Annotated in this window: 97 protein-coding genes and 5 pseudogenes (2 of these 102 cut by a window edge); 62 read left to right on the forward strand and 40 right to left on the reverse strand. The window is 61.4% G+C overall.

All coding sequences use genetic code 11. The features are described from left to right. The 3 genes in view from F6X40_RS03800 to F6X40_RS03810 are tightly spaced (at most 38 nt apart) and all read left to right on the forward strand, a layout consistent with a single transcriptional unit that may run on beyond the window. Window positions 1-1,332, forward strand: the 3' portion of a protein-coding gene (locus F6X40_RS03800) for an MFS transporter (protein ID WP_187626882.1). The gene continues 96 nt to the left of window position 1, outside the view; 1,332 of the gene's 1,428 nt are visible here — the last part of the coding sequence; the start codon falls outside the window, past its left edge; its stop codon occupies window positions 1,330-1,332. 38 nt (window positions 1,333-1,370) lie between these two features. Then, window positions 1,371-1,934, forward strand: coding sequence for a GAF domain-containing protein (locus F6X40_RS03805; RefSeq protein WP_187626883.1), 564 nt, complete (start codon window positions 1,371-1,373; stop codon window positions 1,932-1,934). Beyond that, window positions 1,931-3,187 carry an MFS transporter gene (locus tag F6X40_RS03810; RefSeq protein WP_184068231.1) on the forward strand — a complete coding sequence of 419 codons (1,257 nt, stop codon included), beginning with the start codon at window positions 1,931-1,933 and terminating at the stop codon, window positions 3,185-3,187. Before F6X40_RS03805 ends, F6X40_RS03810 begins: the two co-directional genes overlap by 4 nt. A 98-nt stretch (window positions 3,188-3,285) precedes the next feature. On the opposite strand, the gene F6X40_RS03815 is transcribed toward F6X40_RS03810, so the two are convergent. The 7 genes from F6X40_RS03815 to F6X40_RS03840 all read right to left on the reverse strand — a co-directional run bounded on the left by F6X40_RS03815 (window position 3,286) and on the right by F6X40_RS03840 (window position 9,873). Next, window positions 3,286-3,621, reverse strand: coding sequence for an RcnB family protein (locus F6X40_RS03815; protein WP_184023606.1), 336 nt, complete (start codon window positions 3,619-3,621; stop codon window positions 3,286-3,288). A 408-nt stretch (window positions 3,622-4,029) separates the two neighbouring features. Continuing rightward, a complete protein-coding gene (gene arcA, locus F6X40_RS03820; protein WP_187626884.1) occupies window positions 4,030-5,289 on the reverse strand; it encodes an arginine deiminase in 1,260 nt (419 codons plus the stop codon). 56 nt (window positions 5,290-5,345) lie between these two features. Then, window positions 5,346-6,767 (reverse strand): basic amino acid/polyamine antiporter, encoded by a 1,422-nt coding sequence (locus tag F6X40_RS03825; RefSeq protein WP_184023610.1) that lies wholly within the window; start codon window positions 6,765-6,767, stop codon window positions 5,346-5,348. Between the two features lie 527 nt (window positions 6,768-7,294). Beyond that, window positions 7,295-8,638 carry an ATP-binding protein gene (locus F6X40_RS03830; RefSeq protein WP_187626885.1) on the reverse strand — a complete coding sequence of 448 codons (1,344 nt, stop codon included), beginning with the start codon at window positions 8,636-8,638 and terminating at the stop codon, window positions 7,295-7,297. Then, window positions 8,635-9,375, reverse strand: a complete 741-nt coding sequence (locus F6X40_RS03835) for a response regulator (RefSeq protein ID WP_184005401.1) — start codon at window positions 9,373-9,375, stop codon at window positions 8,635-8,637. Before F6X40_RS03835 ends, F6X40_RS03830 begins: the two co-directional genes overlap by 4 nt. A 7-nt stretch (window positions 9,376-9,382) precedes the next feature. Then, window positions 9,383-9,505, reverse strand: coding sequence for a hypothetical protein (locus F6X40_RS42105; RefSeq protein ID WP_260336473.1), 123 nt, complete (start codon window positions 9,503-9,505; stop codon window positions 9,383-9,385). Next, window positions 9,502-9,873: a GFA family protein gene (locus F6X40_RS03840; protein WP_090810665.1), complete on the reverse strand. Its 372-nt coding sequence runs from the start codon at window positions 9,871-9,873 to the stop codon at window positions 9,502-9,504. Before F6X40_RS03840 ends, F6X40_RS42105 begins: the two co-directional genes overlap by 4 nt. Before the next feature lie 568 nt (window positions 9,874-10,441). Between F6X40_RS03840 and F6X40_RS03845 the strand changes: the two genes are divergently transcribed. Then, window positions 10,442-11,485, forward strand: coding sequence for a patatin-like phospholipase family protein (locus F6X40_RS03845; protein WP_184045135.1), 1,044 nt, complete (start codon window positions 10,442-10,444; stop codon window positions 11,483-11,485). A gap of 2 nt (window positions 11,486-11,487) precedes the next feature. Next, a complete protein-coding gene (locus tag F6X40_RS03850; RefSeq protein WP_187626886.1) occupies window positions 11,488-12,984 on the forward strand; it encodes a GntP family permease in 1,497 nt (498 codons plus the stop codon). A 123-nt stretch (window positions 12,985-13,107) separates the two neighbouring features. Here F6X40_RS03850 and F6X40_RS03855 read toward each other — a convergent pair whose 3' ends face one another. Beyond that, window positions 13,108-14,511, reverse strand: coding sequence for a replication initiation protein (locus F6X40_RS03855; protein ID WP_167368809.1), 1,404 nt, complete (start codon window positions 14,509-14,511; stop codon window positions 13,108-13,110). A 1,046-nt stretch (window positions 14,512-15,557) separates the two neighbouring features. Here F6X40_RS03855 and F6X40_RS03860 point away from each other — a divergent pair. Both F6X40_RS03860 and F6X40_RS03865 read left to right on the forward strand, forming a co-directional pair. After that, the gene (locus tag F6X40_RS03860; protein WP_187626887.1) at window positions 15,558-16,769 is read left to right on the forward strand and encodes a ParA family protein; all 1,212 of its coding nucleotides are present in this window, start codon (window positions 15,558-15,560) and stop codon (window positions 16,767-16,769) included. Next, a complete protein-coding gene (locus F6X40_RS03865) occupies window positions 16,766-17,740 on the forward strand; it encodes a ParB/RepB/Spo0J family partition protein (RefSeq protein WP_184068209.1) in 975 nt (324 codons plus the stop codon). Before F6X40_RS03860 ends, F6X40_RS03865 begins: the two co-directional genes overlap by 4 nt. A gap of 2,086 nt (window positions 17,741-19,826) precedes the next feature. Here F6X40_RS03865 and F6X40_RS03870 read toward each other — a convergent pair. Then, complete coding sequence (locus tag F6X40_RS03870) at window positions 19,827-21,887, reverse strand: esterase/lipase family protein (protein WP_187626888.1); 2,061 nt, start codon at window positions 21,885-21,887, stop codon at window positions 19,827-19,829. A gap of 1,265 nt (window positions 21,888-23,152) precedes the next feature. Here F6X40_RS03870 and F6X40_RS03875 point away from each other — a divergent pair. The 24 genes from F6X40_RS03875 to F6X40_RS03990 all read left to right on the forward strand — a co-directional run bounded on the left by F6X40_RS03875 (window position 23,153) and on the right by F6X40_RS03990 (window position 58,180). Continuing rightward, a complete protein-coding gene (locus F6X40_RS03875; RefSeq protein ID WP_187626889.1) occupies window positions 23,153-24,127 on the forward strand; it encodes an efflux RND transporter periplasmic adaptor subunit in 975 nt (324 codons plus the stop codon). After that, complete coding sequence (locus F6X40_RS03880; protein ID WP_187626890.1) at window positions 24,124-27,183, forward strand: efflux RND transporter permease subunit; 3,060 nt, start codon at window positions 24,124-24,126, stop codon at window positions 27,181-27,183. Before F6X40_RS03875 ends, F6X40_RS03880 begins: the two co-directional genes overlap by 4 nt. Beyond that, window positions 27,180-28,676 (forward strand): efflux transporter outer membrane subunit, encoded by a 1,497-nt coding sequence (locus F6X40_RS03885; RefSeq protein WP_187626891.1) that lies wholly within the window; start codon window positions 27,180-27,182, stop codon window positions 28,674-28,676. Before F6X40_RS03880 ends, F6X40_RS03885 begins: the two co-directional genes overlap by 4 nt. 141 nt (window positions 28,677-28,817) lie before the next feature. Continuing rightward, complete coding sequence (locus F6X40_RS03890) at window positions 28,818-30,254, forward strand: basic amino acid/polyamine antiporter (protein WP_187626978.1); 1,437 nt, start codon at window positions 28,818-28,820, stop codon at window positions 30,252-30,254. 69 nt (window positions 30,255-30,323) lie between these two features. Beyond that, a complete protein-coding gene (locus F6X40_RS03895; RefSeq protein WP_187626892.1) occupies window positions 30,324-31,751 on the forward strand; it encodes a basic amino acid/polyamine antiporter in 1,428 nt (475 codons plus the stop codon). Between the two features lie 316 nt (window positions 31,752-32,067). After that, window positions 32,068-32,310, forward strand: coding sequence for a hypothetical protein (locus F6X40_RS03900; RefSeq protein ID WP_187626893.1), 243 nt, complete (start codon window positions 32,068-32,070; stop codon window positions 32,308-32,310). A gap of 51 nt (window positions 32,311-32,361) precedes the next feature. Then, window positions 32,362-32,619, forward strand: coding sequence for a hypothetical protein (locus tag F6X40_RS03905; protein ID WP_184068189.1), 258 nt, complete (start codon window positions 32,362-32,364; stop codon window positions 32,617-32,619). Window positions 32,620-33,345: 726 nt separating this feature from the next. Next, the gene (locus tag F6X40_RS03910; RefSeq protein ID WP_184023628.1) at window positions 33,346-33,996 is read left to right on the forward strand and encodes a response regulator transcription factor; all 651 of its coding nucleotides are present in this window, start codon (window positions 33,346-33,348) and stop codon (window positions 33,994-33,996) included. A 254-nt stretch (window positions 33,997-34,250) separates the two neighbouring features. Then, window positions 34,251-34,799, forward strand: a complete 549-nt coding sequence (locus F6X40_RS03915; protein WP_184068186.1) for a fimbrial protein — start codon at window positions 34,251-34,253, stop codon at window positions 34,797-34,799. Between the two features lie 99 nt (window positions 34,800-34,898). Next, window positions 34,899-35,663: a fimbria/pilus periplasmic chaperone gene (locus tag F6X40_RS03920; RefSeq protein ID WP_260330353.1), complete on the forward strand. Its 765-nt coding sequence runs from the start codon at window positions 34,899-34,901 to the stop codon at window positions 35,661-35,663. A 12-nt stretch (window positions 35,664-35,675) separates the two neighbouring features. Next, window positions 35,676-38,513 carry a fimbria/pilus outer membrane usher protein gene (locus tag F6X40_RS03925; protein ID WP_187626979.1) on the forward strand — a complete coding sequence of 946 codons (2,838 nt, stop codon included), beginning with the start codon at window positions 35,676-35,678 and terminating at the stop codon, window positions 38,511-38,513. 73 nt (window positions 38,514-38,586) lie between these two features. Next, window positions 38,587-39,147: a fimbrial protein gene (locus tag F6X40_RS03930; RefSeq protein ID WP_262421357.1), complete on the forward strand. Its 561-nt coding sequence runs from the start codon at window positions 38,587-38,589 to the stop codon at window positions 39,145-39,147. Window positions 39,148-39,199: 52 nt separating this feature from the next. Next, complete coding sequence (locus tag F6X40_RS03935; RefSeq protein WP_262421358.1) at window positions 39,200-39,883, forward strand: DotU family type IV/VI secretion system protein; 684 nt, start codon at window positions 39,200-39,202, stop codon at window positions 39,881-39,883. Further along, window positions 39,880-41,559, forward strand: coding sequence for an OmpA family protein (locus F6X40_RS03940; protein WP_187626894.1), 1,680 nt, complete (start codon window positions 39,880-39,882; stop codon window positions 41,557-41,559). The genes F6X40_RS03935 and F6X40_RS03940 overlap by 4 nt, the downstream gene beginning before the upstream one ends. Window positions 41,560-41,764: 205 nt before the next feature. Continuing rightward, window positions 41,765-42,298, forward strand: coding sequence for a type VI secretion system contractile sheath small subunit (tssB, locus tag F6X40_RS03945; RefSeq protein WP_184045111.1), 534 nt, complete (start codon window positions 41,765-41,767; stop codon window positions 42,296-42,298). Window positions 42,299-42,344: 46 nt separating this feature from the next. Then, complete coding sequence (gene tssC / locus F6X40_RS03950) at window positions 42,345-43,847, forward strand: type VI secretion system contractile sheath large subunit (RefSeq protein WP_184068177.1); 1,503 nt, start codon at window positions 42,345-42,347, stop codon at window positions 43,845-43,847. A gap of 109 nt (window positions 43,848-43,956) precedes the next feature. Then, window positions 43,957-44,439, forward strand: a complete 483-nt coding sequence (locus F6X40_RS03955; RefSeq protein ID WP_184023663.1) for an Hcp family type VI secretion system effector — start codon at window positions 43,957-43,959, stop codon at window positions 44,437-44,439. Window positions 44,440-44,579: 140 nt separating this feature from the next. After that, window positions 44,580-45,125 (forward strand): type VI secretion system lipoprotein TssJ, encoded by a 546-nt coding sequence (gene tssJ, locus F6X40_RS03960; RefSeq protein WP_187626895.1) that lies wholly within the window; start codon window positions 44,580-44,582, stop codon window positions 45,123-45,125. 5 nt (window positions 45,126-45,130) lie between these two features. Continuing rightward, a complete protein-coding gene (gene tssK, locus F6X40_RS03965; RefSeq protein WP_187626896.1) occupies window positions 45,131-46,480 on the forward strand; it encodes a type VI secretion system baseplate subunit TssK in 1,350 nt (449 codons plus the stop codon). Beyond that, the gene (gene tssL, locus F6X40_RS03970) at window positions 46,477-47,811 is read left to right on the forward strand and encodes a type VI secretion system protein TssL, long form (protein ID WP_187626897.1); all 1,335 of its coding nucleotides are present in this window, start codon (window positions 46,477-46,479) and stop codon (window positions 47,809-47,811) included. Before tssK ends, tssL begins: the two co-directional genes overlap by 4 nt. A gap of 13 nt (window positions 47,812-47,824) precedes the next feature. After that, a complete protein-coding gene (gene tssM, locus F6X40_RS03975; protein WP_187626898.1) occupies window positions 47,825-51,790 on the forward strand; it encodes a type VI secretion system membrane subunit TssM in 3,966 nt (1,321 codons plus the stop codon). 33 nt (window positions 51,791-51,823) lie between these two features. After that, window positions 51,824-54,373: a type VI secretion system Vgr family protein gene (locus tag F6X40_RS03980; RefSeq protein WP_187626899.1), complete on the forward strand. Its 2,550-nt coding sequence runs from the start codon at window positions 51,824-51,826 to the stop codon at window positions 54,371-54,373. An 89-nt stretch (window positions 54,374-54,462) separates the two neighbouring features. Continuing rightward, window positions 54,463-54,729, forward strand: a complete 267-nt coding sequence (locus F6X40_RS03985; protein WP_090810707.1) for a PAAR domain-containing protein — start codon at window positions 54,463-54,465, stop codon at window positions 54,727-54,729. 16 nt (window positions 54,730-54,745) lie between these two features. Further along, on the forward strand, window positions 54,746-58,180 hold the full coding sequence (locus F6X40_RS03990; RefSeq protein ID WP_187626900.1) for an RHS repeat-associated core domain-containing protein: 3,435 nt from the start codon (window positions 54,746-54,748) through the stop codon (window positions 58,178-58,180). Here F6X40_RS03990 and F6X40_RS03995 read toward each other — a convergent pair. From F6X40_RS03995 to F6X40_RS04030, 8 genes are all read right to left on the reverse strand, one after another. Then, window positions 58,085-59,488 (reverse strand): GlcNAc-transferase family protein, encoded by a 1,404-nt coding sequence (locus tag F6X40_RS03995; protein ID WP_187626901.1) that lies wholly within the window; start codon window positions 59,486-59,488, stop codon window positions 58,085-58,087. The genes F6X40_RS03990 and F6X40_RS03995 overlap by 96 nt on opposite strands. Window positions 59,489-59,529: 41 nt before the next feature. Then, a complete protein-coding gene (locus tag F6X40_RS04000; protein WP_187626902.1) occupies window positions 59,530-60,546 on the reverse strand; it encodes a fimbrial protein in 1,017 nt (338 codons plus the stop codon). 72 nt (window positions 60,547-60,618) lie between these two features. Then, on the reverse strand, window positions 60,619-61,692 hold the full coding sequence (locus F6X40_RS04005; protein WP_187626903.1) for an ImpA family type VI secretion system protein: 1,074 nt from the start codon (window positions 61,690-61,692) through the stop codon (window positions 60,619-60,621). Further along, window positions 61,689-62,756 carry a type VI secretion system baseplate subunit TssG gene (gene tssG, locus F6X40_RS04010; protein WP_187626980.1) on the reverse strand — a complete coding sequence of 356 codons (1,068 nt, stop codon included), beginning with the start codon at window positions 62,754-62,756 and terminating at the stop codon, window positions 61,689-61,691. Before tssG ends, F6X40_RS04005 begins: the two co-directional genes overlap by 4 nt. Window positions 62,757-62,758: 2 nt before the next feature. Then, on the reverse strand, window positions 62,759-64,639 hold the full coding sequence (tssF, locus tag F6X40_RS04015; protein WP_187626904.1) for a type VI secretion system baseplate subunit TssF: 1,881 nt from the start codon (window positions 64,637-64,639) through the stop codon (window positions 62,759-62,761). A gap of 1 nt (window position 64,640) precedes the next feature. Further along, complete coding sequence (gene tssE / locus F6X40_RS04020) at window positions 64,641-65,159, reverse strand: type VI secretion system baseplate subunit TssE (protein WP_187626905.1); 519 nt, start codon at window positions 65,157-65,159, stop codon at window positions 64,641-64,643. After that, window positions 65,156-65,992 carry a type VI secretion system accessory protein TagJ gene (locus tag F6X40_RS04025; RefSeq protein WP_187616466.1) on the reverse strand — a complete coding sequence of 279 codons (837 nt, stop codon included), beginning with the start codon at window positions 65,990-65,992 and terminating at the stop codon, window positions 65,156-65,158. Before F6X40_RS04025 ends, tssE begins: the two co-directional genes overlap by 4 nt. After that, a complete protein-coding gene (locus F6X40_RS04030; protein ID WP_262421359.1) occupies window positions 65,976-66,557 on the reverse strand; it encodes a TagK domain-containing protein in 582 nt (193 codons plus the stop codon). The genes F6X40_RS04025 and F6X40_RS04030 overlap by 17 nt, the downstream gene beginning before the upstream one ends. 650 nt (window positions 66,558-67,207) lie before the next feature. Here F6X40_RS04030 and tssH point away from each other — a divergent pair. The 3 genes from tssH to F6X40_RS04045 all read left to right on the forward strand — a co-directional run bounded on the left by tssH (window position 67,208) and on the right by F6X40_RS04045 (window position 71,491). Beyond that, a complete protein-coding gene (gene tssH / locus F6X40_RS04035) occupies window positions 67,208-69,901 on the forward strand; it encodes a type VI secretion system ATPase TssH (protein ID WP_187626907.1) in 2,694 nt (897 codons plus the stop codon). Between the two features lie 545 nt (window positions 69,902-70,446). After that, window positions 70,447-70,830: an SHOCT domain-containing protein gene (locus F6X40_RS04040; RefSeq protein WP_018422661.1), complete on the forward strand. Its 384-nt coding sequence runs from the start codon at window positions 70,447-70,449 to the stop codon at window positions 70,828-70,830. 106 nt (window positions 70,831-70,936) lie between these two features. After that, window positions 70,937-71,491, forward strand: coding sequence for a hypothetical protein (locus F6X40_RS04045; RefSeq protein ID WP_409259948.1), 555 nt, complete (start codon window positions 70,937-70,939; stop codon window positions 71,489-71,491). An 8-nt stretch (window positions 71,492-71,499) separates the two neighbouring features. Here the strand turns inward: F6X40_RS04045 and F6X40_RS04050 are convergent, their stop codons facing one another. Further along, window positions 71,500-73,086: a phospholipase D family protein gene (locus F6X40_RS04050; protein WP_187626908.1), complete on the reverse strand. Its 1,587-nt coding sequence runs from the start codon at window positions 73,084-73,086 to the stop codon at window positions 71,500-71,502. A 296-nt stretch (window positions 73,087-73,382) separates the two neighbouring features. Between F6X40_RS04050 and F6X40_RS04055 the strand changes: the two genes are divergently transcribed. Beyond that, window positions 73,383-74,171, forward strand: a complete 789-nt coding sequence (locus tag F6X40_RS04055) for a hypothetical protein (protein ID WP_187626909.1) — start codon at window positions 73,383-73,385, stop codon at window positions 74,169-74,171. A gap of 39 nt (window positions 74,172-74,210) precedes the next feature. Here F6X40_RS04055 and F6X40_RS04060 read toward each other — a convergent pair whose 3' ends face one another. Further along, window positions 74,211-75,488 carry a hypothetical protein gene (locus tag F6X40_RS04060; RefSeq protein ID WP_187626910.1) on the reverse strand — a complete coding sequence of 426 codons (1,278 nt, stop codon included), beginning with the start codon at window positions 75,486-75,488 and terminating at the stop codon, window positions 74,211-74,213. Window positions 75,489-75,955: 467 nt separating this feature from the next. On the opposite strand from F6X40_RS04060, the gene F6X40_RS04065 reads away from it, so the two are divergent. Next, a complete protein-coding gene (locus F6X40_RS04065; RefSeq protein WP_184061789.1) occupies window positions 75,956-77,029 on the forward strand; it encodes an AI-2E family transporter in 1,074 nt (357 codons plus the stop codon). A gap of 145 nt (window positions 77,030-77,174) precedes the next feature. Here the strand turns inward: F6X40_RS04065 and F6X40_RS42110 are convergent, their stop codons facing one another. Then, window positions 77,175-77,306, reverse strand: coding sequence for a hypothetical protein (locus F6X40_RS42110; RefSeq protein WP_260336466.1), 132 nt, complete (start codon window positions 77,304-77,306; stop codon window positions 77,175-77,177). Between the two features lie 246 nt (window positions 77,307-77,552). Here F6X40_RS42110 and F6X40_RS04070 point away from each other — a divergent pair, with 246 nt between their 5' ends. The 4 genes and pseudogenes from F6X40_RS04070 to F6X40_RS04085 all read left to right on the forward strand — a co-directional run bounded on the left by F6X40_RS04070 (window position 77,553) and on the right by F6X40_RS04085 (window position 79,878). After that, entirely contained in the window at window positions 77,553-78,086 is a 534-nt protein-coding gene (locus F6X40_RS04070) for a helix-turn-helix transcriptional regulator (RefSeq protein WP_187626911.1), read from the forward strand. A gap of 290 nt (window positions 78,087-78,376) precedes the next feature. Next, a complete protein-coding gene (locus F6X40_RS04075; RefSeq protein WP_410452382.1) occupies window positions 78,377-79,084 on the forward strand; it encodes an MFS transporter in 708 nt (235 codons plus the stop codon). A gap of 2 nt (window positions 79,085-79,086) precedes the next feature. Beyond that, window positions 79,087-79,353: pseudogene (locus F6X40_RS04080) on the forward strand (amidohydrolase family protein); the annotation flags it as partial. Between the two features lie 111 nt (window positions 79,354-79,464). After that, window positions 79,465-79,878, forward strand: coding sequence for a VOC family protein (locus tag F6X40_RS04085; RefSeq protein WP_184005430.1), 414 nt, complete (start codon window positions 79,465-79,467; stop codon window positions 79,876-79,878). Window positions 79,879-79,989: 111 nt separating this feature from the next. Here the strand turns inward: F6X40_RS04085 and F6X40_RS04090 are convergent, their stop codons facing one another. After that, window positions 79,990-80,388: a 2-oxoglutarate dehydrogenase gene (locus tag F6X40_RS04090; protein WP_184068121.1), complete on the reverse strand. Its 399-nt coding sequence runs from the start codon at window positions 80,386-80,388 to the stop codon at window positions 79,990-79,992. 51 nt (window positions 80,389-80,439) lie between these two features. Then, window positions 80,440-82,275 carry a S10 family serine carboxypeptidase-like protein gene (locus F6X40_RS04095; protein ID WP_187626912.1) on the reverse strand — a complete coding sequence of 612 codons (1,836 nt, stop codon included), beginning with the start codon at window positions 82,273-82,275 and terminating at the stop codon, window positions 80,440-80,442. A gap of 684 nt (window positions 82,276-82,959) precedes the next feature. On the opposite strand from F6X40_RS04095, the gene F6X40_RS04100 reads away from it, so the two are divergent. Next, window positions 82,960-83,427, forward strand: a complete 468-nt coding sequence (locus F6X40_RS04100) for a lipocalin-like domain-containing protein (RefSeq protein WP_187626913.1) — start codon at window positions 82,960-82,962, stop codon at window positions 83,425-83,427. Window positions 83,428-83,587: 160 nt separating this feature from the next. Here the strand turns inward: F6X40_RS04100 and F6X40_RS04105 are convergent, their stop codons facing one another. The 5 genes from F6X40_RS04105 to F6X40_RS04125 form a co-directional block, all read right to left on the reverse strand. After that, window positions 83,588-83,956 carry a DUF2784 domain-containing protein gene (locus F6X40_RS04105; protein WP_184068112.1) on the reverse strand — a complete coding sequence of 123 codons (369 nt, stop codon included), beginning with the start codon at window positions 83,954-83,956 and terminating at the stop codon, window positions 83,588-83,590. A 206-nt stretch (window positions 83,957-84,162) separates the two neighbouring features. Next, window positions 84,163-85,836 carry an alpha,alpha-trehalase TreA gene (treA, locus tag F6X40_RS04110; protein WP_187626914.1) on the reverse strand — a complete coding sequence of 558 codons (1,674 nt, stop codon included), beginning with the start codon at window positions 85,834-85,836 and terminating at the stop codon, window positions 84,163-84,165. A gap of 318 nt (window positions 85,837-86,154) precedes the next feature. Then, window positions 86,155-86,955 carry a transporter substrate-binding domain-containing protein gene (locus tag F6X40_RS04115; RefSeq protein ID WP_184068106.1) on the reverse strand — a complete coding sequence of 267 codons (801 nt, stop codon included), beginning with the start codon at window positions 86,953-86,955 and terminating at the stop codon, window positions 86,155-86,157. A gap of 136 nt (window positions 86,956-87,091) precedes the next feature. Further along, window positions 87,092-87,319 (reverse strand): hypothetical protein, encoded by a 228-nt coding sequence (locus F6X40_RS04120; protein WP_187626915.1) that lies wholly within the window; start codon window positions 87,317-87,319, stop codon window positions 87,092-87,094. Window positions 87,320-87,368: 49 nt separating this feature from the next. After that, complete coding sequence (locus F6X40_RS04125; RefSeq protein ID WP_184045063.1) at window positions 87,369-88,124, reverse strand: DeoR/GlpR family DNA-binding transcription regulator; 756 nt, start codon at window positions 88,122-88,124, stop codon at window positions 87,369-87,371. A gap of 79 nt (window positions 88,125-88,203) precedes the next feature. On the opposite strand from F6X40_RS04125, the gene F6X40_RS04130 reads away from it, so the two are divergent. After that, the gene (locus F6X40_RS04130; protein ID WP_184023738.1) at window positions 88,204-88,803 is read left to right on the forward strand and encodes an NUDIX domain-containing protein; all 600 of its coding nucleotides are present in this window, start codon (window positions 88,204-88,206) and stop codon (window positions 88,801-88,803) included. Here the strand turns inward: F6X40_RS04130 and F6X40_RS04135 are convergent. After that, window positions 88,786-89,520 (reverse strand): haloacid dehalogenase type II, encoded by a 735-nt coding sequence (locus F6X40_RS04135; protein WP_187626916.1) that lies wholly within the window; start codon window positions 89,518-89,520, stop codon window positions 88,786-88,788. The two genes, F6X40_RS04130 and F6X40_RS04135, sit on opposite strands and share 18 nt — an antisense overlap. A gap of 83 nt (window positions 89,521-89,603) precedes the next feature. Between F6X40_RS04135 and F6X40_RS04140 the strand changes: the two are divergent. Then, window positions 89,604-89,723: pseudogene (locus F6X40_RS04140) on the forward strand (IS5/IS1182 family transposase); the annotation flags it as partial. Between the two features lie 36 nt (window positions 89,724-89,759). Here F6X40_RS04140 and F6X40_RS04145 read toward each other — a convergent pair. Together F6X40_RS04145 and F6X40_RS04150 are read right to left on the reverse strand one after the other, a co-directional pair. Further along, a complete protein-coding gene (locus F6X40_RS04145) occupies window positions 89,760-90,914 on the reverse strand; it encodes an acyltransferase family protein (protein WP_184074451.1) in 1,155 nt (384 codons plus the stop codon). Next, on the reverse strand, window positions 90,914-91,900 hold the full coding sequence (locus tag F6X40_RS04150; protein ID WP_262421361.1) for a sterol desaturase family protein: 987 nt from the start codon (window positions 91,898-91,900) through the stop codon (window positions 90,914-90,916). The genes F6X40_RS04145 and F6X40_RS04150 overlap by 1 nt, the downstream gene beginning before the upstream one ends. 162 nt (window positions 91,901-92,062) lie before the next feature. Here F6X40_RS04150 and F6X40_RS04155 point away from each other — a divergent pair. From F6X40_RS04155 to F6X40_RS04170, 4 genes and pseudogenes are all read left to right on the forward strand, one after another. Beyond that, window positions 92,063-92,428 (forward strand): annotated as a pseudogene (locus tag F6X40_RS04155) (transposase); the annotation flags it as partial. Window positions 92,429-92,776: 348 nt separating this feature from the next. Then, entirely contained in the window at window positions 92,777-93,223 is a 447-nt protein-coding gene (locus F6X40_RS04160; protein ID WP_187626917.1) for an SRPBCC family protein, read from the forward strand. 317 nt (window positions 93,224-93,540) lie between these two features. After that, complete coding sequence (locus tag F6X40_RS04165; RefSeq protein ID WP_184005448.1) at window positions 93,541-93,717, forward strand: hypothetical protein; 177 nt, start codon at window positions 93,541-93,543, stop codon at window positions 93,715-93,717. A 10-nt stretch (window positions 93,718-93,727) separates the two neighbouring features. Next, entirely contained in the window at window positions 93,728-93,907 is a 180-nt protein-coding gene (locus F6X40_RS04170) for a hypothetical protein (protein WP_187626918.1), read from the forward strand. A gap of 251 nt (window positions 93,908-94,158) precedes the next feature. Here F6X40_RS04170 and F6X40_RS04175 read toward each other — a convergent pair whose 3' ends face one another. Then, entirely contained in the window at window positions 94,159-95,793 is a 1,635-nt protein-coding gene (locus F6X40_RS04175; protein WP_316251786.1) for an NADP-dependent glyceraldehyde-3-phosphate dehydrogenase, read from the reverse strand. A gap of 1,016 nt (window positions 95,794-96,809) precedes the next feature. Here F6X40_RS04175 and F6X40_RS04180 point away from each other — a divergent pair. From F6X40_RS04180 to F6X40_RS04190, 3 genes are all read left to right on the forward strand, one after another. Further along, window positions 96,810-97,250, forward strand: a complete 441-nt coding sequence (locus F6X40_RS04180) for a hypothetical protein (protein WP_187626919.1) — start codon at window positions 96,810-96,812, stop codon at window positions 97,248-97,250. Window positions 97,251-97,272: 22 nt separating this feature from the next. Beyond that, window positions 97,273-98,361, forward strand: a complete 1,089-nt coding sequence (locus F6X40_RS04185; RefSeq protein ID WP_187626920.1) for a hypothetical protein — start codon at window positions 97,273-97,275, stop codon at window positions 98,359-98,361. Window positions 98,362-98,470: 109 nt separating this feature from the next. Beyond that, on the forward strand, window positions 98,471-98,776 hold the full coding sequence (locus tag F6X40_RS04190) for an acylphosphatase (protein WP_184074453.1): 306 nt from the start codon (window positions 98,471-98,473) through the stop codon (window positions 98,774-98,776). Window positions 98,777-98,800: 24 nt separating this feature from the next. Here the strand turns inward: F6X40_RS04190 and F6X40_RS04195 are convergent, their stop codons facing one another. Then, on the reverse strand, window positions 98,801-99,616 hold the full coding sequence (locus F6X40_RS04195) for a class I SAM-dependent methyltransferase (RefSeq protein ID WP_187626921.1): 816 nt from the start codon (window positions 99,614-99,616) through the stop codon (window positions 98,801-98,803). A gap of 301 nt (window positions 99,617-99,917) precedes the next feature. Between F6X40_RS04195 and F6X40_RS04200 the strand changes: the two genes are divergently transcribed. Continuing rightward, complete coding sequence (locus F6X40_RS04200) at window positions 99,918-100,190, forward strand: hypothetical protein (protein ID WP_184005456.1); 273 nt, start codon at window positions 99,918-99,920, stop codon at window positions 100,188-100,190. Window positions 100,191-100,307: 117 nt separating this feature from the next. Further along, entirely contained in the window at window positions 100,308-100,637 is a 330-nt protein-coding gene (locus tag F6X40_RS04205; protein WP_187626922.1) for an NIPSNAP family protein, read from the forward strand. A gap of 84 nt (window positions 100,638-100,721) precedes the next feature. On the opposite strand, the gene F6X40_RS04210 is transcribed toward F6X40_RS04205, so the two are convergent. Together F6X40_RS04210 and F6X40_RS04215 are read right to left on the reverse strand one after the other, a co-directional pair. Continuing rightward, on the reverse strand, window positions 100,722-101,168 hold the full coding sequence (locus F6X40_RS04210; protein WP_090810774.1) for a type II 3-dehydroquinate dehydratase: 447 nt from the start codon (window positions 101,166-101,168) through the stop codon (window positions 100,722-100,724). Window positions 101,169-101,172: 4 nt separating this feature from the next. Beyond that, the gene (locus tag F6X40_RS04215; RefSeq protein ID WP_410452383.1) at window positions 101,173-102,516 is read right to left on the reverse strand and encodes an MFS transporter; all 1,344 of its coding nucleotides are present in this window, start codon (window positions 102,514-102,516) and stop codon (window positions 101,173-101,175) included. Between the two features lie 127 nt (window positions 102,517-102,643). On the opposite strand from F6X40_RS04215, the gene F6X40_RS04220 reads away from it, so the two are divergent. Next, the gene (locus F6X40_RS04220; protein ID WP_187626923.1) at window positions 102,644-103,429 is read left to right on the forward strand and encodes an IclR family transcriptional regulator; all 786 of its coding nucleotides are present in this window, start codon (window positions 102,644-102,646) and stop codon (window positions 103,427-103,429) included. A 359-nt stretch (window positions 103,430-103,788) separates the two neighbouring features. Continuing rightward, window positions 103,789-104,322 (forward strand): annotated as a pseudogene (locus tag F6X40_RS04225) (dihydroxy-acid dehydratase); the annotation flags it as partial. A gap of 469 nt (window positions 104,323-104,791) precedes the next feature. On the opposite strand, the gene F6X40_RS04230 reads toward F6X40_RS04225, so the two are convergent. Next, entirely contained in the window at window positions 104,792-105,103 is a 312-nt protein-coding gene (locus tag F6X40_RS04230) for a high-potential iron-sulfur protein (protein ID WP_184069709.1), read from the reverse strand. Window positions 105,104-105,184: 81 nt separating this feature from the next. On the opposite strand from F6X40_RS04230, the gene F6X40_RS04235 reads away from it, so the two are divergent. From F6X40_RS04235 to F6X40_RS04250, 4 genes and pseudogenes are all read left to right on the forward strand, one after another. Beyond that, on the forward strand, window positions 105,185-105,592 hold the full coding sequence (locus F6X40_RS04235) for an iron-containing alcohol dehydrogenase (RefSeq protein ID WP_262421362.1): 408 nt from the start codon (window positions 105,185-105,187) through the stop codon (window positions 105,590-105,592). A gap of 45 nt (window positions 105,593-105,637) precedes the next feature. After that, window positions 105,638-106,510 (forward strand): intradiol ring-cleavage dioxygenase, encoded by an 873-nt coding sequence (locus F6X40_RS04240; protein WP_187626924.1) that lies wholly within the window; start codon window positions 105,638-105,640, stop codon window positions 106,508-106,510. A gap of 5 nt (window positions 106,511-106,515) precedes the next feature. Further along, a pseudogene (locus F6X40_RS04245) lies at window positions 106,516-106,836 on the forward strand (YciI family protein). A 195-nt stretch (window positions 106,837-107,031) separates the two neighbouring features. Further along, window positions 107,032-107,286, forward strand: coding sequence for a hypothetical protein (locus tag F6X40_RS04250; RefSeq protein ID WP_184069452.1), 255 nt, complete (start codon window positions 107,032-107,034; stop codon window positions 107,284-107,286). A 100-nt stretch (window positions 107,287-107,386) separates the two neighbouring features. Here F6X40_RS04250 and F6X40_RS04255 read toward each other — a convergent pair whose 3' ends face one another. From F6X40_RS04255 to F6X40_RS04275, 5 genes are all read right to left on the reverse strand, one after another. Next, window positions 107,387-108,154: an ABC transporter ATP-binding protein gene (locus F6X40_RS04255; RefSeq protein WP_184023798.1), complete on the reverse strand. Its 768-nt coding sequence runs from the start codon at window positions 108,152-108,154 to the stop codon at window positions 107,387-107,389. 37 nt (window positions 108,155-108,191) lie between these two features. Then, a complete protein-coding gene (locus F6X40_RS04260; RefSeq protein ID WP_090810803.1) occupies window positions 108,192-108,905 on the reverse strand; it encodes an ABC transporter permease in 714 nt (237 codons plus the stop codon). Continuing rightward, window positions 108,902-109,591, reverse strand: a complete 690-nt coding sequence (locus tag F6X40_RS04265; RefSeq protein WP_184069456.1) for an ABC transporter permease — start codon at window positions 109,589-109,591, stop codon at window positions 108,902-108,904. The genes F6X40_RS04260 and F6X40_RS04265 overlap by 4 nt, the downstream gene beginning before the upstream one ends. An 83-nt stretch (window positions 109,592-109,674) precedes the next feature. Next, window positions 109,675-110,448, reverse strand: a complete 774-nt coding sequence (locus tag F6X40_RS04270; protein ID WP_187626925.1) for an ABC transporter substrate-binding protein — start codon at window positions 110,446-110,448, stop codon at window positions 109,675-109,677. Between the two features lie 279 nt (window positions 110,449-110,727). Then, window positions 110,728-111,645 carry a LysR family transcriptional regulator gene (locus tag F6X40_RS04275; protein WP_187626926.1) on the reverse strand — a complete coding sequence of 306 codons (918 nt, stop codon included), beginning with the start codon at window positions 111,643-111,645 and terminating at the stop codon, window positions 110,728-110,730. 458 nt (window positions 111,646-112,103) lie between these two features. On the opposite strand from F6X40_RS04275, the gene benA reads away from it, so the two are divergent. The 4 genes in view from benA to F6X40_RS04295 are tightly spaced (at most 25 nt apart) and all read left to right on the forward strand, a layout consistent with a single transcriptional unit that may run on beyond the window. Continuing rightward, window positions 112,104-113,471, forward strand: coding sequence for a benzoate 1,2-dioxygenase large subunit (gene benA, locus F6X40_RS04280; RefSeq protein ID WP_187626927.1), 1,368 nt, complete (start codon window positions 112,104-112,106; stop codon window positions 113,469-113,471). Beyond that, the gene (gene benB / locus F6X40_RS04285; RefSeq protein WP_184023816.1) at window positions 113,468-113,959 is read left to right on the forward strand and encodes a benzoate 1,2-dioxygenase small subunit; all 492 of its coding nucleotides are present in this window, start codon (window positions 113,468-113,470) and stop codon (window positions 113,957-113,959) included. Before benA ends, benB begins: the two co-directional genes overlap by 4 nt. A 25-nt stretch (window positions 113,960-113,984) precedes the next feature. Beyond that, on the forward strand, window positions 113,985-115,007 hold the full coding sequence (gene benC / locus F6X40_RS04290; RefSeq protein WP_187626928.1) for a benzoate 1,2-dioxygenase electron transfer component BenC: 1,023 nt from the start codon (window positions 113,985-113,987) through the stop codon (window positions 115,005-115,007). Further along, window positions 115,004-115,343, forward strand: the 5' portion of a protein-coding gene (locus F6X40_RS04295; RefSeq protein ID WP_187626929.1) for a 1,6-dihydroxycyclohexa-2,4-diene-1-carboxylate dehydrogenase. It continues 452 nt past the right edge of the window; 340 of the gene's 792 nt are visible here — the first part of the coding sequence; the start codon lies at window positions 115,004-115,006; its stop codon lies off the right edge, out of view. The genes benC and F6X40_RS04295 overlap by 4 nt, the downstream gene beginning before the upstream one ends.

The following is a 115,343-nucleotide window of genomic DNA, read 5'->3' on the forward strand; positions in this document are numbered from 1 at the left end:
CTCGATTCGTCGTCGCTCGCGTTCCTGCTGCCGGTCGTCAGCAAGCTGTGGCAATTGACGAGCGCTGAGACCGGGCTCGTCGCGAGCAGCACCTATATCGGCTACTTTTTCGGCGCGTTCCTGTCGGGTGTGCTCGCCGACGTGATCGGCCGGCGCCGCATCATGATGAGCGCGCTCGCCATCTATTGCGTCGCGTCTCTCGCGAGCGCGACCGCGCACGACTGGCACACGTTCTTCGCGCTGCGCGTCGTCGCGGGCTTCGGTTCGGGCGCGGAGACGGTCGTGATCGCGCCGTTTCTCGCCGAGTTCGTGCCGCGCCGCTATCGCGGCATTTTCTGCGGCGCGCTGGTCGGCTTCATGTCGTTCGGCTATCTGACCTCGTCGATTCTCGGCTTCGCGGTGGTGCGCAACTTCGTCGACGGCTGGCGCTATCTGGCCGTGATCACGTCACTGCCCGTCGTGATGCTGCTGTGGTGGCGCCGGACGCTGCCGGAATCGCCGCGCTGGCTCGAAAGCCAGGGCCGCGCGGCCGAAGCGAACGGCATCGTCGGCCGCATCGAAGCGGCGTTCGTCGAGCGCGGCATTGCGCTTGCGCCCGTGACTGCGAACCACGCGCTTCACGCGGTGCCCACGCCGGCCTCGACGCCGGCGCGCGGCAACGCGTGGCGCAACGTGCTCACGCTGTGGTCGCCGCGACTCGCGCGCACGACCGCGGTCAGCTGGCTGATGTGGTTCTCGGTCGCGTTCGCGTACTACTCGTTCTTCGCGTGGATCCCGAGCCTGCTCGTCAAGGAAGGGCTGACGATGACGAAGAGCTTCGGCTATTCGATTGCAATCTATGGCGCGCAGATTCCCGGTTACTTTTCGGCGGCGTGGCTCAACGAAAAGATCGGCCGCAAGGCGGTGGTCGCTTCCTACATGCTGTTCGGCGGCATCGCCGCGATCACGCTCGCGTTTTCTCATACCGGCATACAGATCATGACCACGGGCATCGCGCTGTCGTTCTTCATGAACGGCGCATTCGCCGGCGTCTACGCTTACACGCCGGAAGTGTTTCCCACTGCGGTACGCACGACGGGCACGGGCTCGTCGTCATCGTTCGGCCGCATCGGCTCGGTCAGCGCGCCGATCCTCGTCGGCCTCGTTTATCCGCTGTCCGGTTTCCTCGGTGTATTCGCGATGACCACGACGGTGCTGGTGATCGGCGCATGCGTGGTGTTCTTCCTCGGCATCGAAACGCGCAACCGCTCGCTCGAAGATATCGAGGCGAGCGAACTCGAACCGGCTCGCGACGCGCGAGGCCAGCTGAACTCCACCCGCATGCACGGCTAAACGCACTGCGACTTTTCACACTTTCCGATGCAAACGCGATGCAAATGATGCAAGGCAACCTGACCGAACCCGCACCGCACGATACGCAGATGCTGGATATCGCAGACCTCGAGCGTCTCGCGCTGGCGATGCGCCTGAAGAACCAACCGCTCGAGCTGTTCCGCGCGGTTCACGCGGTGGCGGCAAAGGCGATAGGCCTAAGCCTGTTCACGATCATGTCCTACGATGCGCGGCGTCACGAGGTCGAACGGGTCTACACGAACATGCCGGACATCTATCCACTGGGCGGCCGCAAAAAGAAGCAAGGCACCGCGTGGGCGCGACAGATACTTCAGGATCTGAAGCCGTTTCGTGCCGCCACGTCGCAAGGCATTCGCGAGGCCTTCGACGATCACGCGGTGATGACAGGTATCGGTCTCGGCTCGATCCTGAACATTCCGATCGCCTATGATGGCGTGTGCATCGGTACGATGAACCTGACCCACAAGGAAGGCTGGTACACCAGCCGTCATGAAAGCATAGGCCTCCTGATCGGCGCCTTCCTTGTCCCCGCTCTACTCAAGCAGAATACGGCATCCCCCGCTTGCGCCGCCCGTTCATGAAAACACCATCCGACCTGCAAAACTATCGAGCGGTGACCCATTCCGCCGTCTCGCAAGGCCGCTGGGTGCTGGTCTTCGTGCTCGCCTACCTCGCGCTGATCGCCGATGGCGCCGACGTGATGATGTACGGCCTCACCCTGTCGCGCATCAAGGACGACTTCGGGCTGACCAATGTCGAAGCGGGCGCGCTCGGCAGTCTGACCTTGCTCGGCATGGCGATCGGCGGCATTGTCGGCGGCTGGGCGAGCGATCGTCTCGGCCGCGTGCGGGTCATCGCATGGGCGCTCGCGCTGTTCTCGCTCGGCGCGGGAATGCTCGGGTTCACGCACAGCTTCGTCGAATTCGCGGCGGTGCGCTTTATCAGTTCGCTCGGCATTGGCTGCATGGTGCTGGTCACCACGCTCGTAGCCGAATATGTGCCGACAGAACGGCGCTCGCTGGTACTCGGCATGCTGCAAACCGGCATTTCGGCCGGCTATATCGTCGTGATCGCACTCAGCAACTGGATCCTGCCGCAGTACGGCTGGCGCACGCTGTACTACGTGTCTGCCGTGCCGGTGCTGCTCGCATTCGCGATCAAGTTCGCGGTGCCCGAACCGGCGGCATGGCTCGCGAGCCGGGCTGCCGACCATGCGAGCAAAACGCGGCTCGTCGACAATCGCTACGCGCAGATTTTCCGCGACCGCCAGGCGCGCACGATGTTCATCCTGTGGACCTTCGCGTCAGTCTTCGTGCTGTCCGGCTTTTACGGCCTGAACAACTGGCTGCCGACGTATCTCGAGAAGGAATTGCACATCAAGTTCAGCTCGCTGACCGGCTATATGATCGGCACATACGTGGTCGCCTTCATCGGCAAGATCTTCGCGGGCTGGCTCGGTGACCGCTGGAGCCGGCGCGGCGTGTACGTGCTCGGCTGCATCGGTGCGGCACTCTTTCTGCCCGTGATCATTTTCTGGCACACCCACGACAACATTTCCACGCTGATGCTTGTCTTCGGCTTTCTGTACGGCGTGCCACTCGGCACGATCGGCACATTCATGTCGGAGAGTTTTGCGACGTCGGTGCGCGGCACCGCGGTGGGCGGCTCGTATAATCTCGGGCGCTTCTGTTCGGGGGCGGCGCCGATCGTCATAGGTTTTATCGCGACGCAGTTCTCGATCGGACTTGGTTTTCTCGTGGTCGGCGCGGTGTTCTTTTTGAGCGGCGTGACTGCATTGTTCGTTCCCGACCGGCTATACGACACGCAGCATTAAATCGACGCGAAAATGACGAAATCATGTCGTGTCGATGAATGGCCCAGGTTCCGGCGCTAAAACTGGTCGCCGGATAGCCCGGGCACCAAGAGGAAGCATTACTGCGTTCCGGCGACAATGTCTGAAATGGTCCAGTTGTTCGTCGTTACGAGCACATAGTCGCCATTGACACCCAGCCATTTGTGCCCGCGCGGCGGCGCGTTGAGGCCATGTCCGCGCCAGTCGTCCATCATGAAGTTGTAGTTACGGTATTCGGCCGGCACACGTTGACCTTTATGCCAGTCACGGTGCGGAATCGTCGGCATCACCTGCTGACGGCCCGTACCGGCCATCTGGCCGCCGCCCTCGTCCTTGGGGGGCCCAGCCGCAATCGCGAGCGCGGACATACCGGCAAATGACAAGGCGACGAGTTGCGCAACAAAGCGATTATTCATATTCGAACCTCCGTGCGGTGGAAGAAAGCTCCGAGCATTCACGCGATTGACGTGAAACGTGATCGTCCAGCTACTCGCAGATTCATTAACTCGAACTTCATTGCAGCGATCGCTGGTCTATCGAATGTAATCCTTGCAAATCGCGAGATATCAATTCGATAATTCAGGCGCGAAGTCGTTAAAAAGTATAGTAAAAGGAAGTTCGACTTCAAGCCGGACCTGCCCACCACTACCGCGTGCGTCAACCCGGCGATTAGCGGGGCGATTCGATTCGTCGCGTCGATCATCTGGACGGATCGCGCCGTTCCTGGCGGCGGCGGAAGCGCACGCGGCGCAGTCGCCCGCTCGCCACTTCAGCGAGCGGGCGACACTTTGCCAGTCACCGGCCAGATTGATTCGCTTGACTGATCAATAGTCGACCGCATCGCGGATGATCGGGCAGGTCATGCAGTGACCGCCGCCACGTCCACGGCCCAGCTCCGCACCGACGATCGTAATCACCTCGATGCCCTGCTTGCGCAACAGCGTGTTCGTGTACGTGTTGCGGTCGTATGCATAGACGACGCCCGGGGACGCGCACACGAGGTTCGCACCGCTATCCCACTGCGTGCGCTCGCGTTGATAGTCGCTGCCGCCCGCCTCGACCACGCGCAGATGCTTCAGCCCGAGCGCCTCGGCGACGACGTCGGTGAACGGCTTGTTTTCGGCGTGCAACTCGACGCCGCTCGGATGGCTGCTCGGCCGATACGAATAGGTGCGCGTCTTCGCCATGAAGTCCGGGGCGACCAGTACGCAATCGCGATCGGCGAACGTGAACACGGTATCGAGGTGCATTGCCGCGCGAATCTTCGGCATCGCCGCGACGATCACGCGCTCGGCCGCGCCCTTCTTGAACAGCATTGCAGCCAGTTGACTGATGGCCTGCCGCGAGGTGCGCTCGCTCATGCCGATCAGCACGGCGCCCTTGCCGATCGGCATCACGTCGCCGCCTTCCAGCGTGGCGAGACCGTGGTCCTGAGTCGGGTCGCCCCACCACACGTTGACCTTGCCCGCGAAATCGGGGTGGAACTTGTAGATCGCCGTGGTCAGGATCGTCTCTTCGTGGCGGGCCGGCCAGTACAGCGCATTCAGCGTGACGCCGCCATAGATCCAGCACGTCGTGTCGCGCGTGTACAGCGTGTTCGGCAGCGGCGGCAGCAGATATTCGGTGCCGCCCGCCGCTTCTTTCGCGACCTCCAGCGCCTTGCCGCCATGCGCTTCCGGGAAGTCGTGAGTGGATAGCCCGCCAATCAGCGTTTCGGCAAGCTTACGATTGTCGAGCCCTTGCAGATAGCTTCTCAATTCATCGATAAAGCCGAGGCCGACCTGATTCGGCACCACCTGGTTGTCGAGAATCCACTTCTTGCCTTCGGGCACCGCGACCGTTTCGGCGAGCAGATTGTGCATCTCCACCACTTCGACGCCGCGGTCGCGCATCTTCGTGACGAAGTCGAAGTGGTCGCGCTTCGCGTTCTCGACCCACAGTACGTCGTCGAACAGCAGTTCATCGCAATTGCTCGGGGTAAGACGCTGATGCGCGAGCCCCGGTGCGCAGACCATCACTTTGCGCAGCTGCCCGACTTCCGAGTAGACACCCAATTCACCCGCTTTCGCGTCCGTGTTCGCCATGATGATCTCCTGAATGCCAATGTTGGCCCGCTCTGTTCAATCGGATTTCATTAAAGCTAAATCGCGATCCTTCCGGTTACGAGGCCATAGATGCCGATGATCGCGCCAATGATCGCAACGATAAAAATGATCCAGTCGGAAACGATGAAGACATTCTTGTTCTGCTCGCGCCGAGCCCAGATATAAAGCGCCGTTCCCGGCGCATACAGCACGGCGGAAAGCAGAATGAATTTCAGGCCACCCGCCCAGATCATGAAGACCGTATAGATCGAGGCGATTGCGGCCATGATGAAGTCACGCCGGCGCTCGTCGGCGCGCACGTCGTAACCGTCGCCGCGATTCGCGTTCATGCAGCCGAACACCGCGACGAAGAGGTACGGAATCAACGACATCGCGCTCGTCAGATTCAGCATCAGCGCGAACGCATCGCGCGAGAAGTAGGTGCTGATGACGAGCAGCTGCACCACGATGTTGGTCAGCCACAACGCATTGGCAGGTACCTTGTTGGCGTTTTCCCTCGCGAATACGGCGGGCATGTCTTCGGTCTTTGCCGCCGTGAACAACACTTCGGCGCAGATCAGCGACCAGGCGAGATAAGCGCCCAGTACCGAAATCAGCAAACCTATGCTGACGAAAACCGCGCCCCAATGACCGACCACCGCTTCGAGCACCGCCGCCATCGACGGCTGCCGCATGGCCGCGATGTCGGCGCGCTGGAGCACTGCGTAAGGCAGCATCGTCACGAGCACCATCAGCGAGGTCACGACGACGAAGCCGAGAATCGTCGACTGGCCGACATCGGAGCGCTTCTTCGCATAACGGGAATAAACGCTCGCCCCTTCGATACCGATGAACACGAACACCGTGACCAGCATCGTGGCCCGCACCTGCTCGAGGATATTGCCTTCGAGTCCTCCGCCGTAGAGGTTGGCCTGGAACAGGTCCAACCGGAAGCCGAAGATCAGGATCACGATGAACACCAGAATCGGAATGACCTTGGCGACCGTGACGATACTGTTGATGAAGGCCGCCTGCTGCACGCCCTTCAGGATCATGAAATGAAATAGCCAGATGCCGATCGATGCAACGACGATCGCGACGACCGTATTGCCGTCGCCGAACACGGGAAAAAACGCGCCGAGTGTCGACTTGATCAGCACCCAGTAAGAAACGTTGCCGATACAGCTACCGATCCAATAGCCAAATGCGGAGAGAAAGCCCGGATAATCGCCAAAGCCCGCTTTCGCATACGCAAACACGCCGGCGTCCAGTTCGGGCTTGCGTTCCGCCAGCGCCTGAAACACGCGCGCCAGCATATACATGCCCGTGCCCGCAATCAGCCAGGCAATCACGGCACCCACCGGACCGGTGGCATTGGCAAAAGTGCGCGGCAGGGAAAAGATCCCGGCTCCGACCATGCCGCCCACCACCATCCCGGTGAGTTGCATTTTTGACATCTTTTGTGGAGTGGACGCCATTCGGATTCCTTTTAGTTACCTTTTTAACAAGGATCTGTAATCAGATTCGAACGAAACGTGTCTCTCGGCCAATCTTGCTGTTGATCAGCCGCGCTACTCTGCAACCACCACACGAAAAGAATGGTCTGTCCGTTGGCGTTTGTCAATTTATCGAAGACAAGGTAACGGACTGTGGCTCGCTATGCGATCGAATCCATCGATGCTGCGTTGCCGAATCTGGTTGAATTTGCGAATTAACAATTCACCACGCATCTGAATCGCTCGCATCGATAAGTCGCTTTGAATATCGATGATTTAACAATGATGCGACCTGCCGCATCACCGCACCGGTTTTCTCAAATGATGGGGAATCGCTGAAACGAGCTGAACCGGTGGTCGTTCAGAACTACTGAGAAGCACCAGAGCCACAGCTCGAAATGGCGCGCGGGGGTCATTAATAGTCCAAACCCGATGGCGATTTCGTAATGGCGGGCTTTGTGAATTTTTCTGACGGAATCGCCCGCGTGTCCGCGCCGCAAGAGGTCCAACTATGACTCGCGCAACTTCCTCAACGTCAGCCGCGCTTCGAGACCGCCGCCGACGCGGTTGTGCAGCGTGAGCGTCGCGTCCATCGCGAGCGCGAGTTGCCGCGCGATCGCGAGCCCCAGCCCCGTGCCGCCCGTTTGACGATTGCGCGACCCTTCGAGCCGCACGAACGGCTCGAACACCGTCTCCAGCGACTCGACCGGAATGCCGGGACCGCGATCGAGCACCGACACGGTAGCCTCGCCATCGTGCAATGCCCCGATATGGATCTGCGCGGCGCCGCCGTACCTCAGCGCGTTATCGACCAGATTGCCGACGATGCGCTTCAACGCCTGCGGACGCATCGTCAGCGACTGGCCGAAGTGGCCCTGCAGTGACACTTGCTGACCCGCGTCGACGTAATCGCACACCAGGCTGTCGAACAGCGCATCGGGATCGATGCGGCGCGGCACCTCGGTCGTGCCATGCATCGTGCGCGCATAGGTGACCCCTTCCTTGACCAGCGCCTCCATTTCCTGCAGATCCTGGCGCAGCTTTGCGGCCTCGCTGTCGTTGTCCATCGTGTCGACACGCAGACGCATGCGCGTGATCGGCGTCTGCAAATCGTGCGAAATCGCCGCGAGAATCTGCATGCGCTCGGTCATGTAGGTGGCGATCCGGTCCTGCATCGCGTTGAACGCGCGCGCGGCGCGCGCCACTTCGGACGGACCGGCTTCGCGCAGACGCGCGGCCTTCAGGTCGGGGCCGAGCGTGTCGGCCGCGACTGCGAGCTGATTGAGCGGGCGCGTCGCGAGCCGTACCGCCAGCCAGCAGCAGGCCGCGAGCACGAGCAGCTGCAGCGTCAGCACGAGCGGCAGCCAGCGCGACAACGGGGCGCCGGGCATTGGCCGCAGGTCGATGGTGAGCGGCGTGCCGTCGCTCAGTTTCAGGTGCACCTGCAGACGCTCGCGATCGCCCGGCACTGCGTTGACGGTCAACGGATAACGCGTGCCGATGCCATCGCCGATCGACTGCGCGACGCGCGCCGACAGGCTCGCGTCGACCGGGGTGCCTGGCACGCCCGGGCCGAGCACGAACTCATAGCTGCGCCGCGCGAGCCGCGGCAGCCACTGGGCGCGCTCGTCGGGCGGCAGATGATCGAGCAGCGCGACCGAGCTCGCCACCTCGCGCTCGATGTAGCCCATCATGATGTTGGTCATCGTCTGGTCGCGCTCGGTCATCGTGAGCCAGAACGACAGCGCCTGCGCGAGCGCGAGCCCGACGAACAAAATCACCGCGAGCCGCGCGAACAGCGTGCGCGGCCAATGCGGCCAGCGCAGCAACGACGGTGATGGAGATGCGCTCATTCCGGATCTCCGATCGCGGTCACGGCCGCTGAAAACACATAGCCCTCGCTGCGCAGCGTCTTGATGTAGCGCGGCTCGCGCGCGCCGTCCCGCAGGCGTTGACGCAGGCGGCTCACCATCAGATCGATCGAGCGGTCGAACGGATCGGCCTGGCGTCCCTGGGTGAGGTTCAGCAACTGATCGCGCGTGAGCACGCGCTGCGGATGATCGAGAAACACACGCAACAGACGGTACTCCGCGCCGCTCAACGCCACCTCGGTTCCGTCCGCGTCGAGCAGATGGCGCGCGGTCGTGTCGAGCCGCCAGTCGCCGAAGCACAGCATCGGCGCCGACTCCGTCACCTCCATGCCGGGCGGCAGCATGCGCGCGCGGCGCAGCACCGAACGGATTCGCGCGAGCAACTCGCGTGCGGCGAACGGTTTGGTCAGGTAATCGTCGGCGCCCATTTCGAGGCCGACGATCCGGTCCGCTTCCTCGCTGCGCGCCGTCAGCATCAGGATCGGCACTGTGCGGAACTTGCCCGCGCGCAACTCACGGCACAGCACGAGGCCGTCTTCGCCGGGCAGCATCAGGTCGAGCACGATCAGGTCGGGCGCGCCGTTCTCGAGCGCGGCGCGCATCTGGCGGCCGTTGGCCGCGAGCGAGACACGCACGCCGTTTTTCTCGAGGTATCCCGCGAGCAGTTCACGGATACCGCGATCGTCATCGACGATCAGTACGTGGTCGGAGGTTTCCATCGACGGATTATCTGCTGCGGCGTTTGAGTTGCACGTCGCTCGACTGGATCAATGAACACTGCAACGGATGCGCGAGTTCGGCCGTGAAGCCGCCCGCCACGAATACAGCGATGGCAAACAGGCGTTTCATGCGTCCTCCAGCACGGAAAGACTCGCGCCATCGGCCACGCCGGCTTCGAGCGCGTAAGGATCGACCCCGTCGAGGCAGCCAATATTGACGCGCCATTGCTGCGGATCCTTGCGCGTCTGATGAAAAGGATAGATGCCGCAATGCTTGCAGAAGTAGTGTTTCGCGACCTTCGTGTTGAACTGGTATAGCGTCAGCGAATCCTCGCCACTCAGAATCTTCAACTGACTGGCGGGAAAGAGCGGTGTCATCAGCGCGCCCTTGCGGCGGCACAGGCTGCAGTTGCAACGACCAGCCGGAACGATTTCGGTGCGAACTTCGAACTTGACGGCCCCGCAGTGACAGGACCCTTGCAGCAACCCGGCGTTCATGATGCTCTCCGTGATTTGACGATGCCTGCTTTATAGCCCGGTTCATCAGTCGAATTATGTCGTAATGTATCCGGCGGCCGAGACGATACATTACATTGCAATACGCCGCGGCGATTAGCGCAAGGCGAAACAGCGAAGATATACACGCGAGTTAGCATTTAAGCGGCACGCGCAAACGGATAACGCAGATTGCATGATTGCCACCGCATTTTCGCGCTCAACCGTGCAAAGATACTCCGCCTATCCATGATTATGTGAGCGGCTTATGTAAGCGGCGCGACGCGGCGCGCCGGCCGGCCTCCCTACACGCTGTTTTTGACCGCGGCGTGACCAGCAAGCGGGCGATGACGGCCACGAGCCGGTTGCTCGCAAGCTCTGTGAATCAAGTTGAATACGCTTGACTTTTAGTCACCGGCCACTTCCAATACCAATGGTGCAGTGCGATGTTTCGCCTTTGAAACACGCCTCACCTCATTCGGTAGTTCACAGCATTGGCCAGCAGTTCATTCGTCCGCCGTGCATGCGGCGTCAGCTAGCGAAATGGAGCACTCCTCACTACGGAGTCGTCTTGGCTGCAACAAAAAACCAACCCACCCACCGCGAACCCGCCCTTATCGACCTCGCATTGCAAGGCGGCGGATCGCACGGTGCTTTTACATGGGGCGTCCTCGACCGTTTGCTCGAAGAGTCGTGGCTGCAGATCGAAGGAATATCGGGTACGTCGGCTGGCGCGATGAACGCCGCGGTGCTGGTGAGCGGCTATCAGGCAGACGGCGCGGCCGGCGCGCGCGCCGCGCTCGAAGCCTTCTGGCGGCGAGTATTCGAAGCATCGGTGTACAGCCCGTTTCGCCGAACCCCGTTCGACGTGTTGATGGGCCGCTGGACGCTCGACTACTCGCCGCTCTTCATCGCGATGGACCTCGCGGCGCGCGTGTTTTCTCCATACGACCTGAACCCGCGCGGCGTACATCCGCTGGCGAAGATTCTGCAGGACTCGATCGATTTCGCGCATCTGCGCGACGCGCCGATCAAGCTGTTCATCACCGCGACGCGCGTGCGCACGGGCCAGGCGCGTGTGTTTCGCAATGGCGACCTGACGCCTGACGTGCTGCTCGCCTCCGGCTGCCTGCCCACGCTGTTCCAGGCCGTGCAGATCGACGGTGAAGACTACTGGGACGGCGGCTATGCCGGTAATCCGACCATGACGCCGCTGGTACGCGAATGCACGTCGAGCGACACGCTGCTGATCCAGGTCAATCCCGTCGTGCGGGACGAAACCCCGCGCACCGCGCGAGACATCATCAGTCGCCTGAACGAAGTTGCCTTCAACGCGCCGCTGCTGAAAGAGCTGCGCATGATCGCGCTGCTGCGCCGCGCGGCGGACCCCGGCAGCGACGAAGGCCGCCATTGGGCGGCGATGCGCATCCATCGGATCGCGAGCGAGCTGATGACCGAACTCGGCTACTCGTCGAAGCTGAACGCCGAGTGGAGCTTTCTGACGATGCTGCGCGACGAAGGCCGGCGTGCCGCCGACGCGTTCCTCGCCGAGCACGGCGATTCGATCGGCGTGCGCTCCTCGCTGGATCTCGACGCGTTGCTCGACGGAGTCTGACCATGGAAGTCATCACCCTGTCACCGCTCGCGATCGGTCTAGGGCTTTTCGGCATGCTCGCGAGTCTCGCGCTGCTGATCGGCTTCGCGTACCGCGGCTGGACCGTGCTGCTGCTCGCGCCGTTCGCCGCGATGCTGGCCGCCGCGATTTCGGGCGAACCGATTCTCGCGCATTGGACCCAGACCTTCATGCTCAGCACCGCGCGCTTTCTCGCGCAGTTCTTTCCGTTGTTCCTGCTCGGCGCGCTGTTCGGCAAGCTGATGGAAGACAGCGGCTCCGTGAAGGCGATCGCCAGTTACATGACGGAGAAGCTTGGCGCGCATCGGGCGATTCTCGCGGTCGTGATCGGCGGCGCACTCGTCACCTATGGCGGCGTCAGCCTCTTCGTGGCGTTCTTCGTGCTCGCGCCGATGGCCACCGCCCTCTTCCAGGCCGCCAATATTCCGCGCCGTCTGATGCCGGCCGCGATCGCGCTCGGCACGTCGACGTTCACGATGTCCGCGCTGCCCGGCACACCGGCTATCCAGAACGCGATCCCGATGCCGTTCTTTGGTACGACGCCGTTTGCGGCGCCTGGGCTTGGCATCATCGCGAGTATCGTGATGGTGGTGTTCGGGCTCTGGTGGTTGTCCTTGCAGCAATCGCGCGCGAAGGCGGCCAATGAAGGATTCGACGGACTCAAGGCGGCGGTGAAATCCACCGGGGCGCCGGCCAGCGACAACCTCGTGCGCGAGCGCGCAAGCGTATCGCAGAGTTTCGATCCGGAGGAAGCGAAGCGCGGGCATGTCAGCGAGAGTCTGCCCTCGTTCGGCGTCGCGCTCACGCCGCTCGTGCTCGTCGTGCTGACGAACTTCGTGATGAACGTGATCGTGCTGCCGCGCATCGACGCCGACTATCTGGCCGAGGTCCGTTGGGGCGAGACGTCGCTTGCGGCGGTCGGCGGTGTGTGGGGTGTGTGCGTGGCGCTCACCGTCGCGATCGTCGTGCTCGTGCTGCTCAATCGGCATCGCCTGCCAGCGCTGCGCGAGACGATCGATGCGGGCGCGAATGCATCGGTGCTGCCGGTGCTCAGCGTCGGCAGTCTGGTCGGCTATGGCGCGGTGATCGCCGCGCTGCCAGCGTTCGCGCTCGTGCGCGAATGGGTGCTGGGTATCGGCGGTGGTCCGCTCGTATCGCTCGCGGTCGCCACCAATCTGCTCGCGGCGCTGACCGGCTCGGCCTCGGGCGGTCTGACCATTGCGCTCGACGCGCTCGGCAGCACCTATCTGCAACTGGCTGCGCAATACGGCATCGACCCGGCGCTGCTGCATCGGGTCGCCGTGATTTCCTCAGGCACACTCGACAGCCTGCCGCATAACGGCGCGGTCGTGACGCTGCTTGCCGTGTGTGGGTCGAACCACCGCGAAAGCTATCGCGACATCGTGATCGTCGCGATTCTCGGCGCGTTACTCGCGCTGGTGGTGGTGATCGTGCTGGGCTCACTGTTCGGGTCGTTCTGAGCGTTCTGAGCGCTGAAGTAGCAAGGGGTCTTGCACTGACGTTGCTATCCGTCAGTGCAAGACCCCTTGCTATTTGCCGGTCGGCTCAGTTTGGGCTGCTTTGCAGCCGATTTCCGGCTCACTTCACGCCGCCGCGCGCGCCGCATTCATCCGGCCGAACACGAACTGCCCCAGATACCAGACCAGCTCGGTATTCGCGAAAATCGCATCTTCGGTGACCGTCGACGGTTCGAGCTTCATCCGACGCAGCATCAGCTTGCCTTCGCGCGACGTCGTCCACGCATGCATCAGTTCCTTGCGCGTCTTCGCATCGGCGGCGTTGAAATGGTCGCGGCCCTTGCGCGAATCCTCGTTCATGCGCGCGCGCACTTCTTCTTCGCGCGTCGCGATGCTGTGCGCCACGGTCTTTCTCGTTTCGGTCTTGACCGCCTGTTCCTGCGTTTCGTCGGCGAGCAGTTTGGCCTGTACGTCGACCATCGTGCGCTCGGCGTCGGAGATCTTCCAGTTGTCGCGTAGCGCGCGCATCAGGTAGCCCGCGGGGCTCTTCTTGACCTGGCCGCGCTTGACCCTGAAGCGCGTGTATTCGACGGCCTGCTGGATGCGTTCGTCGGTCCAGAGTTCGCGGTTCTCCGAAATCTCGCTGAACTGCTTGGTCGAGAGCCCGAATTCGTCGGTGAGAATCTTGTACAGATGGCTCGCGTCGGCGAGGCTCGCGAGTACCGCGTCGGCTGTGTCCTTGCGCTTGAGCAGGAAGCGGATGCGGTCGATTTTCTTCGACGTCGTGGATGCAGTCCGCGTCTCATAGGACATCTCGACGTCCGACACTTCGTTGATCTCGCGCACCGCCGGCTCGAGCCAATCGCGCTTGAAGTATTTGAAGATGGCGGCATTCGCGCCCATTTTGCCGGGCCAGTTGCGCATTTCCTCGAGCTGGATCCAGTCGGTACGTCCCGCGGGCACGTTGGGCAAAACTTTGTCGTAGATCGCGCGCGCGAGACTGCGCGTGAACGCGGTGGAAATGCGCAAGCTCAGCCAATGCGATTTCTGCGGATCGCGGATATGCGGCACGAGCCGCGGATGGACGTCGAAACGCATACGTCCGCGATGAAAACCGACCATGCCGATCAACTGAACCTGCACCCACAGATCGTTTTCGTTGGGATCGCGGTCCGCGGGCGTATTCGTCACGCGAACTTTCGCGTTCTGAGCTTCGTCGGCGATCGTGCGCAAGTGCTTCAGGTTGCGGCTGTCGTAACGCATCAGCCACTTGAAGTAGTTGAGTTCGACGTCGTACTGATCGCGCTGCTCGGGCTCCTGCGCGACGATGAAGTACGCGGCATCGAGAAAGCGCCGCGCCGGCAGCCCCATATTGACGATTTCGGTGAAGAAATCGTTGCGCTGATAACCGATCTCGCGATTGGCTTCGTTGATGCGCAATCCCTGATCGAACATGTCTTCGAACAGCGCGAGCGCCATCTGGCGTGACGTCGCTTTCGACCTGCCCTCTTCCGGATTGTCCGCGGCCATGTTCTTCATCCACTTTTTCGCTCCCGGGACTGTAAGCATGCGGTGGTGAGCTGTCAACACACAGAACCTCACCATCAAACGACCGCGACGGAGGCCGTTTCGGCGTCCCTTCCGCGTTTCGGCACACAGAACCTCACCATGTTCACAAAGAACCTCACCTTGCGGGCGGGCGTTCGCGCGGCAAGGCCTTATGCGACGGCCCTTTCAACCTCGTTCCCAGTAGCTGCACAACCCACCTCACCTTCGTGATTTGACGCAGTGGCAAACACATCGAACCGGACCTTGGTGGGGAATCGGTCTCACCTTGCTGCACAACCAACCGCACCTCTGAGCACAGCGAACCTCACCTTTGACACAACGCACCTCACCTTTTGGAACTTAAGTGCTTGAACGAATTGAATAGTGTTTGGTTGCGTTGGTTTGTCGGTTTGTTCTCGGTTTTAAAAAAAACCTACCAACCCGGCACACACAAATAAATGCGGCTGAAGATTGCGCGATGCAGCATGGTGAGGTTGATTGTGCGAAACGTTGAATTGAGCTGCGAAGGGCTGCAGCCAAGGTGAGGTTGGTTGTGCTGCTGCGGTGATTGGCAGCCTGTGGTGACAAGCTGAACCGTGGCTGACCGCCTGGCGCCGGCGTATTGTCACCCCCGTAGGTGAGGTTGATTGTGCATTTGCGTTCTAAGTGCGGGAGCGCTCGCAGGGAGGTGGCGAAAATCTAACAATGGTGAGGTCGGTTGTGCAGAAGATCGCCGGACCGGTCTTTCAGAAAATGGGAAAGTGCACAAATGACCTCACCAAGTGCCTAAGTCTCGAGCGGGAGTGCCGGCTCCGCTACCCGGATTGCGAAGAAAGGTGAGGTCATTTGTGCCTTCGAGGACGCAGTGTTTCGAGGCTCGTTTAGTTTCCACGGCGATTCCGCAACCGAAAACGGTCTGGAAATACAGAAATTTGCAGAAAATCCGCATAAAAACAGTAATTTAAAAAGCTATTTTCAAGTATTTCCTGTATTCTGAGGTTTCTGGAATTTTATGGAAAAACCTCAGAATGGTCAGAACGAGCCAACTTCCTGCCGTAGACCGAACCGTTCACTTTGAGCAGATCAGTGAGTTCGCAGAAAAAGTCACCATCTTCACTAATGAGCTGCGTGACACGATTCTGGCTCCGCGTCCTCGAAAAACGGCTCCCGTTTTCAAGACCGGCGAGATTGCCGAGATGTGCAACGTCTCACACTCGCAGGTTCAGTATCTCGCGACAAAAGGCGACGGAGAACTGCCGTCGGGCACGGCGGCAGGCACGGGCCGTACCCGGACCTTCACGCTGGAAGAGGCGCGGATCTGGGTACAAAAGATTTCCGACATCTACCAGACTCCACTGGTCACGCGCCTGAAGGAGCCAGACGGGAAGATCATTATCACCGCGCAGCTCAAAGGTGGCTCCGCCAAGACGACGACGACGATGTGCCTCGCCCAGGGGCTGTCGCTGCGGGGACGCAAAGTGTTGGTGGTTGATCTCGACCCGCAGGCGTCGCTTTCGGAACTGTGTGGACTGTACGCGGAAAAAGACGTGACGCCTGAAGACACAGTATTGCCGTACGTCTACGACCAGGACACCGAAGGTGGCCTCGTGGGGCGGGTCCAGTCGACGTACTGGGATGGCATCGACGTGATTCCTGCGCACACGGAACTGATTGGAGCAGAGTTCCATCTGCCGGCGATGCAAAAGATGCGACCCGGTTTTCGCTTCTGGACCGTGCTTCGTCAAGGGCTCGAGCCGCTGCGCAAGAAGTACGACTACATTCTCATGGATACGTCGCCGTCGCTGTCGTACCTCAATCTGAACGCGCTGATGGCCGCGGATGCCATGGTGATGCCGATGGTGCCGGAAAACCTGGACTTCATCAGCTCGCTGTCGTTCTGGCGACTTTTCTCGGACGTGTCCAAAAGCTTTATCAAATTCGAGACGGACAAGAAGTACGACTTCGTATCGCTGGTGTTGTCGCGGGTCGATTATGGGCGGAACTCGTCGGCGCCGATCGTGCGTGCGTGGGCGCAAAGCGCGTACGAAAACTGGCTGCATTCGATCGAGGTACCGGCGAGCTCGGTGATGAGCACCGGGGCGTTGGCGTTCTCGACCGTCTTCGACATCAGCAGCAATCACAGCGCGGCCAAGTCGTTGCAACGCGTGCGGCAACCTCTCGTCGACTACTGTCGCTGGATCGACGAGATCTATTCGGAAAAATGGAGGAACGCGCAATGAGCAATATGCGAGAACAGTTGCTGGCCAAGACGTCCGGCATTCGCAAAACTTCGTCGATCAACGAGGACGAGGTGAAGCGCAGCAACCGCACGCAAACGGCGCCCGGCCTTGCCGGCGCGCTGGCCGTTGCGCAAATTCGCGTGCAGGAACTGGAATCGACTGGCGTCGCATCGCAACTGGCAGTTGCTGGCATCTTGCCGAACCCTTGGCAGCCGCGTCGCGTGTTCAACGAAGCAAAGTTAGCCGAGCTTGCGGAGTCGATCCGGGAAGTTGGACTGATGCAGCCGATCGTGGTCCGTCGTGTCGCGGACGACTATCAGATCGTCGCGGGCGAACGACGCTGGCGTGCGCACAAGATGTTGGGGCTGGACACGATCAAGGCCGTGGTTGCGGATTGCTCCGACTCGGATATGGCCGTGCTCGCAATGGTCGAAAACATTAGCCGCGACGACCTTGCTGACTATGAAATCGGCGTGGCGATTCGTCGATCGGAAACAGAGTTCCCGAATCGCAAACGACTGGCGGAAGCGATGGGATTGTCGCGGGCAGGTCTGTATCAGTTCTTGTCGTTCGACAATCTGCCGGACTTCATCAAGAAAGATCTCGATATTCAACCGCGACTATTGGGCGGGACTGCGGCGCAAGCAATTGCAGCGGCTATCAAAAAGCATGGCGAGGATGGCGTTAAAGCCGCTCGCGAAATTTGGCCTCTGTTGGTGAGAGGCGAAATGGATCAGGGCAAGGTCGCGGCGGGAATCACCGCCCTGGCGACCCGGCAGACGACGTCGGGTGGTACCAGCGGACGCAGCATCGAGAAATTTTTCGCGGGACGAGAGCACGCTGGGAGCATCACCAAGGATGTGAGTAACTTCACGATCAAGATCAAGACCGGAGTGATCACCGAGGCGCAAGAAGTTCAGATACGACAGTTGATCGGACAGATGTTCCAATCGCAGCCGAAGACGAGCTAATCGGTGGTTCGGTTGTAGTGTTAAAGGGCCCGCTTAGTGCGGGCTTTTTTTTGGGTCAATCAAATCGGTCCACCTCGAAGAGTGTCTAGAGTCTAGACACTCACTCCGCAGCCCTACCTTTGCGCCATCCGGTGTCTATCTAGACTCTAGACACTCTTGACGACGCACCCCCGATGCCGATGAAAGCGTGCCGCGTCCGCGCGAACGCACATCCTTCGTGCCTTGCACGACCCGCGGAGCGATTCGCGCAGTATTGCGTTCGCAGCGATCTCGCAGGCACCTGCGGCGGGTCAGCCGCTCGTCATGAGCGAGACAGCCAATGACTGGGGATTTCTGATGCATCCATTGAGCCGGGTTCGGCTGCTTCGTTGACGGTCGCATTACCCGGAGCACATACAAAATCGCACAGGCGACATATGACGGACGGGATGGAGGGCCAGCCCTCTGTCCTATAAACGTACCATCCACGGTCGTTCTCAACTCAACGCCGCATCAGCGCGTTTCCCCGAGACGACTCGACTCCGCTATCGTCGGTTCCAATCTTCTCAATGAGAAAGGCCGCGGCCCTTAGTGCGCGACGTGCATTGCACATGGTTGTCCATGAACAGCTGTGTTCATGATAGCGCTGTCGGCCGCAGCAAACCTCGGCGAAGATCGTCGACGTCCCGCAAGCATGCTTCACTCTCCGGGTGTACCTCAGGCAATGAACGCGCAGCGTTGAGGCCACCGCTTATCGACCGCTAAGTCGCCAGTCGTTCTGCCGGAAAAGCTGTTCCGTACGATTAGCAATGAAAGCGGCACGAACAAACGAGCAAAGGAAGGCTGTGAAGGGGGCTTGCCTCAGCGAACAGACGACATGCGTCAAGATCCGGCGGGAGCAAGTTATTACTGGAACGTCGCGTTAAGGGATCCCGAATCATGTATCGCGCGTTCTCTCAAACGATGCAGTCGCCGTTCCGCAAACGGTGTTCGCCACGGCGCAAGCTTGTCCTCAAATCAGATCCCGTTGCTGATCCAGCGTCTCGATCGACGACCAGAAAGTCAATCGCGAACGCCTGCCGGCCGCGATGAATTGGCCGTAATCGCGTTAAACCGACATCCCACCGTCGTCAAGAGAGGACACTCTAAGGGTAGTTGATGTCGGTCGTGACGCCTACCGATCTACCCACCCGCCGGGGAGATACCCAGATAGAAGTATTCGAAGGGATGTATCGCGACCGCGCCGATCATTTTTGGGCAAGCACCGGAGTAATGAGTGACTCGACCGCAACGAATGATCTCCGTCGGATCGTATGTCACACCACCCGGATGGGCCTGCGTCAGACCACTCGTTCAGCGCGAAATCAACATCGCTGCTCTCAGATCATCCGCAAGAAATCCGTCGGACGATGGACGGCAGGATAGGTGAGGGCAAGCGCGCAAATCTCGCGAACGTAAAGAGTCTCTCCCGGCCCGCCCTGTGATATTGATTGGCAAGACGATCGCGCATCCGCAATGCGAGCGACTGTCAGTCGCCACGCGCGTGGCCAACTTGAACTTCAGCAGATGCAGCAGTCCCGCATCGGCAACCTAACAATATTCGGGGGCAGAACATCCGGTCAACTTTTGCGAACTAAATATCGAAAAACAAGTGACTCTTAGCCAATACGAGCGAGAATTTTCGATTCTTCGGCCAATCTCGCCAACCGATACGGCGTGAAACATAGCGAAACGTCTTCTGCGCGTGTCAACCTATTGTTTTAAAAGACTTTTTGCACCGATGCACACCATTGTTTCACGCCAATCAGTCAAATTGGTGCACGATACCCCATTACTCCCATCAAACGGCAACAACACGCCAGAATGAACATACGTACCCGCCAATTCGTAACATTCAATACGTAATTTGTAGCGAAAGAATTTCGAGCGGCCGTCGCGATCTTTCGAGCGTTCCGCTGACCTGACCGCTCATTCGAACCAATCTTCCGCGCCTGCCTCGATCACGCTGGCTTGAGTCGGAACGCTGAACCGGTGATTCGAACAGCGCCCTGCAACAGCAACCTCGTCAAGTCCGGGCCGCCGCAAAAGACAGCCGGCCCCTCCGCCATCACTTCGCTATCCCAGCCTCCCCGCAAACCTCCCCGCGCTGATCGATCTGCGCAATATCCTCATGCAAGATCCGCCGAATCTCGAGGATCGCCCGCGGCGTCTCCTGCACACTGTGTCCAGCAACAATCACCTTCTCCGACAGCGCGCCCACGAGATGCGCGCTGCGATAAGGGACCACGCCATCATCGGAATCTTCGAGCGGCCCGTTTTCGCGGCGCCGTGCGATGATCGAATGGAAGCAAACCCGGGGGCTGATCGGCAACAGCGACGTCGCGCGAATCAACGGATCGGTTTCGCGCAGCTGTTCGATGCTGTTAGGCACATGGAAGGTCCGTCCCTGCGGTTCGATGTTCGTCGCCGTCTGCATCACTTCCTCGATCTCGTTGAGCAGGGCAAGCGGCAGACGCACGAGGTTGGCCGCCCAGCGCGACAGCCGGTTGCTCGCGAACGGCGTGCCTCGATGGGGGGCCGCGATAAATATGGCGCGCTCGATTTGCGGCATCGGCGTGAAGTTCAGTAGCCGATCGAGCCGCTCGTCCTCGCGATCGATATCGGTGCCCTCGGGCACGTACTTGTCCTCGAACGTCGCCCAAAGCGCGTCGCCGGAAGTCGACACGAGCAGCCGCGCCAGAACGCCGCCCATGCTATGACCAATCAACACCATGCCATGCGACGCCGGCGCCGTACCGTCTGGATCGAAGTGCGCGAGCGTCTGTTGCGTGGCGCGGCGGATGCGCGCGAGGTTGACCAGAATCGGCACGTTGGTCGGGTAGTAGACCTGCCACACCTGGAAATGCTGGCGAAGCACTTCGTCGCCCTGAATATCGTTGGCGACGTTGACCCATGCCTCGGGGCTGCTCGCGAGGCCGTGCAGCATCAGAATGATCCGTCGATTGGGATCGAACGGTTGCATCATGTAGATGCGGGGCGTATCGATACCGTGTGCGCGTCCAAACAGCGTGCGCAACGATTGCCCGGCGAAGCCGGAGCGCGCGAGCCAGATGCCGTAGCCCGCGCTGAAGTTGGCCGAAAGTGGCACAGTCTGGCCGTGTCGCTCGACACTGTCTTCGCGATACGGATCATAGACGGACAGCACGACCTCATGCGCGGCAAGCACCTGTTCGAGCGTGCCCTGGCTGAACCAGATCAACGCGGTGACGTTCGGCGACGGCATCTCGCGGAAAAAGCGCGACGCCGGCCTTGGCCGACCCGCGGCTGCTGACGACACGCCGGGGTTGAACGGTGCGCTCGCGGGACCATCGACGCGGGCGGACACACGCGTGTCGGCGCTGGCATTGCCACCCGCATCGACGTCATCTTCTGGCGGCGGCACGTTCATCACAGCAACGAGTTCCGCCCCCAAACCATCGCGTCGATAAATGCTACGTATCCCCGCGAACGACAGCCGCGACGCCGGGATGACTTCGCGCGGTTCGCGCACGCCTTCGGGTAGCCGGGTTCGGCTCAGGTCGAGATGGATGGACCAGCCTGCGATGTACTGCGTGCCTGGCACGCCGTTGCCGGCATCGGTAGCGAGCGCGCCGCGCAGAAACAGCGCGTGGGCAAGTTCCTGCACCGCGTAGTTGTAGTAGTCACGGACCTGGGTCTGACGATCTTCGAATGCACGTTCGCCAGCAGTGCGTTCACCGAGGAACAGAAACGCATACGCGAATCGCGCGGCCCTAAGCCACAGATCGAATTGCGCGTCGCTCCAATCGCTGGCGTTGGCCGGCGTGTTGGTGATGGCCATCTGCAACGACAGTTCGGCGAGGCTCGACAATCGCCGGTCGGTATTGATTCCGCCGACGGTCGAGATCGTATTGATGCAATCGAGCGGCTCACGTTGGCAGGTGTTCCCATCGAGTGCCGCGATGTGCAGCGTGTCTCGGGTCGCGGCGCTCAGACGGCCGGTCGACAGAATGTCGCCGCGGCGCATCGCGGTGTACTGCTCCGGGCCTTGCGAGCTGACGGTCACCATCGCGCAACCGCACAGAAGACCGCTGGTGAGCAGCGCGAGTGCCGCGCACCGCGATGTCCACGATGCGAGCGAGCGCGTCATGATGCGTCGAACCGGTTCGTGCGAGAGGGCAGCCGCGCTACGCCGATGCAAGCGATGAACGCTGGCGGCGGCCCGCGACGTTGCAATTGCCAACTTTCTTTTCACGCAGAGTTGGGTCACAAGGCCGTTGCCTCGCGCATCGAATCGATAACGCTGAGAACGAGTTACCTGTCCGCTGAGTACTCTACGCCCGACGAATTGCTGATGCAACCAACGCCGTCACCCACAGCGCGCCTGGCTTCAATGAGAGAGTATCCCGATCTAACAATCACGGCTGCTCCATCGGCGAAACAAAAATTCCTTGAAACCTATAGCATTTTTTCCCCATGGTATTTCGTGACTGGTACAGCAGAATAGCCATGCTTATGTTTCATCAACAGAAGCCGAAGCAACCATAGAACGAGTCGGTATGACCGTAGCAAGTCGCGAATCGATTGACGGCTTGCGCACTGTTCGGCCATGATGCCTGTGACGAACTGAAAGGGGGCAATGACGCACGCATGACACGGGCAAACCACCAGTGAACTGCGCGAAGTCATGAACGCCTATGACGGCTTTGATATACCGCTTAAGGTAAGCAATCGATACGATCGTGCTGCGCCTGTGAGGCTCTTGACAACGAATTGTTTGGGAACTTTAATAATTTGCAGCAACGTTCAATCGAAGGGATCTGATTCAACGCTGCAATCCGCCCGCATATTCATTCGTCTTCAGGTTTTGCGGAATCGTCGTGCATTCCATACAGGGCGGATTCGTCAATTTCCTCAGTCTTGCTTCGGCATGGCGAAGCAGTTTGGCAGTTCGACAGGATGCCTGATGAACGGAGCCGGAATGACGACACATGGGTTGCGGCTGTAGTCTGGACGGCCACAACACCATTGTCGCCGATACACTGGTTCGAACGACGTTGCCGGTCCCACAGAAGGGATGCCGCTGTTCCTCGAGTCTGACCTGGCGGCGGAAGTCGAAGCGGATGCACCCATCGGTCCACTGTTATGGGCCCCTATGAATTGCTGAGCAACCTGTAGGGTCTCGTATTCGCCGGCCCGTGAGCTACGTTGCCGCCGGGCTTACGACATGGGTTGCGCCAGCAGTCAGCCGAGAACGTCATGAATGCAAACCGCTCCGATGCACCGCGGCCCCGCCGATCAGGCGGAATCGCACTGACCGGCGCAGTGTCGTGCGCGTTGACCTGCGCGCTTGTCGCTTCACTGTCGGGCTGCCAAAGGCAGACCGAAACACAGAGTGGCGATACGAGGCCAGCCGTGCAGCTCACCAGGGTCGAACCGGCCGACGCTTCCGCCATTCGCATTTTTACCGGGCGGGTCGAGCAGACCAGCATCTCGCCGCTCGCGTTCGAAGTATCGGGCCGCGTCGTGCAGATCGCGGTGCTCGAAGGCGCGTCGGTGAAACGCGGGCAACTGATCGCGCGGATCGACGAGGAACCCTACAAGCTGCAACTGCAACGCGCGAACGCGCAGTATCAGCAGCTGAGCGACAATCTGAAGCGCCAGGCGGTGCTGCGCAAGGACGGCATTCTGTCTCAGGCTGCTTATGAGCAGCTCTCGGCTGCCACGGACGCCGCACGCGCGTCACGCGAGCTGGCGAGCCGCGACCTGCGCAATACCCAGCTCGTCGCGCCATTCGACGGCCGGATCGCTCGCCGCAACATCGAGATCCAGCAGCTCGTGCAGGCTGGGGCGCCCGCGTTCAATCTGGAAAACATCGGCCGTGTCGATGTCGGCGTCGATCTGCCTCAGAGCATTGCCGAACGGCTGTTCGTCGACAAGACGCTGAGAGCCGAGGCGTGGCTGCCCGAGCGGCCGCAGAACCGCTTCCCGCTCGTGTTCCGCGAACGGACCACGCAGACCTCGCCGACTTCGGCGGCCTACCGGCTCGTGTTCTCGATCGAAGGACCGCAAAGCGCGATGCTGTTCCCCGGCATGGCGATGCGCGTACAGATTTCCGAAACGGCGCGTCAGGTCGCGCAAAACGACAACAAAGGGTACTTCGCGATTCCGATCGCCGCGGTGTCGATCGGCGCGGACGGTCAGCGCAGTCTGTGGCGCTACGACGCCGCGTCCGGCCGTGTGCATGCGGTGCCGGTCAGCGTGCGCGAAATTCGCAACGACGATGTGGTCGTCGCGGGGGCGGTCGCGGCGGGCGACCGCGTGGTGGCCGGCGGCTCGCAGTTCATGAAAGAGGGAATGGCGGTCCGTCCAATGGATGCGCCTCAATGAATCTCGCGCGCCCCCTTATCGAAAAGCCGCTGATCGCGTGGGTTCTGACGCTCATCTCGCTGTTGGGCGGCATCTTCGCGTACTACAACATCGGGCGGCTCGAAGACCCGAAGTTCACGATCAAGACCGCGGTCGTCGTGACGCTGTATCCGGGCGCGAGTGCGCACGAGGTCGAGCAGGAAGTGACGGACCGGCTCGAAAGCGCGATCCAGCAGATGCCGCAGGTCGACAAGCTGACCTCGCGTTCGACACCGGGCTACTCTGAAGTCCGCGTCGAGATTCGCGACCAGTACACGTCGGCGCAATTGCCGCAGGTGTGGGACGAGGTGCGCAAGTCGGTATCGGATGCACAGCCCCGGCTTCCGCCGGGCGCGGGACCGTCACTCGTGGTCGACCGTTTCGGCGACGTCTACGGGATGTTCTACGCGCTGACCGGCGAGGGCTACACGCAGGCGCAACTGTATGAGTACGCGCGCGAACTGCGCCGCCAACTGCTGACACTAGGCGACGTGTCCGACATCGTGATCGCCGGTGAGCAGCAGGAGCAGATCTCGGTCGACGTCGACCAGTCGCAACTGATCGCCAACAACCTGTCCACCGACGATCTTGCGCAGACGCTGTTCGTGCAGAACGAGGTTCGGCCCGCGGGCCGCGAACGTGTCGGCGACCTGTCGTTGCGGATTGCGCCGACCGGCTCGCTCGATTCGCTGCAGGCCATTCGTTCGCTGCCTGTCAACATTACGCCCGGCCCGCTGCTGCTCGGCGACATCGCGCGCGTAAGCCACGGCTACGCGACGATTCCGAACCAGGTCATTCACTATAACGGCCAGCCGGCGGTTACGATCGGTATCAGCGCGCGGCCGCGCGTCAATGTGGTGAGGGTCGGCGAGGAGATCAAGGCGAGGCTCGCCGAACTCGAGCGTAACCGCCCGATCGGCATCAAGCTGCACTCGCTTTACGATCAGCCGCAGGTCGTCGACGAGAGCGTGCGCGGCTTTATCTTCGACGTGTTCCTGTCCGTGGCGATCGTCGGTGTCGCGCTGGGCATTGCGCTCGGCTGGCGCGCGGGCATCGTGCTGGGCGTCGAGCTGTTCCTGTCGATCCTCGGCACGCTGCTGGTCATGTACGCGGCAGGCATCGAGCTGCAGCGTATCTCACTCGGCGCGCTGATCATCGTGATGGGCATGCTGACCGACAACAGCATCGTGGTGGTCGAGGGGATGCTCGTGAAGGTTCAACGAGGCAAGTCGCATCTCGAGGCGGCGACCGAGATTCTCAAACAAAGCCAATGGCTTCTGCTCGCGTCGACCATTGTGGGGATTCTGGCTTTCTCGGGCATCGGCCTGTCGCCGGATGCGGTCGGCGAATTCTGTGCATCGTTGTTCGCCGTCGCTGCGATTTCGCTGCTATTCAGCTGGGTGATCGCCATCGCCCTGACACCGCTGTTCGGCACGTATCTTTTCAAGCCCGCGGACATCATCGATGACGACCCGTTCAAGTCGAAGCTGTACAAGCGTTACGGCGAGCTGTTGTCATGGGTCACCCGACAGCGCGTGTTCGTGGTCATCGGCCTCGTCGCGCTGACCGTGCTGGCCGGGTGGGCGTTCCGTTTCGTCGAGCGGAGCTTCTTCCCCGCGTCGACCACGCCGATCTTCTATGTCGACATGCGTTTGCCGCGCGGCGCCGATATTCGCGCGGTCGTCGAAAAGAGCCGCGAGGTGGAGAAGGTGCTGCTCAAGCATGCGGACGTCACCAACGTGCAGACGTATATTGGCTCGGGCGCGACGCGTTTCTTCCTCGTCTACGATCCGGAGGGGCGTGATCCGTCGTACGCGCAGTTCATCGTCGGCGTGAAGGACCAGGGCCTGATCGACGACATGATTCCGGAGATCGAAGCGGATCTGAAGAAGCGCTTCCCCGAACAGCATTGGACGGTCACGCGGCCGAACTTCGGCCCTGGCGGTGGCGCGGCCATTCAGGCACGTTTCTCCGGACCCGACCCGATCGTGCTGCGTCGCTTGTCTCAGGAAGCACAGAACGTGCTGAAGGCCGACGGCCGCATCATCGCGATTCGCGACGACTGGGAGAACCCGATCAGCATCGTGCGGCCGGAATTCGACGAATCGCGGGCGCGCTCGCTCGGTGTGACGCGCCGTCAGGTTAGCGACACGATGGCTTATGCAACCGAAGGCCTGCGGGCGGGCATCTATCGCGAAGGCGATCAGCTACTGCCGATCGTGCTGCGTTCGCCCGACTACACGCGTGGCGTCGCGGGTCTGCAGGACCTGCAGGTGTTCAGCGCGGGGCTGCGCCGTTACGTGCCGCTCGGCGACGTGGTCAACGGCTTCACGGTCGGTACCGAGGAAGGCCAGATTGCGCGCGAAAACCGGATTCGCACGCTGACGGTTTCGGCCAACCCGATCTATGGGCAGAACAGTGTCGACGCGTTCAACCGCATACGCTCCAGCATCGAGAACATCAAGCTGCCACCGGGCTATAGCTTCGAATGGGGCGGCGAGCACGAATCGTCGACGCGCGCGCAGCAGAGCCTGTTCCGTCAACTGCCGCTCGGCTTCATCGGCATGGCGCTGCTCGTGCTGATGATGTTCGGACGCCTGAAGCCGGCGCTCGTCGTGCTGCTCGTCGTGCCGATGTCGATCGTCGGCGTCACGCTCGGTCTGCTGCTATTTCGCGGCGCGTTCGGCTTCATGGCGTTGCTCGGTCTATTGAGTCTGATCGGCATGCTGATCAAGAACGGCGTGGTGCTCGTCGAAGAGATGGATTCGCAGATCGCCGCGGGCGTGCCGCGCATGCAGGCGGTGACCCACGGCGCGATGAACCGTCTGCGGCCGGTGATACTGGGGGGCGGTACCACGGCGCTCGGCATGGCGCCGTTGTTGTGGGATCCTTTCTTCAAGGACATGGCGATCACGATTATGGCGGGCCTTGTTTTTGCCACCGTGCTGACGTTGGTCGCCGTGCCGGCGCTGTATGCGATGCTGTTCTCGATCAGGCAGGCGGAATGGGAGCCGGGTCGACACCCGGAAGAAAAATGATCCGCGCGCGCCCTTATCTTCTCGCCATCGCGGCCCTGCTGCTCGAAGCCGGCTGTACGGGTTCATTGCAGCTGCAAAAGCCCGCCGCGTTTCCGCCGCAGTATTCGGAGGCGCAACCGGGCGTGGCGACACCGATGTCCGAGCAGCAGCTCGCGGCATGGTGGACCCAGTACAAGGACCCGACGCTGAACAAACTGATCGATCTCGCGCTTGCGCACAACTTCGACATCGCGACCGCTTACGCACGGGTCGATCAGGTGCAGGCCGGGATCCGGCTGGCTCGCTCGCAACTGCTGCCGTCGGTCGGTGCTGGCGTGAGCGCTGCGAAGTACCACGGCGGCGAGACGCAGCTCGAATTCGCGGAATTCCTCGGCATCAACAATACCGATGCGCAGTTCTGGCGTGTCGGCTTGCAGGCGCAATGGGAGATCGACCTGTTCGGTCAGGGACGCGCAAGGCTCTCGGCGGCACGCGAACAGGCGCGCGCAGCCGCGGGCGACGCGGAGGCGGTACGCCTGAGCGTGGTGTCGGGTGTCGCGGATCTGTACGTCACCTATCGCGGGCTGCTGCGTCAGCGCACGATTTTGCTGCAGAGCCGCGCGATCGCGGACGACTTCGTCAACATCGCCGAGAAGAGCTTCAACGCGGGTCTCGTGCTGAGTACGGACATCGAAGCAGCGCGCGCCGGCCGCGCGCAGGTCGATGCGCGTTTGCAGGACGTGGAGAACGGCATCGCGCAGGCACGACTCAATTTGCAGAATCTATGCGGCGTGCAGCCCGCGGAATTCGCCGGGATTCTCGATGAAAGCGACACGCTGATGACCGCGCTGCCGCATATCGAGCCCGGCCAGCCGGTCGACCTGCTGATGCGGCGCCCGGATCTGATCGCGGCGCAGGCACGCGTGAATGCGGCGCTCAGGCAGTCGGATGTCGCGCGGCTCAACTACTGGCCGACCATGTCGTTGAGCGGTTTGCTTGCACGCAATGGTTGGGAGATCGCGGGTCAAGGCCTCGGGCCCAGCACGTTCTGGCTATTCGGCGCGGCGATGGCGCTGCCGCTGATCGACTTTGGCGCGCGGCGCTCGCAGGTGGAGTCGTCGGATGCGCAGGCGCAGCAGGCCATGTTGAACTACGAAAAGACCGCGCTCGGCGCGTTCTATGACGTCGACCGTGCGTTGGCGCGTTTGAACCGGCAGGACGAGTTGTTCAAGGCACGCAATGAAGAAGTCATGCGTCGCACCACGCAGTTGAGCCAGGTGCGACGTCGCTACGAACTCGGCGATACCGGCCGCGTCGATATCGATCAGGTGCGGGTTGCGCTGCTCGAAAGCCAGTCGTCGCAGGCGAGGGAAGAGGTCGGCGAACTGCAGGCACAGTTCGCGCTGTTCAGGGCGTTGGGAGGCGGCTGGTTGGCCAATCCGCCAGTGGCCTCGAATACACGAGCGCCGACGGAACCCGCGCCCGCCACCGCACCGGCACCGGCCGCACAGTGAACGACCAGGAGGAGTGCGGTCCGGTACTCGCAAGGCCGTTGGCTTCAGTCGGGGAGGACTGACAGGAGATGCGCAATGCACGCGTACCTGCTCCGCGTAAGTCCCTGTCTGGAAGAAATCAGCTTCTCTGAAGGGTGGACGATGGCAAGCCAGGTCGAGACGAAACTGTCGTTGCCCGCATTGACCGCGATGGTCGTCGGCTCAATGGTGGGCGCAGGGATTTTCTCGTTGCCGCGCAATTTCGCGCGCTCGACCGGACCGTTCGGCGCGGTTATTGCATGGTGCGTGGCGGGCATCGGCATGTATGCGCTGGCGCGCGTCTTTCAGGCGCTCGCGCAGCGCCGGCCCGAGCTCGATGCGGGGGTGTTCGCATACGCGCGAGCGGGCTTCGGCGATTATGCGGGCTTTCTATCGGCATTCGGCTACTGGATGGCCGGCTGCTTCGGCAACGTGTCGTACTGGGTGCTGATCAAATCGACGCTTGGCGCTTTCGTGCCGGCCTTCGGCAACGGCAATACGGCGACCGCGATCATCGTGTCGTCGGTGGGCATCTGGCTGTTTCATCTGGTGATGCTGCGCGGCGTCCAGCAGGCCACGATGATCAACACGATCGTCACGGTCGCGAAGTTGATTCCAATCGTGCTGTTCATCGTGATGCTGATCGCGTTGTTTCGCGCCGACATGTTTCGCGCGAATCTGTGGGAACGCAGCGATCAGATCGGCGAGGGCCTGTTCTCGCAGGTTCGCGCGACGATGCTCGTCACCGTCTTCGTGTTCGTCGGTATCGAAGGTGCGAGCGTGTACTCGCGCTATGCGAAAAAGCGCTCGGACGTCGGCGCCGCGACGATCACCGGCTTCGTCGCCGTGCTGTGTCTGCTGGTGCTGGTGACGCTGCTGCCTTACGCGACCTTGCCGCGCGCCGATATCGCGGTGATGCGCCAGCCGTCGATGGCCGCGGTACTCGGCGCGCTGCTCGGCCCATTCGGTGTCGTGTTCGTCAGCGCCGGTCTGATCATTTCGATCCTCGGCGCGTACCTCGCATGGTCGCTGATCTGTGCCGAGGTGCTGTTCGCCGCCGCGCGTCTCGAGACGATGCCGCGTATCTTCGCGCGACAAAACGAGCGCAAGCTGCCGGTCGCCGCGATCTGGCTCACGAGTACCGTGGTGCAGTGTTTCATAATCAGCACGTACTGGTCGACCGATGCGTTTGCGCTGATGCTCAATCTCACGAGCTCGATGGCGCTGATTCCTTATTTTCTCGTGGCCGCATACGGCATCAAGGCCGCGCGTGACGATAGTGGACAGAATGGCGGCACCTTGAGCGGCGCGTTGCGCACCGAGTATTTCGTCGCGATGTTCGCGACGTTGTATACGGCCTTTCTGCTGTTCGCGGGCGGCCTGAAGTTCCTGATGCTGTCGGCGCTGCTTTATGCGCCCGGTACGGTGCTGTATGTGGTGGCCAAACGCGAGCGCGGCCAGCGGGTGTTTTCGAAAGTCGAGTGGGTCATCTTTGCCGTCGCGGCCTGCGGCGCGATTGGCGCGCTGATCGGCCTCGCGGCCGGCACGATCGTCATCTGAGCGGTCGATCATCGTAGTCGCACGAGCGCGGCTCGATCGGAACGTGTTCGCGGGAGAGCGATCGCAGCAATGGACAAGCGCGTCAGACTTTCAGCGCCGGGCCTGATGGCGATGGTGATCGGCTCGATGGTCGGGGTGGGCGTCTTTTCGCTGCCGCAGGCGCTCGGCAAATATACCGGCGTAGTCGGTTCGTTGATCAGCTGGACCATCACCGGCTCCGGCATGCTGATACTCGCGCTGATCTTTCAACGGCTCGCATGGCGCAAGCCGGAACTCGACGCTGGCGTCTACACGTATGCGCGCGTCGGGTTTGGACGCTACACGGGGTTTCTGTCGGCGTTCGGCTACTGGTGCGCCAGCTGTCTCGGCAACGTGGCCTATCTCGTGCTGATCAAGTCCGCGCTCGCGATCGTCGCGCCTTCATTCGGCGCTGGCAATACGTTTAGCGCGATCGTCAGTTCCTCGCTGATGATCTGGGTGTTTCACTTTCTGATACTGCGCGGCGTGAAGGGCTCGTCGGTAGTGAATGCGTCGATGACGGCCGCCAAGTTGTTCGCGCTTGGACTGTTCGCGGTGCTCGTGCTATCGAGTGTCAAGTGGCAGTTGTTCGTCGCGAACCTGTGGACCGTTTCCGAGCCGTCGGCGACCGGTCTGTTCGGCGAGGTGCGCAAGACGATGTTGGGCACGGTATTCGTGTTTCTCGGCGTCGAAGGCGCGAGTGTCTATTCACGGCATGCACGCGAACGGCGCGACGTCGGGGTCGCGACCGTACTCGGCTTTCTCTGCGTGCTTGCGTTGATGGTCATGGTCACATTGTTGTCGTATGGCGTGTTGCCGCTCGAGCAGTTGGGCGCGCTGAAAAATCCGTCGATGGCTGGCGTGCTGAGCGCCGCGGTCGGCGCCTGGGGCGCGGTCTTGGTCAAGCTCGGCCTCTTGATATCGGTACTCGGGTCTTATCTTGCATGGACGTTGCTCGCCGCCGAAATTCTGCACGCGGCGGGCAAGAGCCGCACGATGCCCGCGTTTCTCGGGCGAGAAAACCGCAACCACGTACCGGTCGCCGCACTGTGGATGACGAGCCTCGTGATTCAGGCCTTTCTGATCGTGACGCTGTTTTCGAAAGAAGCGTTCACGCTGGCCAAGGAGTTCACGACGTCGATGAACCTGATCCCGTATCTGCTCGTCGCCGGCTATGGGTTGAAGCTCGCAGCGAGCGGCGAATCGTATGCGGGGCAGCCGTGGTCACGGCGCATCGATTTCATGCTCGCGCTGCTGGGCTGCGGCTACGCGCTCTTTCTCGTGTACGCGGGCGGCCTGCATTATCTGTTGATGTCGACCGTGCTTTATACGGCGGCGACCGTGTGGTTTTACATCGCCGAGCGTCGCAAGGGGAAACGGCCTGTGTTTGCGCTGCTCGAACGCTGGCTGTTCATTGTAGTTTTGCTTACCGGGCTGGTCGCGTTCGTCGATCTCGTGCGCAATCATTTTGCGGCCTAAGGCTCCCGCTCCCGCTCGCGCGCCGCGCGGCTCACATGATCGCGGCCTGGCGAATGCAGCGGATGAAATAGTCGGCCGGGCGCGTGTGAATCGCGCCTCCGCGCTGCATCAGATGCAGTCTCGCCGTGCGCGACGTTTCAATGAAATCCAGCTTTTTCATCTTCAACGATCAGGCACTGCCGATCGGCGCCGCCTACTGGGCCACGCTCGTCGAGCAATACCTTACAGCCTGAACTTCGCCAATTCGCGTTTCGCCGACCCGGCGTGCTGCCGGGCCGGCGGCCAGACTACGTCCATATCGGGGATCGGCCTGTGGGTGCACGGCAATCCGGCTGGCTTTCTGCTGCTGCTCGAAGGATTCCCGCGCGAACTGCGCGGGCGATCGCTCGGGATCATCTATAGCGTCGGCGTGACGTTGTTCGGCGGTTTCGCGCCGTTCGTCGTGACGTGGCTGATTGGCGTGACGGGCAGCGCCTATGCGCCGGCCTGGTACATGAGCGCGTGCTGTCTCGTCAGTCTCGCCGCGCTGACCGTATTCGACGAGCGCATTACCGATTAGTGACCGGAGTCACCGTCGATGTCATCCGGCCATACACAACAGGAAAACGAAATGAACGCACAGAAATGGCTGAAGCTGGTTTGCGCGAGCGCGGTCGTGTTCGCTTGCCTGAATGCGCACGCGCAGCCGCAAGCGGGCGGATCGGGTCCCGCGGCACAAGCTGCGGCGAGTTCGGCGCCAACCGCGGGCGAGATCAAGGCTACCAACCGGCAACTCGTGCGGGACGTACGCCCCGCGCATTCAGAAACGCACGAAGCCAGGGACTACGGGCCAGCAACATTACAGTGCGCGCGGATAACGGCGTCGTGACGTTGACGGGCAGCGCGCCGACCGCGGACCTGCTGTCGCGCGGTCCGCTAGAAGAAACACGGCGGTGACGCCGGCGGCGATGGGGCATTGCGACGGGCCGACTGGGCTGGATCTTGAAAGCACTTCTTGCACCTATGACGCATATAGGACTCTGCTGACTTTTTTCTTGTTAGCACATCGTACAATCCGCCTCTGCGCAAGGCGAAGATGTTTTAATTCCTCGCCGATGAGTTGGGGTGCGTTGCGCTATCCCATCTTCATGATTGATCCATGCTAGGTTGTATGCCCAAAAATTGCTTTGTCTTTACCAAAGCACACCAACTTTCTTACCTATTTTGCATCGTTTTAGAAAACAGTGGTTCGAAAACTTCTATTTGCGTGGTGCCAAAATGCTTTTGTGGAACGATCAAGAAATTTTGATATGCGCTATTTGGACTGCACCGACTGGTGCGCTTAGATGATAGGCGTTCCCGACGCCGTTCGCTTCATTAGAAGCAGGAAGGTTGCGGCTCTCGATTTTGCTGCTGAGGCGTGCGGCTAGGCCCACGCAAACGCAGCGTCTCGTGGCGACACACAGGATCAGGGAAGTCGGCGAGTGGATGGGACGAGATGCCCTGCGCCATTTCTCATCATGTAACGGCGTGAAATGACATGGTACTTTGGTGACAAATCATGCAGGGTGTTTCGGCAAGGAAAAGGTATTCACCTGCGTGGTATGGAGTGTGAGTGAACAAAATAAGAGTGGGTATCGCCGACGATCATCCATTTATTCTCCTCGGCGTCGAGCATCTTCTTCAGCGTTGTCCTGACATCCAGGTCTGCTTCAAAAGCGAAAGTATTGGCCTGCTTCTCCAGCGGCTGGTTGAAGTGCCAGTCGATGTTCTTGTGTGCGACTACGAATTCGAAGGCGATCCGTATGCCGACGGTCTCAACCTTCTTGACCGGATCCGGCGTGTCGCCCCAGCCATACGAGTCGTTTTTCTGAGCACGCATTCTTCCACGCACATCATTTCAGCTGCGCTCAACGCGGGGGCGGCCGGCTTCGTCGGCAAGGGTCCCGAGGGCTTTGTCAGCCTTACCGCTGCCGTTCGCGTTGCCAAAAATAAAAGCGTGTTTCTGCCTGATTCCATTGCGGACAAGATGTTGCGCGCAACGGGGCGCGCAGCGCAAGGCGGATCTTCTCTCAATTTGCTATCTGAAAAAGAATCGACGGTCGTGCGAATGATCTGCGACGGGATGTCGATCGCAACAATTGCCGAGCGGCTCAATCGCAGTCCCAAGACCGTGAGCAATCAGAAGAACGCTGGCATGAAGAAGCTCGGTGCCAGAAACGACGTAGAACTCGTCACAATCGTGCGCGAGTGGTCCTGCTCGTAGCAATTGCCGCGATTCTCAGGCGGATTCTGTCGTTCTCGTGGCGCCTTCTCCCTATCGTATGGTGGTCCTGTCACCTGTTCAGTTCGAGGAATCGACACGTCGTTTCTCGACTGACCTATTTGGTCTTTCATTTTGGGTATTGGCCCATTAACACCGATCTTCTTCAATGAGATCATTCCTCTGCCTTGACGATCGCTGGACGTCCCGGCTTCACAAGGGTTTGTAGTTCTGAAATGGCAACAAAGAGGAATCTCATGAAAAAACAAGTAACGCAACTCATGATCGCGCTGATGGGCCTGTCCGTCGCGCCGATGGTTTTCGCTCAAGCTGTACCGGGCACAGGTCAGGTAACGTTCAATGGAGAACTGTATGACGACACCTGTGTGATCAACTCGGGTGACGAGGACCAAACGGTCACGCTGCCTCGGGTGTCTTCGCAGACGCTGCCTGCGGCTGGCGTAGTGGGCGGGTCCACGCCGTTCAACATTTCGGTGTCGCAGTGCCCGGCAACGCTGACCCATGTCGCGGCGCATTTCGAGACCACGAACATGGACCCGGTTACGCGTAATGCCATTAACCAGGCAACTACCTCGCCGGCCGCGAACGTCGAAGTGCAATTGCTTGACCACAATGTCACGAGTGGCGCGGCGCAGGTGCTTCCGCTGGGCAGCACGGGCGAGTTCGTTGCTGTTGGGAACGACGGTACGGCAACGATGTACTACGCCGGCCAGTACTATGCAACAGACAGAGCCACGGCCGGTAACGTGACGGCTGTTGTTCGCTACACGTTGGCATACCAGTAAGCGAATCTAAGCCGAATGGCATCGGGTTGCTCTTCTAGTTCGAAGGCAACCCGAAGTGGCATTCCGCTTATCTGTCGCGTGGAGGAGCGAGTGTCTTCAATGAAGTTTCCAATGTTGTTCGCCGCAGCTGTCGCCTTAAGTGTGACCTCGTTTGCTGCACAAGCTGCTATCACCATTACCGGTACCCGAGTTATTTATCCGGCGCAAAACCGTGAAGTCAATGTTCGTTTGAACAATGTTGACAGCCGTCCGGTCCTGGTCCAGGCGTGGTTGGACGACGGCGATGCGGCAGCTGCCCCGAATGAAATCAAGGTGCCGTTCACGTTACTGCCGGCGGTATTTCGGGTCGAGCCTCACAGAGGGCAGGCTTTGCGCATCATGTTCACAGGCGGCGACATGCCGAAGGACCGTGAGGCCGTCTATTGGCTGAACGTTCTCGAAATTCCGCCGAAGCCCAAGGACGCTGATGACCGGAACATGATTCAGCTCGCGTTCCGAACGCGTATCAAGATGTTCTACCGGCCGGTATCGTTGCTCGATGACCCAACGGCGGGGCGGGCCCAGCTGAAGTGGCATGTCGAGGCAAATGACAAAGGTCAGAGCATCGTTCGTCTGGACAACCCATCGCCCTACTACATTTCCGTCGGCACGGCAGAGGTAGAAACGGCAGGCAGGAAAGTCGCTCTTTTGCCCGATATGGCACCGCCGTTCGGGCACGTCGATCTCCGTCCACAAGATGGAAAGCTGGATATCAAAGCTCCTGCCACCGTTTCCTATACGGTTCTGAACGACTTCGGTACAGCGATCAAGGACTCGGCGGAAGTGACAGGTGCTCAAAGCGCGGAAGCGCAAAAGAATCAATAATTGAAATACGGGATGTCGGGCGTGCGGAATAGTAAGACGGCGGTTGAAAGAGTATTCAGTAATGTCCCTTTCCGGTTTCACCCACTGGCTTGGGCGGCAATCATAGCGTCGGGCTGGGTCTTTTGCTCAAATTCCGCGGTCGCCGCGTGCGCGCCGGACTCAGCGGCGACGCCATCCAGCGACTGCTCGGCGTCCGAGTTGCCGCAACAGGCAGCCGGTGTCGACGGAGAGGCTGCGCGTACGGATGCGTCATCTACCGCGGCGACATCAAATGCGCCCGCTGCGGAAGTTCCGCAAGAAGTCGAGTTCAATCCAGCATTCTTTACGGGCAACGTCGCCGATTTGTCACGCTATACGCGAGGCAATCCTGTGGCTCCCGGTGTTTATCCGCTCGAACTGCTCGTCAATGGTAAGAAGCGTGGACGCTTCGATGTCCTGTTTCAGGCAGTGCCGGGCTCGGATATCGCAACGCCCTGTTTCACGATGCCTGGCCTCGACCGCGCTGGCGTAGATACCGAGCGCGTGGCCCAGCGGTTGAAGGAAGCAGGAAAGGGCGACTTCGACGATACGGACGCGTCAGTGCAATGCGTCCCACTGGTTGAAGCCGTACCGGGATCGGTTGCATCGTTCAACACCGCCGATCTGCAACTCGATCTGTCGATTCCACAGATCGAATTGCGCAAGGAGGCTGCCGGTTACGTTGATCCGTCCCGTTGGGACAACGGGATCAACGCAGGCTTCGTGCAATACAGTCTCGCCGGCTATACGACTCACCAGAACAATGGTAGCGGAGACTTCAGCAGTGTCTACCTCGGTCTGCAAAGCGGATTCAACGTGAACGGCTGGCGTTTCCGCCAGTGGTCCACGGTAAGCTCGCAGAACCGGGGTTCCGGCACGCATTGGCAAAGTGTCGCGCTGTTTGCGCAACACGATGTCACGGCGCTTAAGAGCCAACTGACGATCGGCGACAGCTCGACGAGCGGTGACGTCTTCGACTCATTCAACGTGCGTGGCGTCCAGCTTTCGAGCGACGACCGCATGTTGCCGGATTCCATGCGCTCCTACGCGCCGGTTGTGCGTGGCGTGGCTGATACCAATGCACGCATCGTCGTGCGTCAGAACAACATCATCGTGGCCGAGACCAGCGTGCCGCCGGGGCCGTTTGAACTGAACGACCTGCCGGCTACGGGTTATGGCGGCGACCTTCAGGTCACTATTACAGAATCCGACGGCCGTCAGCGGACTTTTCTGGTGCCGTTCGCGTCCGTCCCGCAGTTGCTGCGGCCTGGTGTTGCACGTTTCAATCTGACGACCGGTGTCTATCGCGATACCGTGCTGAATAACCATCCGTGGGTGGCGCAGGCGGTTTATCAGCGCGGCCTGACAAACCTGTTGACCGCCTACACCGGTGCACAGTTTGCGGAAGGTTACTGGGCTGGCCTGATGGGTGTCGCGCTCAATACGCCGCTCGGCGCATTCGCGTTTGACGTAACGGCGGCGGGAACGAATATTCCCGGCGTGTCTGGTGGTCGTCCCGGTTACAGTACTCGTATCAGCTACAGCAAGCTCCTTCCAGGACCCAACACGAATTTTTCGGTTGCGGCTTACCGATACTCGACCTCACGCTTCTATAGCCTGCATGACGCGATGTACGCGCGATATGGCTCCCGAGACACCACGGGTCAGTATGACTACCGTACGCGCAGCCGTCTGCAGCTGAATATCAACCAGCCAATCGGCGAGTCGAGTTCTTTTTATATCGCCGGCAGTTCGCAGAACTACTGGGGCGCGTCGAAGGGCTACGATCTGCAATATCAGGTTGGTTTCAACAGCGCGTACAAGCGGGTGTCTTACTCGCTATATGCGCAACGCACGCGCCTGCAAAACTCGAAGATCAGCACGCAGGTAGGTTTGAACCTGACGATTCCGCTCGGCAAGGTCGACTCGAACGAGCATCATATGTTCGACTATCTGACCACCAACGTTTCGCGCGGCTCGAACGGGGATAGCACAATTCAGGCCACTGCGTCGGGCAACACGAGCGGAGCCACGCCGATCACCTACGGTGTCAACGCGTCACGGGTCGTCGCCGGCGACAATCGGACCGTTTCCGCGGGTGGTTACGCGATGTATCGCGCGCCGTTCGGTACCTACAACGTCAATGCATCGATCAGCAATCAGACCCGTCAAGCCGCGTTCAATGCCGACGGCGCGGTCGTCGTTCACAGTGGCGGCATGACGCTGAGCCCGCCGCTTGGGCAGGCGTTCGCGCTCGTCGAAGCGAAAGGCGCGGAAGGTGGCCGGATCGTCAATGGCCAGGGTGCAAGGATTGACGCTAACGGCTATGCGGTGGTGTCTTCGCTGATGCCATACCGGGTCAACACGGTCGCGCTGGATCCGAGCGACGTGTCGCTCGACGTTGAACTGGGCAACACGAGTGAGGAAGTCGTGCCGCGCGCGAGTTCGCTCGTCAAGGTGAAGATTGCGACCACGCAGGGCACGCCGATTTTCGCCGAGGTTTTGGATCGCGAAGGCAAAGCCATGCCAATGGGCACCGAGTTATTCGACGAGTCCGAGAAATCGGTGGGCATCGTCGGTCAGGGTGGCCTCGCGTACCTGCGCGGCCTCGAACACGAAGGCAAGCTGCTGGTGCGCTGGGGCAATCGCGCAGCGGAGCAGTGCGTGATGCCCTACACGGTGCCGGACGACGACAAGGCAGACAGCGGTCAGCGTGCGGGGATCGTTGCGCGCATCAAGCTGAGCTGTGATCCAGCGCTAGTCTGGTCTCCGCCGGCAAAGTCCGTAGCGCGACGTTCAGCGGGCGCGGCGCTTGTCAGTTCGCTTCGCTGAAGTGCGAAGGTCGATACCCGGTCAGCTCCAGCGCTGCGGCTTAGATGATTCCGCCGACAGTAGAGGTCAGAAAATGAAAAATATTTGTAGATACTTTCGGATTGCCGGACTAATTTCCGGATTGATCGCAGGTGCGCTGTTGGGATCGGTTTGCGTACATGCGCAAGGCTCGCCTTCGGTCACGCTCAATTTTAGTGGCACCTATAACGCGACGACGTGTGCGCTGGTGAGTTCGCCCGACATGACGGTCACGTTGCCGACGCTTTCGACGCGATCGCTGCCGACGGCCGGAGTTATAGATGGCTCAAAGTTCTTTACCATCACGATCCAATGTCCAAGCGGTGTAACGGGGGCGCGCGTGTATTTCGAGAGCGGTTCGTCGACCGATCCCAACACCGGGAATCTGGACCTGCAGAATGCGAGCGGGGCGGCGTCGGCAACGAATGTACAGGTCATGTTGGCCAATGCGGACGGATCGCGGATCAAGGTCGGCGACCGGTCTACGATGAGAGTCGTTCCGATCACGTCCACGGATCCGACGCCGGTGGATTTCATTGCCAGCTACTACGCAACCGGTCGGGCCACGGCTGGCACCGTCAATACATTCGTCACCTATGTCGTCGAAATGCCCTGAGGGTGCCGGCGCGAATACGTTTCTTATTATGTTTGACTCAACAGTCGCGCTCATGCGAGCGACTGCGTTGCATGCAGCACTGCTGTCCGACGGCGCGGAGCTGCCGGCTATTCCTTTTTGGCGCGCGCGTTGCAGTACGTTGGTCGAGACGCTACAGCAGCAAATGCTGGATCGAACTTTTCCGGCAACGGATATCCGGGAAGTCAGCCTCGCACAATGCGTTCTGCTAGATGAACTGACGTTGCATGCATTGCCGTCCAGGCAGCGCGAGGAATGGTTGCGTGAGCCGCTGCAGATGCGTTTTCATGGCGTGCGCGACGGCGCCGCATGGGTATGGCACCGGATCGAGGCGGTGGTGGACGGCGGCGATCCGGACCCCGCCGGACTTGAGTTCTACACCATGTTGCTGGGGCTGGGCTTCGACGGCGGACGCGAAAACGCCAACGCATACCTGGAGCGTGCGAAATCGGCGTTGAACGGGCATCTGCGTAATAAGGCGGCGTTCTCCATACCCGACGCACCGGATAACAGCATGCCACTGACCAATTCGCTTCGGCCGTCGGACGTGTCACGGATCTCACATTCACGCAGAACCGCCGGCGGGGTGATTGCTGGCGCGGTTGCCATCGCGTCACTATGGACGGCGATGGACCTTAGTCTGGACGTTGCGACACGCGGTCTACCTCAAACGTCGTCGCCGCAGAGTAGTCCTATGCAGACGGAGCGTTCGCAATGATTTCCGGAAACAGCTGCCGGGCGGCGCTGATCTGGATCGCTGTCTCCGTAGTTGGACTGATATGGCTATGTTTGCCGCTTGCTCTCCAACCATCGTGGCCCGTTGTGCTCAGTCTTGTTCTGTTGATGGGGGCGGGGGCCGCCGTTTTGCCAGCTTACGGGCGATCGCATCCGACCCACGAGGATCAGGATTTTCAGCTCGGGAACGTGCGTCAGTTATCGATTGTTCTCGTCGTCGGGCCGCATGCCGGCGCGTTGTTTGCACACGATGGCCAGACATCCACACTGCGACGTAACGGTGATGCGCTGTGGTTGCGTGTCCGGTCCCCGCAGCAGTTGTCCAGCGTGTTGGCCACGGTGATGGAGTCGCATCAACGTCCGCCGGATGCCGTGCTGATGCCCATTGTTCCCGACGGTGAGTGCGACGATGCTGTGATTCGCCGCGAATTTTCCCGCTGGAAGCATCAAATCGACGCTTGCATCGGTCCCCGGGCGTTCGTATTACCCTGCTATATCGCGATCTACGCGTACCTCGGCTCGAATGGCGACCACGCAGTGGAACCGGTCTGGTTCGGCGATGCCATGAATATCTCGACGATGCAACCCGCGACCGCAACCGCGCGGCAACATGTGCAAGCGCTCAGGCAACAACTGGATCAGGCTTGGCTCGCTGTCGCCCACCCGGAACGTGGGTCGCGTGCCGGTCTGGGGCAAGCGGTGTTCGACTGGCTAGAAGATGAGGCGCTGCTATCGATACTTTCATCGCTCGCGAACACCGCGCCGTTCTCGCTGCGCGGCTTGCTGTTGGCCGACATCGGACACCCGCCGATGCGTCCAGGCGCATGGACACGATGGCTCACCGGCAAGACCGCGCTGCGGCCGCTGCTGACGAGGCCGAGGGCTCAACCGAAGCCGCTGTCTCTGCCTTTACTTACGACCATCGCGCGGAACGACAGATTCCGGGTTTCGAAGAGCGAGTGGGCCCGGTCGTATTCCGGAAGCTTGCACGCGTTGGCTGCGTCGGCGGTCGTCCTGATGGTGTCGATTGGTGTCTCCGCATGGTCGAACAGCAGGTTGGTCACGCGAGTCGCCGACGATCTCGAGGCTTACACGCATATACCCACAGCCCGCGCGGATGCGAAGCGTGAGCGATTCGAATCGTTGCGCAGACAATCCGCCGAGCTGGCTCGCTATGCGAGCAACGGTGTGCCGACCGGGCTCGGCTGGGGACTGTATCGGGGCAAGCAGTTGCAAGTCGCGCTTGAACGCGTGACCGCGACATCGCATTCCCCGACGATCGCCGCGCATTCCCCGCCCCTTGCTGTGACGATCGACAGCCTCTTGTTATTCGACAGCGGCAAGACGACGCTCAAGTCAGGTGCAGAGCCAAGGCTCCACGCGGTTCTCGATCTGATTCGCGCGAATCCCGACAAGCGAATTCTCATCGCGGGTCATACTGACAACGTGGGTGCCAGCGTCGCGAATCAAAAGCTCTCCGAGGCACGCGCGCGGGCCATCCGCGATTGGTTCGTCAACACGGCTACGTTGCCCGTCACACGTTTCGCAATTCAGGGGTATGGCGATACCCGGCCGATCGCCGGCAACGAAACTAGTCAGGGGCGCGAGATGAATCGTCGTGTCGAAATCACCGTTGTTCCCGATTCAGGCACGCACTGAAAGTACTCGTCGCGGGTAGCCCTCTGGGAGCCTGCGTTCGCACACGCCAACCCGGCCTCGCTTTTGCGAACGGGACAGACTTTTGGGCAACCGCCCATATCGCCGCGCTGCTCCGAGACATAACATCTTCAGCTTGCGGATTTCATACGAAAGCGAGCGGTGTCGCCGCTCCTTCTTTTATTTGAGCGAACAACCTCAGAGCACTATGTCGGCTTCTACCAGTTCTCAAAAATTCATCGCACGTAATCGTGCCCCCCGCGTCCAGATTGAATACGACGTCGAAATTTACGGTTCGGAAAAGAGAGTCGAACTCCCGTTCGTGATGGGCGTCCTCGCCGACTTGTCGGGCAAGCCGCTCGAACCGTTGCCCGCCGTCGGCGATCGTAAGTTCTTCGATATCGACATCGAGAACTTCGATGAGCGAATGAAGGCCATGAAGCCGCGTGTCGCGTTCGCGGTGCCCAACACGCTGACGAACGAAGGTCATCTGATGGTCGATATCACGTTCGAAAGCATGGACGACTTCTCGCCTGCAGCCGTCGCGAAGAAGGTTGACGCGCTTGCGCAGCTACTCGAGGCGCGTACGCAACTCGCCAATCTGCAAACGTATATGGATGGCAAAAGTGGCGCGGAAAACCTGGTCAGCAAGGTGTTGAGAGACCCAGCGTTACTCGAAGCGCTCGCAAAGGCGCCAAAGCCGGAAGCGGCATCCACCGGCGAACCGGTGACCAACGAATGATTTTTGCTTTCCGCACGAAAGCACAGCCTGAAACAATGGGGAAATGATGGCCGAACTTCAAGCGAACACGCGCGCCAAGGCAACGGCGAGCGTGACCAATCAGTCCGATTTCAACGCACTCCTATCGCGCGAATTCAAGCCCAAAACGGAGCGCGCGCGCGAGGCTGTCGAGGGGGCTGTCCGGACGCTCGCTCAACAAGCACTGCTTACATCGGCAACGGTGTCCGACGACGCGTACAAAAACATAGAGTCAATTATTGGGGAGATCGATCGCAAATTATCCGAACAGATCAACCTGATTCTCCACCATGAAGATTTTCAGAGTCTTGAAAGCGCATGGCGTGGGCTTCATCACCTCGTCGCGAACACGGAAACGGATGAGAAGCTGAAGATCCGCTTTATGGATGTGTCGAAGGACGACCTGCGTCGCACGATGAAGCGCTATAAAGGGATTGCGTGGGACCAGAGTCCGTTCTTCAAGCAAATTTACGAGGAAGAATACGGGCAGTTGGGTGGCGAGCCGTACGGCTGTCTCGTCGCCGACTACTACTTCGATCACACGCCGGCCGACGTCGACCTGCTAGGCTCGATTGCAAAGGTGGCGGCAGCGTCGCATGCGCCGTTCATTACGGGCGCGGCACCGTCCGTGCTGCAGATGGACTCGTGGCAGGAACTCGCCAACCCGCGCGACCTGACGAAGATTTTTACGCAAAACCTCGAGTACGCACCTTGGAACTCGCTGCGTAGTTCGGAAGACGCGCGCTACATCGGCCTTGCAATGCCGCGTTTCCTTGCACGTCTGCCGTATGGCGTCAAGACGAATCCGGTCGACGAATTCAATTTCGAAGAGGCGACCGCCGGCGCGGATCATCAACGCTATGTATGGTCGAACGCGGCCTACGCAATGGCGGTGAACATCAACCGTTCGTTCAAGAACTACGGTTGGTGCACGCTGATTCGCGGCGTGGAAAGCGGTGGGGTAGTTGAAAACCTGCCGTGTCACACGTTCCCGACGGATGACGGTGGCATCGACATGAAGTGCCCGACGGAAATTGCGATCTCCGACCGCCGCGAAGCGGAATTGTCGAAGAGTGGTTTCATACCGCTCATTCACCGCAAGAACACTGACTACGCGGCGTTCATCGGCGCGCAATCGTTGCAGAAGCCGGTCGAGTACCACGATCCCGACGCAACTGCGAACGCGAATCTATCGGCACGTCTTCCGTATCTGTTCGCGTGCTCGCGCTTTGCGCATTACCTGAAGTGCATCGTGCGCGACAAGATCGGCGCATTCAAGGAGCGGGACGAAATGCAGCAATGGCTCAACGAATGGGTCATGAACTACGTTGACGCCGATCCCGCGAATTCGTCGCAGGAAACCAAGGCACGTCGACCGCTGGCCGCGGCCGAAGTGGTCGTCGAGGACGTCGAGGGAAATCCGGGATATTACCAGGCGAAGTTCTTCCTGCGTCCGCATTTCCAACTTGAAGGTCTGACGGTTTCTTTGCGTCTCGTCGCGAAGCTGCCGCTCGTGAAGGATGCAGCCTGATCTGACGTCTACCGTTCATTCGGTGATTGAGCGACAGACAGGCGCTCACTAAATATGCCTGACTTTCATTGAGCATCTTTAAAACTAATCGGTACCAAGGAGTATTTTTATGGCGCAAGACATCTTTCTCAAGATTAACGGGATTGATGGTGAGTCGGCAGACGCTAACCACAAGGACGAAATCGATGTTCTGAGCTGGGCGTGGGGCGTTACGCAGCAATCGAATATGCACGTTGGTTCCGGTGGTGGCGCTGGCCGAGCCACGGTCGACGACTTCACGTTTGAGCATTTCATCGATCGTGCAACGCCCAACCTGACGCAATACTGCCTGACCGGTAAGCACATCGACGAAGCCAAACTCGTCGTGCGCAAGGCTGGCGGTAATCCGCTCGAATACATCAAATTCACGATGAACGACGTGCTGGTTACCTCGGTGCATCCGTCCGGCGTCAGCGACAGTGAATCGCGTCCGTGCGAAACGGTGCGTCTGTCCTTTGCTCGCCTGAAGCAGGAATATGTGGTGCAGAACGCGCAAGGCGGTAGCGGCGGTGCGATCACGGCGACCTTCGATATCAAGAAGAACACGGCCTAAATCGCACATTTTCCTGAATCTTGGCACGACGACCCTTTTGTCCGGGACGCCGTGTCAAGGTTGTTAACCGGGATGCCCGGCTGGATGCAGGCATCCTGGTTCATTCAGGGCGATGTGCGAGATCACCTTGATACCGTCAGATGGTTTCAATCTTTTTTTCCCGCTTCGCGATATGGCTGCGTATCGGGGGCTGGCTAGCCCTAAGCGGGGCGAGCGCATGGCTGTCCGGGTGCGCTACCGCGTCGGCTCCCGTTGTCAAGGAGCGAACGACCCTCCGGCTTCAGATCGCGGCAAACGAGAACGTCAATCCGAACGAGTGGGGAACGGCGGCGCCGATCCTCGTGCGGGTCTACGAACTGAAGTCGCCGACGGCGTTTCAAACCGGCGACTTTTTCACGCTGCAAAGCGACGACAAAAAAGTCCTTGGCGACGACGTGCTGGTCGTTGACGAATTTATTCTGCGTCCCGGCGATACACGCGAGATCGTCCGGAAGTCGAACCCCGCCACTACCGCAATTGGCGTGCTGGCCGGCTACCGGGATCTCGGGAAATCGGTCTGGCGCGCGGTTTACCGGTTGCCAATCGCGCCCGACGTCGCATGGTACAGGATGGCTCTTCCAGACAAGGAACAGAAGCTGACGATCCAGCTCGATCAGCGCACTGTTTCGATTTCAAAGTCAGACTAATTTCGATGAGTTGGTATAGCAAAGTTGTTTGGAGCGAAGGACTCTTCCTGCGCCCGCAATTGTTTCAGCAGCAGGAGCGGTATTTCGAGTCGTTCGCGCATCGCCGGAGCGCGCCGCTGAGCCCGTTTTTCTGGGGCTTCAGCCGTTATGAAATCGATCAGGAATCGCTCGCGTTCGGCAAGCTGGTGTTCAAGAGCGGGCTCGGCGTATTTCCAGACGGCACACCGTTCGAGGTGCCTGGCCTGACGCTGCCCCCGCCCCCACTGACGATCGGACCGGAACATCAGGAGCAGATGATTTACCTGGCGGTCCCGCTTCGCTTGCCTAACACCGAGGAAACCGCCTTCACCGAGCAGAGCGGATCGCTGGCCCGTTACCATGCGTACGACGCCGAACTGCGCGACAGCAACGCGATCGGCCAAGGTCCGAAGCCCGTCCAACTCTCGAATCTGCGCTTGCGGCTGTTGCCCGAGAAAGAGCTGACGCAGTCGTGGATCGGGCTTGCGCTGACGCGCGTGAAGGCGCTGCACGCCGACGGCGCCGTCTCGCTGCACAGCGCCGACCACATTCCGCCCGTGACCGGTTACGGCGCGAATCCACTGCTGCGCGAATGGGCGATGCAGCTGCACGGCCTCGCGCGACTACGCGCCGACGCGCTCGCCGCCCGTCTGTCAGGTGCTGATGGCCGTACGGGCGCGGCGGCCGAAGTGGCCGACTATCTGCTGCTCCAGGTGCTCAATCGCTATGAGCCGCTGCTCGAGCATATTTGCCAACTCGAGGAGACCGCGCCGGTGACCCTGTATCGCGAGCTCGCCCTTTTCGCGGGCGAGCTTTCGACCTTCGTGCGTCCGCAAACGCGGCGTCCGCGGGCGGCTCCGGGCTATGACCATGCGCAGCTCTACCGCAGTATCAGGCCCCTCGTCGAGGAGGTTCACTATCTGTTGAACCAGGTGTTGATTCGTGGTGCGCAGCCCATTCCGCTTACGGAGCAGGCGCATGGCATCCGTACGGCCGCCATGCTGCCGAACGAATTGGCCGGCTATTCGAGCCTCGTGCTCGCCGTGGGCGCGCAGATGCCTTCCGAATTGCTGCAGCAGCAGTTTCTTGCCCAAACGAAGATCAGTCATCCGCAGCGCTTGCCGGAATTGATCCGTTCGCACCTGCCGGGTCTGGCAGTAGCGGCGCTGCCGGTTCCTCCGCGCCAGATTCCGTTCAACTCGGGCTTTATCTATTTCGAACTGTCGCGTACCGGACCGTTCTGGGAACAGATTGCGCGGCACGGAGGGCTTGCCATGCATGTCGCCGGGCACTTCCCGGAACTCAAGCTTGAGCTGTGGGGCGTGCGTCAAAAATGAGTACCGGTGCATACGGGGACGACGCGTTCGAGTTTCTGTTGAACCCCGACAACTCTGCTTCTGGCCGGAGCCAGCCGTCTGCCGTTCCCGCTGGACGTCCCACAACCGCGGGCGTCGCCAATCAGGAACCGGTGGTCGATGCGGCCGCGTTCGATCCGCCGGAACAAGTGCAGACGCGTCTGGAGCGCATGAAGGCTGCGCGCAATCCGTTGTGTGAAGCCGCGCAGCCTTTGTTGCGCATGCTGGCGGACATGCCGGCTTCGCTCGATTCGTTGGCTGCGGTCGCGAGCTTGCGCTCGCTGCTGGTGCGCGAGGTCGCCGCATTCCAGAAGGTCTGCGACAAAGCGAGTTTGCCGTGGAAGCACGTAGCGGCTGTCCGCTACGCGCTGTGCACCGCGCTCGACGAAGCCGCCAATCGCACGCGTTGGGGGAGCGGCGGAATTTGGGCCGCGGGGGGGCTGCTGCTCAAGTTCGAAGGAGAAGTGGACGGCGGCGAGAAGTTCTTCCTGCTGATCGGCCGCATGGCAACGGATCCCCAGGAGTACATCGACGTCCTCGAGGTGTTGTATCGCATTCTCAGCCTTGGATTCGAAGGACGCTACAGCGTTGCCGCGGACGGTCCACGTCATCTGGAGCAGATCCGGCAGCGGATGCTGACGCTTATCAGCGGCACGCGGGACACGATGCGGCTCGAACTGTCGCCGCACTGGCGCGGCGAGGAGCCGGGCAGGATGCGGCTGCTGAAAAGCGTGCCGGTCTGGGCGACGGCGGGCGTCGCTGCGCTATGTGTGTTCTCGCTGTTCGCCTGGTACAAGTATCGGCTTCTGGCGCAAAGCAATGCGCTGGAAGCGAAGATTCTCGCGATCGGAGAGCCGATCAAGGTCGCGGCTCCGGTCGTTCACGAGCGCTTGCGCCTGTCGATTTTGCTGAAAGACGAGATCGCTCGCGGCCAGGTCTCCGTCGAAGAGAACGCGAGCAGCAGCCGGGTCGTGTTCCGTGGCGACTACGTGTTCCTGCCGGGGCAAAGCCGCATTCGACCGGAACTGGATCCGGTGTTGACCAAGGTCGCGCGGGAGGTCGTCCGGGTCGGCGGCAATGTCACGGTGACCGGGCACACCGACAACCAGCCGATTCATACGGCGGAGTTTCCTGACAACCTGGTGCTATCGGAAAAGCGCGCCGCGTTCGTCGCCGACGTATTGAAGGCGCACGGCATGCCCGGCAATCGCATCGAGGCTGTCGGCAAGGGCGATACACAACCTGTCGCGGACAACAGTACAGCGGAAGGTCGTTCCCGCAATCGACGCGTGGAAGTCTTCGTCACGCATTAACGGGAAAGCCTTGATGTCTTATTTGAACCGCTTATCGAAACTTGTGCTCACGCGCCAGACGCTGGTGCTCGCCGCGATCCTCGTGACGGCTGTGGCCGTCTGGTTCGTGGGACCTCTGATTGCATTTGGCGACTACCGCCCACTCGAGAGCGCGCTCTCGCGCACGCTGTCGATCGTCGTGCTGTTATTGCTGCTGCTGTTCTGGCTGCTCGGCTGGTCGCCTGGCGTCATCGGCGTCGCGTTGCTGTGTCTCGCGCTCTGGTATTTCGGACCGATACTCGCGTTCGGCCAAACGCATCCACTCGGCACCACATGGTCCCGCGTGCTGCTGATCTCGGTGCTGCTTGCCTGCTACGCGATCTATGGGCTGTATCGTCTGTGGCGGGCAGTGCGCAGCGATGACGTGCTGCTGCAGCGCGTTCTGAACCCGTTCACGAAGAAGTCGGCCGCGAGCCCTGTCGCACGAGACGAAATCCGCGCGCTTCACGCGGTCGTCGCGAAGGCCATCGACAAGCTCAAACGCATGCGCGGCGGACCGGCAGGGCTGCGTCGTCTGCTCGAAAGCCAGCGCTATCTGTACGAACTCCCGTGGTACATGGTGGTGGGCTCGCCAGGCGCCGGCAAGACGACGTTGGTCCTGAACTCGGGTCTGGATTTTCCGGAGGCGGATCAGATGGTCGCGGCGTCGCTGAGAAGCCGCGTCGAAACGGCGAACTGCGACTGGTGGTTCGCGAACGAAGCGGTGCTGATCGACACCGCTGGCCGCTATACGGTTCAGGACGCAACGTCGCAAGACGCCGCGAAGGTTGACGTCAATCCGGAAGACCTGAAGAGCGAGAACGAGGCCGAGTGGCGCGGCCTTCTGGGGCTGCTTCGCAAGCGGCGCCCGCGCGCGCCGATCAACGGTGCGTTGCTGGTCGTTTCGGTCGAAGAGTTGTTGACGCGCCCAGCGCCCGAACGAAAGGCGCTCGCCGCGTCCATGCGCGCTCGGCTCGGCGAGTTGCGCCAGCAGTTGGGGATTCGATTCCCCGTCTACGTGCTCGTCACGAAGCTCGATCTGCTGCCCGGCTTCGGGGAGTATTTCCAGTCGTTGACGGCGGAAAGCCGCGCGCAGATTTTCGGCTTCACACTGCCTTATCAGGAAGCGGCGGAACAACACGGCCGCGACACACTGCGCCTGAACTGCGCGGCCGAAATGCGTGAGCTGGAGCAGGGACTCGAAGACGGCGTCAACACGAGGCTGCAAGAGGTGTACGAGGTCGATCTGCGCAAGAAACTTTATGCGCTGCCGTCAGAATTTCGTAGCCTGTGTGCGGAACTCAATGAATTGCTCGCGCTGGTGTTTCTCGATTCGAAATACGACGACACGCAGTTGAACAGCACGCTGCGCGGCGTCTATTTCACGAGCGCGGCGCAAACTCACGAGGCCGTGTCCGCCGACAGCTCCACGCTCTTGCAGCGGCTGCGTCGCGGGCTCGCGGGTTGGTTCGGTGCCGCGCCGAAAACGGTCTCGCCGTCGTCCGGCGACGCGATGCCTACCGGCTATCGCGGCTATTTCTTGCGCAATCTGTTTCAGCGCGTGATCCTGGCCGAAGCGCATCTGGTGCGGCCGAACCTGTACTGGGAAGTCCGCTTCCGCGCGTTGCGTCTGATCGGACATCTGCTCGCGATCGTCGTGGCGGTGTGGCTGATTGCTGCGCTCGTCGTGAGCTTCGGCAACAACCGCGAGTATCTCGCCGCGATCGATGGCAAGGCCAATGCGCTCGTCGCGCGGGTCCTGTCGCAACGGAAGGCGCCGCAGCCCGGGACGATGGGGACGCTTCTGTCGGCGTCGCGTGAGCTGCCTCAGTTCGACGGCATGGACCTCGACAGTCCCGGTGTCGCATGGCACTACGGGCTCTACGCGGCGCCCGCCATCCGCGCCGCGGCCGGCGAGACTTACAACAATCTGCTGAAACAGATGCTGCTGCCGCAAGTCGTCGGCCGGCTCGAAACGGTGCTCGATACGCAAATCGGCGTACAGGACGCGGACGGCGTTTATCGCACGCTGATGGTCTACCTGATGCTGTTCGATGGCTCGCACTACGACGCGAAAGCGGTCAAGGCATGGGTGCTCGGCGACTGGGAACACGCCAACAGCGTCGCATCGCTCGGCGAGCGCAACGTGATGGCGCGTCACCTCGATGCGCTGATCGTGGAAGGGGTGCCCGCGGTGCCGGCAAGACCGGTGAATGCGCAGCTCGTGCGCCGCGCGCGCGAGTTCCTTGGCCGCAATCCGGCGTCCGGACGGCTCTACGAACGTGCGATGAACGCGATGGCTCCCGAGGCGCCCGAGAACGTCACGCTGCTGAGCGCCGCGGGTCCGCAGGCCACTACCGTGTTCATGCTGGCCGGCGGTTCGACGCTCGCGCGAGGTATCCCCGGTCTCTATACCTACGACGGCTATCACGCCGTTTTTAACAAGCGCCTCCCTGATTTTCTCGAGCAGGCGCGAAAACAGGACGCTTGGGTGATGGGCGAGGCCGATGCATCGGCGCGGCGGCGGCGGATGGCAAACGGCAACGCACCGCGCAAGGACAGGCTCGCCGACGATATCCGTCGCCAATACCTGACCGACTATGGCAATTACTGGAGCCAGTTTCTCGACGACGTGAGACCGGTGTCCGGCAGCGAAGGCACCCTGGCGCCCGATCTGCAGACGCTGCGTACGCTGGCTGCGCCGGATTCGCCGCTGGCGAGACTCGCGCGAACGGCCGCGCGCGAGACGTCGCTGTCGATCGTTGATGGCGCGGACGAGCCGTCGGCCGCCGGTAGTGCCATCAACGTGATCATGCGTCGCTCGCAGGCGGCGCGCGCAGCGAGCGCCGTGGCCGCAACCGCCACGATCGGTCAGCTCGCGCAACAGAAGATGGAACGTGAACTGGTCGACAGACGCTTTGCCGCGCTGCGCGAAGTCGTGACCGGCCAGGCCGATAGCGGGAGCGCGCTGCCTGGCGGCAGCGGCGTGCTGCAGCTGGGCGGCGTCATCGGGCTGATCAACGAGCAGTACACGCGATTGATGACGGCCGGCGACGTGCTCGCCACCAACAGCATGCCGCCCACGGATGACCTCGGCTCCACGATGCAGCTCGAGGCGCAGAAGCTTCCGCCGCCGTTTCGGGCCGTGCTCGCGGGCCTCGCGTCGCAGTCGATGCGCAAGGTGGACCGCAATGTCGGCTCCCTGCTCACGATGCAGGTCGAATCGAGCGTTGGCGCGCAATGCCGCCGTGCTGTCGAAGGCAAATATCCGTTTGCCGCGAGCGCCCAGGAAGTCGACATCGACGATTTCATTCGCGTGTTCGCGGCCGGCGGCCTGCTCGACGACTTCTTCCACAAGACGCTCGCCAGCCGCGTCGATACGAGCATGCGGCCATGGCGCTATAAGCCGGTCAGCCCGGGCATGCCGCCCATGCAGGGACCGGGCCTCGAACCGTTCGAGCGCGCCGCGGCGATCCGTCAGACATTTTTTCGCGATCCCGGCGCGACCCGGATGTCGTGGAACGCGGGCCTCAAGGTCGTGTCGCTGGACCCCGAGATTACCGATCTGCTCATCGACGTCGACGGGCAAAACCTGCGCTATGCGCATGGTCCGGTCACGACGTCCCCGATCACCTGGCCGGGGCCGCGCGGCGGTTCGATGGCCGGCCTCACCGCGAATCCGCGCGTGCGTCCGGACACGTCGACCGTCATGACCGAAGGTCCGTGGGCGCTGTTCCGTCTGATCGACCGGGGCCGCGTGACGTCGACGTTGTCGTCGAGCCGCTCGGCGGTGGACTTCAATTTCGACGACCGGCACGCGGTCATCGAACTGACATCGGGCGGACAGTCAGGACCGCAACTCACGGCGTTGCTGCGCGATTTTCGTTGTCCCGGTAGCGGAAACGCGATGGGAAAGCGAGCGGACGCGTCGTCAGGCTCCGCATTCGCCGACGAACAGTAGCGTCTTTTCGATATAGAGAATTTAGAGGAGTGCATGTCAAGTAATCCCTTGAACGCGATAAGTGTGCAAAGCCGCTCAGTGACCGTATCCAGCGCGGCGATACCGCGGTGGCCGGGGCAGACCGCGGACGGACAGACGCAGCCGGCGCTGGAGTTCATGTCACTGAACGGCGACGAGCATCTCGGCAAGCTGTTTGAGTACGAACTGCTGTTGCGCACGCCTGACGATTACACGGTACCGCTTGCCGTCAGTGCCAACCTCGACCTGAAGGCGCTGCTAGGCAAGGAAATGACCGTCGCGATCGACCTCCAGCCGAGCGCCGACACCGAAGCATGTCAGCGCGAAATCACCGGACTCGTCGTCGCCGCGCAATACCTGCGTCGGGAAGGCCGCTACAACGTCTATCGTGTCGTGCTGAAGCCGTGGCTGTGGCTGGCGACCCTGACGACCGACTACAAGATTTTCCAGAACAGGACGGTCATCGAGATCATCGACGAGGTGCTGAAGGACTATCCGTACCCGGTCGAAAAGCGCCTCGACGTGAGCCGCTATGCGCTCGAGGGTGAGAGTCCGACCAACGAACCGCGCGCGTTCCAGGTCCAGTACGGCGAGACCGATTACGACTTCATTCATCGCCTGATGGAAGAGTGGGGCATCTACTGGTTTTTCGAGCATGCCGACGGCAAGCACCGGCTCGTGCTGTGCGATCACATTGGCGCGCACCGCCACTCGCCGAATCCCTCATACCGGACGCTGGCGTTCCAACCGCAGGGCGGCAAGACCGACACCGAATACATCAGCGCGTTTTCGACGGCCGAAGTCTTGTGCACCGGTCACTACGTGACGAGCGACTTCGACTTCACGCGTTCGCGCGCCGACATGCGGGCGATCAATCAGCAACCGCGCGACACCAGCTGGAACCTGCTCGAGCGCTACGACTGGCCGGGCGACTACACCGACAGCAGCCACGGTGAACTGCTGGCGCGTACGCGCATGGAAGCACTGCGCGCGCCGGGTACGCGAGCGAAAGGCGAAGGTAACGTACGGGGACTCGCGTGCGGGCAGACGTTCGTGCTGACCAACTACGACTATACGGCCGCGAACTGCGAATACCTCGTCATCGGTACAAAGCTCGACCTGACCGGTACGCCGGACGAATCGGGTAGCGGCTACGAATACACCTGCAGCAACAAGTTCGACGTGCAACCGACAAGCGAAGTGTTCAGACTGCCGCGGGAGACCTCGAAGCCGGTCGTCAACGGGCCGCAGTCGGCTGTCGTCGTGGGTCCCGAGGGCAAGGAACTGTGGACCGACGAATTCGGCCGCGTGAAGGTCCGCTTCGTCTGGGACCGTTACGGCCAAAACGTCGAAACCGACTCCTGCTGGGTCCGTGTGAGCCAGGCGTGGGCCGGTCAGGGTTTCGGTGGCATCTACATTCCGCGCATCGGCCAGGAAGTCATCGTCGACTTCTGGAACGGCGACCCGGATCGTCCGCTGATCACCGGGAGCCTGTACAACGCGGCGACGCGTCCGCCCTATGACTTGCCAGGCAACGCGACGCAGAGCGGTTTCATGAGCCGGTCGATGGAAGGGGGCCTGCAGAACTACAACAGCATCCGCTTCGAGGACAAGGCGGGTGCCGAGGAATTCACGTTGCAGGCGGAACGGGACATGAACCGCCTGACGAAGCTGAATGAGTCACACGTCGTCGGTGCCGACTACACGATCGGCGTGGCCGCGGCGCACAGCATGACCGTCGGGGCGACGTCCAGCACGATCGTCGGCGGCAAGTACTCGGTAAGGGTGAAGGGTGTCGCCTTCTATTCCGTGGGTCTTGCACACTTTGTCTCGATTGGCGGGGCGGAGGAGACCGCGGTTGGGGGTGCCTCCCTTCTGACGGTGGGCGGTGCACGTACGGTCACGGTTGGTGGCGCGTCGACGCACGCGGTAGGCGGAGCCTATTCGCTGTCGGCCGGGGGGGCGCTGTCTATCGTGTGCGGCAAGTCGTCGCTGACCATGAACAAGGATGGCGAGATCAAGCTCATTGGTAAGTCGATCCGCATCCAGGGTGACACCCGTGTCGTGGTGCAAGGCACGCCGCTGGACCTTAACCCCGGTGACAAGGAATGCGGCAGCTCAGTGACGGTGCCAGTTCCTGTAGTGGTGCTCGATGCGCTGGACGTTCCAGTTATTCCGCCACCTCCATCGGACGAGCCGCTTCCGACGATATGTCCGCTTCCGACGGAAGAACCACTGCCATCGGAGGAGCCGCCGCCGTCGGAAGCGCCGGCACCGTCGGAGGAGCCGGCACCGTCCGAAGAGCCGGCACCATCGGAAGAACCGCCGCCATCGGAAGAACCGCCGCCATCGGAAGAGCCGGCACCATCGGAAGAACCGCTGCCATCGGAAGAGCCGCCGCCGTCCGAAGAGCCGGCACCATCGGAAGAGCCGCCGCCGTCCGAAGAGCCGGCACCATCGGAAGAGCCGCCGCCGTCCGAAGAGCCGGCACCATCGGAAGAGCCGCCGCCGTCGGAGGAGCCGCCGCCGTCCGAAGAGCCGCCCGCAACCGGCTCGGACGCGTAACAGCGTATTTCGCAATACCGTGCAGACGGCGAATGCCTTCGCGCATCGCCCTGCACGGACGTTCAGTTTCCATGAGGAGAAAATCGATCATGTTTCCAGCGGCTCGCAAAGGCGATGCGATCGGACATGGCGGTTCGATCGTCTCGGGTTCCCCGACGGTCTTCATCAATCGATTGCCTGCGGCGCTCGTCGGTATGAGCTCTGCCGTTTGCGCGCTGCACCCGTGCTCGCAAGCTGTGGTCGCGGGTTCGGGTACGGTGTTGATCAACAACGTGCCGGCGGCATTGGTTGGCGGCAAGGTTTCGTGTGGCGCGCCGTGTTCCGCTGGCTCGCCAGACGTGCGCATCGGTTCATGATGACGATGGGGGCCATGTGACGACGGGAGTCGCGGGAATCGGCGGCGAGCTGGTCGGCTTGCCCGGCGTCGTCTTGCCCCTCGCCAGTGTCGGACCGTTGCTCGATCGCTGTGAGCGGCTCGGCGACGTCGTCGACCGCTTTCGGATGCGTCGTGCGCTGTCGGGCATTCTGTGCGGCTCGGTCGAGGTAATCAGCGGCAGCAAAATCTGCCTACCTACCGACGAAACCGACTTCAGGCTGCGAGGCCGTCTTCCGCTCGTATGGTCGCGTTGTTATTCGAGCGAGCAGCACGCGCTCGGGCTGCTCGGCGTCGGTTGGCGCACGAGTTGGGAAGTCACGCTGCACAAGCGGGACGATCAACTGCTCTACACCGACGGATACGGCAGCACGCTCAGCGTGCCGTTTCCCGAGCGCGGGTCGCAGGTGATTGCGTCGGCTGCGCAGTTGCACATCGCGCATCTGAGCGACGGACGCCTCGTCGTCGCGGATCTGACGCCGCATTACCGCGTGTTCGGCGACTTCGACGCGAACGGAATCGCACGGCTCAAATACGTCGAGGATCTTCGTCAGCAGCGGATCGGCCTGATCTGGGATCCCGGCGGGCGCTTGCTGCGCATGCGTGGGACCTGCGGCCACGAGCTGCGCATGCACTACGAAGCGCGGATGGGCGCGCGTCTGAGCGCTGTCGAGTGTGTCGACGGCGGTCCCACCGGCGCGCTGGTCCAGTACGGCTACAGCCAGCGCGGCGAACTCACCGAGGTACGCAACCGGGTCGGCGAAATCGTGCGTCGCTTTGCATACCGCGATGGGCGGATCGTCGAAGAAGCAGACGCGCTCGGAATGGCGACACGCTATGTGTGGCAGACGATCGGCGGCGCCGCGCGGGTGATTCGACGAGTCACGTCAGAAGGCGCGCGTGAGCGTTTCGCCTACGACTTCGATAGCCGGACCAGTGAGGTCAGCGACGTCTTCGGCAACAGGGCGCATTGGCAATACGACGAGCAGGGCCGCGTGCTGTCGCACACAGACTTCGACGACCGGCGCTACCGGTTCGACTACGGCGACGCCGTCGCGCCGCTCACCATGCAACTGCCCGGCGAGCGGGTGGTTCACGTCGAATACGACGGGCTCGGACGCGTCGCGTGTGAGACGGATCTCCAGGGCGCAACCCGCTCGACGCAGTATGCGTTTGCGTCACGCGAGCCCGTGTCAGTTGCGTTGAGCGATGGCCGTGTGTGGATGTGGGCACGCAACGATCGCTTGCAGCCGTTGCACTATCAAACCCCGTCTGGAGAATTCACGCGTTTCGAATATGGTGACGATGGCGATGTCGTGTGCTCGACGGATGCGCAGGGGGTCGCCACGACCTTTGCGCATAACGCGTGGGGGCAGGTGACACGTCGCACCGGAGTTGGCGGAAGCACGACGGACTACGAGTATGACGTCAATGGTTACGTAGTCAGTGTGACCGACGCGCTCGGCGCGGTCACGCGAATCGAGCGCGATGGGCTCGGCCGACCGTTGACCATCACGCGTCCGGACGGACAGGCCGAGCGTCATGTGTGGAATGCGGCTGGCCAGCGGACGTCGTTCGTCGGCCCGAGTGACCGAAGCCGGCACTGGTATCGAGACCGGCGCGGCAATGTCGTACGCGCGGTCGACGAAGAGGGGCACGTGATCGTGCGTCGATACGATGCGCATGGGCGCCCGGTTCGAATCGAAAGCGCGAACGGCGCGGTGCAGTTGCTTCGGTGGAATGCGAGCAGTTGCCTGTCGATCACGGATGCCGATGGCGTGGAACGCAACTTCGACTATGCGAATACCGGGCAGGTCCGTTGTCTCACGTGGCAGGCGGGCGCGCAACAGCGTCGCGAAACGTTCGACTACGACCGCGCGGGCCGTCTGATCCGGCGTGAGACCGCGCACAACCGCTATATGTATCGCTACGGGCCGCGCGGATTGCTCGACTGCGTGAGCCGCGAGCCAACACGAGAAGGCGAGCTACTCGGAATCGGAGCGGATGAGATCCGCTTCGAACACGACGCCGGTGACCGTCTGATCGCCGAGCACGGCGCAAACGGCACACTGCGCTACACGTACGACGTCGTTGGCCGCCTTGTCGCGATTCAGCTGCCACAGGGGCAGGAGTTGCGTATGCGTCGCTTCGAAACTGGCGCTGTCGCGTTCGTCGAACTAAACGATCGACAGATTGCGCGCTTCTGGTATGACGCGATGAGGCGTCCGGTTGCGCGCACGCAAGGCCGTTTGCGCACGCATACGGGCTATTCGCCGCTCGGCTTGCCGGTGTGGTGGCGTTCGGTGACGGGGCGCGACGTGGATACGCCGGGCTGCGCGACAGAACCTGTCGCCGGATTGTGGCGCGAAGCCGATTACAGTCTCGCTGACGTGATCGTCAGAACGGGCGCCGAGGTCGACGGTCAGACGTGGTACGACTACGACCGGCGTGGCTGTCTGTTGCGCTCGGTGTCGGAGAAGGGGGACATCGAGTATTTCACGTGGGACGCCGCTGGCAATCTGCTCGATACGCCTGGCGGCAGCTGGTTCCCGGCCGTGTATCCCGACCACCGGTTACGGGAGTGCCGCGGACATCGTTATGACTATGATGTGTGGGGGCAATTGGTGCGTAGGCGTGGCCGCAACCATACGCTAACGCTCGATTGGGATGCGGAGGGGCACGTCATCGCCGCGCATCGCAAGGGCTATACCGTGCGCTATCAGTATGACGCAATCGGTCGGCGTATCGGCAGGCTTGTCGAACCCGCTTCGTCACGGCGCGCGCAGCAGTCATCGACGCCGGAACAGGACGAGCTCACGCGCTATTTGTGGCAAGGACACAGACTGATCCAGCAGCAGCGCGCGATGGAACTGCGCACGTACCTGTATCAACCCGAGCCCGACCGCTCAACCGGCTTCGCGCCGCTCGCTTGCGTGGACCAGACCCTCACCGATGATGGCACGATCAAGAACACGCAGGTCTATCACTATCACACTGACGTCGCCGGTACGGCCGTCGCGCTCACGGATGAGACCGGCCAGGTGGCATGGCGCGGGCGTTACCGGGCGTGGGGCAGTCTCGTGACGCCGGAGTGGCCAAGCAGCGACGCGTTTGCGCAGCCGCTTCGTTATGCCGGCCAATACGCGGACGATGAAACCACGCTGTACTACAACGGTGCGCGTTTTTATGATCCTCACGCGGGCCGCTACATCAGCCCCGATCGCAACGGCGAAGGCGGAGCCAGTCCGTATCGCTACGCGCCGAATCCGCTGACGTGGTGCAGTCCTGTCGGCCGCGCGACGCCGGAGGCGTTTCCGTGCGTCGTCGTCGCGGATGCGTCATGCATCGATGGCGCACCGGACCCGGCTCAATACCTTGCCGGCGTCGTCGAACAACTCCACGACGTAGCAGGCTGGGAGCTGGCCAAGTTCTGATTCGAAAATCACATGGAAGTCGAGCCAGCCGTTTTTCCGGTATCGGGAAAGACCGCTGCCGTCGACGGCCTCGCGGCGCAGTACCGTCTCGTCGTTGCCGTAAATCACGACGGTGACTGACGTCGCGGCCCGCAGCGCGTGCTCGACGCCGGGCGTGACCAGATGCCTGTCGAATCCATTCTGATGCACGCACACACGGACGTCGTTTGCGCGTAGCAGAGAAGCTTTCCATGTCGCTTCGTCGGGACGTTGCGTGCCCGCGACTGGTGGAACATCATTCAATACCGACTGCTGGACACCGCGCCACTTGAAGCCGATGCCCGCGTAGGCCTCGTAATCGGCGAGCGTGCGTTCCGCTCCGAGTCCATACTTGCCGAACTCAACGTCAGCCAACGTTTCTCCGTCGATACCGAGCAGAGCACGATTGCGCTGCAACGAGCGCTCGTTGCGCTCGTGCCAGGGCTCGTCGATTTCACCCCGTTCCTTGGCCTCGTGATTGTGGTCGTTCCACATCTTGACGCGGTATGAGCGCAGATATTCGTGCCAACCGATCAGCCTGTGCGGACTGTACAGGTCATAGCCGTGGGTGAACGCACGGACGGCAAGCGAAATCTCCTCGCCGTGAAAGAAATAGTCAGGATCGTGCTGGACCGCCTGGGCGAAGTGACCGTCGGCAAATGCGAAGTGCGCGCTGAAGAAGCGCGAACGGACCGGGCGAATGCGCATTCTCCAGTCGGAGAGTGTCTTCGAGCGAAACAGGACCACCCCTTCCCTAGAAAACCTTGCATAGGCCAATATCCTCGGCTCGTCGCTGGATCGAGCGTCGTCGTTCTCGGGTTCGTACATCGGAAGGTAGGCGGTCAGCACGGGTTTCGGACTTTCATCGCGTAAAGACTCCAGCATCTCGATTGCGAGCGTGTCCCATGCATCGACGAAGCGGTGGTGCGAATCGAGTTGCAGCGTGTAGCGCTCGCCGCCGTATCGCTGTTGGACCAGATTGCGAGCCCAGCATGCGCCCTGCGTCATCATGTGGGGCACGTCGATCAATTCGATTTTCGCTTCACGATGACTGAGATGTTGGATGGTCCAGCTGTCGGTCTGCTCGGTTCGCCAATTGCCAAAGCCTTGCTGCCAGAATTGGATCATCGTCTCGTCGTGCGCATGCTGCCAGCAGACGATGATCCGTAGTAGATCAGGTTTTTTAGCTTTCTGGATCAAATCCAGCAGGGTGGGAATCAACTGCGGATCGCGATAACTCGCGATTTGCACGAAGATCGAGTGCGGCGGTGTGACGGATAACTGGGTCATGCGCGTTGATTCTGGTGGACCTTCGTCGTTGAATAGTCGATTCAAAGAACGGTCATCGTGACTGTTGCGGTTGCCTGGATCCTGCCTGCGCTCGGCGTTGCTGTTCCGACGCGCAGCACCGTCGCCTCGAGTGCAAACGGCGATTGCATCGCGCCCTGCGGTGTGTGGACGAGGGTGCTCGTCGGGTCGTTGGGCCTGAAGATTGTGTTGGTTGAAACATCCCGCAAACGAATCGCGAGATGCGTCGCGCCGGTGTTCTTCAACATGCTGCTATCTTCTGTATCGGGGGTTCCGGAAAGTACGGCAGTAATCGAAGCCGGTGGCGTGGGCCCGGTGCAGAGCACCGTAAAGTCGACTGGCTGGGTTGGCCCGCTTGTGGTCGACACATCGCTTGGGCCGAACGTGCCGAAATCGATGTTCAGTGTGCTGGTATTGACCGAGCAACTTGGAAGAACCTTGACGTTGATGCTGCCGCCCGTGATGGTCACGACCCGGTTGCCGTCACCCTCGGCGAAGCCGGCTCCCACGGTGTTGAGTATCACGTTGACGTTGCTTGCGATGTCGCCCGTTTTGACCAGTTCGATCTCGAATTGCGAGCCAATGCCGAAGCGCCCATACATAACCTGATTGGGTTCGCCCGCGGGAAAGGACGGCGTAAACGGAAGTGGCGAGTTCACGCCGGTTGCACGAAGATAGGTCAAACGAAAGCCGATACCTGGGACGTTCGTGTTATAGACGGTAGCCCCCAATACAACGGACGGCGTTGCGTTGGAATACTGTATTGATACCGTGCCCCCGTTGGTGCAGTCCGCGAAGTTCGCATAGGTCGCGTACGCCGGCGACAAGCCCGTGGCGATCACCGAGCCGACCGGTAACGCCGGATCGATCGATACCGAGCTTTCCCGGAACGGTATGTTGACCGTTAATGTTTGTCCCGCGATGTAGCCTTGAGACAGCAGTTCGGAAATTTGCGAAGGCTTCAACTGGGTGCAGGTGGCGTACGCGAAATGGGGTATCGCGAAGCAAACCAGGATAAGGAAATGAATGAGTCTTTTCATTGGAAGTTGTTGGTTGACCGGCGGACTGAATGGGCTGACAGCGGGGAAAGTCGCACATGCGCGCACATCGCCTCAACTGTCGGCTACGTCCCATTTAGCGAGTAAATCGGCGGGAATGATATGGGCGAGTTCTGAAAACCGTTTGCCCACCATTCGTTCCGATTGGCGCAGCAAAACAATGACAGGACTGCTCGGTTCGTTTTGCTCGAACCACATGCGTGTTTCCTGAATGGCTGCGAGCGCGCTCCAGCGATCCATTGAAGAAGGCGCAGTGATTGGCAGGTCGGCGGGCGCGTCGGACTGCGGTAGCGTCGCCGTAGCCACGATAGCCGACGCCGATCCACGCACGCTGTCGTTGTCCTGCTTGTTGTCCTGCTCGTTGACGGCTCGGGCGGGCGCTGGCGCGGACCCGCCGCCGCCCACCCGATGCTGCGCGAATGGCTCCAGCGCTCGGGACAACGCGCCGAGATCGGGCGCGTCGGCGTCGAGCATCTCATCGCACCATGCGGCAATGCGCTGCGTCAGACACTGCGCTTCGACCAGTGCGGCTATTGCCGCGTCGCGTCGGCCCCACAATTCCTTTAGCAACCGGGCGACGGATTCAGGGGCGAGCGCGTCCTTCTGGCGCGGCGTCGCGAATGATTTTTCGATATCGCGCAAATGCAGTTGAAGCCCCGCGGCCCTCGGCATCGGGATGTCGCGCGCATCGGCCAGCGTGCCATCCGGTTCGACGAGTCCACCGATCGCGTTGGCGAAAATCGCCGGGTCTCGCTCGCCTTCGAACACGGGCAGCGGGTGGAGCGCTTCGCCATAGCATTCGAGCATCGCCATCAGCAATGCCAGTCCGTCGCGCAGGCCAGCCGCGCCGTCGAGCCGGGTTCGGCAACGCAGCAGGATCACCGCGAGGCGGATGTCTTTTGTCCGCAGCAGCAGCGCGCGGCAGTCCCGTTCAATGTCGGCCCAATTGGCCGTTGGCGGCACGTCGACGAAGTCGCCGTACTGCGCTTCGGCGCGTGGGGCCGCGGCCGCCTGCAGCATCACGAAGGCCGGATCGTATTCGAGATCGGGACCGCAAGGCGCGTGTGCGGAGACCGGTTCGAGCAGATCGGCGTAGCGCAGCACGACGGCGGGAGTGTTGGCGTTCATGCGAGGGAACTCCGGGGTCGGTCGTTGTACTGTTCAGGTTCGAAAACCATGCCGACGACCGGCAGGTCGTCGAGGGAATCACCGAGCCACGTCGAGTAGCCGAGTCTCTGCGACGTGCCGATGCAGGCGGGTGGCGCCGCGCGGGGGTTGACGAGCAGCTTGACCTCCCACGCGTATTCGTGGCCGACGAAGGCTCGCACCCATTCGACGAACGTCGGCAAGTCCTCGCCGTGCGGCGTGAGGCGCAAATACTGATCGAGGTCGAGCGGACCCACGACGAGCCGGAACTTGTGTTGCCGGTCGGGAATTGCCTCGCCGAGTTGGGCGCATTCACCGATGATCGCCGCGGGCCCCGGCACCCCGAGCCTCGTATGTTCCGATGCGCACAGATGGATCCAGTGCGGCACGAATTCTTCGATCGTCATCGGAACACCGAAGTAATGCGAGAGCGTCGCCGCGATGCCGTGCGGAGTTCGCGCCTCGCGCACGAGGTGCGCCGCCGCGCTGTAGCGCGAGTGCGTGGGCAGACAGGACTGCTCCGCCTCGGCCGGGTCGACGCCGATCAGACTGGCGACGTAGAACGAAAACGTTTCGTCGCCGGCACGGTCGAGCGACGCGGTGGCTTGCCCCGATGCCCACGCGCGATAAAACTGCGACAGCGCGCGGTGATGGAACAGATCGACCAGCCCGACGAGCGCATGATCCTGGTGGCTTTCCACACGACTGTGAGCCAGCTCCGTCATATGCAGCGGCAGCGGCCCCTGCGGCCCCCAAAGGCCGAGCCCGAACAGCCGCACGTCGAGGCGACCGTCTCGCATGCCGAGCGACGCGATTTCGCGTGGCGCAAACGCCAGAGTGGGTTGCTGACCGATCCGGAACGGCTCTTCTTGCGGCAGACTCGCGGTGCCCGGCAACGGCATCAGCGGGTCGCGCGCGGCGATAGCCCGCAGCAGGCTCAGGAAGCCGGACTGCCACGGCGTGTCCGGATCGAACCACGCGTCGAGCGATTGCGGATCGAGCGATGATCGCGTTGTCGCGACGGCGCTCGCCATTGCCCCATCCATGCTCATACCGCTCCGCGGCCGCCCATGCGTGGCCGCCATTGGGTGATCAGGCCACGTTGCATCGAACGAAGTTCGGTTTCGGTGAACACGTTGATCGAGACGTGGCGCGCGAGGTAATGCTCGAGCACGAGGCCGAGCAGATACGGGCTGACGCCTGAGAAGCCGGTTTCGTCGACCGTCAGTTCGCAGCGCACGCCACGCCCATACACGAGTAGTCCGTCGCCCGGCAGACGCCGGACCACCGGTTCAGTCCGTGCGCCGACGAGTGCCTCGATCTGCCGTGCCTGTTCGCGCTCGCCTGGGGCGATGAAGAGGCCGAGCATGTTGCGCAGCGCCTGGCCGCCGTCGCCGTGGTCGAGTTCGGCGAGCGGCATGTAGTTGAAGCTCAGCTGCCTGATCAGACGCCACGCCGTTTCACCGCTCGCGTACGGCGCGCGCGGCGCGCTCGGTGCATGCACGAGGCGCACGCCCTCGATCGGCACGGAGTCCGACATCATGAGGTCGGTTTTGCCGTTACGCGGAATCAGGCGCGGCAGGTCACGGTTCGTGACCCACGCTTCGACCGACAGGTAGCGGATGTCGTCAGCGTACGGCGCCTCCGCCTGATCGACGAGCGACACGTAGACCTCGGTCCCGATATACGGCGTACGGGTGCCGTACTTGCGTGCATTGGCCGACAGCGCGCGCTGCTCACGGCGCACCGAAAAATAGCGGCCGTGGTTGCCCACGTCGCTATGCAGCGTCTGATAAAGCGGATTGAACTCGACTTCGAGCGATGTTTGCGCGCGCTGACCGAATACGCGCGATACCGAAAAAATCTCGTAGTCGAGCGGCCGGGTGCGGTCGGCGAGCAGATGAAAGTCGGTTTGCGCGCGATTGATTTCGACGCGGTCGGTGCGCTTGCGAAACAGGTTGATGACCGGCGTACAGAACAGCAGGAAACGCGCTGCGTCGACGTGCGCGGCCAGCTCTTCCGGCAGGCGGTCGAGCAGCAGCACGACCTCGGCCTCCTTGCTGTCGACGCGCGCGAGACCCGCCGCGAGCTGCGTCAGCGCAAAGAAATAGAAGCGCTGGCGGCATGCGAAGTATTCCTGAAGCAGGTTGTGGCCGTGAAACGTATTCCACGTGAGCGGCAGCAGACCCTGTTGCGCTTGCAGACCTTCAAATTCGACCGGTGTTTTCGCGACCACGTGCCCTTCGTCTCTCGACGCGCCGTACGCGCGCACGACCGAGGCGACGCTACCGGCGTGGATCAGCTCGAACAGATGCGAAGCGATACGTTCGTCGCCACCGATGTAAATGGGCAGCCGGTCGAAGTCTGTCATCTGGTTGAACTTCACTTCGCCTGTTGTGCGCAGGCGCAGCCGTAATGCACCGCGCAATTGCAGGTGCGGCAACAGATGGCGATCGGTGTCGGGGATATCCGGCGGCACGGCGCTGAGCCGGGCTTCAGCGATCTCGATAGGCCATAGCGTGACGTCCTGGCTGCTGCGGAATTCGCACGCGGTTTGCTCGCCGGGCGGGATCGCCGAGCGCAGCATGCTTTGCCGGGGCACCTTCAGCCCTCTCGTGAAATCGCCTTCGCGCAGGCTCGGACGCAACTGCGCGACGGCGATCGACGGCGTCGGCGCGACATAGTTCGGATAGACCACTTCGAGCAGGCGCTGCGTAAAGCGCGGAAATTCGGCGTCGAGTTTGATCTGCGTGCGCGCCGACATGAAGCAAAACGCCTCGATGAGCCGCTCAACGTAGGGGTCGGCAACGTCGATGCCCTCCATGCCAAGGCGGCGCGCGATTTTCGGGTGCTGGGCGGCGAACTCGCCGGCCATTTCCCGCATGTAGGTCAGTTCGCGGCTGTAGTAGTCGAGAAATCGTGGGTCCATGTCAACTTCCCTTGCCGGAGCCCAGCTCGAACGTGATGTGATTCATTTCGATGTCGAATGCACTCTGGATGCGAAATTCCAGTGGATAGGGCGACCAGCGCATGAGGCCATGAATCTCGAACTCGAGCTGGTTGTAACGTACCGGGTTCTTGCTATTGAGCGGCCGGATGCGCAGCGACTCCGGAATCAGCCGCGGCTCGAAGCGAACGATCGCGTTGCGGACCATCTTCTCGACGGTTTCCCAGTTGCGACTGGTGAGGTAGCTACCGGACAACGCGGGAATGCCGTAATTGACGACCGACGCGGCTAGGATGGGGTAGCGCGCGATGTCCATTTCGTCGTCCAGGTTCGTCGTGTTGAGCAGCAGGCCGAGATCACGCTGGATGATGCGGCGCATGCCTTCGCTGTTGGGCGCATAGGCCTCCGGCCGCTCGCTGTGCCGCGCGGGCGCATCGTCGAGCAGGCGGTCGATCAGCGACGGCATGTAGGCTTGCCGGTGTCGCGCGTCGGAGGTGGTCATACGTGCTCGTCGTGATTGAACCGGCATTCGCCGATGTCGAGCAGGCCGACGTCGCCCTTGTCGGTGCTCCAGGTTTTCTGGCCGAGCGCGATCACGCCGGTTTCCCCTACGTCTTTCCAGGTAGTTTCGCGCGAGAGCCGGGTGGCGGCGGGACCACTTTCCGAGCCGGGATAGCGCACCGGCAGGTAGCCGCGCAGGATAGTCGCGTCGCGTAGGCCCACGACGGCCGAGCGCCAGACGAGGTCGGTCAGCGCGGTGACCGGACCGAGTGTCAGCGATTTCATCGAGTCGAACGGCACCCAGCGATACCCGCCCGCTACGGTCAGCTCACACACGGGGCCCAGCCGGCTATCGCTGTCGGTCAGCCACTCGAATGCGCCGATCTGCGTGCTGTCGCCGCGCGTGGCCGGCGCGGCGTTCAACGCGGCACCGCGCAGTTCGTCGGCGGCGGCGAGGTTGCCCTCGCCCAGCTTGACGTTGGCTTGCAGCAGCGATTTCACCCACTCGGGCAGCGGATTGATCTCGCCCGGCGCGCGCTGACCCGCGAACACCTCGGCGCGGAACATCTCGCTGCGAATCAGCCCGCGATACATCTGGGCGCGCGATGTGCCTTCCGGCTCTAGCGTGGCCCAGGTTTGCAGCTGCTGTAACGCGCGTTTCCATTCGCCGTCGAGGCACAACAGCTCGAACAACAGCCAGCGTTCGCGCACGTTCGACGGATGCTTGCGCACGTTGTCGATGGTTTGCTCCTTGAGTTCGCAGTAAGTCTGCGCGTCGAGCAGGCTGCGAAGTGTTGGCGTGTCCGACTTGGGCAGGTCAGCGGTTATTTTCATCTGAAAATTCAGGCTCTTCGTATTCGATCGATTCAGGCATGGCGATGTGGCTGTCCATACTGATCATGTGATGTTCTTCGCGCGCAAGCTGCGCGGTTCTGCTCGCACGGTGCGCGGGAATTCCGCGCGGCGCGAGCAGCGCGAGGATCTCGTGCGTTTCGTCCGCCTCGAAAATCTGCTCGGCACTGAACGAGTCAAGGCTATCGAGCAGGGTGTCGATGTTCTTCCCCTTCGTCAGCAGGTCGAACACCGACGCTTCAGCACGCGACGGATCGACAAGCTCGGCGAACGGATCGTGAGGTGAGCCGATGATCGACTCGCCGTGATCTTCGGCCGACGCCCTGGGCTCGTGCGCGTTGCCGCTCTCCTGGCTCAACAGCGCGTGACGATATTCCAGCGTGAGCGCGGCGAGCGGGTCCGCTGCGTCGATGTCGGCTGCCAGAAGCTTTGCCATGCCGTCGTGTGCGCCGGGTTCCGCTAGATTCGGTTCGCGCCGCAACTGCAGCGGATCGTTATCGTCCTCGTCGGCGAGTGCGATCAGGTCGCTGAAGTCGTCCGGCTGCATGAGCACGGGCTCGATCCGGTCCGCGGCAGAATTCACGCTCGACGGTGGTGCCTGGACAAAGTCTCCAGACGTATTCGCTATTTCGAGAGGCGGGTTCCGTAATAAATCGGGCATAGGCTGAAGGTCGGTATGCGCGCTCGGCCCAGCGCGAGGCGAACCCTCCACGCCGGCGTGACGGTCCTCGCGTGCGACGGCCCACTGGCTTGCCTCACGCATTTCCGACAGATCGAGTCGCGAAACGGTTGGAGCGAGCCGGAAAGACTGGATCGTTCGTGCGAAGGTCCTGAGCGCGCTTGCTTCGAAGGGCGAATGGTCCCAGCGTGCGTGATATCCAGTCATGGCCTGACCCGTATGCAACGGCGAATGAGATTTGCCTGGAAAGCGCGCATTTGTAAAAACTCTCTCGCCGCAGAAATAAAAGGATCACCAACTGAAAATGTGGGTTGGCGCGTGGAAGATATGAATGCTACTTCGCGCTCCTTGAGCGGAATATGGGCGACGGCCCAAATACACGCAGCGATCGACCGGCTATCCTTTGTCGCTCGATCAGTCTGGCCGGCGCGCTTTTTCGGATACCTGCCCGCGGAGCGCGGGATGCCAACGCGAGGCCACGCCTTTCCGCTACAAACATCTTTACCTGCAACGTCATCATGTCCATTTCACGCCACGCGTTGTTCGGCAAGCTCGGCGCAACGCTCTTCAGGAGCATCGAATCCGCAACGGCGTTTTCCAAGCTGCGCGGCAACCCGTATATCGAGCTCGCGCACTGGCTGCACCAGTTGCTCGCGCAGTCCGATAGCGACCTGCACCGCATCGTCAGACACTGCGGCATCAGCCGCGAACTGCTCGAGCGGGACCTGCAGACCGCGCTTGCCGCGCTGCCGTCAGGCGCGAGCGCGCTCACGGATTTTTCGCATCACGTCGAGACGGCAATCGAGCGCGCGTGGGTGGTCGCGACGCTGGCATTCGGCGACGGTCGGATCCGCGGCGCATGGCTGATGGCGGCGCTTGTCGAGACGCCTGAGTTGCGGCGCTTGCTGCTGGCCATTTCGCCGGAATTCGGCAAGATTGCCGTCGACGGCCTTCACGATGCGTTGCCGGCGTGGATTGCCGGCTCCCCCGAAGCGGAGGACGCCCCGTACGACCAGAGTGACTTTTCGTCGGCGGTGCCGGGCGAGGCGTCCGGTGCGCTCGCTGCATCGGTGAAGGGCGCGGCACTCGCGCAGTTTTGCGCGGATCTGACCGCACGCGCGCGCGCCGGTGAAATCGATCCGGTGATTGGACGCGAAGTCGAGATCCGCACGATGATCGACGTGCTGTTGCGCCGGCGTCAGAACAATCCGTTGCTGACCGGCGACGCCGGGGTTGGCAAGACGGCGGTAGTCGAAGGCCTCGCGCGCGCGATCGCGGCCGGCGAAGTCCCGCCGAAACTTGCCGACGTGCGGCTGTTGAGCCTCGACGTCGGTGCGCTGCTTGCCGGCGCGAGCATGAAGGGCGAGTTCGAGGCCAGGCTGAAGTCGGTACTCGAGGAGGCGGCGAAGTCGTCGGCGCCGGTCGTGCTGTTCGTCGATGAGATTCACACGCTGGTCGGCGCCGGCGGCCAGGCCGGCACCGGCGACGCGGCGAACCTGCTGAAACCGGCGCTCGCCCGCGGCACGTTGCGCACGATCGGCGCGACGACGTGGGCCGAGTACAAGCGGCACATCGAGAAGGACCCGGCGCTCACGCGGCGCTTTCAGGTGCTGCAGATCGCCGAGCCCGAGGAGCCGTCCGCGATCGATATGGTCCGCGGACTCGCGCGCACGCTCGCGAGCCATCATGGCGTCGTGGTTCTCGACGAAGCGATTCGCGCAGCCGTGACACTGTCGCATCGCTACATCCCGTCGCGTCAGTTGCCGGACAAGGCGATCAGCCTGCTCGACACCGCTTGCGCGCGCGTCGCGCTATCGCAGCATGCGCCGCCGCGCGAGTTGCAGCGGATACGCGAGCGCTTGCAAGCCGCGCGCGTCGAAGCCGAGCTGCTCGGTAACGAGGTGCGCATCGGGCTCGGCAGCGAGGCTGCGCTGGCCGACGTCAAGGCGACCATCGCGACGCTCGAGCTCGAGGAACGTGTTGTCGAAGCCGCCTGGCAGGCCCAGTCCGACGTGGCGAAGGCGCTGGCGCACGCGCGCGAGGTCGAAAGCGAGCGCGCCGCCGCAGCCGGACCCGAGGCCGAAGGGCGCGATCGCGCGGCGACCGCGCTGGAGACGTTGCGCGAGCTGGAGCGGACGTTATCGAACCTGCAGGCGGATACGCCATTCGTGTTCCCGGAAGTCGGCGAAGCGATCGTCGCCGACATCGTCTCTGACTGGACCGGTATTCCAGTCGGACGCATGATCACCGATGAGGTCAGCGCCGTTCAGGTGCTGCCCGCCACGCTGGCAGCGCGCGTGATCGGCCAGCCCGACGCGTTGCAGCAGATCGGCGAGCGCGTGCAGACGGCGCGCGCCGGGCTCGCGGACCCGCGCAAGCCACTCGGCGTCTTCCTGCTCGCGGGGCCGTCCGGCGTCGGCAAGACGGAAACCGCGCTCGCATTGGCGGAGGCGCTCTATGGCGGCGAGCAGAACCTCATCACGATCAACATGAGCGAGTACCAGGAGGCGCATACGGTCTCGGGACTCAAGGGCGCGCCGCCTGGCTACGTCGGGTACGGCGATGGCGGCGTGCTGACCGAAGCGGTGCGCCGACGTCCGTACTCGGTCGTGTTGCTCGACGAGATTGAAAAGGCGCACGGCGACGTGCACGAAATGTTCTACCAGGTGCTGGACAAGGGCTACATGGAAGACGGCGATGGTCGCTATATCGATTTCCGCAATACGACCATCCTGATGACCAGCAATGTCGGCTCCGATCTGACCGCGAGCCTATGCGCGGACGAAATGCTTGCGCCGGACTTTGACGGTCTGCGTTCCGCGCTTTCGACGGAATTGCTGAAGGCGTTTCCGGCCGCCTTCCTCGGACGCGTGACGCTGGTGCCATATCGTCCGCTGGGCTCGGATTCGCTCGCGCGGATCGTGCGTTTGCATCTCGATCGAGTCGTTCGGCGGATGGCGGACAACAACCGCATCGCGCTGAGTTATGCGGCGGAGGTGGTCGACTACATCGTCGGGCGCTGCCTCGTGCAGGAGACCGGTGCGCGTCTTTTGATCGGCTTTATCGAACAGCACGTGTTGCCGCGCCTCGCCCGGCAGTGGCTCGATGCGTTTGCAGCGAAAAGCGCGCTCACGCATATGACGATCGAGGTGACCGATCCAGCCGCGGCACCTGTTGAAGCGCTCGTGGTTCGGTCGTCCTGCCATGTGTAGTCGGCTTCGCACTCGGTGACCTGCATCGCGAATGACGAGTCGTTGATCGTGCAGCGGCGTGACGAGGCGCATAGCCGGCCGGTCAGGGGCTGCATGGATGCTTCGCAAACGTCTCTTTTGGCATTTTTTTGCGGGCCAAAGCGCTGGTTTTTTGACATCATTTTCACATATGCATGTTCAATGCCACGCGGCATGATCGCCACACCACCAGAAATCGTCAATCGAACGCAATCCTTAAAAATTGCTCGCGTTACACGATCGGGATAAGCTATAAAGATAAAAAGATCCGCATCATGCATTTGCGGCGCCCGAAGTGAGGAGCACAAATGAAAGACGTGACGACCAGGGGGTTTGCGGCTTTAAACGAGCCATTGAAACTCATGCATGTCTTTCATACAGTATGAATGCGCGTGCGCAATCGACATGCGGTCATGGTAGGTTTTCGGCGCTGCCGTGCTGATCGTATGCGTCATCCATAGCGGGGCAACCATAGGTCGAAATCCGTTAAGCCTTTCAATTGCAACCGGAATGACTGGAGAACAACAATGCTTTTCTTTAATGATGGTTTCACATTCCCGAATTTTCTGGCCGACGTTTTCTCCATCTTCATCTTTATCCTGTGGTTCTGGCTGTTGATCACGGTGTCGAGCGACCTGTTCCGCCGCCATGACGTGTCCGGATGGGGCAAGGTTCTGTGGGTGATTTTTCTCATCATCCTGCCGTATATCGGCATCTTCGCGTATCTGCTCACGCAGCATCGCGGCATGGCGGAACGCGATCAGGCGCGGGCCAAGCAGGTGCGCGAAGATCTGCGCAGTGTGGTGGGCTTCAGTGTCGCCGACGAAATCGAGAAGCTCGACAAGCTGAAAGCGTCCGGTTCGATTTCCGGGGAAGAGCACTCGCGTCTGCGCGCGAAGCTCGTGCAGTAAGCGTCGGTTACCGGACTGCAGCCATGGGCGAGCGGGCGCGCAGCCCGTGTCGCCTCGGCTTTTGCGCGGTGAGGGATCGTGCGATCGAACGTAACGGGAGGAACCCTTGCTTACCCGCCTCGCCCACGTTCGGAACGCTGCCGCGCGAACCGCGCGCGCGCCGCTGGCATTGCGCCGCGCCGCGCTCACGTGTGCGACGGCGTTGATGCTCGCGGCTTGCGCGCAACCGTGGCAGCAATTCCAGGCGGGTCAGGATCAAGCGGCGATCGTCGCCCGCATGGGTCCGCCGCGCGAAGTCTATGACCTGCCGGGGGGCGGCCGCCGACTGATGTGGCCGACCCAGCCGATGGGCTCGACCACCGTCGCCGCCGATATCGACGCTTCAGGCAAGATCGTGAACGTGCGTCAGGTCTTGCAGTTGAGCGAATTCAATCGCGCGGAAATCGGCAAATGGACGCGCGACGATGTGCTGATCAATTTCGGCCGCCCCGTGCAAACGCAGTTCTTCCGGCTCTCGCAACGCGAAGTCTGGTCATACCGTTATATCGAAAGCAACATCCACCACATGCTGTTCAATTTCGCGTTCGACACCAACGGCGTGTTGCGCGAGACGCAGCGCACGCCCGATCCACTGCGAGATCGCGATTTGCGACGATTCTGAACTGTGAGCTATAGCAGCGACTCAATTGGCATAATCGACAGCATCCAAACACCGAGCCGTGCGTACCACGTCGTATTCGGTTCGGTGTCGTGGCGGGTTTCGACGGCGCCGTTGGTTTCGATCCAGTACAGCTTGCCGTTTTTGTCGAGATGCACCGCGTACGCGACGCTCGGCAGCAGCGCGAGAAACTTGCGATCGACCCGCGTCGCGAGCTCGGTGCTGTCGATGACGAGTCCAAGCTCGGTATTCAGATGCGCGGAGCGCGGATCGAAGTTGAACGAACCGACGAAGACCCGCTGGGAGTCCACGATGAAAGTCTTCGCATGCAAGCTCGACCCGGAGCTGCCGAACGGCCCCGGCGACTGTTCTTTCTTGTAGGTGGCGCCCGCCACGCGCCGCAATTCATACAGGTGCACGCCGTTTTGCAGCAACTCGACGCGCCGCCTCATATAGCCCGAGTGCACGGCGACGACATCGGTCGCTTCGAGCGCGTTCGTCAACACCCGCACGTCGACGCCCTGGGCGGCGAGCCCGCTCAGATACCGCGTGCCCGTGTTTGCCGGCACGAAGTACGGGGAGACGAGGTCGAGCGACTTCGTCGGCTGGCCCATCACTTCGCGGAGCTGGTGGGAAATCAGCGCTTCCGGCGGCGCGTCGTTCAGGCCTTTCGCGGGGTCGTCGCTGATCATCTTCGTTTTGGCCCAGTCGAGCGGCAGCTTGTCGTCGAGCAGGTTCTGCACGACGCGCGGGCCGCGCAGCGCTTGCTTATACTCAGCGGCGGCAGGATCCTGCTCGATCGCCTGCGCATTACGCTCCAGCGTGGCCAGCTCATCGACGCTCTCGTGCGGCAGGATCTTCCCGACCGGATACGCCGACGCGCTTGCCCAGTAGCGGTCGAAATCGCGCGAGACGTCGGTCGCGGCCGGTCCGACCGCGAGTACGTCGAGGTCGGCGAAGACGACGCCGTCGGTGGCATCGAAATACTCGTCGCCGATGTTGCGGCCGCCGAGGATCGTCGCGGTGGCGTCGGCGGTCAGGGACTTGTTGTGCATGCGCCGATTGGCGCGCGAAAAGTCGGTCACGAAGCCGAGGATTTTCGGGCTGCGCACGACGAACGGGTTGAACAGGCGCACCTCGATGTTCGGATGCGCGTCGAGCGCCGCCAGTGTCGGGTCGAGCGCGGAGGCGATGCCGAGATCGTCGAGCAGCAGGCGCACCCGCACGCCCCGGTCCGCCGCTTCGTGGATCTGTTCTAGCAGCAGCGTGCCGGTCAGATCGTCGCGCCAGATGTAGTACTGGATGTCGAGCGTGCGTTGCGCGGAACGGATCAGGTCCATGCGCGCGGCAAACGCGACATGCGCATCCGCCAGCGGATAAATGCCCGCCAGCCCCGCGTGCGCGGCCAGCTCGGGCGCGACCGCGCGACCGATATCCGTGGTGGCCGCCACCGCGGGCGACAACGCATGCGACTCCTGGCGACCCTCGAGCGACGGTAACGGCGCGCAGCCGGCCAACAGGCTTGCGCACAGCAGCGCGCACAGCGCGCTTCTCCATCGGCGATGCGGGAACGACGGGTGGTGTATCTGCGCTTGCATGGAGTCCAGGTCTTCATTTGGGCCGCGCGCATGCTTGCACGCAACTTGCATTGGTTGAGAAGAATACTATGAGCGCATGCCCATCGGTGCGCCGCCCGACGCTCTTGTTGCGCAGAGCGCTTTGTCCGATGATACGAGCAGGCTGCGCGAATTCGAACGGGGGCCAACCCGGCTGCGCATCGACCGCATGGCTTCCATGCAATCGAGCGTGATCCGCTCCGTGTCAGCGTAAAGGGTCATAAAGGGTCCGGTTCACGGCGCCTTCGAGCGTTTCGCCCACTGTGGAGTCGAGCAACGTGAAGATCTCCCGCTTGCTGCTTGCTAGCGTGCTGCTTTTCGTGGTGGGCACCGCGCTGCAGATGATATGGCCGCTCGCGCAGCCGGCCTCGTATCACCACTTCGCCGATCAACGCTCGCTGGGGCCGCTGCACCATGCGGCGGACGTGCTGTCGAACGTCGTCATTCTGATCGCCGGTGTGCTCTGTCTGCATTGGGTCCGGCGCCATGCGTCCGACCAGCCGGCGCAATTTCCCGGCATGGTCGTCGCCGCGCTCGGGCTGCTCTTCACCGCGTTCGGCTCGGCTTACTACCACATGGCGCCCAACGATGCGACGCTCGTCTGGGACCGCCTGCCGATGACCATCGTATTCGCCGGCATCCTCGCCATGCTATGGACGTCGTGGAGCGGACAGCGCGTCGGCTGGGCGCAGATGCTGATCATGGTGGTCGTGTCGCCCGCCACCGTCGGCTACTGGCTCGTGTTCAACAGCCTGTGGCCTTACGCGATTCTTCAGTTCGGCGGGCTCATGCTGATCGTCGGCCTGACGCTCATGCGCAAGGTGGACGGCGTGATCGCGTGGACGCTCGTGATCGTCTTCTACGGGGTCGCGAAGATTTTCGAAAGCCTCGATTGGCAGATATGGGAGCTGACGCATCACGTGATCGCCGGCCATGCGTTGAAGCACGTGTCGAGCGGTCTCGCCGGCGCGGCGATGATTCTGGTCGCGAACGCGGCGCCGCGCTCCGTCGCGGGCATCGTGCCGCGCGGACCGGGCGGTATCGGGCATTCGGGTACGTCGCGTTGAAGCCGCGCCATGGCGAAGTGACGCGGCCTCCGGCCGACGTCACTGCGGTTCGTACCACGAATACGTCGCCAACGTGCTTACCGGCGGCGTACCGATTTGCAGCGTGATGTCGCGCAACGACGTCAGCTCGATACTGCGCAAGTCGCCCATATAGCGGCGCGAATCGCCGTTGTCGTTGATATACGCGACCACGTCGCCCATGATGCCCGCGACGTTCGTGTTCGTCAGCGGCTCGCCCCAGATATCGAAGAAGTCGCCGAGCGTATAGGTCTTGAGGTTCGGCGCTTCGATATGGATGATGCCGGTGTTGTCGTGCGTATGCATCTCATACGTGCATTGCGACAGGATGCCGACGTTCATCGGCAACGCGAGCCACTGCCCGTCCTTGATGATCGCGAGGTGCGCGTGCACGTGGTACAGCACGCTCATGTCCGGCGCGCAGGTCAGGCCGTCGACCGGCGTGCCGGTGCCGCCCGTCGAGGTCGTGCCGTTCGGCCAGAACGACGAGCCGACCACGCCTCCGAAGACGAGCGTGATCGGGTTCGGGTCGAACGGCGGCGGATCGGTCCAGGTGTAGGTGGGCACTTGGGTGACAGGCGTGCCGACCATGACCGTGATTTCGGTGTGCGGCTCCAGCACGAGGCTCGCGGGGTCGCCCGTATATTGCGTGAGCGTGCCGCCGTCGTTCACGTAGATCGCGATTGGCGAGGCGGTCAATCCCGCCACGTTCGACGCACTCAGCGTCTCGCCCCAGATCGAGAAGAACTGGCCGAGCGTATAGGTCGCGCCGGTCGTCGCGTCCATATGGATCTTGCCGCTCGAATCGACCGTGTGCACCGGATACGCGCAGCCAGTCGGCGTGGTCAGGGTCGGCTCGACCATGCCGATGTTGGGTGGCAGCGTCAGGAGTTGCCCGTTCTGGTAGATCGACAGATGCGCGTACGTGTACGCGGTACTGCGCAACCCGCAGTTCAGTCCGCTGACGGGCTGACCGGTTCCGCCCGAAGCCGTGACGCCCGCGGGCCAGATGGCGGCGCCGAGTGTCGTGCCGTCGATGATCGGCGTCGCGGCGGCGAGCTTCGGTGTCGTGGCGCTCGCGTCGGATGCGCTCGACGGGCTCGACGCGGGGGCCGGGCTAGATGCCGGTGTCGGACTCGACGCGGGCGCGGGACTCGATGCTGGCGTGGTCGCGCCAGCCGCGCCGTTCGAGCCGGTGCTGGCCGGGTCGGCGCCGCTGCCGCCCCCACCACCGCCACAGGCGGACAATGTCCACATCAGACCCACTGCGACGAATCGCGACCCCAGCCGTTGCAGCATCTCGTACTCCCATGTCGTGAGGTGAGAGGATGCGTGCAATCGGACATCACGCACAGATATACCGCGGACATCGCACGGGCACGCGCGGCGCGGCTTCACTGCATGGATTCGGCCGTGCGCTGCCACCGCGTGACGCAGGCGCTCGCTTCGGATCACGTCAGGTGATTGAAACCGATTAGGGCAGCGTAGCAGATGGGTTTCACGAGCGAATCCGGCGCATCGCAACGTTTCGCGACATTCTGCTGGCGCATTTCGAGGTGTCGGCCCGGAGTTTGCCGGCGGAGCGATCTGGCGCGCTTTTTATGTGAGCTGTCATCGTTCTGTGCGAAGATCAGTGCTGTCCATCGCGCGACCGGCTGGTAAGGGGATCGCACGGCGGGCGCGTGCCCGGCCATCGCCTTCGTCCTCGGGTGACCCTGGGGTGACTCTCTGGCGCACCTGTTTGCGGATTCATGGAGCACTGACCAATGACCGACAGATTGCAAGCGTCCGTATATGTAGTGGTGCTGCTGCTGATTGTGGGCTGGGTGCTGTATATCGGGCGCGCGGTTTTCGTGCCGATCGTGTTCGGCGCGATCGCGGTATACGTGGTGGTCGACTTCACGCGGCTGCTGCAACGCATTCCGGTGATCGGCCCGCGGCTACCGGTCCAGTTGCGCTACGGACTCTCGATGTTTCTGATCGGCGCCGCGATCTTCTTCGCGGTCGACATGCTCGTCGAGAACTACGACGCGCTCGTCGCGCTCGCACCGCGCTACCAGGACTCGGTCCTGCTGATGATCCACAAGATTTCGACGCTGCTGCACCTCGAAAGCGAGCCGACGTGGGAATCGCTGCGGCGGAACATGCTCACACAGTTGAATATTCAGGCGATGGTGACCGGCATGCTGGCGTCGCTTTCGTCGGTGATCATCGACCTGTTCGTGATCGTGCTGTACGCGAGTTTTCTGCTGGTCGAGCGCCGGACGTTCGGCGACAAGCTGACGAACATGACCGCCAATTCGACCAACGCGGCGCGTATCCGGGGCGTGGTCACCGACATCAACCGGCGCATTGGCGCGTATCTCGCGCTGAAGACGTTCCTCGGCGTGCTGCTAGGCGGGATCTGCTGGCTCGCGATGCGCAGCGTCGGCCTCGAGTTCGCCGGGCTGTGGGCGATACTGACCGCGCTGCTGAACTACGTGCCCTATATCGGCTCGGTGCTCGCGATCGTGTTCCCGGTGCTGATGTCGGTGCTGCAGTTCGGCGACCTGAATTCGATCCTGGTCGTGCTGGTGTCGCTGACCGCGATTCACTTCGTGATCGGCAATATTCTCGATCCGTATCTGACGGGCAACTCCCTGAACCTGAGCCCGTTCGCGATTCTCGCGAGCATGGCCGTGTGGTCGGCTTTGTGGGGCGTGCCGGGCGCCTTTCTCGCGGTGCCGATCACCGCCAGCATGACGATCATTTTCTCCGAGTTCGAAATGACGCGGCCGGTTGCGGTGCTGCTGTCGAAAAACGGCCGGCTCACTTACGGCAAGACCGAACAGACCGCGTGAAGCGCCCACCATGGCAGACATACGATCGACCAGGCGCATGAAATGAAAACGGCCCGTGCGGAATAGTCCGCGCGGGCCGTCGAATGAAACACTTCTATCTCGACGCGTGCGGCTTGCCGCCGCCGCACGCTGTTGCCATCAGCGTTTAACGCTTGCTGCTTACTGCGAAGAACCCGACCACGTCTGGCCGGTCGTCGCCGGTGCTGATGTTGTAGGCGAACACGACGTTCTTCAGGTAGCCGTCGAACGCGTCGGTGTTCTTCGCGGTATCGTCCACAGCACCGTTGCCATCTCTTTAAATAAATCGAAAAATTTTCGATCGGCCTTTGACGCGAGGTTCACGCAAAGCCGTGCAACAATGGCCTCGGGTTGCGGTCAGGGCCAGGGGCCGCAGCTTGTGCGTCGTTCCATCAACACGAGGCCTGCCGCTCGATGACAAAGCCTGCCTGGACGCTCCTCATGGCCGCGATCGTTCTTGGCGCGGCGGCGGCCGCGCATCGGCTATCGGTTCTAACGCGAACATATGCCCGGCTCACACGACCCTGCAGTCCAACCGACCCCCGTCTCGGGCGGCGCCGAAGCACTCGAAGACCCGGCGCTGCTGCGTCGCCTGCTGCGTGCGAAAGACCGCATCGATGCCGCCTCGCACGAAGCCTGGCCCGTGCGGCGGCTGGCCGAAGTCAGCGGCGTGTCGGCGGCGCACTTCGCGCGTTCGTTCAAGCGGGCCTTCGGCGTGCCGCCACACCGCTATCTGTTGACGCGGCGTATCGAACAGGCCACCACGCTTCTGCGTGACACCAACCTCGGCATGACGGACATTGCGTTCGCGACCGGCTGGGAAAGCCTCGGCACGTTCGGCCGCGTCTTTCGCGACATTACCGGCCTGAGCCCGAGCGAGATGCGCGTGCAGGCACGCGCCGATCCCGCTGAACTCGATCGCGTGCCCGCCTGCGTGCTGAAGGCCGCACAACGCCCCGATCTGACGACCGCAGTTCTGGAAAAGCGCCGCCGCGTGGTCGGCGACACCGTCGAGCCTCCTACCAGCGAGACGTCGTGAATGAGGGTATCGATGTGGTCGGCGCGCACGTCGACGATCAGAAGGGACGCAGCGCTCGCGTTCGACGCGCGAGCGCCGCGATACCGATGCCCCGCTGCCTTTGCGAAGCGCTTTAGCGTCTCGCGGCACGCCGCGCCCTGATGCCGGAATCCGCATGTTCGATGCGGTTTCCAACCAAGACCCGCTCATTCCGACTTCCTATACTCGTTCGACCATGCCCGGCGCCACGGCGCTGTCCTTTCCGCGGCAGAACCGCCGAAGCCGCGGTGGTCGTCGAACGGATGGAAGCAGTGGTACACGCCGCCGGCTTGCCACTCCTGCCGGAGCAAGCGGTCGGGGCGAGCGCCCCAGCCCCCGTCGCGTCCGGTACGCCACTGGCGAAACTCAAGGCGCTCTGGTCGCGACAACTGGCCGGCATCACCGCGATGGCCTGGTTGATGTGGCTGTCGATCACGTTCAGTTACTACGCGTTCTTTACGTGGATTCCCGGTCTGCTGGTGCAAAGCGGCATGACGATCACGCGCAGTTTTTCGTATTCACTGGTCATGTACCTCGCGCAGATTCCCGGCTACTTCTCGGGCGCGTGGCTCAATGAAAAGATCGGCCGCCGCGCGACCATCGTCACGTACATGGCGCGCGGCGGGTTCTCCGCGTTAGGGCTCGCGCTCACGCACAGCGATGCCGAAATTCTGACATCGGGCTTTTTGCTGTCGTTCTTCATGAACGGGACTTATGCCGGCGTCTACGCCTACACGCCCGAGGTGTTCCCTACCGAAGTGCGCACGACCGGCATGGGTGTCGCTTCGGCGATCGGACGCCTCGGCGCGATCGCCGCGCCGATCCTGGTCGGCTTTCTGTATCCGCGTCTGGGCTTCGGCGGGGTTTTCGGCGGCACGACGCTGGTGCTGATCATCGGTGCGCTCGCGGTTCTGATCATGGGCGTGTCCACCCGCGGCCGGTCACTCGAAGAAATCGCCGCGATGCGCCTGAACCGCTGAACCGCTCCGGCGGCCATGGCGAAGGTCGCGCGCGCACGGACTTCATGCCTGGCGACGCGCCTTGCAACTGCTGCGCACGCGTCGGTGCATTGGGCCGGGTCGTCGATGGCGTCGACGCGTTGCGCCGCGCCGTGCGCGAAGAACTGCAGATGGGCGCCGACCAGATCAAGATCATGGCCTCCGGCGGCGTCGCGTCGCCGACCGATCCGATCGGCGCGCTCGGTTACTCGGAGGACGAGATTCGCGCGGTCGTCGCCGAAGCCGGCGCGCCAACGTGCCGAAGGCCGGGCAAACGCCCGAACCTGCCGATCGCAGTTTTGGAGAAGCGCCGCCGCGTGGCCAGCGATACAGTCGAACCCTCAACCAGCGAGGGAGGAGTCATGAATCAGGGTATCAATGTGGTCGGTTTGTACGTCGACGATCAGGATGCGGCGCTTTCGTTCTACGTCGACAAACTCGGCTTTCGCGTCCACACCGACGTGCGCAACGGTGCTTACCGCTGGCTCACGGTCCAGCACCCGGAACAGCCGTCTTTCCAGTTGGGACTGTTCGCGCCGGGGCCGCCGGTCCACGATGAAGCGACCGCGCAAACGCTGCGCGCGATGGTCGCGAAGGGGGCGATGCCGCCATTGGTGCTGTCCGTTGCCGACTGTCGCGCGAGCTACGAGCAGTTGAAGGCGCGCGGCGTGGAATTCACGCAGGAGCCGGTGGATCGTTTCGGCAGCGTCGATGCGGGCTTTCGCGATCCGGCGGGCAATGGATGGAAGATGATCCAGGCGGCAACGGGCAAGTGAGCGTGAGCGATCCGCCGCGCGCGCGGCGCGCAGCTGCATACGGCCGGCGGTGCGTCGCACGACCGCGAAGCACCGCCAACCGTCATCCCGGACCACTGGACTAGCTGACTCTCACTGCTGATGCTGCTGCAGATACTGCTGAACGTCGTTCAACGTCACGCGGCCCGAATGCGCGGTATCGATCTCGTCAAAATGCCTGGCGATATAGCCGAGCCCATCGCTTTGCGCCTGGGCCTTGGTGATCGACGAGCCGTTGCTGAGCACCGATTTCGCGCCCAGTCTGCTCTCCACGCGCTGCTGAGCCTGCTGCTGCAGCGTCGAGCCGGTGGTCGGCGCGACCGCGTTGGCACGGTTATGAGGAAAGAACGGACCGTCCACGCCGTGTCCGCCGTTGGGTAGCGTCACGGGCGCCACCGGCTGGGGCGGCAACGCATGCGCACTGCCGACGATCACACCGAGGACGATCAACGCCAGAGTACGTCGCAAGATATCGATTGAAGACATGATCATTCGCCATAAAAAGTAGTCAGAGGGTTTCGCGCGAAGCGAAACCACCATCGATCAGGGCGCGGCCGCGGCGAGCGCCTCGCTCGTCGGCGTAGCGGCTGACGCTTCGTCGGCCCACGGCTGAGGCAGCGTCGCGAGCGTCAGCGCGCCCGCTATCGGCGTGCCGCCATAGAAGGCCGCGAGATCCGCCTTCATCTGCGGGCGCGCCACGTCATCCAGATAAATCATATGTCCGCCCTGGAAGAAGTTGACCTGCAGATTCGGGTTGAGACCCTGGACCGTCTTGAGCCGCGCGAGCTGCTTCTCGGTATTGAAGAACGGCGTGGCGAGATCGTGGAAGCCGTTTTCCGCCAGCACCTTCAGTTGCGGATTCAGCTTTAGCGCGCCGAGCAGATCGGGGATCGTGTCGGGCAGCGGCTGGCCGCCGTGCGAGAAATCCCACACCTCGATGATCGCGTCGTTCAGCGGCATGTACGCCGCGTTCGGCGCCGTGTAGCCGAGGTAATCCGGCATCTGTGTCGCCAATGCATTGGTGAATGGCAGCGAGATCAGGATGTCCGACGGGTCGCCGTCGCTCTGCAGACGCGAGTCCGAGTTGGGCAACGACACGCGACCATCGTAGCGGCCTATCGTCGAGCCTGGCACCAGCGTGAGGTTGAACGGATTGATGTTGAAGTAGCCCTGCATCGCCTGCAACGTGAGACCGGATTCGGCGTCCCAGACCTTCTCCAGCCACGTCGGCGGGAAGTTCGGCGGTCCCGCGTAGGTGGGCGCGCCGAGCTGGCTCAAGGTCCAGTACAGCGAATAATTCTTGAACAGGTTGTAGTTGGCGGTCACGAACGCCTCGCTGCGAAGCGCGTAGGTCGCCTGACTCACTGGCGCTGGCGATACCTGGTTGTAGTACGCCGCGACCTCGGCGTAGCCCGGCATGTAGCCGCTCAATGTATCGGTTTCGAGCGCGAGCTGGTCGGGCGAACCCGTGATTGCCACCGCCTCGATCGCATCCGCGAAGTAGTTCAGGATCGAAGACTGCAGCGTGATCCCCGTCAGTTGCACGCCGGCCGATTCGAGCGCGAGCGCGAGGATGTCGGTGCGAGGCGTGCCGTACGATTCGCCGTACAGATAGATCGGCGAGCTGCTGCGTGAATTGACCGTCAGGTAGCGGATGATGAAGTCGCGCATGATGTTCGCGTCGGCATCGGTGCTCCAGTAGGTCTGGTTCGTGTTCGGCAGGATCGCTTCGGAGAGGCCCGTGCCAGGCGGATCGATGAACACGAGATCGGTCGTGTCGATCAGGCTCTCGGTGTTGTTCACAAGCGGATAGTTCGGCCAGCTGGTGCCGTTCAGCAGCGGATCGGTGGTCGCGACGCGCGTCGGCGCGAACGATCCGAGACGCAGCCAGATCGACGAAGAACCCGGCCCGCCGTTATAGACGAACGTAACGGGGCGCGGTTTGCCATTCGTGCTCGGCGCCGTGTAGGCCACGTAGGACATCGTCGCTTCGGGTGCGCCGCTCGTCAGATCCATTGCGGTCAGGTGGCCGGTGGTCGTCGTGTAATTGACGGTGGTGCTGCCGGACGTCCATTGGTAATGCATGATCGCCGCTTTCTCCGCGACCAGCGACGCGGCTATCCCGGACGTCGCACTCGTCGAATAGGTGGTGAGATCGGTGTAGGGCTGATTGGCGGATGGCGTCTGCGGCGCCGACGCCGCTTGCGCCTGATTGGCGACCTGCGCCATGCCGCTTGGTACCGCCGACGCCGACGAACCTCCGTCGCTGCCGCCGCATCCGGCGAGGATAACGATTCCGAGTGTCAGCGCGCTTAGCGCGGCGAGCCGGCCATGACGACGGACGCGACCATCGTCGGTATTCCTTCTGTCTGGTTTCATCTCGTTCCCTGGTGAGTGATACCGCTACACAAAGGCCGCTTTTCGCCGGTCGCGCGCATGGGAGATCGAATAACCCGCACCGCACTCGATGGCACGCAGCGGTTTCATGGACAGTTTTTCGCAATGCATTAATTCAAAATGCTTGCATCAATATTTCGCTTTGCTTTCTGCAATTGCTAATTGAACGGATAAAGGAATTCCCTGTCGATTTATCTCGACATTTCAAGAGAAATTTAAAATTGAATCTTTCCGATGCTTACAGCAAGAGTGAAAATAGGATGTGAAATGCGGTCTTGTCAAGGATCAAGCGGCAATTATGTGATTCAGAATAAAGTCGGCTCGTTGTCGAGGAATAGGGCGCTGTGATGGAGCATCGGTGCGGTTGCGGCGGCATGAGGCGGAAAAATGCCGGCGGCGTTTATCCGAATCGCATTGAATAGCGACGATGAACTGCGGATTTTCGTGGGATACGTTGTCGGAATTAATTGCGCTTGTAAAATCTAATTAAATGGTAAATTTAACCGGTGAAAATGTGTTCTCAATAGAATTAAAAGGTAAGTTGCGGAAATTCCGTTCGGGTGGCGGTGATTGCGTGGGCGAGCGGTTGCGCGTAGTGTCGTGGGAATCCAACGATCGCGATGTTGAAGCGAGTTGCGTACTTCGTTTCCGGAAAAGGAGGCGGCGGTGGCACGAGATCGGCGTAACGGCAACACTATGCTGCTGGGAACCTGGAAGCTGCGGTCTTTCACGACCGAAGACCTCGCCAATGGCGAAAAGACCGATCTATTCGGCGCACACCCGGACGGTTATCTGAGCTATAGCGCCGACGGCCGCATGCACGCGATTGTGCTCAAGGAAGGACGAAAGGCACCTGCGGGTGTCGTACCGACCGACGCCGAGCGCATCGAACTCTATAGCGGACTCAGCGCCTACGCGGGAACGTATAACACCGACGGCGACCTCGTCAGTCATCATGTCGACGCGTCGTGGAACGAGTCGTGGACCGGCACGGTGCAGGTGCGTCGATTCAGAATCGACGGCGAGCATCTGTACATCACGACGCTGCCGGACAAGAACCCGGTAACGGGAAAGCAAAGTACTTCAGTGCTGGTATGGACCAAGGTCAAATCCGTCGACAAGGCGGCCAAATAAAAAATCGCTTGCGATAAGCCGGCGCTTCCTGGCGTGAACCAACGGGCGAAGCGAAGCCGCTCGCCGTCCAGTAGACCTCGGAAGAGCAATCGTCTGGCATCGAGCAGGTCAGCTGCGCAATTGCGCAAGCGGATCAGGTGCTCGGGCGGCCATGTCCCAGTTACGATCGTGGCGGAATTCGGCGCCACGTAAGAAGCACCGCCAGCAAGAACGCGACATATGCGAGCACGAACACCCAGCCCGGAAAGTCGTAATAGAGCAAGGCACTAACCCAGCGCTGTATGAAGCCTTGCGGACCGGACGCGCCCGTGCGCAGATAGTCCTCCAGAACGGTCAACGGGCACGGCACATCGAGCACTGCAAGGGTCGCCACGATACCGATGGCGAGAACATGTGTCGTCCGGAATGCGCGATTGCGCGCCCACCGGAGTTGCAAACCGTGGGCGATCCAGATCGCGAATAGTCCGCCGACGATAAACAGCACGATCAGCGCGTGCAGCACGAGAACAATATTGGCGAGCCAGATCATGCTGCTTCCACCGGAGATGATCTTACTGACGACGTCGATCAGATTTGGACTGCCCGCAGAGCGATTCGTGCGGCGAATCCGGGCCGGTGTATCGAGTGGCCGAGGCGTGAAATTCTGGCTACGAGGTTTTCACGACCTCGTAGGCATCATGTGTTTGCAATCGTAAGACCTACCTCACGGCACCCGCCTGAAAATGCCGCGGGGACTCACTGCCCATTGCCATACAGATCGAGCAGCATCAACGTTACGCCATTGGTCCACCCGAAGCCGTCCTGCAGCGGATACTCGCCACCCCCGCCGCCGCCTTCGCCCGCGCCTTCCACGACGTACTTCTCGACGAGCTTGTGCTGCGTGTTGTAGACGTTCTCGACGTCCGCGAGAAAGCGCGTGCCGATCGGCTGCGCGAGGTCGGCGCGTCCGTAGCGCTTGAGGCCCTGAATCGCGATCCAGTGCAACGGCGCCCAGCCGTTCGGCGCGTCCCATTGCTGTGTGGTGTTATAGGTCGACGTCGTGAGGCCGCCCTGCTTGAGCAGCACATTCTCCACGGTCTGAGCGGTCTTCCACGCGCGATCGGGCCACGCCACGCCGGCCATCAGCGGATACAGCATCGCCGGTGTCTGGTTGTCGCGCGACTTGCCGAGTTGCCAGTCGTAGTCGCCGTAGTAGCCGTTGCGATTCCACAGATAGCGGTTGATGCCTTCCGCGCGCCGCGCCGCGTAGCCGATGAACTGCGCGACGCAACGGAAGTCGCGTGTCTCCGAGCAGCCGCGCGCGATCGTCGTCTCCAGATGGAACAACAGGCTGTTCAGATCGACCGGGATGATCGATGTCGTGCGCACCGTTGCGAGCGTCTGGTTGTCGCCGAACCAGCGTGAGCTGAAATCCCAGCCGCTTTCGGCGGTCGCGCGCAGATCGCGGTAGACCTGGTTGGCCGGCCGGCCGCTCGCCTGCGCGGTCTGCACGTCCTCGAGGTACGACTCGTCGCGCGGCGTGTCCAGATCGTCCCAGTAGCGGTTCAGCACGGTGCCATCGTCGAGCACGACCACATTGCGCGTAGCGCCGCCGGGCGGCTTGCTGGACGAGCCTTGCATCCAGTACGCGTACTCCTTGCGCAGCACAGGCAGGTACTTCTGATAAACCTTGTTGCCTTCCTTTTGCGCCGCGAGCTCCACCATATACGAGTAGAACGGCGGCTGCGAGCGGCTCAGATAGTACGTGCGATTGCCGTTCGGTATGTGGCCGAACGTGTCGATCATGTACGCGAAGTTGTCGAGCATATCGTCGACGAGATCTTCACGCCCGGACTCCTGCAGCCCCAGCATCGTGAAATAGGTATCCCAGTAGTAGCCTTCGCGAAAGCGGCCGCCCGGCACGACGTATGGTTTGGGCAGCGGGATCAGCGAGCTGTAGTCGGGCGCGCTCGTCGTCGTGCGCGTGAGGCCGTTCCAGAGCCAGTCGATGTGCTCGCGCAGACTCTGGTTCGGCGGCGGCGTGATGCTTTGATCGGGCGGCGGCGTGAAGTACTGGCTGACGAATTTCTGCAGCGAAAAGCCGGGCTGGTTCTTCTGCGTTTCGTATAGCTGGACGATCGCGGCGGGATTGCCATTCGGCGTCGCGTCGACGAACGTCTTCTGGTCGGCGAAGATCTGCGCGGTTTGCACGGCGACGAACAGATCGCCGTACAGAATGTCGGGCGCCGGCGGCAGCGTGGCGCCCACCTGGGTATCGGCCAGACAGCTCGCGGATGCGAAGACGAGCGAGGCGATGCAGGCGACGCCGAGCGTGATCGGCGAACGCCGCGGCACGAAATACTTACTTGAGCTGGAGAAGAGATGGGCGGTTGATGCGGTGCTGCTGCGAGACAGTGATTGAATGCTCATGATGCCTCCAAGGTTGTGGGCATTTCACTGGTCTCATCGCGTGCCATTCGAGGTCGTCTCCCGGCGACATGCGAGTCCGACACGAGGTGGCCGGATCAATGGCTCCGAAAGCATCGCACGCTTTCGAAGCATCAGGCAACTGCGGCGCAGCAGAGCGTGCATGCATTCAGCATGCGTATCCGCGCTTGCTTCGTGATTCGAAGCAATGGAAGCGTTGATCGCGAGCGATTCCGCGGCAAAAACCGCTTAGCGAGCAAGCGGCGTACCCGCGTCGACCATTCGGCAGGTCGGCGCGGGTACGCGAGACCAACGAGAAAATTACTGCGCGACAGGCTGAGTCACGTCCGTGCCGAACCAGTGCATCGAGATCTTCTTGAGCGTGCCGTCCTGCTTCATTTGGGTCAGCGCGTCGTCGAGTGCTTTCGCGAACTTCGGATTGTCCTTGCGGAACGGGATGCCCATTTCCTGCTCGGCGCCTTTCAGCACCGCGCCCGTACGCAACGGCAACTGCGAGTTCTTGATGATGTACGGCAGCATCAGCCGGTCGTCGATCGTCGCGTCGATACGCCTGGCGGCGAGATCGCGCAGTTTCTCGGGCGCACCCGGATAAGTTTGCACGTTGATGCCGGGTACCGCGCGCGCCATCTGGTCGTAGTTGGTGCCGAGCGTCACGCCGATCTTCTTGTCGCCCTTGAATTCGTCGAGCGATTTGAACTCACGCTTGTCGTCCGCCCGCTGGATCAGCTGCGCGGCCGAGTACGTGTACGGCTGGCTGAAATCAAGAACCTGTTTGCGTTGCGGGGTAATGGTGACCTGATTGACGATCACGTCGAATTTGCCGCTCTGCAGCGCCGCGATAATGCCGCTCCACTCGGTCGGAATGAATACCGGCTTTACGCCGAGCTTCGCCGCCACGGCTTTCGCGACATCGACGTCGAAGCCTTCGAGCTCGCCGTCCTTGTTGCGCGAGTCGAACGGCGGATAGGTGCCTTCGAGACCGATCTTCAGGACTCCGGCCTGTTTGACCGAGTCGAGCAGATCTTCGGCATGAGCCGCGACCGCGGTAAAGCTGAGAGCCGAGAGCGCCAACGCGTTTATAAGCAGCTTCGAAAGTTTCATTGAGTGTCTCCTCTGTACTTGAGTATCAGGCTGCGTAACGCAACGATTTCACCATCGTGTCGGCAACCCGGCAGTGTCGCTTCGTGGAACAAGCCGGGTTGCGCGCGTCATCCTAGCACTCCAGAAGTCGCCTGTTTTATCTTTGTTCGGAAGCGGCCGCGCGCGGATGAAACTCCGGCTTCGAAAAATCGCAGAACTCCCGCGTGAGGCTTGCGACGTGCGAATAGAGCCGCTGCGGCCCGTCGTTGCGATAGACCGCGTAGTACCGTACCGGCGGCAGTTCCGGCTGCGAATACAGTACCGCTGTGATCGGGCGGCGTACGCCCGACGGACGCGTGATCGCCAACGACAGCGATTTCGTCATGTACCTGCTCGAAAGCCAGGACGTCGGCGTGATCCAGGGCGCGCCACCCCTACGCTCTCACCACAGTCACCCCAGCCGCTTCGATTGGCTTCGTCAATTCCGCGCGGGTCTTCTTCTCGACCACGATGGTCTGCGCGAGTTTGATCTCGCCGATCACGAACCGCGATGCGGCGTTCAGTTTCGACGATGACGCGAGCACGACCGTTTCCGCCGCCCGCGCGGCGAGCGCGCGCTTGATCGCGGCTTCCTCGAAGTCACCGGTGCTCAGCCCAGCGCTGGGATGCACGCCGGTCACCCCCATGAAGTACAGGTCGGCATGGATGCGCGAAATGCCTTCCATCGCCGCGGCGCCGACGGCCACGATCGAATGTTTGTAAAGCCGGCCGCCAATCAGGATCACCTCGACACAAGGATGCGCGGCAAGCGCCGTGGCGACGCTCGGACTATGCGTGACGATGGTCGCGTGCAAATCGGACGGCAGCGCCTGGACCAATAGCGCCGACGTGGTGCCGCCGTCGACGATCACGGTTTGCCCCGGCGCGATCAGCTCGACCGCTCGCCGAGCGATGCGCCGCTTGGCGAGCGTCTCGATGTCCTGACGCTGCTCGAATGACGCGAGCGCCGCCGACGCGGGCAGCGCGCCGCCGTGGACCCGCTGCAAGCGCCCCTGCGCGGCCAGTTCGCGTAGATCGCGGCGGATCGTGTCTTCCGACACGCCAAACGCCGCGCTCAGCTCGCCTGCCAGGACCTGCCCGTTGCGCGCGAGTTCGTCGAGGATCGCTTTCTTGCGTTGGGTCGTCAACATTGCATTGCATGAAATATCTTGAAATTGCACGAAGTTGCACGATACCATGAATCATTGTCCATGGTCGACAGGAGGCGCCATGACCGCAACGAAAGACCGGGTTCGCATCGTCGGAACGACCTTGCTATCCGACGACTGGTACACGCTGAAGAAGGTGACGTTCGACTTCCTGCGTCGCGATGGCACATGGCAGCGGCAGAACCGCGAGACCTACGATCGCGGCAACGGCGCGACGATCCTGCTGCACAGTCCGCGCACCGGCAACGTGATACTCACGCGACAATTCCGCATGCCCGCGTTCGTGAACGGTCACGACGGCATGATGATCGAAGCGCCGGGCGGGTTGCTCGACAACGCTTCGCCGGAAGAACGCATCCGGCTCGAAGTCGAGGAGGAAACGGGGTATCGCGTGGGTCAGGTCCACAAGATTTTCGAGGCCTACATGAGCCCGGGATCCGTAACCGAAAAGCTCTACTTCTATGTCGGCGAGTACGACGCGTCGATGCGGGTCAACGACGGCGGCGGCGTCGAGGATGAAGGGGAAGATCTCGAGGTGATCGAAATGCCGTTGCAAGCCGCGTTGCGAGCGGTCGACGCAGGGGAAATCGTCGACGGCAAGACGATCATGCTGTTGCAGTACGTCGCCTTGCGCGGGTTTGCGTCAGCGCGCGCAGCCTAGTTGCGTCGCGAGTTCGTGCAGATCGTCGACGATGAAGTCCCACGCCTCGTGCGCGTTCAGATCGCTCGTCTGTTGAGGGCCATGCTCGGTGGGCCGCACGACGAACGCGGTGCTCAAGCCGACGCGCCGGGCAGCGGCGAGATCGTTGTTATGCGCGGCCACGAGGCATAATTCGCGTGGCGCAATGCCGAGAATTTCCGCCGTTTCGCTATAGACCAGCGGCGAGGGTTTATAGGCGCGGACGACTTCGGCACCGAGAATGGCATCCCAAGGCAGACCGGCACGCTTTGCCACGTCCACCATCAGGCGAATGTTGCCGTTGGATAGCGGTGCGATGATGAAGCGCGCCTTCAGGCGCCGCAATGCGTCGACGGCATCGGGCCAGGGGTCCAGCCGATGCCAGGCCAGGTTCAACTCATCGATCTCCGGCTCGGGAACGTTGGCGATGCCGAAACGCGCCAGCACTTTGACGAGGTTTTCCCGGTGCAGCACGTCGAGACGCACATACGGTCTGCGTCCGCTACGCACTTCTTCCATCGCGGGCGAATACTCGCGTCGCCATGCGTCCGCGAAGTCGGATGCGTCGAGATTCGGCGCGTGCCGCTGCAGAAACGGTTGCGCTTCGCGCGCGACGCCGCTTCGCCAGTCAACCACGGTTCCGAAGACATCGAACACGAAAGCTTTGATGGCGGTTTGATGTGTCGAGTCGATGCCCATGACCTTCCTTTGTGGCTCTGACGGGAACCACCCATCTTAGATGCGTGTCAGGAACTTCGCGCCAGACCTGGTATCCTGGCGGCATGAAAAAACGCGGGCCCTACCCAACGGATGTATTGGATGAAGAGTGGTATTTCGCTGCTCCGTATCTGACCTTGGTGAGCAAAGACGCACCGCAGCGCCGCTACGAATTGCGCGAGATTGAATCTCTGCGGCTGCCTCTCCCCGCCTTCTGACGATCATTCGAGGGTCGGCGACTTCGTGATTCGGACCGCGGGCGCCGGTACGAGATATCGCCCCCCCGGCACGGCGGCGGCGATATGCAACGCGCCGGTTTCGATACGGTCTAGCAAGCCGCGCAGTTTCAGGGCACGCTTTTCGACGCCATGCCACGACATCATTGCAAAGAGAAGTGTGAGGGCGAGGGAAATCGGAAAATGAACGTACCAGGTGAGGGCGGCCGGGGCAAGCATCGCGGCCACAGTTTGCTGTATCGGGAAACCGTAAAGAAAGATGCCGTATGAGTAGTCACCGCTTGCGACAAAGCGGTGGCGTCTTGGTTGCGTGAGTCCGAGAAAGACGGTCAGATAGGCGGCGGGCAGCGCCGCGAAGTAATCCGCGCCGCGAACGGATAGGCAAATCACTGCGACGAGGCCAGATAGCACACAGAGCCATGAACTCCAGACGATCCGGTTGCGGAACTGGTACGCGCAAACGCCATAGAAGAAACAGAGAACGAGCATCGGTCCGTGTACGGTCATACCAGCCGAACCGGAACGGTGCGCAAGCGCAACGAGTAAGACGTTCGCACCAATCGATGCGGCGAGTAAAAGATGCGGTCGTTGTGCCATGCCGGCATACGACGCAATAGTCAATGCGACGTAACAGGCTAGTTCGAACGGTAACGTCCACAATTGCTGATTGATCGCATCCGGCCAAGGATTGTTGGCGAACATACCTGGCAGCGCGAAATGGACGTCTCCGAGAATGTTCAGGAAGTACGCCCGGAACTCGGGATCAGTGAAATATTGATGAAGTGGAAGCGTGGTAAAGAACGGCCCGATCAGCAATGCGGCGATCAGCGTGTCGACCGCCAATGCGGGTAGCAGCCGCAGTACCCGCAGCCCGCAGAAGGAAACGATCGTGCGGCAACGTTCGAAGCTGCCAGCAACCAGGAAACCGCTCAGAGCGAAGAACATTGGCAAGATTAGCGCGAGCGGTGCTCGTGCAGGCCCGGACCATACCGCTTGAGTGAACTTGTGACCATAACAGACGTTAATGGTGTGGCTCGCGACCACGAGGACGGCGAGCACGAGACGCATGTAGTCGAAACCCGATGGCCTGTTTTTCGCATCGGCAAGCCGCGATCCGAGTGTCGTTGCGAGTGGGGACATCACTCCGTCCTCCGTGGGGATGGGTCTTGTACAGCGGTGGCGGGTAGCCTGACGGTGAATGGCATCAGCAGATAATCAACCAGACCGTCAGGTTCATCAGTGTAGTCAAGACCGACCTCGGGCCATTCGCCTTTCTTCGGGAAGTGTGCGGTCCGAAACAATACGTCCCATAAGGTCACGACTGCAGCGAAATTTCGGTTGTAATGGCGCAACTCGACTGAATGATGAATTCGATGAAATCGATTGTCTGGGAACAGATAGGAAATCGGGCCAAAGCTGATGCGTGTATCGGCGTGCTCGAAGGTGCCCTGAATGAGTATCACCATGCCAATCAACGACCATAGGAATGGAGGATGGAAGTCGATCAGTAGTGCCATTGGAAGCGTGACAACGAGGGGACGGAGCAACTCCTCCGATACATGCATATTGCAGTTCCACACATTCATCTCGCGAATCGAATGGTGGACCTGGTGGAACCGCCATAAGAAACCGAACGTATGCTGCGCGCGATGGAACCAGTAGTACAGCAAATCACCAATCAGTATCGCCCCAGCGATAGCAAGGGCGATGCCGGTGGCGCGCCAGACTGGCCGCGGCGAATCCAATACGCCGTCAAGCGATATCGAGAAAAGCGGTCGGATATGCAGTGCGACGATCACAGAATGATAAAGTTCGAAGAAAAGCCCACCTATAAACAAATAACAAATGTGAAACAGAATGCCGCGCGCGCGTGATGCAAACGACACCTTGCCATACGGCAGCATTATCTCGACGGCGACGCAGAGAATAGAGGCAACAGCTACGCGCTCTCCCGCACGCAAGGTATGAGCAACATAAGTCAACACATCGAACGTTTGCATCTTTTTTCCCGATTCGAGATGTGGAGCTTCTTCGAATGCTGTGCTGCACAACGCTGCCATGAGGATGAGGATAGTGGGACACGGGTGCTCTCGGGGGCGCATCACACCGTCAGTTTCGGCCATCATTCAGCGGGTATTCCCTAATCGTAATACGAATTATGTTTTATGGCCGTACGTAAACGGCGGTTTCAAGGTCGAAGCGCAACGGCGGATTTAATGTTTAGAGCGTTGAGGTTGAGCTGCTGAAGCAAGTGTTGCGGCAAAGACCTCGAATGGCGAATGGAAGGCGCGTTTGATCGTTTCGTGACGGTCTACGCGGCGAAATATCCGAAGGCAACGGAAACGTTGAAGACGGACCGGGAAAGCCTGCTGGCGTTTTACGACTTCCCGGCTGAGCACTGGCAGCATTTGCGGACCACGAATGCGATTGAGTCGACGTTCGCGACGGTGCGACACCGTACGACGCGCACGCGCAACTGTGTGTCGCGACCAACCTTCCTTGGTCTGGCATTCAAGCTGATCGAGGAAGCCGAGAAAACCTGGCGCCGCGTCAACGGGCCCGAAAAGATCAAGCTGTTGCTGGAAGGCATTGCCTTCAGGGATGGCGAACCGGTGAAAGACGATCAACCGGTTCAGCAGAAACTCGCCGCCTGAAGTCCCTGCTCATCAAGTTGCCTATACACCATGCATGGACGCCCCCGGCTTGCCACGTTCTCGTTTGGAACGGATTGAAGGTAACGATTGCAGCCATGCATCCGGACTTCAATGGCGGCGTAGGCCGGCGGTCCCTGATGCGTTGCAATCATCGATCCTCTAAAAAGGACGGGGACGCTATGGCGACCGGGGACGCTTCGACCGCAACGCAGTCCGTATGGGGCGATATACCTGTTAAACGAGTGTCAACCGTCTACGGGTTTTGCCTGGTCTCGTGCGTGTCGATTCCCGCAACGCGGGCGCGTCGTGACAGTATGTCCAACCCCTCCAGTGAAAGGCACACTCATCATGGCTACCGGAACCGTCAAATTCCACCGTGTCTTGCGCACGACGCCCGAGCGTATCTATCGCGCGTTCCTCGAACCCGCCGCGATGGCGAAATGGCTACCGCCGTATGGCTTCATCTGCGACGTGCATCAGATGGATCCGCGCGTCGGCGGCACCTACAGGATGTCGTTTCATAACTTCGGCTCGGGCAAGGGGCACTCGTTCGGCGGCGAGTACGTCGAACTGGTGCCGTTCGAAAAGATCCGCTATTCGGACCATTTCGACGACCCGAATGTGCCCGGTCAGATGCACACGACCGTTTCGTTGCGGCAGGTGTCGTGCGGGACCGAACTGAACATCATGCAGGAAGGCATCCCTGAGATGATTCCGGTCGAGATGTGTTACCTCGGCTGGCAGGAGTCGCTCGCGCAACTGGCGAAGCTGGTCGAGCCGGAGATTGCGGACTGACATTCAATAACAGCCGCTTGCTCCGCCATCGAGCAAGTGACCCGATGGCACTTTATTCTCCCCGCCAAACGACCGTCCAGTGTTCAACCGCTTCGCGACGGATTGAATGCTATTCCGCGAGGTTTTCCGATTGGGCGCCGCCGAATCTCCGTTGCGGCGAGGCGTTCTCATCGTTGGCATTGTTTAAGCTTGAATTAAGCCACGCTACGTACTCTTCGGACCGAAGCATGAGACGACAACGGCCCGACGGGGCGCATTCTTTCCGTCGAGGTATGAGCGCGACAACTCGGGGCATTCCCAGACAGAAAGAGGTTGAGATGATGTACTTGATTACCGACCTGAAAATGGTCGAAAGCTACGGTCGCATCAAAGCTGACAGCGGCGATGATGCGCTGCATGAGTTTGCGGTCAGCGAGGGCTTCCTCGACCTGATGGAGTTCGCCTCCGCCCGGCCCGCGTTCGCCAACGACTTGCTCGCTGTTCAACTGCAATAAGGAGACTGACGTGGCCATGACTTTGGGGCAGGCGCTGGTGCACGCCGAGCAGCTGGAAGTCTACGGTGTGATTTCCAGGGCGTCGCAGGCGCTCATCCGGCTGATGCAGGAATACCGAGCCGTAGTCGGTGTGGAACAATACGAGCAGATTATCGAGCAACCGGGCTTGGCTCATCCGGACCGGCAGTGACCCGCTCCGCGCATCCTGCACCAGGGAAAAGCGTTGGGTCGATGCATGAAGCAGCGCCATAGGACGTCGCAAATATTCGTCGCTTTTAAACCTATGCTTTTCGACGGGCATCGACTGGCCGGACGTCGTGCGAAATCGCCCCAACTGACGAATGGACCCTTTCACTCAACCATGCGCACGATGCGCTGACCTTTACGGCATCGCGCGCTGAATCTCCGCACCGGGACTCGAGCTCGATACCCATCGAGCCGCTAAAAGATAAAACCGGTGTTCACGAACTTCGAGTGATGATTCGTGACCATCGTATCGAGCAGCGTCTTGTTCAGGTCGGTCTCCCTGGCCGCGACCATGGAGCGAATCGAGAACGCGCGCAACGCATCGGTGACCGATAGCGTACCTTCCGCAGAATCCTTGCGGCCGGCAAATGGAAAGACGTCTGGGCCTCGCTGGCACTGGCTGTTGAGATTGACGCGGCACACCTGATTGACGAGCGGGTCGACCAGCGAGCCAATTTGGGCAGCGTCGGTGCCGAAAATGCTGACCTGCTGACCGTGGTCCGAAGTGATGACATACTCGAGTGGTGTATCGATGTCATCGAACGGCACGACTGGGATGATCGGTCCGAACTGCTCCTCACGATAGAGCATCATCCCTTCCTTCACGGGGTACACCACGGCCGGATAGAAAAGAGTTTTGCAGAACACGCCACCACCTTCGTTCACGACCGCCGCGCCTTTCGCTTTCGCATCGTCAATTGCCTGAGTCATGTAGGCCGTGCGATGCATCCCCGGCAGCGGTGTAATGGACACACCCTGTTCCCACGGCATGCCCACCTTGAGATTTTTGAGCGCTGCGTTAAAGCGCTGAAGAAACGTATCGACGATCGAGCGGTGCACCATCAATATCTTGAGCGCTGTGCACCGTTGACCATTGAACGACAACGTACCGAGCAGACATTCCTTCACGGCGAGGTCTATGTCGGCGTCAGCCAACACAATCGCGGCGTTTTTGGCGTCAAGGCCTAGAACGGCGCGTAGCCGATGCGACTTTGGGTGCTGTTTTTTCAGGTGGTCTGCAACCTTGCTTGAGCCGATGAGGGCAAGCACGTCGATCTTTCCTGAGGCGAGCATGTGTGGCACCACCACCGCACCCGGTGCATAAATCGTGTTGACGACGCCTTTCGGGAAAGCAGAGCGGAAAGCCTCGAGCAGTGGAAAGAACAACAGCGTGCCATATTGGGGCGGCTTGAACACGACGGTGTTGCCCATCAGCAATGCGGGAATGAGCGTCGCGAACGTTTCGTTCAGCGGATAGTTGTAAGGCCCCATGCACAGCACGACGCCCAGCGGGGTGCGGCGAATCTGGCCGATGGTGCCCTCGGCGATGACAAAGCGCGAGTTGCTGTTGTCTAGCTCCTTGAGCGCCGAGATAGTGTCTTGCATATAGCTGATGGTGCGGTCGAACTCCTTCTGCGAATCGACAAGGCTCTTGCCGATTTCCCACATGATCAGATTCACGATCTCATGGCGCCTGGCCGCCATGAGACGAATGAAGTCTTGCATGCAGCCGATGCGCTGCGCGACTGTCATCGTTGGCCACTCACCGCGGCCGTGATCGTAGGCTCGCACGGCCGCGTTCAGCGCGGCATCGCTCTCGACCTCGCCCATGACCGGATAACTGCCAATTACGACCTGTTCAGCGTCGCCGGAGGCTTGTCGCACGCAGACTGGCGACTGCACGCTCTTGCAGGCGCCATCCCATGCCTTCAGTTCTCCGTCGACGAGCGAGACGCGCTGATGAATCGGCTCCGCGAGGCGGGCGGAATCGGGAATATCGTCGGTGACTGGAAACAACTGCCAGAGGTTCTCGAAGTCAATATTTGCCACGTTTCGCTCCTATGTTCGTGCAGTACGCGGTGGCCCGCCAGGTGTTGGGGATTGCTCGAACGCAATCAATGCGACCGTGCCTACCCGCTGGTGACGTAACGGTACCTGTCGGACCGATCATTGGGTCGTGCGCAAGCGACTGTGCCGGTGTTTGGTGGCTGTGCTTCGCGGCGGGCGCAAGACACAGAGAGAAGCATAGCTAATGGCAGAGAACAGAGTTGAAGACGAACCGCGTTCAACACCTGATGAACGGTGAAGTCGGTTCCGACAGTGATATCACGTGGCGCGGCGCGGCACCGCCGAGCTTGCGGGCGAGCTTAGTCAGCAGCTGCGGAAATGTCCTCGTAACCGGATTCGAATAGATTCGTCATCGTGGTCTGCAGTTCGACCAACGGCGTAGCGGTCACTGCGGTCGCTACCCCGTCGGATTTCGGAAGCAGTCCGGCGAATGCCGCCATTCCCGTCCCGTATGCTGTTAGGAGTAAGGTGGCAGCAAGTACGGCTGCACTGCCGCGCAGCGCTTGCTTGGGAGCGACGTCCGCAAAACATCGCATCATGGCTATCTCCGGTTGACGCAGTTTCTGGATGCAAAGACCGTGCCGACGGAGGGGCTGTCAGGCAAGCGTGCCGCTAACGGGCTGCGTAGGCGTTGAATGCTCGCGTGACAGTGGCGACTTGGACTCGGTGGTGGGACTCGCCCTACACTTTGACCGGGCAGCGACGGTCCGAAACCAACATTTCGCTGCGGAGAATTGCGCCCGCACGTTCCTGAACATTGCCCGGCAAGCGTTCAGGGATTGTCCTGTGCCGCTCGCTTGACCAACCGTATGTGCGAGGCAGCGAGGAACCCGGCGATAGTTCACTTGTTGCGAAGTCCACGTGACACTTCTGCGGCGTGCGCACCGATATACTGTTTCCTCCTACCGAACAGCTGTACTAACATCGAGTAACGGTTCGAGCATTGACGACCGGGCGGGGCCGGGGAGGCGAGTGTGTTTTCCCCTTGGAGAGCCAGGATGAAAGAAAACTCATCTCGTGAAATCGTCGAACTGCTGACAAAAGTGGTCGGGCGCAGCGCCACGCATGTACCTAGGGGGCGGACCCGCCGCAGTGCCTCAATAGCGATCGACCGGCTTGAAGAGATCAAACGGAACGCCGCGTTTGCTCGCCAATACGAATCAGCACCGGAACCGCTACGCGAATTGGTGATGAGGCGGGCCGTAGAAGTCCACGACCTGGCGATTGCACGAGATTACGCGAGCGCCCTCAATGCCCTCAGTGCGGTTGTCGATTTCCTCTATCAGCATCTTGTAGACGACTCCGGCTCAGCAACGCCGCCGAGCAAACTGGCAAGCATCGATTTGAATGCGGTTCACCGGGCTCTTCAATTCGGAGGTCTTCCGGGACAGTCGCAGCAGGACCCAGATGACGACAACCCACCGCCAGTGCGTCGCTGAACTTCCCAAGGGATAATCTCCGATGCTCTCGGGCCTATCGAAACTGCTGGACAAAGCATTTATCCTCGGCTTCTTTTTGCCGGCCCTGCTTGGCTTTACAGGCTTTCTCGCGGCAAACGCCGATATCCCGCCATTTTGCGATTTGCTACACAAAGCGACCTCGGACAGCGACAAGGTTGGAAGCCTGTTCTCTTTCCTCATCATCGTATGGGTCCTATCGCTGATCCTGTTGGTATTGAACAACTGGTTTTATCAGGTCCTCGAAGGATACAAATGGCCATTCAATCGCGAGGCCTGGAAGCGCAATGAGCGAAATCGCCGCAATCGTCAGCTGGACCTCATAGAACGCCTCCGTACGGAACTCGCTACAGAGAACAGTACAATCGAGCGGCTTAAAGCCTCAAAGGAATCGTTGGAATACAGAAAGGCTGAATCGAACCGAGCCACCGTAAGGGCGAGGCTGTACCGCAACCAGGAGCGGAACGCCCGTGATTTCCCCCGGTATGAAAATCTCGTTCTTCCTACGGCCTTTGGGAATACGTTGCGTGCATTCGAGGGTTACTCGAGCGAAGTCTATAAGGTTGACAGCATATTCGTATGGCCGCGTCTTCTTGCAGTCATCCCAAAGGACTATCAGGCAATCATTGCGGATGCGAGAGCTCCAGTTGACTTTCTGGTCGGACTCGTCGTTCTGGGTACCTTTACGTCCATCTTTACCTTGGTGCGAGCGATTGACATCTGGCTTGCGGACGGACTGTCCGGTAATGACCTGTTGGCGGATCTTTTTCAGAACGCTGCGATTGCGGCCGCCATTGCGGCAATTGCGTATCGGCTTGCGATTCTTGAGGCAAGAAGCTGGGGCGACGTTGTCAAATCAGCGTTTGACCTTTATCTGCCGGCACTCGCTGAGAAGTTAGGTTTTGTTCTCCCGACGTCCCAGGCCGCACAGCGGGAGTTCTGGGCGGCATGGAGCACGCAGTTCCGCTTCCATGCACCGGCAAATACCGCGTGGTGGACACGTATCAAGCCGGTGACGCCAGCAGCAACGACGAAGGCGGATTGGGAGGCGACAGACTCGGCAGGCGAAAGCGACGAGGTGCGCGGAGGTTGACTGTCGAACCCGCGATTCGTGTCGAGCAGAGCTTTTGCTTCCGGACTGACAGCGACAGCGACCAGAGGCAATTGCGCTGCGTCTTATCCGACCTGGAGTTACGTGCATCATGACGCCACAGTTCGATACCGATTTACGGACCAGACTGGTCAGGGTATATGGTCACGTGCAGGGGGTAGGTTACCGGCAGGCTTGCATCGACGAGGCCACGGCTCGAGGCATCACGGGTTGGGTGCGCAACCGGATGGACGGTTCGGTCGAGGCTGTGTTGCAAGGACACGCTGAAGAACTCGAGCGAATCTGCCATTGGCTGGTTGACGGTGCGCATGCAGCTCTGGTGGACCGTCTTGAAGTCCAGGAACTATCGCCACCAGTAGCCAGGTTCGATGAATTCAAGCTCGCCGCGACGGTCTAGTTGAGTTGAGTCAACCCGCTCGCCCTAAGGCTTGAGTGCGGAAGCCAGAACGCAGCTCATCGGAAGCCGCAGGTCCCCAGTATCGCTGCGATACGCCTCCGCGTCGTGGGCGACGGCCCGTTCAATAGACGCTAGCGCGGCCGGCGTCTGCGCGTGTAGCAACGCGGAAACCCGCACGCCACCACGCAGGAGTGCATGAAAAGGTGTATTGGGAGCACGAAGCACGAGCGTGAGGTCCAACTCCCGCACCTCCGGTTGGACGAACCCGGCATCGAGCGACAGGCGCTTCGATTCCTCCCAATCGCTGAATCGGAAGAAGGGTGGTCCCGGCGGGACGGGTACGTCGGTCGTCCCGTGCTCCTCGATCGCCTTCAATACCATGCCGAAGCCAACCGCCTTGTTCGGTGTCGCCCATACCGTGAAGGCGATTCTGCCGTTAGGTTGCAGTACACGAAACGCCTCCGCGAGCGCGCGCTCGGGGTGCGCAAAGTGCAACATTCCGAAGCTGATCCCCACTGCCGAGAAGCTTGCGTCGGGAAATGGCAAAGCCTCCGCGTCGCCGACGCGGAACTCAAGTGCCGGAAAGACGCGTCTCGCCTTGTCGACCATCGCGACCGAGAAATCCACCCCGGCGACATCCGCGCCGCTGCGCGCGGCGGCGGCCGCGAGGTAGCCCGGGCCGCAGGCGACGTCGAGAAAACGGGCTCCCCGCCGAATGCAGAGGGTTTCGAGCATGGCCTGGTTCGACTGGGCGGTCAAATCACCAAAATACTCATGATAGGCCTGCGCGACCCGCTCCCAACCTTCGTGCTCGAAGGTACTGAAGTCGAGTTGTCCCATGCTTACCCCCGCCGGTTTTACACGTTGGCAACCTTTAGCGCATGCCTATGTTCCTCGTAATCCGTATGTCTGGCTATCGGGGAAACAATCCAGGCGGCGACGGAGAAAGCGAACGAATGTGTGGTGCGACGCACAACCAACGTCGTCTGAAGCCGCCAGACTTTCGCGCGCGTCGGCGCTGGCTGACGCACCCCCACGAACCAATACGCCTGCTTTCTCTCTGGCGCTTCGCATTTCAGCGCCAGGTCGCGAAACGCCTCACTTGCGTTAGACTGGCTCGAGCAACCGGGAGGAGACCTGGATGATACGCAAGACGCTTAATGCCTCGCAGCTTCAGCAGGAGGTCAGTCGGCGAATCCATCGACTGCAGGAAATCGTCGAGGATGGCGTGAAGATTCGCGTGCCGCGGCCGCAATTGCAAGAGGCTGACAAGACAGGCTGCAACTGGAACATGACCCACTTCGGTAACGCGATCGGCTTCGAGCGCGACATCGAGGGCGTACTCAAGGCCATGCGTGCGGAATACAACCTCAGTACCGAAGTGAAGGACACCGGCAACCCTTTCGGGGACTAGCCGCGAAAGTTACAGCCAGCGCGGGTCGCGCGTGAACGCCACCGTCAGCCAGCGGTCCGGGCTCACCGGTAACGCGATCGCCACCAAAACCATGACCTCCAAAGAGAAGGTGTACGCATGAGCACCCGCCCCATCTATCTGGCAAAGCCCCTGTTGGATTTCCGGGTCTACACGATCGCGCTGCGCAAGATGCCCGAGTTTATCGACGTGTTTGACAGGCTCGCCATGCCAATCCTGCTCGAGACGCTTGGACATCCGCTCGGTTTTTGGACCAGTCTGGTCGGGCCGCAGAACCAGTTCACCCACCTGTGGGGGTATGACGATCTGGCAGACTACGAACGACGGTGCCTTGCACGCGATACGCATCCGGATTTCCCCGCCTCTCTCAAGGCATCGGGCCATCTGATCACGGCACAGCAGACACGGCTCATTCGTGCCGCCGCGTAGGATAGCGTCGCAGAGTAAGCCGGTGCTGCGGCCGAAGCGGGCTCCATCGAGGAGCCCGCGTGCTTCATGAATCGAGGAGCCGGCTCAGGTCTGGTTGCCCCACAGATCGTCAATCGCGCGGATTGCTAGCAAGTATCCGTTTGCGCCAGCCCCGCAAATTACCGCGGTAGCCGCCACCGAAATCGTCGAGTGACGATATTCCTCCGAGCGTCGGTGGATGTTGGTGATATGCAATTCCACTACTGGTCGGCGGATGAGCTTGACTGCGTCGAGCACCGGAATCCGACCGAATGAAAAGCCGGCTGGATTGATGATTAGCGCGGCGTCCTGCAAGAACGCTTCCTGGATCCAGTCGATCAACTCGCTTTCGCTGTTCGTTTGTCGGAATACGCAGTCGAACTCGAGGGCGTCGGCCAGCGCGAGGCAGTTCTGTTCGATGTCCTTCAGCGTAGTGCTGCCATAAAGATGAGGCTCCCGCGCGCCCAGCATGTTCAGGTTGGAGCCATTGAGGATGTAGAGTTTGCGAGTCATGGTGTCAGTGTGTAGAAGAGCGTTCCAGGGCCGTGTCTCTGGTTTCCCGGGATATTGCGATCATCAGGAAGGAGATCAGGTTCAGCGAGCCGCAGACCGCTACGATGGCCCAAGGGGAACCGTTAAAGGCATTGAGCAGCGCCACGGCGACGATTGGCATCGGGCCGCCGGTGAGCAGGTTGGCTCCCGAGTACGACAGTGCGGACCCCGTGTAGCGCGCATCGGTCGGAAATGACTCGGCGAACCACACCGGCTGGATGCCGCTCTGGAACTGTGTGAAGCCGAGGAAGGCGCCCATCACGGCCATCGTCATGGCGATCGAGTTCTGGTTGAGAATCGGAAAGTAGATCAGGCAGCAGATCAGCGTGCAGAACGAGCCGATCATCAGCGCACGTTTGCGTCCGATCCGATCGCTCAGATAACCGCCCGCCAGCGCTCCCGCGATGGCACAGACATTCGCAACCATCAGCAGCATGAAACCGGTCTGCTTTGGTACGCCGAGGTGTTTCGTCAAATAGCTGAGCGAGAAAACCACGATCAGATAAAACAGTGCGGCCGGGCCACAGAAGAACAGCGTCAGGCGAAGCGCGGTGCGCCAGTGATATTTGAAAACGGTGCCTAGCGGATTGGCAGCGCGTGTGGGAGCGGCAGTCCTCTTGAGCGCCTCGAAGGCGGGTGTCTCGCTAACCTTCCTGCGGATGTAGATGCCCAGCAGCACCAGCACAAAGCTTGCGAGGAACGGGACTCGCCATCCCCAGGAGTCGAAGTCGTCCGATGAAAGCAACGCGGCCAGTGTAAAGAGCGAGAAGTTGGCGAGAATCTGGCTGAGTGGCGAGCAGAGGCCAAGCAGCCCCGAATACAAACCGCGTCGGTTAGCAGGCGCATGCTCGACCGCCATCAGTTGCGCGCCCGTCGACTCGCCGCCAAGCGCGAATCCCTGGATGATGCGCAGTGTCACCAGCAACGTCGGCGCGAGGATGCCAACCTGGTGGTAAGTGGGCAACAGCCCCATCAGGAACGATGAAGCTCCCATTACCGACACGGTGATAAGCATCAGTTTGCGGCGTCCCCAACGGTCCCCGAGCATCCCGCAGATCACCGCGCCTAGCGGGCGTGCGGCCAGCCCTGCCCAGAAACTAGCCAACGACGCGAGCAACGAGGCGGTCGGGTCCAGCGATGGGAAAAACAGCTTTGGAAAGATCGTGGCCGCGACCACACCATACAGCGCGAAGTCGAACCATTCGAGTGCCGTTCCGACGGTTGCGCCTGCCACCGCCCGACGCGCCATCAAGTGAGCCTGCGCGGACTGTTGTTCCGCGGCAAGGCCTGAATCAGCAAAAAATGACATGTTGTCTCCTGAATTCCTCATATGTCGAACCGTTCGTATCTGGCGACGAACAAGTGCTATTGTTTGCGCTCAGAAAGCGAGGCGTTCCGCACCGGAACTGCATTGCGCATAATGAAAATCACGCGAAATGTCGCTCAAAAACGGCCTGAGAATTCTTGATTTCCTGGCGACGCAAGCCGAAGGCGCGGGTCTTCTGGCGATTGCCGACGCTTTGTCCCTGCCCCGCAGCACGTGCCACCGCGTGCTCGCCGAGCTCATCGAAGGCGGCTATGTCAGGCAACTGGTCGATCACAGCCGCTACATTCTGACAATGCGTATGACGTCGAACGGGCTGGAATTCCTGAGCCTGACGGGCATCGCGGATATCGCCCAGCCGATCATCGAACGCGTCGCTGCGCAGACAGGTGAACTGGCGCGGCTGTCGTTGGTGGACGGCGAAGCAATCATCTGGGTGGGGAAGGCGGACGGACAGCGCATCGGCTTTCGCTACGATCCTGACATGGGCCAGGCAGCACGACTTTCATGCACGTCGACCGGACACGCATGGCTGATGACAATGACTGACGAACAGGCGGCGGCACTGGTTTTGAAGCAGGGTTTTGGACAGCCCAATGAGTTTGGACCCAATGCGCCGACGACGCTCAAGGCGCTGCTGGGCTTCCTGCACGCTGCGCGCGTGCGTGGCTACGCGATGATCGACGAGGTGTTTGCCCCACGCATGTCAGCGGTGGCGGTGCCCGTGGTGAGCGACTCGCGTTGCGTCGGCGTCATCAGTTTGGCCGGTCCGCGGGTGCGGCTGACGACCGAGAAGATTCACGAGTACTCGATGCTGCTGCGCGAGGCGGCGAATGAACTGGCCCAGCTAAGCAATATGGCGGGATTCCCGAGTCGGCCGCCGCTCGGCAAGGGATGACGAGACACAAGTGTAAAGCCGTCCGACCGGCGAACTTCGTCCGCTTCGCGCCGAACTGCGGCCTCCGATACGTTGGCGCAGATGACCGAACGTCTTCCTGTCGGATGCGCAACTAACGGTCGGGCGCCATGCTGCCATCACACTCGGGCTTTGCCCCAAAACCCGCTGACAAAGGCGGCCACGACGACTTGCCGTCGCTGCGTTATGTCTGGTTGGCACCGGGATAGCACGCTTCCATCGAAGCGACTTCGCTTTCGTACAGCAAACACGTCGCTCATCTGCCGTGCGCACAACATGGCGCGCGCGCAAAGCGAAGTGGCCGCCGCGACCGTGATCGACGATGCCGACATTCACGCGTGGCCGCCGCTACTCCCGAACTGCTCGAACGCGAAGGGCGTGCCGTGGTATTTACCTCGCTCGAAGATCTGGCCGCGCGCATCGACGACCCGGGTCTGGACGTTCGCGCGGACGACGTTCTCGTATTGCAGAACGCGGGGCCGCGCAGTGCTTCAGGCATGCCCGAGGCCGGCTATCTGCCGATCCCGCAGAAACTTGCGCGGGCGGGGGTGAAGGACATGGTGAGGATTTCAGATGCGCGCATGTCGGGCACGGCGTACGGGACCATCGTGCTTCACGTGACGCCAGAAGCGGCGCTCGGTGGCCCGCTGGCGCTGGTGCGCAACGGTGATCGGATCCGGCTCTCGGCGCGGGACAAGCGGATCGATCTACTGGTCGACGAGGTCGAACTGGCGCGTCGTGCCGCTGAGATTCGTCCGGCGCAAGGGATGTATGCGCGCGGTTACCAGCGGCTCTATCACGATCACGTGCTCTCTGCCGCCGCAGGGTGCGACTTCGACTTCCTCACCGCGTTTCCTTCCGAAGAGCTTAAGTAAGTTCATCCCCCATCAGAGGTGTCGTCGAAGATTCGATCGTCGAATTCGATCGGGAACGGGTCGTTCCGGCTCAGAGTTCCGGCTTCGGACGCGTTCCGGCAGTCGTCAAGACGCGCCGAAACAACGTTTGATGTGATTCCCGACTATGGCGGATTGCCTGGGCCCCAGTGTTTCGAGGCGTGTAACGCCCATTGGTATCGCGGCTCAATCTCGCAAGTGGCCGGACTAGACCGTCGATCCTGTTGGATATGACCAGGCGAGATGGTGGTGAACGGAGGCTGGCTTGTTATTCCTTGTCATAACGGCGCACTGGAACGCGGCTATCGGCGCGAGCTACGATGAAGCGAACGGTGACGTGACGACAGCTGGAAGAGCAGTTAAGGGGCGCGACGTCCATCCCACGGCGCTCCACACCCGTAGGTTGACGCTGTACACAGCGGTATGCCCAATGACAACGACGGCCTGTAAATTACGCCTTTTTCACGTAGGCGTTACACCACCCTTTTGCGTCGACCAGCTTGCCCCCGTAAGTCGGACACGGCCCATTCGTGGAACCGGGTTTGCCTTGATACAGTTGGCAATTGGCGCAGGTCTGCCCTGGCTGGTACCGAGGGAATTTCGCCTTGTCGACCTTCGATGCGTCCATCTTGTATCCGAGGGCCAGTGCGGTCGGATCGTTTTCGGACAGCACAGGCGCGTCCGCGTTTGACTTTGTCGAGAGAACCGTCGTTGAGGCAACGGATGCGGCAAGTATCATGAAATGACGGCGAGAGAGCGACACGATCGACACTCCTTTCGAGACACAATCAGACGGTGGCAAAGTGACGGTGAACCGGTCAATCGCAAACCGCCTCGTCATAACATGAGCAATCAGCATACCTGCACGATCCAGTGTGACGGATTGACAGATTCAGCGATTAGCAGCGAAACAGCATTCACTTCCCATCACAAGCTGTGTCATACGTTGGGCGGTACGTTTAACCTGCCGCATACGGCACACTACAACCACGACGCCGCGCCCGATGCGCTTGCGCGCGTCGCACGCGCGCTCGGCGGCAAGCGCGCGGCCGACGCGGGTCCGCTGCTGTTCGAACTGAACCGCGCGCTCGGCATTCCGATGGCGCTCGCGCAGATCGGCATGGCCGAGCAGGGACTCGACGAAGCGGCCGATCTCGCGTGCAAGAATCCGTATGCGAACCCGCGTCCCGTGGCGCGCGACGCGATCCGCGCGCTGCTGCAACGTGCGTGGCAGGGCGCCGAACCCGCCTGAGCATTGGCCAACGCGGCGCCGCCAGAACAATCGATGGAGGAAGACATGTCGACAGACAGCAAAGAAGCCGAGCAGGCCCTGACCGAGCAGGTGGTAGCAAGCTTCGCGGGCACGCCCGACGAACGGCTGCGCACGCTGATGCAAAGCCTCGTGCGGCACATGCATGCGTTCGTGCGTGAAGTCGAGCCGACCGAGGCCGAATGGATGTCGGCCATTCGCTTTCTGACCGACACCGGCAAGATGTGCGATGAACTCGTGCGTCAGGAATTCATCCTGTTGTCGGATACGCTCGGCGTATCGATGCTCGTCGACGCGATCAATCACCGTCTCGCGACGGGCGCGACCGACACCACCGTATTCGGTCCGTTCTATATTCGCGGCATGCCCGAGCGCGCGTACGGCGAGAACATCGCGTTCACGCCGGGCACGCCCGCACTCGTGCATGGGCGCGTGCTGTCGACGGACGGTGAGCCGCTTGCCAACGCGGTGCTCGACGTCTGGCAGACCGCCGATAACGGCATGTACTCGGGGCAGGACACCGAGCAGCCGCACGGCAATCTGCGTGGACGTTTTCGCACCGACGCCGAAGGCCGCTACGCGATTTCGACGATCGTGCCAGTCAGTTATCCGATTCCGACCGACGGCCCGGTCGGCCGCATGCTCGAAGCGACTGGACGGCATCCGTGGCGACCCGCGCATCTGCACTTCATGATAGATGCGCCGGGGCATCGGACACTGGTCACGCATGTGTTCGATCGCGAGGATCCGTATCTGGATTCGGACGCGGTGTTCGGCGTGAAGCCCTCGCTGATGGTCGACTATCGCGAGTGCTCCGCGGATCACGAACTCGCGCGCCGCTTCGGCTTCGATGGACCGTTCCGCGAAGCGCGCTACGACTTCATCCTCGATCGGAGTTGATGACGATGGCAAGCTTTTTCGCGGTATTCGCGACCGACAAGCCCGGCATGCGCGAAGTGCGCGAAGTGTGCGAACGGGTGCGTCCGGTGCATCGGACGTGATTGCGCGGCAATCCGCATCGTGGCGTGTTCGTGCGCCTCGGCGGTCCGACGCTCGCGCCGCAATGCGATGCGATGAATGGCACGTTGCTGGTCGTCGAAGCGGAGCGTATCGACGATGTGATGGAGTTCGTCAGCAACGATCCGTACATGCAGGCGGGGCTGTTCGATTGCGTCGAGATCCGTCCGTGGGACTGGAGCCTCGGCAATCCGGAACGGAGAGTCTGAGCGATGAACGAAACACCCTCGATGCGGTGAAGATCGCGGTCGACGGGAATGCGTGGGTCGTGTTGAACCGTTAGTCGACGCTCGCCTGACCCTGTCGAGGACATTCAAGCCGTCTCGTCCGAGTCTCGACAGCAGCCCTCCGGTGACGTACCGTTATGGCCTTGCGCATCGGGCTCGCTCCGCGATGGCAACTGGTTGATCCGTGACGGCCTGAACGTGTCGTATTCGGCGGCACCGCACAGCGTGGAGATCGTCGGCGACGAACTGCTCGTGCACGTGGCGCCGCGTGACGTATCGAACCGCGAACGACAGCTCGATACCGGGCTCTTTACGTGGCGCTTCTTTTCGCAGCAAAGCGGCGATGCGGGCAGCCTCGCGGCGCGGTCACACGAGTCAGGCGTGATCCTCGTGCTGCCGGAGGGCGAGAGCGAACACACGGTGTATCTGTGAACCGCGCGCAGACCAGTGCGATCGGGTGAGTGGCGCAGTCGTTCTGGAAATGATTCGAGGTAAGGCGCGAGGCTGAACGACGCGCCATACCCCGCCGCCGCTACTTCAACCGCCCCGCCAAAAACTGCTGCAACCGCTCACTGCGCGGATTCGTCAGCACCTGATGCGGATGCCCTTGCTCCTCGATCTTGCCCTTGTGCAGGAATACGACATGATTCGACACGTTGCGCGCAAAGCCCATTTCGTGCGTGACGACGATCATCGTGCGGCCTTCTTCTGCGAGCGCCTGCATCACACGCAGCACTTCGCCGACGAGTTCGGGATCGAGCGCCGAAGTCGGTTCGTCGAACAGCATCACTTCCGGCTCCATCGCAAGCGCGCGAGCAATCGCGACGCGCTGCTGCTGACCACCGGACAGATGCGACGGATATTTTTTCTCCGTGCTGGCCGGCAAACCGACCTTGGTCAGATACTTCCGAGCGCGTTCCTCGGCTTGCGCGCGGCTCAATCCCAGCACGCTGATCGGCGCCTCGATGATGTTCTCGAGCACCGTCATATGCGCCCACAGATTGAAATGCTGGAACACCATCGACAGACACGTGCGCATCGTTTGCAACTGCTTCGGATGGGTCACGCGTAGCGAGCCGTTGCGATCCCTGCTCGTGTTGATTTCCTCTCCGTTCAGCGTGATGCGCCCGGAGCACGGCGATTCGAGAAAGTTGATACACCGCAGGAAGGTGCTTTTCCCGGAGCCGCTCGACCCGATGAGGCTAATCACGTCGCCCGCCTTCGCCTTCAGCGAGACGCCCTTCAATACCTCGTTGTCGCCGAACTTCTTGTGCAGGTCGTCGACCGTCAGCTTGTACATGCTCGTATGCTCCATCATGACGCGAATGCGTCCGGGTTTAATGCGCTTGCGGTTTCAGATAAGCCAGCAATCGGATTTCCATCTTGCGGAAGCCCCAGATCAGCGCGAACACGATCGCCGCATACAGGATCGCCGCGATGCCGTACGCCTGGAACGTCGCGTAGGTCGCGGAGTTGACGTCGCGCGCCACTTTCAGAATGTCGGGGACGGTCGCCGTGAACGCGAGTGTCGTCGCGTGCAGCATCAGGATCACCTCGTTGCTGTACGAGGGCAGTGCCCGGCGCAGCGCCGAAGGCAGGATGATGCGCGTGTACAGCTTGAACTTCGACATGCCGTAAGCCTGGGCCGCCTCGATTTCACCGTGCGAGGTCTCCCGGATCGAGCCCGCGAAGATCTCGGTGGCATACGCGCATTCGTTCAGCGCGAACGCGAGCAGCGTGCAGTTCATCGCATTGCGAAAGAAGCTGTCGAGCATCTGGTGCGAATGGACGAAATGCAGACTGTAGAGGCCCGTGTAGATCAACAGCAACTGAACGTATAACGGCGTGCCCCGGAAGATGTAGGTGTAAAGCCAGACGGGTCCGGAGATGTAGCGGTTGCGCGACGCGCGCGCGATCGCGAGCGGCACGGCCAGCACGAAACCCAGCACGATCGACGCAACCAGCAACCACAGCGTGATGACGAGGCCGGTGTAGTTGAAGCCGTCCGTGAACAGGTAGTTCTGCCAGTATTGACGAGTCAGTTCGATCACAGCGCGGCCCTCCGTACGCCGATCGAGTAGCGCTTCTCGAGGCGGTTCAAGAGCAGATTCGAAATCGTGGTGATGGCGAGGTAGATGGCTCCGGTCGCCAGCGTGAAGAAGAAGAACGACTGCGTGCTCTTGCCGGCGTCCTGCGATGCCTTGACCACGTCCGCGAGACCGATGATCGACACGAGCGCGGTGGCCTTCACGAGCACCTGCCAGTTGTTGCCGATGCCGGGCAGCGCGAAGCGCATCATCTGCGGGAACAGGATGCGGGTGAACACGCGCCGCGCGCTCATGCCGTACGCGAAGCCCGCTTCGATCTGCCCGCGCGGCACGGAGAGAAACGCGCCGCGGAAGGTTTCGGTGAAGTACGCGCCATAAATGAAGCCCAGCGTGATCACACCGGCGAGAAACGGATCGATGTCGATCTGCTCCATGCTGAACATGTCGGTCAGATCATTGAGCCAGATCTGGATGCTGTAGAACAGCAGCAGCATCAGCACGAGATCGGGCACGGCGCGGATCAGCGTCGTGTACATCGTGCCGATGCGCGAGATCGCACGGTTGGTCGACAGCTTCGCGGCGGCGCCGAGAAGTCCCAGCGCAAACGATGCCGCGAGCGACAGCACCGCGAGCTTGATGGTTACCCACGTGCCCGCGAGGAGCAGCGGACCGAAGCCTTGAAACAGCATGGGAGTGTCCTTGTTGAAGGAGCGAACCGCGCGCATGCGCGCGGGGCCTGGCGAGCGGGTGGAGCGGGCTTGTGGGGGCGGACTTAACTGCCGTACACGTCGAAGTTGAAGTACTTCTGCTCGATCTTCTTGTAGGTGCCGTCCTTGATCATGTCGGCGATCGCCTTGTCGACCTTCGTCTTCAGATCGGCGTCTTCCTTGCGCATGCCGATGCCCGCGCCGTTGCCGAGGATCTTCGGATCGTCGATGGTCTTGCCGACGAAGTCGAAGCCCGCGCCGCGCGGCGTCTTCAGGAAACCCTGGTCAGCCTGCACCGCGTCCTGCAGCGCTGCGTCCAGACGGCCCGACTGCAGGTCGGTATAGACCGCGTCCTGGTTCTGATACGGCACGACCTTCACGCCCTTCGCCTCCCAATAGGTCTTCGCGTAGGTTTCCTGGATCGTGCCCTGTTCGACGCCCACCGTCTTGCCCTTCAGCGAGTCGGCGGTCGGCAGGATGCCCGAACCCTGCTTCGCGACGAGACGTGTCGGCGTGTTGAACAGCTTCGTCGAGAAGGCAATCTGTTCGGCGCGTTGCGGCGTCATCGACATCGACGACAGCACGCCGTCGAACTTCTTTGCCTTCAGTGCCGGAATCATGCTGTCGAAGTCCTGCTCGACCCACACGCACTTCGCGTTCAAACGGCGGCAGATTTCGGTGCCGAGGTCGACGTCGAAGCCGACCAGCTTGCCATCGGTCGCTTTCGATTCGAACGGCGCGTAGCTCGCATCCACGCCGAAGCGAACCGTGGACCAATCTTTGGCGAAGGCGCCGGTGGCAGCGAGCGCGAGGGCGAGGGACAAGGCGAGTTTCTTCATAAAGTCTCCGGGAGGGATGCTGCGAGGTGCGATGTTGTATAGACAAATTATCCCGTACGAGCGATGAGCGGCAATCGGGGTTAGTGCTTACAGGCACCCGGGAAGGAGACAGGGAATAGGCGTTAAAGCCTTTGTGGACAAGCTTTAAAGGCTAATTGAAGGGCTGCGGGCGCAGCCGGAATTTTCGCGTATACCCGCGGTCTATACCGTGGCGGATATCTTGTCCATACAACTTCGTTACGGCGACGCCCGCCTAGGCGTCGGACCGCGCAATCCGCTCTACGAATGCGAAGGCGGCAGATAGGTCATGTGCTCTTCGTCGTACAGCGCGTAGATCAGTTCGAGCATGCGCTGGATGTCGGCCGATTCATCGAGCATGCGCATGCTCATGATGATCGGCGACACGAGGTTCTGATCGTCGAGGTCCTTGTAGGCGACGTCGCCGCGCTGCAAGCCGTACACGCTCGCCGGCACGATCGAGATGCCTTCGCCCGCGCCGACGAGTCCGAGCGCGATCTGCAATTCGCGCGTCTCGTAGAGCCGCTGCGGCTTCAGACCGCGATCGTGAAACGCGGCGAGCACCTGGTCCGCGTAACTGGGCCGTGGCGCCTTCGGGAAAATGATCAGCGTTTCGCCGGTCAGGTCGTGCAGCGACAGCACCGGCTTCGCGGCGATCAGCGGATGGCCGAGCGGCAGCGCGACGATCATCCGTTCTTCGCGCAGCACGATGCGCCGGATGCTCGGGTCTTCGTGACGGATGCGGCCGAAGCCGACGTCGATGCGGCCTTCCTTGAGCGCCTTGATCTGATCCATCGTCGACATCTCGTGCAGGCTCAGCTCGACGGTGCTGTTCTCGGTACGAAAGCGCCGGATGATTTTCGGCAGCATGCCGTACAGCGTCGAGCCGACGAAGCCCACCGACAAACTGCGCTCGATCTTGCCGACGCGCCGCGTCATCGCCTCGATTTCCGTCGTTTGCGCGAGCAGTTGCACGGCGTGCGAGTAGAAGAAGCGGCCAGCCTCGGTCAGCTTCAGCGGCCGCGAGTTGCGCTCGAACAGTTGCACGCCAAGGATGTCTTCGAGCTGCTGGATCTGCCGGCTCAGCGGCGGCTGCGCAATATGCAGACGTTTGGCGGCCTTGGTGACATTGCATTCCTCGGCGACGGCCACGAAGTAGCGCAGATGGCGCAGTTCCATAGAAATACCTTTTAAGTATCGTCGCGATACCAAATCAGTGTTGGACGATGCAAATGGCGTAGAACTATCCTTCAGTTACCGTAGACGCCCCACAAAATTATACCTCCCGAGCATCGATAACTCGGCCGGGTCTGAAGCGTCGGTCGGCCCCCGGAGACGGCGCAGGCAAATCCTCGCGCATGGGATCCAAGACCTAGAAAGAGTTCAGGAGCAGCAATGAGACATGCTGATATCGCAACCCCGATGCAAGGGTTGTGCACCGATTCCCTCAGGCACCAGGTCCCGCCTCCCGTGCCGAAGGTCGAGCGCTTGCGCGCCACGGCCTGACGCCATACGGAGGCGCACCGCCTCCGCTCCCCGACGTGAAAGACCAACCGGCCACCGGCCTCCCGGCAGGCAGGCCGCTCCCTATACGCGTGCGTCGCACGCATACCAACAGTCCGAATCAGGAGACACGCATGATTCCGATCTACCCGGATCACACTCCGCAACTGAAGAACATCGACGACTTTCTCGTCGAAGACAGCGAGCGCGGCGATTACCGCCTGCATCGCAGCGCGTTTACCGACGAGCGTCTGTTCGAACTCGAAATGCAGCACATTTTCGAGGGCAACTGGATTTACCTGGCCCACGAAAGCCAGATTCCGAACAACAACGATTACTTCACGACCTACATGGGCCGTCAGCCGGTCGTGATCGCACGCAATCGTCAGGGCGAGCTGAACGCGTTCATCAACTCGTGCACCCATCGCGGCGCGATGCTGTGCCGCCACAAGCGCGGCAACAAGGCGACCTATACGTGCCCGTTCCACGGCTGGACCTTCAACAACAGCGGCAAGCTGCTGAAGGTCAAGGACCCCGCGGACGCCGGCTATCCCGACTGTTTCAACAAGGAAGGCTCGCACGACCTGAAGAAGCTCGCGCGCTTCGGCAACTATCGCGGCTTCCTGTTCGGCAGCCTCAGCGATGACGTGCCGCCGCTCGAGACGTTCCTCGGCGAGGCCGCGCGCATCATCGACATGATCGTCGACCAGTCGGAAGACGGTCTCGAAGTGCTGCGCGGCTCGTCGACCTATACGTACGAAGGCAACTGGAAGCTGACCGCCGAAAACGGCGCGGACGGTTATCACGTGTCGGCCGTGCACTGGAACTATGCGGCAACGACCAATCATCGCAAGGAAGAGAACGCGCGCGAAGACAAGATCCGCGCGATGGATGCCGGCAGCTGGGGCCGTCAGGGCGGCGGCTTCTACGCGTTCGAGCACGGTCACATGCTGCTGTGGACGCGCTGGGCGAATCCCGAAGACCGTCCGAACTTCAGCCGCCGCGAGGAATTCGCCGCGCGCTGCGGCGCCGAGCGCGCGGACTGGATGATCCAGAACTCGCGCAACCTGTGCCTCTACCCGAACGTGTATCTGATGGACCAGTTCGGCTCGCAGATTCGCGTGCTGCGGCCGCTGTCGGTCAACAAGACCGAGGTGACGATCTACTGCATCGCGCCGAAGGGCGAGTCCGACGAAGCGCGCTCGCGCCGCATCCGTCAATACGAGGACTTTTTCAACGTGAGCGGCATGGCCACGCCCGACGACCTCGAGGAATTCCGCGCCTGCCAGCTGGGCTACGCGGGCCGAGCGGTCGAATGGAACGACATGTGCCGCGGTTCGAAGCACTGGATCGACGGCGCGGACGAAGCCGCGCAAAAGATCGGCCTCAATCCGGTGATGAGCGGTGTGAAGACCGAGGACGAGGGCCTCTACACGGTGCAGCACCGCTACTGGATCGACACGATGAAAAAGGCGCTGAATGCGCCGGGGAGCCGCGCATGAGCAACATCGCCATCACCGATATTCAGGCTTTCCTGTTCCGCGAAAGCCGCCTGCTCGACGACGAGCAATGGGACGAGTGGCTCGCCTGCTATCACCCGGACGCGTCGTTCTGGATGCCGTCGTGGGACGACGAGGACAAGCTCGTCACCGATCCGCAGCGCGAGATTTCGCTGATCTACTACCCGAACCGCCAGGGCCTCGAAGACCGCGTGTTCCGCATCAAGACCGAGCGTTCGAGCGCGACGATGCCCGACACGCGCACGAGCCACAACGTGGCCAACGTCGAAGTGGAGAGCGCGGACAACGGCGTGTACACGGTGCGCTTCAACTGGCACACGCTGAGCCATCGCTACAAGACGAACTACAGCTACTTCGGCATGTCGCGCTACGTGATCGACTTCAACGGCGCGCAGCCGCAAATCCTGAGCAAGTACGTCGTGCTGAAGAACGACTACATCAATCAGGTCATCGACATCTACCACATCTAGCCGGTGCGGTTGCAGGAGACAGGTCATGGAACACACTATTGCACTTCAGTTCGAAGACGGCGTCACGCGCTTCATCAGCTGCCGTGAGAACGAAACGCTGTCGGATGCCGCTTACCGGCAGAAGATCAACATTCCGCTCGATTGCCGTGAAGGCGCGTGCGGCACCTGTCGGGGGCTGTGCGAATCGGGTGCGTACGACATGCCCGAGTCGAGCTACGTCGAAGATGCGTTGAGCCCCGAGGAAGCGAGCCAGGGCTATATCCTCGCGTGCCAGACGCGGCCGCGCTCGGATCTGGTGATTCGCGTGCAGGCGTCGTCGGCGGCGTGCAAGACCGGGGTGTCGCGTTTCGAAGGCACGCTCGCGGCGGTCGAACGGCTGTCGGATTCGACGATCCATTTCTCGGTCGATATCGACGGCGCGAGCGCGCCGAGCTTCCTCGCGGGTCAATACGTGAACGTCGAGATTCCGGGCGCGAGCGGCGAGAGCCGGTCGTACTCGTTCAGCTCGGCGCCGGGCGCGACGCGCGCGGCGTTCGTCGTGCGCAACGTGCCGGACGGCAAGATGAGCGGCTTTCTGAGCAACGATGCGCAGCCTGGTCAGCAGATCGGCTTCACGGGTCCGTATGGCAGCTTCTATCTGCGCGATCCGCAGCGTCCGGTGCTGTTCCTCGCGGGCGGCACCGGCATCGCACCGTTTCTGTCGATGCTCGACGTGCTAAAGGCGAGCGGCAACCTGCAGCCGGTGCGCCTCGTGTACGGCGTGACCAACGACATCGATCTGGTCGCGCTCGAACAGATCGAAGAGGCGCAGCGCTCACTGCCGAATTTCAGCTATCGCACCTGCGTCGTCGATTCCGCGAGCAGCCACGAGCGCAAGGGCTACGTGACCGCGCATGTGGATAGCGAATGGCTGAACGACGGCGACGTCGACGTCTACCTGTGCGGCCCGGTCGCGATGGTCGAAGCGGTGCAGGGCTGGCTGCGCGACAGCAGCGTCGAGCCCGTGAACTTCTACTACGAAAAATTCTCTGCGAGCAACGTAGCATGACTTCGACCTTTACCGATCGCTTCAAGGGCAAGGTGCTCGTCGTGACCGGCGCGGGCCAGGGCATCGGCCGTGGCGTCGCGTTGCGCGCGGCGCGCGAGGGCGCGGCTTTGGTGCTGGTCGACCGTTCCCCGATCGTGCACGAGGTGGCCGAACAGATCGCACGCACAGGCGGCGAAGCGCGCGCGTTCATCGCCGACCTCGAAACCTATGCGGGCGCGGCCGCGATGACGGCCTTCGCGATCGAGGCGTTCGGCCGCATCGACGCGCTCGTCAACAACGTCGGCGGCACGATCTGGGCGAAGCCGTACGAGGAATATGAAGCAGAGCAGATCGAGG

It is taken from the genome of Paraburkholderia sp. UCT31, from assembly GCF_014397655.1.
Classification (GTDB): domain Bacteria; phylum Pseudomonadota; class Gammaproteobacteria; order Burkholderiales; family Burkholderiaceae; genus Paraburkholderia; species Paraburkholderia tuberum.

Bases quoted from the DNA above. Each gene is read 5' to 3' on its own strand.
- F6X40_RS04115 (WP_184068106.1), bottom strand. From the start codon at position 86,955: ATGAAACTTTCGAAGCTGCTTATAAACGCGTTGGCGCTCTCGGCTCTC.
- F6X40_RS04030 (WP_262421359.1), bottom strand. From the start codon at position 66,557: ATGCAGCCGGACGACTTCAGCGACCTGATCGCACTCGCCGACGAGGAC.
- F6X40_RS04265 (WP_184069456.1), bottom strand. From the start codon at position 109,591: ATGCTGTTTCAAGGCTTCGGTCCGCTGCTCCTCGCGGGCACGTGGGTA.
- F6X40_RS03880 (WP_187626890.1), top strand. From the start codon at position 24,124: ATGAATCTCGCGCGCCCCCTTATCGAAAAGCCGCTGATCGCGTGGGTT.
- F6X40_RS04185 (WP_187626920.1), top strand. From the start codon at position 97,273: ATGCTCTCGGGCCTATCGAAACTGCTGGACAAAGCATTTATCCTCGGC.
- F6X40_RS03815 (WP_184023606.1), bottom strand. From the start codon at position 3,621: ATGAATAATCGCTTTGTTGCGCAACTCGTCGCCTTGTCATTTGCCGGT.
- F6X40_RS03830 (WP_187626885.1), bottom strand. From the start codon at position 8,638: ATGAGCGCATCTCCATCACCGTCGTTGCTGCGCTGGCCGCATTGGCCG.
- tssG (WP_187626980.1), bottom strand. From the start codon at position 62,756: ATGGATGGGGCAATGGCGAGCGCCGTCGCGACAACGCGATCATCGCTC.
- F6X40_RS03935 (WP_262421358.1), top strand. From the start codon at position 39,200: ATGCGAGCGACTGCGTTGCATGCAGCACTGCTGTCCGACGGCGCGGAG.
- tssL (WP_187626897.1), top strand. From the start codon at position 46,477: ATGAGTACCGGTGCATACGGGGACGACGCGTTCGAGTTTCTGTTGAAC.
- F6X40_RS03955 (WP_184023663.1), top strand. From the start codon at position 43,957: ATGGCGCAAGACATCTTTCTCAAGATTAACGGGATTGATGGTGAGTCG.
- F6X40_RS04005 (WP_187626903.1), bottom strand. From the start codon at position 61,692: ATGAACGCCAACACTCCCGCCGTCGTGCTGCGCTACGCCGATCTGCTC.
- F6X40_RS04235 (WP_262421362.1), top strand. From the start codon at position 105,185: ATGAGCAATCAGCATACCTGCACGATCCAGTGTGACGGATTGACAGAT.
- F6X40_RS04270 (WP_187626925.1), bottom strand. From the start codon at position 110,448: ATGAAGAAACTCGCCTTGTCCCTCGCCCTCGCGCTCGCTGCCACCGGC.
- F6X40_RS03915 (WP_184068186.1), top strand. From the start codon at position 34,251: ATGAAAAAACAAGTAACGCAACTCATGATCGCGCTGATGGGCCTGTCC.
- tssC (WP_184068177.1), top strand. From the start codon at position 42,345: ATGGCCGAACTTCAAGCGAACACGCGCGCCAAGGCAACGGCGAGCGTG.
- F6X40_RS03865 (WP_184068209.1), top strand. From the start codon at position 16,766: ATGAGCAATATGCGAGAACAGTTGCTGGCCAAGACGTCCGGCATTCGC.
- tssK (WP_187626896.1), top strand. From the start codon at position 45,131: ATGAGTTGGTATAGCAAAGTTGTTTGGAGCGAAGGACTCTTCCTGCGC.
- F6X40_RS03995 (WP_187626901.1), bottom strand. From the start codon at position 59,488: ATGACCCAGTTATCCGTCACACCGCCGCACTCGATCTTCGTGCAAATC.
- F6X40_RS04130 (WP_184023738.1), top strand. From the start codon at position 88,204: ATGACCGCAACGAAAGACCGGGTTCGCATCGTCGGAACGACCTTGCTA.
- F6X40_RS04205 (WP_187626922.1), top strand. From the start codon at position 100,308: ATGAGCACCCGCCCCATCTATCTGGCAAAGCCCCTGTTGGATTTCCGG.
- F6X40_RS04240 (WP_187626924.1), top strand. From the start codon at position 105,638: ATGTCGACAGACAGCAAAGAAGCCGAGCAGGCCCTGACCGAGCAGGTG.
- F6X40_RS04085 (WP_184005430.1), top strand. From the start codon at position 79,465: ATGAATCAGGGTATCAATGTGGTCGGTTTGTACGTCGACGATCAGGAT.
- tssM (WP_187626898.1), top strand. From the start codon at position 47,825: ATGTCTTATTTGAACCGCTTATCGAAACTTGTGCTCACGCGCCAGACG.
- treA (WP_187626914.1), bottom strand. From the start codon at position 85,836: ATGAGCATTCAATCACTGTCTCGCAGCAGCACCGCATCAACCGCCCAT.
- F6X40_RS03835 (WP_184005401.1), bottom strand. From the start codon at position 9,375: ATGGAAACCTCCGACCACGTACTGATCGTCGATGACGATCGCGGTATC.
- benB (WP_184023816.1), top strand. From the start codon at position 113,468: ATGAGCAACATCGCCATCACCGATATTCAGGCTTTCCTGTTCCGCGAA.
- F6X40_RS04190 (WP_184074453.1), top strand. From the start codon at position 98,471: ATGACGCCACAGTTCGATACCGATTTACGGACCAGACTGGTCAGGGTA.
- F6X40_RS04150 (WP_262421361.1), bottom strand. From the start codon at position 91,900: ATGATGGCCGAAACTGACGGTGTGATGCGCCCCCGAGAGCACCCGTGT.
- tssF (WP_187626904.1), bottom strand. From the start codon at position 64,639: ATGGACCCACGATTTCTCGACTACTACAGCCGCGAACTGACCTACATG.
- tssH (WP_187626907.1), top strand. From the start codon at position 67,208: ATGTCCATTTCACGCCACGCGTTGTTCGGCAAGCTCGGCGCAACGCTC.
- F6X40_RS03925 (WP_187626979.1), top strand. From the start codon at position 35,676: ATGTCGGGCGTGCGGAATAGTAAGACGGCGGTTGAAAGAGTATTCAGT.
- F6X40_RS04135 (WP_187626916.1), bottom strand. From the start codon at position 89,520: ATGGGCATCGACTCGACACATCAAACCGCCATCAAAGCTTTCGTGTTC.
- F6X40_RS03980 (WP_187626899.1), top strand. From the start codon at position 51,824: ATGTCAAGTAATCCCTTGAACGCGATAAGTGTGCAAAGCCGCTCAGTG.
- F6X40_RS04160 (WP_187626917.1), top strand. From the start codon at position 92,777: ATGGCTACCGGAACCGTCAAATTCCACCGTGTCTTGCGCACGACGCCC.
- F6X40_RS04065 (WP_184061789.1), top strand. From the start codon at position 75,956: ATGACCGACAGATTGCAAGCGTCCGTATATGTAGTGGTGCTGCTGCTG.
- F6X40_RS04050 (WP_187626908.1), bottom strand. From the start codon at position 73,086: ATGCAAGCGCAGATACACCACCCGTCGTTCCCGCATCGCCGATGGAGA.
- F6X40_RS04125 (WP_184045063.1), bottom strand. From the start codon at position 88,124: ATGTTGACGACCCAACGCAAGAAAGCGATCCTCGACGAACTCGCGCGC.
- F6X40_RS04120 (WP_187626915.1), bottom strand. From the start codon at position 87,319: ATGACGAAATCGCTGTCGTTGGCGATCACGCGTCCGTCGGGCGTACGC.
- F6X40_RS03855 (WP_167368809.1), bottom strand. From the start codon at position 14,511: ATGGCCGCGGACAATCCGGAAGAGGGCAGGTCGAAAGCGACGTCACGC.
- F6X40_RS03940 (WP_187626894.1), top strand. From the start codon at position 39,880: ATGATTTCCGGAAACAGCTGCCGGGCGGCGCTGATCTGGATCGCTGTC.
- F6X40_RS03850 (WP_187626886.1), top strand. From the start codon at position 11,488: ATGGAAGTCATCACCCTGTCACCGCTCGCGATCGGTCTAGGGCTTTTC.
- F6X40_RS03890 (WP_187626978.1), top strand. From the start codon at position 28,818: ATGGCAAGCCAGGTCGAGACGAAACTGTCGTTGCCCGCATTGACCGCG.
- tssJ (WP_187626895.1), top strand. From the start codon at position 44,580: ATGGTTTCAATCTTTTTTTCCCGCTTCGCGATATGGCTGCGTATCGGG.
- F6X40_RS03870 (WP_187626888.1), bottom strand. From the start codon at position 21,887: ATGACGCGCTCGCTCGCATCGTGGACATCGCGGTGCGCGGCACTCGCG.
- F6X40_RS03810 (WP_184068231.1), top strand. From the start codon at position 1,931: ATGAAAACACCATCCGACCTGCAAAACTATCGAGCGGTGACCCATTCC.
- F6X40_RS04275 (WP_187626926.1), bottom strand. From the start codon at position 111,645: ATGGAACTGCGCCATCTGCGCTACTTCGTGGCCGTCGCCGAGGAATGC.
- benC (WP_187626928.1), top strand. From the start codon at position 113,985: ATGGAACACACTATTGCACTTCAGTTCGAAGACGGCGTCACGCGCTTC.
- F6X40_RS03825 (WP_184023610.1), bottom strand. From the start codon at position 6,767: ATGGCGTCCACTCCACAAAAGATGTCAAAAATGCAACTCACCGGGATG.
- F6X40_RS03905 (WP_184068189.1), top strand. From the start codon at position 32,362: ATGAACGCACAGAAATGGCTGAAGCTGGTTTGCGCGAGCGCGGTCGTG.
- arcA (WP_187626884.1), bottom strand. From the start codon at position 5,289: ATGGCGAACACGGACGCGAAAGCGGGTGAATTGGGTGTCTACTCGGAA.
- F6X40_RS42105 (WP_260336473.1), bottom strand. From the start codon at position 9,505: ATGAAACGCCTGTTTGCCATCGCTGTATTCGTGGCGGGCGGCTTCACG.
- tssE (WP_187626905.1), bottom strand. From the start codon at position 65,159: ATGACCACCTCCGACGCGCGACACCGGCAAGCCTACATGCCGTCGCTG.
- tssB (WP_184045111.1), top strand. From the start codon at position 41,765: ATGTCGGCTTCTACCAGTTCTCAAAAATTCATCGCACGTAATCGTGCC.
- F6X40_RS04220 (WP_187626923.1), top strand. From the start codon at position 102,644: ATGTCGCTCAAAAACGGCCTGAGAATTCTTGATTTCCTGGCGACGCAA.
- F6X40_RS04090 (WP_184068121.1), bottom strand. From the start codon at position 80,388: ATGATCATGTCTTCAATCGATATCTTGCGACGTACTCTGGCGTTGATC.
- F6X40_RS04105 (WP_184068112.1), bottom strand. From the start codon at position 83,956: ATGATCTGGCTCGCCAATATTGTTCTCGTGCTGCACGCGCTGATCGTG.
- F6X40_RS04200 (WP_184005456.1), top strand. From the start codon at position 99,918: ATGATACGCAAGACGCTTAATGCCTCGCAGCTTCAGCAGGAGGTCAGT.
- F6X40_RS03860 (WP_187626887.1), top strand. From the start codon at position 15,558: ATGGTCAGAACGAGCCAACTTCCTGCCGTAGACCGAACCGTTCACTTT.
- F6X40_RS04255 (WP_184023798.1), bottom strand. From the start codon at position 108,154: ATGTACAAGCTGACGGTCGACGACCTGCACAAGAAGTTCGGCGACAAC.
- F6X40_RS03895 (WP_187626892.1), top strand. From the start codon at position 30,324: ATGGACAAGCGCGTCAGACTTTCAGCGCCGGGCCTGATGGCGATGGTG.
- F6X40_RS04180 (WP_187626919.1), top strand. From the start codon at position 96,810: ATGAAAGAAAACTCATCTCGTGAAATCGTCGAACTGCTGACAAAAGTG.
- F6X40_RS04070 (WP_187626911.1), top strand. From the start codon at position 77,553: ATGCCCGGCTCACACGACCCTGCAGTCCAACCGACCCCCGTCTCGGGC.
- F6X40_RS03840 (WP_090810665.1), bottom strand. From the start codon at position 9,873: ATGAACGCCGGGTTGCTGCAAGGGTCCTGTCACTGCGGGGCCGTCAAG.
- F6X40_RS03985 (WP_090810707.1), top strand. From the start codon at position 54,463: ATGTTTCCAGCGGCTCGCAAAGGCGATGCGATCGGACATGGCGGTTCG.
- F6X40_RS04040 (WP_018422661.1), top strand. From the start codon at position 70,447: ATGCTTTTCTTTAATGATGGTTTCACATTCCCGAATTTTCTGGCCGAC.
- F6X40_RS03885 (WP_187626891.1), top strand. From the start codon at position 27,180: ATGATCCGCGCGCGCCCTTATCTTCTCGCCATCGCGGCCCTGCTGCTC.
- F6X40_RS04215 (WP_410452383.1), bottom strand. From the start codon at position 102,516: ATGTCATTTTTTGCTGATTCAGGCCTTGCCGCGGAACAACAGTCCGCG.
- F6X40_RS04195 (WP_187626921.1), bottom strand. From the start codon at position 99,616: ATGGGACAACTCGACTTCAGTACCTTCGAGCACGAAGGTTGGGAGCGG.
- F6X40_RS04165 (WP_184005448.1), top strand. From the start codon at position 93,541: ATGATGTACTTGATTACCGACCTGAAAATGGTCGAAAGCTACGGTCGC.
- F6X40_RS03930 (WP_262421357.1), top strand. From the start codon at position 38,587: ATGAAAAATATTTGTAGATACTTTCGGATTGCCGGACTAATTTCCGGA.
- F6X40_RS04060 (WP_187626910.1), bottom strand. From the start codon at position 75,488: ATGCTGCAACGGCTGGGGTCGCGATTCGTCGCAGTGGGTCTGATGTGG.
- benA (WP_187626927.1), top strand. From the start codon at position 112,104: ATGATTCCGATCTACCCGGATCACACTCCGCAACTGAAGAACATCGAC.
- F6X40_RS03805 (WP_187626883.1), top strand. From the start codon at position 1,371: ATGCAAATGATGCAAGGCAACCTGACCGAACCCGCACCGCACGATACG.
- F6X40_RS04025 (WP_187616466.1), bottom strand. From the start codon at position 65,992: ATGAAAATAACCGCTGACCTGCCCAAGTCGGACACGCCAACACTTCGC.
- F6X40_RS04095 (WP_187626912.1), bottom strand. From the start codon at position 82,275: ATGAAACCAGACAGAAGGAATACCGACGATGGTCGCGTCCGTCGTCAT.
- F6X40_RS03920 (WP_260330353.1), top strand. From the start codon at position 34,899: ATGAAGTTTCCAATGTTGTTCGCCGCAGCTGTCGCCTTAAGTGTGACC.
- F6X40_RS04145 (WP_184074451.1), bottom strand. From the start codon at position 90,914: ATGTCCCCACTCGCAACGACACTCGGATCGCGGCTTGCCGATGCGAAA.
- F6X40_RS04210 (WP_090810774.1), bottom strand. From the start codon at position 101,168: ATGACTCGCAAACTCTACATCCTCAATGGCTCCAACCTGAACATGCTG.
- F6X40_RS04000 (WP_187626902.1), bottom strand. From the start codon at position 60,546: ATGAAAAGACTCATTCATTTCCTTATCCTGGTTTGCTTCGCGATACCC.